At 40.2% G+C, this 82,129-nt stretch carries 76 protein-coding genes and 5 pseudogenes; 42 read left to right on the forward strand and 39 right to left on the reverse strand.

Going from position 1 to position 82,129, the window contains the following annotated elements:
* Window positions 1-109: 109 nt before the first annotated feature.
* Together dnaJ and dnaK are read right to left on the reverse strand one after the other, a co-directional pair.
* Complete coding sequence (gene dnaJ, locus CKO50_RS20120) at window positions 110-1,246, reverse strand: molecular chaperone DnaJ (protein ID WP_095729603.1); 1,137 nt, start codon at window positions 1,244-1,246, stop codon at window positions 110-112.
* Window positions 1,247-1,399: 153 nt separating this feature from the next.
* Window positions 1,400-3,322 carry a molecular chaperone DnaK gene (gene dnaK / locus CKO50_RS20125; RefSeq protein WP_095729604.1) on the reverse strand — a complete coding sequence of 641 codons (1,923 nt, stop codon included), beginning with the start codon at window positions 3,320-3,322 and terminating at the stop codon, window positions 1,400-1,402.
* A 262-nt stretch (window positions 3,323-3,584) separates the two neighbouring features.
* On the opposite strand from dnaK, the pseudogene CKO50_RS20130 reads away from it, so the two are divergent.
* The 4 genes and pseudogenes from CKO50_RS20130 to CKO50_RS20145 all read left to right on the forward strand — a co-directional run bounded on the left by CKO50_RS20130 (window position 3,585) and on the right by CKO50_RS20145 (window position 7,855).
* Window positions 3,585-4,371, forward strand: a pseudogene (locus CKO50_RS20130) (acyl-CoA thioesterase).
* 60 nt (window positions 4,372-4,431) lie between these two features.
* Complete coding sequence (locus CKO50_RS20135; protein ID WP_095729605.1) at window positions 4,432-5,625, forward strand: PqiA/YebS family transporter subunit; 1,194 nt, start codon at window positions 4,432-4,434, stop codon at window positions 5,623-5,625.
* Window positions 5,622-7,280, forward strand: a complete 1,659-nt coding sequence (gene pqiB, locus CKO50_RS20140) for an intermembrane transport protein PqiB (protein ID WP_095729606.1) — start codon at window positions 5,622-5,624, stop codon at window positions 7,278-7,280. Before CKO50_RS20135 ends, pqiB begins: the two co-directional genes overlap by 4 nt.
* Complete coding sequence (locus tag CKO50_RS20145; RefSeq protein WP_095729607.1) at window positions 7,277-7,855, forward strand: membrane integrity-associated transporter subunit PqiC; 579 nt, start codon at window positions 7,277-7,279, stop codon at window positions 7,853-7,855. Before pqiB ends, CKO50_RS20145 begins: the two co-directional genes overlap by 4 nt.
* Here the strand turns inward: CKO50_RS20145 and CKO50_RS20150 are convergent.
* Together CKO50_RS20150 and CKO50_RS20155 are read right to left on the reverse strand one after the other, a co-directional pair.
* The gene (locus CKO50_RS20150; RefSeq protein ID WP_095729608.1) at window positions 7,850-8,359 is read right to left on the reverse strand and encodes a GNAT family N-acetyltransferase; all 510 of its coding nucleotides are present in this window, start codon (window positions 8,357-8,359) and stop codon (window positions 7,850-7,852) included. The genes CKO50_RS20145 and CKO50_RS20150 overlap by 6 nt on opposite strands.
* 365 nt (window positions 8,360-8,724) lie before the next feature.
* Window positions 8,725-11,610, reverse strand: a complete 2,886-nt coding sequence (locus CKO50_RS20155) for an insulinase family protein (protein WP_095729609.1) — start codon at window positions 11,608-11,610, stop codon at window positions 8,725-8,727.
* Window positions 11,611-11,727: 117 nt separating this feature from the next.
* On the opposite strand from CKO50_RS20155, the gene CKO50_RS20160 reads away from it, so the two are divergent.
* The 3 genes from CKO50_RS20160 (at window position 11,728) to ushA (ending at window position 14,097) form a co-directional block, all read left to right on the forward strand.
* Window positions 11,728-12,150: an MAPEG family protein gene (locus tag CKO50_RS20160; protein ID WP_095729610.1), complete on the forward strand. Its 423-nt coding sequence runs from the start codon at window positions 11,728-11,730 to the stop codon at window positions 12,148-12,150.
* Window positions 12,151-12,252: 102 nt separating this feature from the next.
* Window positions 12,253-12,444 carry a hypothetical protein gene (locus CKO50_RS20165; RefSeq protein ID WP_095729611.1) on the forward strand — a complete coding sequence of 64 codons (192 nt, stop codon included), beginning with the start codon at window positions 12,253-12,255 and terminating at the stop codon, window positions 12,442-12,444.
* Window positions 12,445-12,507: 63 nt separating this feature from the next.
* Entirely contained in the window at window positions 12,508-14,097 is a 1,590-nt protein-coding gene (gene ushA, locus CKO50_RS20170) for a bifunctional UDP-sugar hydrolase/5'-nucleotidase UshA (protein WP_095729612.1), read from the forward strand.
* A 48-nt stretch (window positions 14,098-14,145) separates the two neighbouring features.
* Here the strand turns inward: ushA and CKO50_RS20175 are convergent, their stop codons facing one another.
* Window positions 14,146-15,072 carry a hypothetical protein gene (locus CKO50_RS20175; RefSeq protein WP_095729613.1) on the reverse strand — a complete coding sequence of 309 codons (927 nt, stop codon included), beginning with the start codon at window positions 15,070-15,072 and terminating at the stop codon, window positions 14,146-14,148.
* Entirely contained in the window at window positions 15,062-15,799 is a 738-nt protein-coding gene (locus CKO50_RS20180) for a PhnD/SsuA/transferrin family substrate-binding protein (protein WP_255230607.1), read from the reverse strand. Before CKO50_RS20180 ends, CKO50_RS20175 begins: the two co-directional genes overlap by 11 nt.
* Window positions 15,800-16,177: 378 nt before the next feature.
* On the opposite strand from CKO50_RS20180, the gene CKO50_RS20185 reads away from it, so the two are divergent.
* From CKO50_RS20185 to CKO50_RS20195, 3 genes are all read left to right on the forward strand, one after another.
* Window positions 16,178-17,038 (forward strand): S1/P1 nuclease, encoded by an 861-nt coding sequence (locus CKO50_RS20185; RefSeq protein WP_095729615.1) that lies wholly within the window; start codon window positions 16,178-16,180, stop codon window positions 17,036-17,038.
* A gap of 36 nt (window positions 17,039-17,074) precedes the next feature.
* Window positions 17,075-20,167: a TonB-dependent receptor gene (locus CKO50_RS20190; protein WP_095729616.1), complete on the forward strand. Its 3,093-nt coding sequence runs from the start codon at window positions 17,075-17,077 to the stop codon at window positions 20,165-20,167.
* Window positions 20,168-20,364: 197 nt separating this feature from the next.
* On the forward strand, window positions 20,365-23,643 hold the full coding sequence (locus CKO50_RS20195; protein WP_095729617.1) for a TonB-dependent receptor: 3,279 nt from the start codon (window positions 20,365-20,367) through the stop codon (window positions 23,641-23,643).
* A 56-nt stretch (window positions 23,644-23,699) separates the two neighbouring features.
* Here CKO50_RS20195 and CKO50_RS20200 read toward each other — a convergent pair whose 3' ends face one another.
* Window positions 23,700-24,170, reverse strand: coding sequence for a MarR family winged helix-turn-helix transcriptional regulator (locus tag CKO50_RS20200; RefSeq protein ID WP_095729618.1), 471 nt, complete (start codon window positions 24,168-24,170; stop codon window positions 23,700-23,702).
* A gap of 112 nt (window positions 24,171-24,282) precedes the next feature.
* On the opposite strand from CKO50_RS20200, the gene hmgA reads away from it, so the two are divergent.
* Both hmgA and maiA read left to right on the forward strand, forming a co-directional pair.
* Window positions 24,283-25,578 carry a homogentisate 1,2-dioxygenase gene (gene hmgA, locus CKO50_RS20205; RefSeq protein ID WP_095729619.1) on the forward strand — a complete coding sequence of 432 codons (1,296 nt, stop codon included), beginning with the start codon at window positions 24,283-24,285 and terminating at the stop codon, window positions 25,576-25,578.
* An 8-nt stretch (window positions 25,579-25,586) separates the two neighbouring features.
* The gene (gene maiA, locus CKO50_RS20210; protein ID WP_176474720.1) at window positions 25,587-26,213 is read left to right on the forward strand and encodes a maleylacetoacetate isomerase; all 627 of its coding nucleotides are present in this window, start codon (window positions 25,587-25,589) and stop codon (window positions 26,211-26,213) included.
* A 74-nt stretch (window positions 26,214-26,287) separates the two neighbouring features.
* Here the strand turns inward: maiA and CKO50_RS20215 are convergent, their stop codons facing one another.
* A complete protein-coding gene (locus tag CKO50_RS20215) occupies window positions 26,288-26,518 on the reverse strand; it encodes a TIGR02647 family protein (RefSeq protein ID WP_010373121.1) in 231 nt (76 codons plus the stop codon).
* 60 nt (window positions 26,519-26,578) lie between these two features.
* Here CKO50_RS20215 and CKO50_RS20220 point away from each other — a divergent pair, with 60 nt between their 5' ends.
* The gene (locus CKO50_RS20220; protein WP_095729621.1) at window positions 26,579-26,860 is read left to right on the forward strand and encodes a DUF1496 domain-containing protein; all 282 of its coding nucleotides are present in this window, start codon (window positions 26,579-26,581) and stop codon (window positions 26,858-26,860) included.
* 32 nt (window positions 26,861-26,892) lie between these two features.
* Window positions 26,893-27,135 carry a VF530 family DNA-binding protein gene (locus CKO50_RS20225; protein WP_017216709.1) on the forward strand — a complete coding sequence of 81 codons (243 nt, stop codon included), beginning with the start codon at window positions 26,893-26,895 and terminating at the stop codon, window positions 27,133-27,135.
* Between the two features lie 16 nt (window positions 27,136-27,151).
* Here the strand turns inward: CKO50_RS20225 and CKO50_RS20230 are convergent, their stop codons facing one another.
* From CKO50_RS20230 to CKO50_RS20240, 3 genes are all read right to left on the reverse strand, one after another.
* Window positions 27,152-27,862, reverse strand: a complete 711-nt coding sequence (locus CKO50_RS20230; RefSeq protein WP_095729622.1) for a transporter substrate-binding domain-containing protein — start codon at window positions 27,860-27,862, stop codon at window positions 27,152-27,154.
* A 190-nt stretch (window positions 27,863-28,052) separates the two neighbouring features.
* A complete protein-coding gene (locus CKO50_RS20235) occupies window positions 28,053-29,162 on the reverse strand; it encodes an arginase family protein (protein ID WP_095729623.1) in 1,110 nt (369 codons plus the stop codon).
* A 296-nt stretch (window positions 29,163-29,458) separates the two neighbouring features.
* A complete protein-coding gene (locus CKO50_RS20240) occupies window positions 29,459-30,238 on the reverse strand; it encodes a DUF2189 domain-containing protein (protein WP_095729624.1) in 780 nt (259 codons plus the stop codon).
* Between the two features lie 394 nt (window positions 30,239-30,632).
* On the opposite strand from CKO50_RS20240, the gene udp reads away from it, so the two are divergent.
* Window positions 30,633-31,391: a uridine phosphorylase gene (gene udp / locus CKO50_RS20245; RefSeq protein WP_010605330.1), complete on the forward strand. Its 759-nt coding sequence runs from the start codon at window positions 30,633-30,635 to the stop codon at window positions 31,389-31,391.
* A 26-nt stretch (window positions 31,392-31,417) separates the two neighbouring features.
* Here the strand turns inward: udp and cdd are convergent, their stop codons facing one another.
* From cdd to ppc, 3 genes are all read right to left on the reverse strand, one after another.
* Window positions 31,418-32,284: a cytidine deaminase gene (cdd, locus tag CKO50_RS20250; protein WP_095729625.1), complete on the reverse strand. Its 867-nt coding sequence runs from the start codon at window positions 32,282-32,284 to the stop codon at window positions 31,418-31,420.
* 43 nt (window positions 32,285-32,327) lie between these two features.
* Complete coding sequence (locus CKO50_RS20255; RefSeq protein ID WP_223192100.1) at window positions 32,328-32,645, reverse strand: hypothetical protein; 318 nt, start codon at window positions 32,643-32,645, stop codon at window positions 32,328-32,330.
* 266 nt (window positions 32,646-32,911) lie between these two features.
* Window positions 32,912-35,545, reverse strand: a complete 2,634-nt coding sequence (gene ppc / locus CKO50_RS20260; protein ID WP_095729626.1) for a phosphoenolpyruvate carboxylase — start codon at window positions 35,543-35,545, stop codon at window positions 32,912-32,914.
* A 125-nt stretch (window positions 35,546-35,670) separates the two neighbouring features.
* On the opposite strand from ppc, the gene CKO50_RS20265 reads away from it, so the two are divergent.
* From CKO50_RS20265 to CKO50_RS20275, 3 genes are read left to right on the forward strand one after another with little or no spacing between them, the layout of a single operon-like run.
* A complete protein-coding gene (locus tag CKO50_RS20265) occupies window positions 35,671-36,060 on the forward strand; it encodes a thiol-disulfide oxidoreductase DCC family protein (RefSeq protein WP_095729627.1) in 390 nt (129 codons plus the stop codon).
* The gene (locus tag CKO50_RS20270) at window positions 36,053-36,778 is read left to right on the forward strand and encodes an SDR family NAD(P)-dependent oxidoreductase (RefSeq protein WP_095729628.1); all 726 of its coding nucleotides are present in this window, start codon (window positions 36,053-36,055) and stop codon (window positions 36,776-36,778) included. The genes CKO50_RS20265 and CKO50_RS20270 overlap by 8 nt, the downstream gene beginning before the upstream one ends.
* Window positions 36,779-36,785: 7 nt before the next feature.
* Window positions 36,786-37,427, forward strand: coding sequence for a flavin reductase family protein (locus CKO50_RS20275; RefSeq protein ID WP_095729629.1), 642 nt, complete (start codon window positions 36,786-36,788; stop codon window positions 37,425-37,427).
* 6 nt (window positions 37,428-37,433) lie between these two features.
* Here the strand turns inward: CKO50_RS20275 and CKO50_RS20280 are convergent, their stop codons facing one another.
* Window positions 37,434-38,219 carry a DUF6279 family lipoprotein gene (locus tag CKO50_RS20280; RefSeq protein ID WP_095729630.1) on the reverse strand — a complete coding sequence of 262 codons (786 nt, stop codon included), beginning with the start codon at window positions 38,217-38,219 and terminating at the stop codon, window positions 37,434-37,436.
* Window positions 38,220-38,359: 140 nt separating this feature from the next.
* Between CKO50_RS20280 and CKO50_RS20285 the strand changes: the two genes are divergently transcribed.
* The gene (locus CKO50_RS20285; RefSeq protein ID WP_095729631.1) at window positions 38,360-39,085 is read left to right on the forward strand and encodes a tetratricopeptide repeat protein; all 726 of its coding nucleotides are present in this window, start codon (window positions 38,360-38,362) and stop codon (window positions 39,083-39,085) included.
* A gap of 337 nt (window positions 39,086-39,422) precedes the next feature.
* On the opposite strand, the gene CKO50_RS20295 is transcribed toward CKO50_RS20285, so the two are convergent.
* Window positions 39,423-39,569, reverse strand: a complete 147-nt coding sequence (locus CKO50_RS20295; protein ID WP_095729633.1) for a DUF1737 domain-containing protein — start codon at window positions 39,567-39,569, stop codon at window positions 39,423-39,425.
* A 100-nt stretch (window positions 39,570-39,669) separates the two neighbouring features.
* Between CKO50_RS20295 and CKO50_RS20300 the strand changes: the two genes are divergently transcribed.
* Entirely contained in the window at window positions 39,670-39,840 is a 171-nt protein-coding gene (locus CKO50_RS20300) for a DUF2986 domain-containing protein (protein ID WP_010605321.1), read from the forward strand.
* Window positions 39,841-40,068: 228 nt separating this feature from the next.
* Here the strand turns inward: CKO50_RS20300 and CKO50_RS20305 are convergent, their stop codons facing one another.
* The 3 genes and pseudogenes from CKO50_RS20305 to CKO50_RS20315 all read right to left on the reverse strand — a co-directional run.
* On the reverse strand, window positions 40,069-41,139 hold the full coding sequence (locus CKO50_RS20305; RefSeq protein WP_095729634.1) for a glycosyltransferase family 9 protein: 1,071 nt from the start codon (window positions 41,137-41,139) through the stop codon (window positions 40,069-40,071).
* Between the two features lie 329 nt (window positions 41,140-41,468).
* Window positions 41,469-42,867: pseudogene (locus CKO50_RS25035) on the reverse strand (aldehyde dehydrogenase family protein).
* A 355-nt stretch (window positions 42,868-43,222) separates the two neighbouring features.
* Window positions 43,223-44,293: pseudogene (locus tag CKO50_RS20315) on the reverse strand (DASS family sodium-coupled anion symporter); the annotation flags it as partial.
* Between CKO50_RS20315 and CKO50_RS20320 the strand changes: the two are divergent.
* Window positions 44,291-45,850 carry a recombinase family protein gene (locus tag CKO50_RS20320; RefSeq protein ID WP_095729635.1) on the forward strand — a complete coding sequence of 520 codons (1,560 nt, stop codon included), beginning with the start codon at window positions 44,291-44,293 and terminating at the stop codon, window positions 45,848-45,850. The pseudogene CKO50_RS20315 and the gene CKO50_RS20320 sit on opposite strands and share 3 nt — an antisense overlap.
* A gap of 1,287 nt (window positions 45,851-47,137) precedes the next feature.
* On the opposite strand, the gene CKO50_RS20325 is transcribed toward CKO50_RS20320, so the two are convergent.
* Together CKO50_RS20325 and CKO50_RS20330 are read right to left on the reverse strand one after the other, a co-directional pair.
* Window positions 47,138-47,665, reverse strand: coding sequence for a hypothetical protein (locus tag CKO50_RS20325; protein WP_095729636.1), 528 nt, complete (start codon window positions 47,663-47,665; stop codon window positions 47,138-47,140).
* A gap of 2 nt (window positions 47,666-47,667) precedes the next feature.
* A complete protein-coding gene (locus CKO50_RS20330) occupies window positions 47,668-48,327 on the reverse strand; it encodes a hypothetical protein (protein WP_095729637.1) in 660 nt (219 codons plus the stop codon).
* A 311-nt stretch (window positions 48,328-48,638) separates the two neighbouring features.
* On the opposite strand from CKO50_RS20330, the gene CKO50_RS20335 reads away from it, so the two are divergent.
* From CKO50_RS20335 to CKO50_RS20390, 12 genes are all read left to right on the forward strand, one after another.
* A complete protein-coding gene (locus CKO50_RS20335) occupies window positions 48,639-48,845 on the forward strand; it encodes a hypothetical protein (RefSeq protein ID WP_095729638.1) in 207 nt (68 codons plus the stop codon).
* 1 nt (window position 48,846) lies between these two features.
* On the forward strand, window positions 48,847-49,092 hold the full coding sequence (locus CKO50_RS20340; RefSeq protein WP_095729639.1) for a hypothetical protein: 246 nt from the start codon (window positions 48,847-48,849) through the stop codon (window positions 49,090-49,092).
* 2 nt (window positions 49,093-49,094) lie between these two features.
* Complete coding sequence (locus CKO50_RS20345; RefSeq protein WP_095729640.1) at window positions 49,095-49,457, forward strand: hypothetical protein; 363 nt, start codon at window positions 49,095-49,097, stop codon at window positions 49,455-49,457.
* Window positions 49,458-49,603: 146 nt separating this feature from the next.
* Window positions 49,604-49,765: a hypothetical protein gene (locus tag CKO50_RS24120; RefSeq protein ID WP_176474719.1), complete on the forward strand. Its 162-nt coding sequence runs from the start codon at window positions 49,604-49,606 to the stop codon at window positions 49,763-49,765.
* The gene (locus CKO50_RS20355) at window positions 49,766-50,020 is read left to right on the forward strand and encodes a hypothetical protein (protein ID WP_095729642.1); all 255 of its coding nucleotides are present in this window, start codon (window positions 49,766-49,768) and stop codon (window positions 50,018-50,020) included.
* A 17-nt stretch (window positions 50,021-50,037) separates the two neighbouring features.
* Window positions 50,038-50,655 carry an HNH endonuclease gene (locus CKO50_RS20360; RefSeq protein WP_095729643.1) on the forward strand — a complete coding sequence of 206 codons (618 nt, stop codon included), beginning with the start codon at window positions 50,038-50,040 and terminating at the stop codon, window positions 50,653-50,655.
* Entirely contained in the window at window positions 50,652-50,915 is a 264-nt protein-coding gene (locus CKO50_RS20365; protein WP_095729644.1) for a hypothetical protein, read from the forward strand. The genes CKO50_RS20360 and CKO50_RS20365 overlap by 4 nt, the downstream gene beginning before the upstream one ends.
* A 6-nt stretch (window positions 50,916-50,921) precedes the next feature.
* Complete coding sequence (locus CKO50_RS20370; RefSeq protein WP_095729645.1) at window positions 50,922-51,134, forward strand: hypothetical protein; 213 nt, start codon at window positions 50,922-50,924, stop codon at window positions 51,132-51,134.
* A 699-nt stretch (window positions 51,135-51,833) separates the two neighbouring features.
* Window positions 51,834-51,998 carry a DeoR family transcriptional regulator gene (locus tag CKO50_RS20375; protein WP_095729646.1) on the forward strand — a complete coding sequence of 55 codons (165 nt, stop codon included), beginning with the start codon at window positions 51,834-51,836 and terminating at the stop codon, window positions 51,996-51,998.
* A gap of 106 nt (window positions 51,999-52,104) precedes the next feature.
* Window positions 52,105-54,372 (forward strand): hypothetical protein, encoded by a 2,268-nt coding sequence (locus tag CKO50_RS20380; RefSeq protein WP_095729647.1) that lies wholly within the window; start codon window positions 52,105-52,107, stop codon window positions 54,370-54,372.
* A gap of 815 nt (window positions 54,373-55,187) precedes the next feature.
* Entirely contained in the window at window positions 55,188-55,538 is a 351-nt protein-coding gene (locus CKO50_RS20385) for a hypothetical protein (RefSeq protein WP_095729648.1), read from the forward strand.
* A 33-nt stretch (window positions 55,539-55,571) separates the two neighbouring features.
* Window positions 55,572-55,787, forward strand: coding sequence for a hypothetical protein (locus CKO50_RS20390; protein ID WP_095729649.1), 216 nt, complete (start codon window positions 55,572-55,574; stop codon window positions 55,785-55,787).
* An 850-nt stretch (window positions 55,788-56,637) separates the two neighbouring features.
* On the opposite strand, the gene CKO50_RS20395 is transcribed toward CKO50_RS20390, so the two are convergent.
* A complete protein-coding gene (locus CKO50_RS20395) occupies window positions 56,638-57,213 on the reverse strand; it encodes a recombinase family protein (RefSeq protein WP_095729650.1) in 576 nt (191 codons plus the stop codon).
* A gap of 393 nt (window positions 57,214-57,606) precedes the next feature.
* Between CKO50_RS20395 and CKO50_RS20400 the strand changes: the two genes are divergently transcribed.
* Genes CKO50_RS20400 through CKO50_RS20410 form a run of 3 tightly spaced genes read left to right on the forward strand, consistent with a single transcriptional unit; the run spans window position 57,607 to window position 58,626 of the window.
* Complete coding sequence (locus CKO50_RS20400; RefSeq protein WP_095729651.1) at window positions 57,607-57,984, forward strand: hypothetical protein; 378 nt, start codon at window positions 57,607-57,609, stop codon at window positions 57,982-57,984.
* Window positions 57,974-58,234, forward strand: coding sequence for a hypothetical protein (locus tag CKO50_RS20405; protein ID WP_095729652.1), 261 nt, complete (start codon window positions 57,974-57,976; stop codon window positions 58,232-58,234). Before CKO50_RS20400 ends, CKO50_RS20405 begins: the two co-directional genes overlap by 11 nt.
* A gap of 20 nt (window positions 58,235-58,254) precedes the next feature.
* Window positions 58,255-58,626: a hypothetical protein gene (locus CKO50_RS20410; RefSeq protein ID WP_095729653.1), complete on the forward strand. Its 372-nt coding sequence runs from the start codon at window positions 58,255-58,257 to the stop codon at window positions 58,624-58,626.
* A gap of 370 nt (window positions 58,627-58,996) precedes the next feature.
* Here the strand turns inward: CKO50_RS20410 and CKO50_RS20415 are convergent, their stop codons facing one another.
* The 7 genes and pseudogenes from CKO50_RS20415 to CKO50_RS20445 form a co-directional block, all read right to left on the reverse strand.
* Window positions 58,997-59,371, reverse strand: coding sequence for a GIY-YIG nuclease family protein (locus CKO50_RS20415; RefSeq protein ID WP_095729654.1), 375 nt, complete (start codon window positions 59,369-59,371; stop codon window positions 58,997-58,999).
* Window positions 59,372-59,410: 39 nt separating this feature from the next.
* Window positions 59,411-59,857, reverse strand: a pseudogene (locus tag CKO50_RS20420) (SLC13 family permease); the annotation flags it as partial.
* Window positions 59,858-59,869: 12 nt separating this feature from the next.
* Window positions 59,870-60,820, reverse strand: coding sequence for a porin (locus CKO50_RS20425; protein ID WP_095729655.1), 951 nt, complete (start codon window positions 60,818-60,820; stop codon window positions 59,870-59,872).
* Window positions 60,821-60,981: 161 nt separating this feature from the next.
* Window positions 60,982-62,337, reverse strand: coding sequence for a sigma-54 dependent transcriptional regulator (locus CKO50_RS20430; RefSeq protein WP_095729656.1), 1,356 nt, complete (start codon window positions 62,335-62,337; stop codon window positions 60,982-60,984).
* Window positions 62,330-64,051 carry an ATP-binding protein gene (locus CKO50_RS20435; protein ID WP_095729657.1) on the reverse strand — a complete coding sequence of 574 codons (1,722 nt, stop codon included), beginning with the start codon at window positions 64,049-64,051 and terminating at the stop codon, window positions 62,330-62,332. The genes CKO50_RS20430 and CKO50_RS20435 overlap by 8 nt, the downstream gene beginning before the upstream one ends.
* A 152-nt stretch (window positions 64,052-64,203) precedes the next feature.
* Complete coding sequence (locus CKO50_RS20440; protein WP_095729658.1) at window positions 64,204-66,033, reverse strand: M28 family metallopeptidase; 1,830 nt, start codon at window positions 66,031-66,033, stop codon at window positions 64,204-64,206.
* 138 nt (window positions 66,034-66,171) lie between these two features.
* A complete protein-coding gene (locus CKO50_RS20445) occupies window positions 66,172-68,355 on the reverse strand; it encodes a M4 family metallopeptidase (protein ID WP_095729659.1) in 2,184 nt (727 codons plus the stop codon).
* Between the two features lie 536 nt (window positions 68,356-68,891).
* Here CKO50_RS20445 and CKO50_RS20450 point away from each other — a divergent pair.
* Window positions 68,892-69,419, forward strand: coding sequence for a hypothetical protein (locus tag CKO50_RS20450; protein WP_095729660.1), 528 nt, complete (start codon window positions 68,892-68,894; stop codon window positions 69,417-69,419).
* Between the two features lie 15 nt (window positions 69,420-69,434).
* Window positions 69,435-69,869, forward strand: coding sequence for a hemerythrin domain-containing protein (locus CKO50_RS20455; protein WP_095729661.1), 435 nt, complete (start codon window positions 69,435-69,437; stop codon window positions 69,867-69,869).
* Window positions 69,870-69,931: 62 nt separating this feature from the next.
* Here the strand turns inward: CKO50_RS20455 and CKO50_RS20460 are convergent, their stop codons facing one another.
* The 7 genes from CKO50_RS20460 to CKO50_RS20490 all read right to left on the reverse strand — a co-directional run bounded on the left by CKO50_RS20460 (window position 69,932) and on the right by CKO50_RS20490 (window position 77,397).
* Window positions 69,932-70,669, reverse strand: coding sequence for a sulfite exporter TauE/SafE family protein (locus CKO50_RS20460; protein ID WP_095729662.1), 738 nt, complete (start codon window positions 70,667-70,669; stop codon window positions 69,932-69,934).
* 46 nt (window positions 70,670-70,715) lie between these two features.
* The gene (locus CKO50_RS20465; RefSeq protein WP_095729663.1) at window positions 70,716-71,405 is read right to left on the reverse strand and encodes a pirin family protein; all 690 of its coding nucleotides are present in this window, start codon (window positions 71,403-71,405) and stop codon (window positions 70,716-70,718) included.
* Between the two features lie 83 nt (window positions 71,406-71,488).
* Window positions 71,489-72,388: a LysR family transcriptional regulator gene (locus tag CKO50_RS20470; RefSeq protein WP_095729664.1), complete on the reverse strand. Its 900-nt coding sequence runs from the start codon at window positions 72,386-72,388 to the stop codon at window positions 71,489-71,491.
* Between the two features lie 25 nt (window positions 72,389-72,413).
* Window positions 72,414-74,267 carry a monovalent cation:proton antiporter-2 (CPA2) family protein gene (locus tag CKO50_RS20475; protein ID WP_095729665.1) on the reverse strand — a complete coding sequence of 618 codons (1,854 nt, stop codon included), beginning with the start codon at window positions 74,265-74,267 and terminating at the stop codon, window positions 72,414-72,416.
* A gap of 105 nt (window positions 74,268-74,372) precedes the next feature.
* Entirely contained in the window at window positions 74,373-74,801 is a 429-nt protein-coding gene (locus CKO50_RS20480) for a GNAT family N-acetyltransferase (RefSeq protein WP_095729666.1), read from the reverse strand.
* Window positions 74,802-75,067: 266 nt separating this feature from the next.
* Window positions 75,068-77,152, reverse strand: coding sequence for a ferrous iron transport protein B (feoB, locus tag CKO50_RS20485; RefSeq protein WP_095729667.1), 2,085 nt, complete (start codon window positions 77,150-77,152; stop codon window positions 75,068-75,070).
* A 17-nt stretch (window positions 77,153-77,169) separates the two neighbouring features.
* Window positions 77,170-77,397 (reverse strand): FeoA family protein, encoded by a 228-nt coding sequence (locus CKO50_RS20490; protein WP_095729668.1) that lies wholly within the window; start codon window positions 77,395-77,397, stop codon window positions 77,170-77,172.
* A gap of 399 nt (window positions 77,398-77,796) precedes the next feature.
* On the opposite strand from CKO50_RS20490, the gene CKO50_RS24945 reads away from it, so the two are divergent.
* Window positions 77,797-78,108: a hypothetical protein gene (locus CKO50_RS24945; protein ID WP_255230659.1), complete on the forward strand. Its 312-nt coding sequence runs from the start codon at window positions 77,797-77,799 to the stop codon at window positions 78,106-78,108.
* 74 nt (window positions 78,109-78,182) lie between these two features.
* Here the strand turns inward: CKO50_RS24945 and CKO50_RS20500 are convergent, their stop codons facing one another.
* Window positions 78,183-79,286: a hypothetical protein gene (locus CKO50_RS20500; protein WP_255230661.1), complete on the reverse strand. Its 1,104-nt coding sequence runs from the start codon at window positions 79,284-79,286 to the stop codon at window positions 78,183-78,185.
* 93 nt (window positions 79,287-79,379) lie between these two features.
* Window positions 79,380-79,753: pseudogene (locus CKO50_RS24950) on the reverse strand (hypothetical protein); the annotation flags it as partial.
* On the opposite strand from CKO50_RS24950, the gene CKO50_RS24955 reads away from it, so the two are divergent.
* From CKO50_RS24955 to CKO50_RS20520, 3 genes are all read left to right on the forward strand, one after another.
* Window positions 79,743-79,979, forward strand: a complete 237-nt coding sequence (locus CKO50_RS24955) for a hypothetical protein (RefSeq protein ID WP_255230663.1) — start codon at window positions 79,743-79,745, stop codon at window positions 79,977-79,979. The pseudogene CKO50_RS24950 and the gene CKO50_RS24955 overlap by 11 nt on opposite strands.
* Window positions 79,945-80,289 carry a hypothetical protein gene (locus CKO50_RS24960; protein WP_255230664.1) on the forward strand — a complete coding sequence of 115 codons (345 nt, stop codon included), beginning with the start codon at window positions 79,945-79,947 and terminating at the stop codon, window positions 80,287-80,289. Before CKO50_RS24955 ends, CKO50_RS24960 begins: the two co-directional genes overlap by 35 nt.
* Before the next feature lie 483 nt (window positions 80,290-80,772).
* On the forward strand, window positions 80,773-81,618 hold the full coding sequence (locus CKO50_RS20520) for an EamA family transporter (protein WP_095729669.1): 846 nt from the start codon (window positions 80,773-80,775) through the stop codon (window positions 81,616-81,618).
* An 11-nt stretch (window positions 81,619-81,629) separates the two neighbouring features.
* Here CKO50_RS20520 and CKO50_RS20525 read toward each other — a convergent pair whose 3' ends face one another.
* Complete coding sequence (locus tag CKO50_RS20525; RefSeq protein WP_095729670.1) at window positions 81,630-81,992, reverse strand: DUF6176 family protein; 363 nt, start codon at window positions 81,990-81,992, stop codon at window positions 81,630-81,632.
* Between the last annotated feature and the right edge of the window lie 137 nt (window positions 81,993-82,129).

Below are 82,129 nucleotides of genomic sequence, written 5' to 3' on the forward strand. Positions count from 1 at the left end.
GAGAAAACTGCTCCAACAACTGGGAAAAATAAACCCCGCTTAAAAAAGCGGGGTTTATCATCAATCTGAAATGCCCGCTATCGCAGCGGGCATTTTCAATAAGCTTAAGTTACTTAGTTAAGTCATCAAAGAACTTCTTAACGCCGTCAAAAAAGCCTTGTGCCTTAGGACGGTTCTTACCGTTGTTTTCACCCATAGACTCTTCAAACTCTTGCAGAAGCTCTTTTTGGCGCTCGTTTAAGTTTACTGGCGTCTCAAGGACAACTTTACAAATTAAGTCGCCTACTGCACCGCTACGCACAGATTTCACGCCTTTACCACGCATACGGAACATTTTGCCAGTTTGACTTTCCGATGGAATCTTCAGTTTCGCGCGGCCATCTAGGGTCGGCACTTCAATCTCACCACCGAGTGCTGCCGTTGTGAAGCTAATTGGCACTTCACAGTACAAATTGTTGCCGTCACGTACGAAGATTGGATGCTCTTTTACACTCACTTGTACGTACAGGTCGCCAGCTGGAGCACCATGCGCACCCGCTTCACCTTCGCCAGACAAACGTACTCTATCACCCGTATCAACCCCTGCTGGGATCTTAACGTTAAGTGTCTTCGTTTTCTCTACACGGCCTTGTCCGTGACAGCTGTTACACGGGTCTGAAATGATCTGACCTGTGCCCTGACAAGTTGGACAAGTTTGCTGTACCGCAAAGAAGCCTTGGCGCATTTGTACTTGACCTGCACCATGACAGGTTGTACAAGTTTTAGGCTTAGAGCCTGCTTTCGCACCACTACCATCACATGGTTTACAGCTCACCCAAGTTGGTACTTGGATATCAACCTGCTTACCACGTACCGCTTCTTCAAGACTTAACTCTAAGTTATATCTTAAATCCGCGCCACGCTGCTGTCTTGATTGACGACGGCCACCACCGCCACCAAAGATATCACCGAATACGTCCCCAAAAATATCGCCGAAGTCGCCAGCGCCGCCAAATCCACCATGACCAGCACCACCACCTTGTTCGAAAGCTGCATGGCCGTATTGATCATACATCTGGCGTTTTTGACTATCAGTCAATACCTCGTAAGCTTCTTTTACTTCTTTGAATTTTGCTTCGAGTTCGGTGTTACCTGCAGTACGATCTGGGTGATATTTCATTGCAAGACGTTTATACGCCTTTTTAATGTCACGTTCACTGGCGTCTTTTGCAACACCTAATACTTCATAATAGTCAGGTTTAGACATTTTTATCACACTACTCTTTCTTGGCAACTTATGTCGTTGCAGACTCTGCTGAGCCCTGTCGCTTGCAAACTAATGCCAGACAACAGTCTAATTTATAAACACGTAGGGCGCGACAAGCCATACAGCCAGCGCGCCCTCCTTCAAGACCTACAATTACTTGTCGTCTTTAACTTCTTCAAATTCAGCGTCAACTACGTCGTCGTCTTTTTTCGCTGAACCTTGTTGGGCACCTGCGTCACCGCCAGCTTGTTGAGCTTGCGCTTTTGCTTGAGCGATTTCCATAAGCTTTTGCGATTTCTCTGCTAGTGCTTGTGTCTTAGCATCGATTTCCTCTTTGCTATCGCCCTTGATTGCAGTTTCTAGCTCACCAAGTGCAGCTTCAATTGCTGTCTTGTCGTCAGCTGGAAGGTCATCACCCGCTTCTTCAACTTGCTTGCGTGTAGCATGAACAAGTGCATCAGCTTGGTTACGAGCGCCAACTAGTTCTTCAAACTTTTTATCTTCTTCTGCGTTTGCTTCTGCATCACGTACCATTTTTTCAACTTCATCGTCGCTTAGACCTGAAGAAGCTTGGATTGTGATCTTCTGCTCTTTACCTGTGTCTTTGTCTTTCGCAGACACGTGTAAGATACCATCAGCATCCACATCAAAAGTAACTTCGATTTGTGGCACACCGCGCTGTGCTGGGCGAATACCTTCTAGGTTGAATTGACCTAGAGACTTGTTATCGCTTGAACGCTTACGCTCACCCTGTAGTACGTGAATTGTTACTGCAGACTGATTGTCTTCTGCTGTCGAGAAAGTTTGCGACTTCTTGGTTGGAATAGTCGTGTTTTTCTCAATTAACGCAGTCATTACCTGACCCATAGTCTCAATACCTAGAGAGAGAGGACAAACGTCAAGTAGTAGTACGTCTTTCACGTCACCTGCAAGTACACCACCTTGAACCGCTGCACCAACTGCTACCGCTTCATCAGGGTTAACGTCTTTACGTGGCTCTTTGCCAAAGAATTCAGCTACTGTTTTCTGTACCAGTGGCATGCGTGTTTGACCACCAACTAGGATGATGTCATTTACGTCGTTTACAGAAAGGTCTGCATCAGCAAGTGCACGTTTTAGTGGCTCGATTGATTGCGCAACTAAGTCTTCAACTAGTGACTCAAGTTTTGCACGAGTTAGCTTAACGTTCATGTGCTTAGGACCTGTTGCATCAGCAGTAACGTAAGGTAGATTTACCTCAGTTTGCTGTGCTGAAGACAGCTCGATCTTCGCTTTCTCAGCCGCTTCCTTAACACGCTGCATCGCTAGCGGGTCAGTTTTTAGGTCGATGCCTTGGTCTTTCTTAAATTCTGCAACTAGGTAGTTGATAACGCGGTTATCAAAGTCTTCACCACCTAGGTGAGTGTCACCGTTAGTTGCTAGTACTTCAAAGGTGTGCTCGCCTTCAACTTCATCAATCTCGATAATTGAGATATCGAATGTACCGCCACCTAAGTCGTATACTGCAACAACGTTGTCGCCTTGCTTCTTATCCATACCGTAGGCAAGTGCTGCTGCTGTTGGCTCATTGATAATACGCTTAACTTCAAGACCTGCGATACGACCAGCATCTTTTGTTGCTTGACGCTGTGAATCGTTGAAATATGCAGGAACTGTGATAACAGCTTCTGTTACTGGCTCACCAAGAAAGTCTTCAGCTGTTTTCTTCATTTTCTTAAGAACTTCAGCTGAGATCTGAGGTGCAGCTCTTTTTTCACCACGTACTTCAACCCAAGCGTCACCGTTGTCCGCTTTCACGATGTTGAAAGGCATGATGCTAAGGTCACGCTGTACTTCTTCATCTTCAAAACGACGACCAATTAGACGCTTGATCGCGTAAAGTGTATTTTTAGGGTTAGTCACTGCCTGGCGTTTTGCTGGCTGACCTACTAGTGTTTCACCATCATCTGTAAATGCAATAACAGAAGGAGTTGTGCGGTCGCCCTCTGCATTTTCAATAACGCGCGGCTTGTCACCATCAAGTACCGCTACGCAAGAGTTAGTAGTACCTAAATCGATTCCAATAATTTTACCCATGAATCATCTCCGACTTCAAAATTCGTTGTTCAGTTAGTTGATTTGATAAATAAGGTCACCGATTTGTAATTCAAGCGTCACAACTAAAAAAAAATGAAAAAAATTGAAATTTTTTTGCTTTTCGAACGTTTCGGTCAAAAAACAACCCTTAATTGCTTATTTTGAAACAAGTGAAGAAGAAAATACGATGTATTTGACGCTTGATTACCTGGTTAGACCAGTTATGCTAAATGCAACATAATAAGTAATGAGAAATGACAACATGACATTTGATGAAATTATTCAGTCGGAGCATTTACAACAAGCGCAAACACAAATGACTTTTCCTGCAAGTTGGTGTCAAGGCCGTACTGCGTTTGGAGGGTTGTCTGCAGCAATCGCGGTGCAAAGCATGAAGCATCAACTAACAGAGCCTCGTCGACTGCTCTCTGTGAGTGTAAACTTCGTCGGGCCACTGCTAGAAAGCGCACCATTTACGGTTGAAACAACCATTCTGCGTAACGGAAAAAATGCTACCCAAATGCAAACTCAACTGATCCAGTCGGGTGAAGTCTGCCTTATTGCTATCGGCTGTTTTGGCAAGGATAGAGAATCAGCTATCCAAGTTGAAAATGTGGATAACTCTACTCTTTCAGATGTTAATCCAGAGGCAGTTCTTCCATACCAAGAAGGTGTGATGCCTGCATTTTTCCAGCATGTCTCGCTCAATGCCCAACAAGGCGCTTTGCCATTTTCCGGTGCACCATCTTCAAACCTGGGTGGCTGGATGCGATTTAAAACACAAACTACCTCGGTAAATGAACTACATACATTGGCTCTTGCTGACTCATGGCCACCAACGTTGCTCCAGATGTGTAAAGCACCAAGCCCCGCCAGTAGTATGTCTTGGTACATAGAATTTTTGTGTGATATATCACTCGACTCAGAGTCTTGGCTTGGCTTTGAAGCCGTGACCCNAAAATGGTTATGGTATTGAAGATGCAAAAATTTGGTCACAAGATGGCAAGCTGCTGGCTCTAAGTCGTCAAACCGTCGCGGTATTTGATTAGCATTGATAAATTTGGGCGCATCAAGCAAACTAGCATAAAAGGAAATCAACGGATTTTTGTGTGATTACAGCTTGCCCTGAATGCGATACGCTTGTTGAAATTGGCTCTATCGAGTCCCGAAAGCGTGCGGTGTGCCCAAACTGTCGGTGCGTGTTGTGTCATGTACAAGGGCACCAAAATCAATTGGTACAAGCTTTCAGCTTTTCTGCATTACTATTTTTATTCGCAAGCTTATTTCCAGATTTTATTTCCTACACGCAACACGGTATCACTCAAGTTGTGAGCCTCTGGCAAGCGCTCATATTGTTAGCTGAACATTACAGCTATTTTCTAGCTGGATTATTTGCCTTCACCATTTTAGCTATGCCTGTTGCCGTATGCTCATTGCTACTGCTTGCACACACCGAGTATTGGCAAATCATCAATGCGCACAATGCCCGGCATTTAGCAAAATTACTCTCAGCACTAAAACCGCTTAATCTCACCGATATATTTTTAGTGGCCGTGCTCGTGAGCGCTTTTAAATTAATGTCTTTTGCTGAATTGGAAATGGGTCTTGGGTTTTGGGCCTATATTTTGTTCGTTTTGTGTTTTATTGAAGCCCTCTCACTTTTTGATCACGAGTACATGTGGCGTAATCAGACTCACTGTAATCGTCACTTGATCGAGCTGAAGAATTTATCTTCCACACCAAAACGTTGCAAGGTTTGTGGCTTCTTAGGTGAAGGTGAGAAGTGTCAGCGCTGCTACGCCAAACTAAAATACCGAAAGTCTCAATCAACGCAAAAAAGCTTAGCTTGGATGCTCACCAGCGCCGTGTTACTTGTACCAGCTAATTTTCTACCCATTATGGATACCATTAGTCTTGGGCTTCATACGCCTGCGACGATTTTTTCAGGCGTTCAAGTACTTTGGGAAGCCGGTTCTTATCCCGTGGCAACACTTATTTTTCTCGCAAGTATATGTATTCCTATCGCAAAAGCGTTACTATTGAGTTACTTGCTTATACGAGTTAAAAAACCCAAAGACCCAATCGCAGCAACAAGAGTGTACCGCTTGCTCGAATTCATTGGCCGATGGTCCATGATTGATGTGTTTGTAGTGATAATCTTAGTGTCTTTGGTGCAACTTGGTACGGTGCTAAATGTCGAACCGGAAATTGGTATCGTGTTTTTTACTTTGATGGTGCTTTGCCAAATCGCAGCCGTTAATAGTTTTGATCCAAGATTATTGTGGGATAAAAATAATCAATGACTACTCAAGCTGATATAGAAGACAAACCAAAGTTTTCAGTGATATGGATTATTCCAATTATCGCGTTGCTCATCACAGGCTGGATGTTATATCAACATCAGGCAAATAAAGGCCACACTATTTTTATAAAAATGACTGACGCAGATGGCATTATTGCTGGTAAAACAGAGGTGAGAGTAAAAAGTGTTAAGGTCGGGTTAGTCGAGTCATTAAAGCTTGAATTAGCGCAAAATGCAGTGGTTGCGAAAGTTAGGATTTTACAGCCCTACCGTGATTTATTGGCTGAAGATTCTTCGTTTTGGGTAGTAAAACCTAGAATTGATGAATCTGGAATCTCAGGCATGAATACGCTACTCTCTGGAGTATATATAGAACTCTCCCCCGGTGACGCAAAAACACGTTCAAGCATATTCACCTTAATGGATGAACCTGCATTAATTGGCCCTGAGGTGCAGGGAAAACGCTACCAACTCGTGGCTTCGGATGCTGAAGTATTAGACGTTGGATCCAGTATTTTCTTCCGCAATTATAAAGTGGGTCAGGTTGAGTCTGCGCACTTTAGTGTCGAAAGCTTAAAAATGGAATATGGTATTTTTATCTATTCGCCATACGATACCCTTATAACGGACAACGCTATTTTTTGGATTAGTTCAGGTATTGATTTTAAACTATCAACGGAAGGCATTGAAGTGTCGACAGGATCGCTAGCAAAAATGATCAAGGGCGGGATTTCTGTTGACTACCCACCAACCATGCCGAGCGGCACAGTAGCACTCGAAAACAAAACCTACGCCTTACACAAAAACTTTGCAATGGCTTTAGAGCAACGTTTTGATCACTTTGATTATTATCTCATTGAGTTTGAGCAATCAATTCGAGGACTTCGAGCTGGTGCACCAATCGAATATCGAGGAATGCGAATTGGCACAATAGAACAGGTACCTGCGACTGGTGTTAGCGACGATAGACCTTTATACTTTCAACAAAATAACACCTCTGTGCCTGTGTTGGTTAAAATTGAGTACGGCCGCATTTACGAAGATGCACAGCTTGCACAAACATATTGGTCAGAAAATATAGACAAATGGATTAGTAATGGCCTTAGGGCATCACTAAAAAGTGGCAATTTGTTAACAGGTGCTGTATATATAGAGTTAGACTTTTATCCAAGTGCAGAAGTCGTTAGTTCAAACAAAACGGCTATTTATCCAGTATTACCCAGCGTTCCGAGCGGTATTACAGCACTTTCTGAACAGGTCACAAGCTTACTGAACAAGTTAAATGGGTTACCTCTTGAAACAACTGTTAAGGAACTAGAAGGTACCCTTCAGCAACACAGGTTACTAGCAATGGAAATGAATCAACTCGTAGAGTCTATCAATAATAACAAGATAGCAGACAAGGTTGGCGGTAATTTAACGAGCTTAAAAGATACGTTAAGCCAGCTCACATCAAGCTTAAAGCAATTTGAGCAAACCATGACGCAGTACCAAAAAGGTTCAGGTGTTATGGAGCAACTAAGTGATACCCTTGAAGAACTTGAAAGTTTGTCAAATCGCTTAAAGCCTATTTCTAAAGGGTTGAATGAACAACCGAATATGCTTATTTTTAATAAAGAAAGCGGTGCAGATCCACTCCCAAGGAAAAATAAATGAAGACTGGCTTAGCGATATTTTTGCTTCTATTTTGTTTAACGGGCTGTATAACGAATCCGTCTCAGCCGGTCAGTTATTATCAGTTAGAAACAAAAAGTATCGCTGAGGAAAAGCGAGTTGAGCTCAATCACGTCCTATTGGTTGATAAAGTGCAGTTAATTGAATTGTTTGATCAGCAAGCTTTAGTGCAATATCAACCAGAGAACAAAGTAAATATCGCTAATTTTCATTTTTGGGCTCAGCCACCTTCAGATATGCTGACTTGGAACTTAGTAAACGCATTAAATGCAACCAACAAAACCACTGCAATTAAAAGCGATAAGTTTTATCGTAATACGCAAGAGCATCAACGCCTCGTTGTAGAAATTAATGAGTTCGCAGGGCACTTTGAAAAAGGCGCTGTGATAAGTGGGACTTGGTATCTTTACCAATACAAAGAAGGGAGCTATCAACTAACTCAAGTGCAACCGTTCCAATTTGAAACAACGCTTGAGCAGGATGGCTTTAGTGCTCTTGTAACTGCACATCAAAAAAACTTTAACCAACTAACTGCACAAATAAGTCTGTATTTATAGTTGGCACTCAAACACCACGACAGGTGTTAAGTCGTTATCAATTATTATTTTACCAATACGACTAAATCCCACTTTGCTAAGTAGGTTAATGCTGTTGCAATTACTTTCTAATGTAATAGCACCTAGCTTGGTGTGGCTTTGTTCTAATTTAGCATATTCCATAAGTAACCTAACGGCCTCAGATGCATAGCCTTTTCCAGTAAATTCATCTAAAAACGCATAGCCTAAATCTGGAATATTAAAAAAAGGTCTCTGATATAAGCCACATAAGCCAATACTACTATTGCTGCTTGCTTCTACCACGATGTAAGCTGCTGGCTTACCAATTTGATAGGGAATAAGATAAGCTTGCTCGATATGCTCCTCAGCTTGTTGTTGCGTTTTTATGCCTTTATCCCTGATATTATCGATAAAGCTTTTTTGATTCAAAAGTCTAAGTAAAAAGCCCGCATCATTTAGCGTTGCTTTCCTTAAAAAGATCCGTTCTCCTGTCGCAATCGTCATTCTGCCTCCAAAAATATCATAATTAACCTGAGGTTTGGATAAGGGATGTTCCAACTCTTTGTTTCTAAAGCACAACTTAGTTTTTTCCTTGTCTAGCCAGAGAGTTTTAGGGAAAACACCGCTTCCGCGTCCTGCTCTCGCTAAGGTACCTACATCCTGTAGGCAAGGCGAATTTACGCACCAATAGCAGGCTATTGGAAGTGAATTCAACGCAGTTAACGCTAAAACTGGCTGCTAGAAAGGCATTAATTATCCGCAGCTCAGGTTAATTAACTTCCATTGGAACTTTAGCATTTGCATAAGTGAATAAAAAAGCTGGGAAACGAATTTGCCCAGCTTTTAATTACTACTTAAATATCGACAGATTACTGTTGGAATTTGACGTTTTTGTACATTTGATCAACTGAGTTTAGCTTAGTTTGCTTCGGTAAATCTGCAAACGGCTCAGCTTGGAATTTAGCGCCGCGTAATTGAATGTTTAATCTAGCAGCATCGGGATTCATTACAGTTTGCTGATAGTACGCTTTAATATCTTCTAATGTGACCGCTTTAACTGCAGCAATTAGCTTAGCTTCAGAGTCAAATGCCATATTTTCCTTGAACCAATCGCCCATTAACGGCTGTAATTCTTCAGAAAGGTTTTTTGGCTCTTCGGTTAATGAGACTAACACTGCATTTTTTAACTGCTCGAAAGTCGTCTGATCTAACGCTGCTAAGTCTTTAGCGTATTCATCTTTATACGCGTCAAAGCGATCTTGCATGCTTTTAGCATCTTTTACCGGTGTTTGAATATAGAAGCCTAGCGCTGAATATTCATCAATAGCAACACTCGTTGCGCCAACCGCATACGCTAGCTGCTCTTCGGTTCTCAGACGTTCAAATGCCGCCGTTCTTAAGTGACCTTGAAGCACCATCGCCGCCGCCTTCTGCGCATAGCCTTTGATTGGGTGCACTGCAAAATCGATTACAGCAACATCAGCAACATCAATGTCTTGCTGCCATACCAGTGTCTGCTTTTGCTCTGGTTGCCAATACTTAGCACGTGCGTACTCGGTCACTTTTTGGCGTTTAGGCAGCGCATTATCAAGCGTCTCTTTTACTGTTTGCAAGTCCATTTTATCGTAGTTGCCATAAGCAAAAACACGAACTTGATTATTCGTCAGAATTTGATTTTGCACTTTATCTAAGTCGGCCAGAGTCAAAGATTTAGCTGCTGATATCAATGCGGAATCATCATAATTTCCTGAGCGGATAAGTTTTTGATATACACCAAAAGCTTGTCTAAATGGGAATTCTTTTTCTTGGTTCTTAATACCACGTACGTAACGATCAATGGCTTGGTCAAAAGCTCGTTTATTCGTTTCTACACGAACACCAGAGAGCGCATCCTTTATCAATAAAGCTTGCTTATCAGTAAAACCTGAAATATCTAGCATTATCCCATTTGCTGGAGTCAGCCCAAGATGCATACCCGCTATGCTCGCTTCCGTCATTAACTTTGCTTTATCCAAGCGGTATAAATCAGCCCAAATCGACAGTGCAACCTCGGTTTTGATGTCTTTTAATGCACTTGGGTTATTGACGTAAATTTTCAGACTACCTTTAGGCTGTTGGTAAAAACGCTCACTCGCAGCATGCCAAACCGTTACGCCATCAGCATCAATAACCTTCTTAACGCCCTTTTTCGCATCATCCGCAGATGTTTTCAGTGCGAAGTTTTCAGGTAGCAAGGTATTTACACTAGGAAGTGCTAAATCGAAATTTGCTTCTTCTTTCCATTTATCAAAATCGCTACGCTTTAAGTCTACAATCTGATATTGACCATCATAGAAGTGTAGTTTTGAATCGGTAGGCTCACCTTTACTGATATACCATACCCGCATTTGCTCAGGTGTTAGTTGTTCCAAGACAGCCTTAACCGCATCAGCATCAAACTGCGCGTAGTAGTAGCTCGCATTGATAGCATGATTCATTGGATAGTGCTGCATGCTATCTGCAAGGTTACTGACGTAACCAAACTCATCGCCTTTTTCTAAAAACCTAAATTGATTACTTAGCGACGTTTGTATCTCTTTGAAGTAACGACTATCGACGCCTTTATCACGGATCATATCGATATAATCAAGTACCGTACCTGTAATTAACTCGCGTTGCTTTAAGCCCTCATCAGTTAACTGAATATCAATCTGCAATGTCCCATAGTTACCATAACTATTCGGTGTCGCAAATGCACTTAACGATGAGATTAAGCCTTTATCTTTTAGTACTTGAGCAGGGCTACCAGCCATTTCATTACTTAGAAGATAGGTAATAAAATAGTTCGGTTTAACCGCAAACGCACTTGCGTTGTTTTTGATAGTGAAATCAAGCTGTAACGTCTTTACGTCTTCATTCGGTTTATAATGGACCAGCTTTTGCCCAACGTTATCGAAGTTAAGCGATTGTTTAACCTCTGGCTTATCGATGTTTTTATTCTTGATTGTCGTGAAATGCTTTTTCGCTTTTGCCACCATCTGCTCAATCGGCTCGTTAGAAATCATGGCTAACTTCATGATGTTCGCAGAGTAGTACTTATTATAAAAAGCAACGGTCTCTTGATGTAGTTTGCTACCTTCTTTATCACCTAACGTTTCTAGGTTACCAATAAGAAAGCGGTTAGCTGGATGCTCTCCCATCATATTTCGTGCAAGTTTAAATTGACCAAAAAAGTCCATTTCACGACGCATAGACCACTCTGCGTTTACTGCATTTTTTTCTTTTTCTGTGTACTCAGGGTAAAGCTTAGGAGATTTAAAGAAGTCGGAGAATCTGTCTAACGCCTCGTCATAGGCATCGTTGTTCACTTTGAACATATAATTAGTAATATCCAACCAAGTGTAAGCATTATGTGCCCCACCGTTTTTGGTCATGAACTCAGAATAACCTTTGCTATCTGGATACTTTTCTGTACCAAGGAATAGCATATGTTCAAGATAGTGCGCCATCCCTTGCTGAGACATAGGATCGTGTAGTAGACCAACGCCAACACTCAGCGCTGCCGCTGATTTCGATACAGAAGGGTCTGATACCAAAATGACTTCAATGCCATTTTCCAAGGTTAACGTTTGATATTCCCTATCATCATTAGGACTTACAACCAGTTGTTCTGAAAGAAGATTCTCAGCCGTATCTGAATGATTGAGTGAAGAAGTTGTACCACATCCAGTCAAAACTGCTAAGGTAAGTGTGCTAATTGCGAATAGCTTTTTCATAAAACAATCCATTATTGTGATAATTACTTTTTGGAACCAGACTATCATCGTCATTCGACTAAGCTTTTGCAATATAGAAATTTTTTGTTTTGTAACACTTCGTAAACTGAGGTACCTATGCCGACATCCATTTACTTACTGCTCACCGCGCTATTTTTACAAACTCTACTGACCTTAGCCATTATGGTTATTATGGGTAAACGTCGATTTAAAGCTGCACGAGAAAAACAGATCCAGTTTGATCAATTCAAAACCATGACGCTCGACAACGCGCCCGAAGAAGTCATTCTGGCATCTAGAAACTTTACTAATCAGTTCGAAATTCCCGTGTTGTTTTTTGTGGTTTCTCTTGCCGCACTCGCAATGAAACTTGTTACGTTGTGGTTCAGCATCTTCGCCCTACTGTTTGTAATTAGTCGTATTGCACATGCCTATGTTCATATCGGTAGTAATCATATTCGAACGCGTTTTCGCCTCTACCTTGCAGGATGTGCCTTCATTGTGTTGCAGTGGATCACATTACTTTTAACACTTATATAACTAAAAATAATAAAAATGCCATCCGTTTTAGCTAATTGTTCTTTAATCTCTGAGCCAATTTGTTAGCATGGCGATGGCAAAAAGAACAACAGGGGCACATAGATGAAACAGGACAATGATATCTGCGATTTTGGACTTCATGCTGGAGAGCCATACTCCACGCTGCCAGCGAGCTTTTTAAACTGGATGATAGAAACAGACCATGCAAAATGTGAGTTAGCTAAGTTTGAACTGGACAGAAGAGTATCTGCAGTGGCACAAAACGCCAGAAAATGTAGCAATTTTGAGTGTTAGCACTATTAAAATAATTATAATGATCTAGAATACGCGCATAATTTATCAAATAGCTTCTAAATTATGCGCAACTTACTTATTCTTTCAACGGCTTTGCTATTATCAGCATGCCACTTTTCCTCTCCTAAGCAGTCGCAACAAGCAGAATACCTAACCGTATTACATACCAACGATAATCATGGTCGTTTTTGGCAAAATGAAAAAGGTGAATATGGTATGGCTGCCAGAAAAACCTTAATTGACCAATTAAAGAGTGATGCAGAAAAAGCTGGGCATGCCGTTATATTACTTTCTGGAGGCGATATAAACACGGGTGTACCAGAATCTGATTTACAGTTTGCCGAACCTGATTTTAGGGGAATGAGCAAGCTCGGTTACGATGCTATGGCGATTGGTAACCATGAATTTGACAACACCCGAGATGTGCTAGCCAAACAAATCGAGTGGGCAAACTTCCCAGTGCTGTCAGCAAATATTCTGGATAATACAAATCAAATGCCAGCATACGAGCCTTACACAATTATTGAGCGTGCAGGATTGACCATTGCTGTCCTTGGACTTACGACAATTGATACTGTTAAAATTGCCAACCCAAAGCATGTTCATGGCCTGACTTTTATTGAGCCTTTGGCAGCCACAGAAAACTGGGTTCCTAAAATTAAAGCTAAATATCACCCAGACGTGATGATTGCTGTTACACACATGGGCCACTATCACCGTGCTAATCATGGTATCAATGCTCCTGGTGATGTAACACTCGCGCGTCAACTTCCTATAGGCACACTCGATTTAATTGTAGGAGGGCATTCTCAAGAGCCAGTATGTGTTGATGACAATGGTAACGAGGATACCACTTTTGCTCCTGGCAAAACATGTAAACCTGATAATCAAAATGGTGTTTGGATAATGCAAGCACATGAGTGGGGTAAGTATGTGGGTAAAGCCGTATTTAGGGTTGATGGTGATACAAAAACCTTGATTAGCTACAACTTAATTCCAGTAAACTTAAAAGATAAAACCGGCTCTGTGATTGGTGAAACGATTCAAGAAGATCCGCAAATGCTCGCTTTTCTAACGCCTTTTCAAGAAAAAGGGCAAGCGCAAATAGCTGGTGCTGTGGGATACGTTGATAGTTTCTTAGATGGTCGTCGCAGTACCGTTAGATTTAAGCAAAGCAACCTCGCAGATCTTATTATTAACGCGCAAATGGCAGCTGTTGAAGCAGATTTTGGTATTATTAGCGGTGGCGGGATCCGAGATAGTATTGAGCAAGGTGATGTCAGCTACAAAGATGTACTGAAAGTTCACCCATTTAAAAATCGCATTACTTACATAGACTGGAAGGCCAGCAACCTTATTGACTATTTAAACATTGTCGCTAAGTTCCCACCTGACTCTGGTGCTTACTTACAGTTCAACCATATTACGTTTGATATCAAGAACGATAAAGTAACCAATGTTCGCATTGCCGGCAAACCATTGACTGACGGTAAGACCTACCGTATGAGTGTGAATAGCTATAACGCATCTGGTGGTGACGGTTACCCAAGGATTAATCATCTCCCAGAATACACAGCAACAGATCTTACTGATGCACAGGTCTTAAAAGATTACTTCAAAAAGAACAGTCCAATAAAGGCCGTGGATTTATAAAAAGGAAATTCTATAAGCGGTGTAATACACCGCTTATATGAATCCATTCTATTTACCAATAATATCAATATCTGACTTTTTCACTCCGCTTAGTCCATAACTATGCAGTTTAGAACGAGACCCTTCTCCGTGTGCTTTTGGCGGATAAAACAACACTTTTTTCTCTGGAAATGCGTCTAATACTTCATCTAGCGCAGCCCTGATCTCACTTAATGTTTTTTCTAGACTATTGGTGAAGTTTGGCCGTTTTCTTATAGTATGACCAAGCTCAACTAAACGATAAAAGTATTTATCCGCGAGATCCAATAACTCTTTAGGCATCTCTTTGTTTTGGTTGAGAATAGTGTCAGGGTTTACCTCGCAAAACTCAACAAGTGCTAAATAAAAGCAAAGAGGCTTATTAGCCAGCTGTACACTGACTAATTTATCTCTGTTAGAAGTCATTGTTTTAGAGTACAGATCAACGACGAGCTTAAATTCGGGTAACTTTTCCGAAGTTTGTATGCCATGACGTTGGTCGCTCAGTCCCTTTTTCCGAATCCAGCTAATCGTTGCAACAGCCATAAATGCCATGATAAGTGGGAAAATAAAAGTAAACTTTGGCTTGGAGTCATCTAGCGAAACCGCTACATAGAAGTTTCTATGCGGCGCAGATAAAGTTAATACCTCGCTTTTTTCTCCCTGCCCTGCTCCTGAAGTATTGATATCTAGTACGGTTAAACGGGCATCTTGAGCTTCTAGCACAGTATTTAGTGAGTTTATATATTCTCTCAGCTCAGTTTCATTACCTGCGTAATGTAAAAAAGGATCTGCAACGGGTAAACGATTCATATCAATAGCAACACGAAGCGCAACCGCTTCTTTTTGCTGCTTCAGAATACGGTTAGTTTCAATACTTTGAGAAATGTAGAAAATACCGCTAAACAATAACGCCAAAGCAATAAAAACGGATATATTACGCTGGCTAACGTCCATCTTCATCTCCGATAAAGCCATAAGGTGAGGCTTCACATTGCCAGTATCGATCTACCTTATCAAAGTAACTCGATGTTCTTAATTGAGCGACTTGGTTAATGATTCCCTGCATTGCACAAGCTAAATCAGTGTTGTTGTTGTTCATTTTTAAATACCATTTACTGCCACTGACGTTATTTGCAATTGGCGTAATGTAATTTTTCGAAAATCGCAGTTCATCTTCTTCGGACCAATAAGATGCAATAATATCAACTTCGCCAGCAGCTAACCGATCACGGAGCGCTTGATGCGAGCTTAAATAGGTAATATCAAGCGCATTGATATCGATGTCTAACTCTTTAAACGCACTTTTTGGTAAAATATGACCAGAACGGCTTGTTGGATAGTCCAGCAAACCTATCTTTTTATCTAAAAAATAAGATTTAGATAATTTGGGTTTTTCTGTGTTTGAGATAAAAAAGGCGGAATAAGCCGGATACCCGATAACAGGCTTATAACTATGTGTTGATTCAGCCATCAAAGCCAACATGATATTGTCTTTTGTTAAAATAAGGTCAGCAATCCCTTTAGCTAAAAACTCTATTTGCTCAGCGAGACTTCCTCCCCAATACACTTTCACCTGTCCATATTGCCTGGTCACAACTTCGTCTTCACACGCCCTAACCAATATGTCTAACGCGAGACTTTTAATTGGAACATGTATTTTTAAGGTGTTGATATTGGACACTGAACGCGTTTTGCAAGTATTTGAGTATTGGACGACGGGATCAAGAATGAGAGGCTTTGCCGATATTAATCGAGCCCCTAAAATCCAGCATAATAATGCGCATATAAACAACGAAGATACAATTGTTGATTTACTATCCAAAATGTTACTATGTATCACTAATTGAAATAACCTATCTTTTCTTGACTGCTATTAGATCAACTTTCTTTACTTATTGCAATAGGTAATTTTACCAATAACACATAACTAGTTGAATTTAATACTTTATTGACAAGAAATTATGAATCTTATTGAGTCCTTTTATTTTGTTGAAAAATGCGGACAATTGGCCTCACTTTTCGGTTGGGAAGATTGTTCCCTTTTCTACAAGAGATACAAATGTTACGTAAAAGCTTGTCATTACTTTTCGCTGTAGGGATGACTATAACGACGTCAAGTGCATACGCCTGGGGTCAAAATGGTCATAGGATCATTGGCGAATTAGCGGAAGCGCATTTAACCGCTCAGACTCGCGTTGCAATTCAACCCTTATTAGAAGGTGACTCTCTGGCTGAGATTTCAACTTGGGCAGATGAAATGCGCTCGGATCCAAGCACATTTTGGCGTAAACAATCTTCAAAGTGGCATTACATCAATATCGACAACCCAAAGGCAATGCACGAGCATGTCCATGCCGATTTGAATGACAAAGAAAAAGTAAAACACATTCTAGATGGTATCTACTACTCCATCAATACACTAAAGTCAGAGTCCAAATCAATCGATGAAAAGCGTTTTGCATTTCGCTTCCTAGTTCACCTTGTAGGTGACAGCCACCAGCCATTTCACGCAGGTCGCGGCAAAGACCGCGGCGGTAACATGATTAAAGTAAAGTTCTTTGGCAGTGACTCGAACTTACACAGCACTTGGGACACCAAATTAATCGAAAATGAAAATCTTTCATTTACTGAGTTTACTCGTTTTATTCAAACCACAAATAATGAAATAATTGCTGAATACTTAGACAGCTCACCAGCAGATTGGTTGCTTGAGTCAAATAATATTGCCGAAAAAGTTTATAACAGCAATGAAACTGAAATAAGTTACGGTTACATTTATAAATATATGCCAACGGTTAAATTTAGGCTACAACAAGGTGGCATTAGATTAGCTGGCCTATTAAACCAAATTTTCGATAAGGACTCGCAGCCATTAAAAGAAGCATTAAAAAAGACTTCTAATACTGCGAATATAAAATAACTTTAGTAAGTTCTGAAATATACGGGAAACAACAAAATGAATACTCTTTTACGCAAAACTTCGCTGTCTCTTGCTATTGCAGCGAGTTTAGCTGCAAGCGGCTTTGCACACGCAAACGACACGGCTTCTAGCTTAAAAGGTCAAGTAGTAGGCCCAATGGGTAATCCTGCTGCTGGTACAAAAATAACAATCATTCATACCCCTTCAGGCTCCGTAAAAACAGCCACAGTGAATGAAAGCGGTGTATTCTCTGCAAAAGGCCTTCGTGTTGGTGGCCCTTACCAAATTATTATTGACTCTGATAGATTTGAGGATACTAGAGTCGATGATGTTTATCTATCTTTAGGTAAAACATACCCTGTTTCAGTTCAACTGCAGTCACTACAAGACATTGAGCAAATAGTGGTGACTGGTCGTCCTTTAACTGCACAGTCTGGTGGAACAGGTCCAGCATCTCACTTTTCTCTGGCTGAATTACAAAATAAGCCTGCAATTAACCGCGATTTGAAAGATATTGTGCGTACTGACCCGCGGATCTACGTAGACGAAAGCAGTTCAGGCGCTATTTTATGTGCAGGTGGTAACCCACGGTTCAACAGCTTAACTGTTGATGGTATGCGAATGAACGATAACTTTGGCTTGAATAGCAATGGTTACCCAACTGAGCGTATGCCTTTTTCTTTTGATTCTATTGATCAAGTTGCTGTAGAACTTGCGCCATTCGATGTTCAATACGGTGGCTTTACTTCGTGTAACATCAATGCCGTAACAAAATCCGGTACAAACACATTAACGGGTGGTTTATTTTTTGACTATACCAGTGATTCGCTATCTGGTGATAAAATTGATGGTCAAAAGCAAAATATCGGTGACTATGACGAAAAACGTTACGGTTTTAACGTTGGCCTGCCGCTGATTAAAGACTCTCTATTCCTATTTACAAGTTATGAAAAGTTGGAAGGATCAGAGATCTTCGAATATACACCATTTGCAAATGGAAAAATCAGTCAGGCGAGCATCGACCGTATTACTGCTATAATGCAAGAAAAATATGGCTATGATGTCGGCGGTATGATCCCAAGTATGCCTGTAGAAGATGAAAAACTACTGGTAAAACTAGACTGGAACATCAACGACGATCATCGTGCAAGCTTCGTATATAACTATAACGATGGCTTTTCTTTGTCTCAATCTGACTCTAGCTCTGACAGGCTATCTTTATCGAATCACTTCTATGAACGTGGTGCAGAGCTCAACTCTTTTGTCACTTCAATCTACTCAGATTGGACCGATGCGTTTTCGACCGAAGTCCGTATTGGTTATTCAGAGCTTGATAACAGCCAATTATCGCTGGATAAAGCATCTGGTTTTGGTGAGTTTCAAGTAAATGTTGATGATATCACTGTTTACTTGGGCCCGGATGATTCTCGTCAAGCAAATAAATTAAAGTACGATAACCTTTCTCTGAAACTTGCAGGTACCTATTACCTTGATGAGCATGAGCTATATTTTGGATATGAGCGTGAAGAACTCGACGTATTCAATATGTTCGTGCAACACAACGAAGGTGAATATCGCTTTAGCAGTATTGAAGATCTCAGTAATGGCATTGCGCGCGTTTACTATGGCAATGCTTCATCACATAATCCTGAAGATGCAGCCGGTGAATTTAAGTACGCACTAAATACGTTGTACTTTCAAGATAAGTTCGACTTTATCGATTACGATATGACCATCACAGCAGGCGTTCGTTATGACTGGTATACCAGTGATGACGTACCAGCATATAATCCAAACTTTGAACAGCGCTTTGGTTTTTCAAACCAACAAAATCTGGATGGCGTTGACCTATTACAACCGCGTTTAGGTGTTAACTGGACTTATAATGACCAGCTAGAATTGCGTGGTGGTATAGGCCTTTACTCTGGTGGTAACCCAAATGTATGGATCTCAAACAGCTATTCAAACGATGGTATTCGTAACATCCAAACAGACAAGAAAAACCTTCAGTTGCTAGGCCCAAATGCAGTTGCGTTCGTTGGCGACGGTAAAGCTGGTTTCGATATTCCTAAAGAATTATACGATACCATCTCTGCGGGTGGAGCTGATGATAGTACTAACGTAACTGACCCTGATTTTGAAATTCCTTCAGAGTGGAAACTTTCACTAGGTGCAACTTATATTACTGAATCTGATTATGTATTCAGTGTTGACTACTTATACACAGATAAACAAGATTCAGCGGTTATCAAGAATATCACATTGGCATCTGATGAAACCGCGCCCGATGGCCGTCCAATTTACAACGATAAGCTTCATTCTCGCGAATCAGACTTAATGCTAACCAACGTGTCAGGTGATGATGGTTATAGCCATGTGTTGTCCTTCGGCATGAACAAGTCATTTGATAACGGTATAGATTTAGCGCTTTCTTATGCATACACCGTTGCAAAAGATGTGCATCCAATGAGTAACTCTGTCGCGTTTTCGAACTATCACAAAATAGCAACTGCGGATCCGCAAAACCCAGAAGTCGCGACTTCAGATTACGAAGTACCACATCGCGCAACAATGTCTCTATCGTACAAAACTGAACTACTTGATGGCTTAGAAACTCGCTTTAGCCTATTCGGTCAAGCAAGTATGACAAACCCATACTCGTACACGTTTAATAACACAGGTATGTTTGGTTATGCTGATGAGAAGCGCGATTTGCTATACGTACCTTCTGAAGGCGACCAGCGTGTAGTTTATGGAGAAAAGTTTGATAAAGCTGCATTTGACTCATGGGTTAGTCGCGAAGGCCTATCACGCGGCCAAATTCAAGACCGTAACTCGCAAGACGGCGAATGGTTTGTTACTTTCGATTTAAAAGTTGAACAAGAGTTTGGCGGTTTTGCTGATGGACATAAAGGTTCTGCATTCTTCGTAATAAAGAATGTTGGCAATCTACTTAACGATGACTGGGGCACTTTAAAACGTGGTACGTCAATGCAAAACGCAGTGACCGCATCTATCAATGACAATGGTCAATATGTGTTTGAGAAGTTCAATAACCCTTCAGGCACTGACTTTGAAATTAAACCATCGTTATATGAAATCCGTTTTGGTGTTAAATACAACTTCTAAATGATAAGTCTTGGTTGAATTTATCACTTTTACGACACGGCTACCTTCTTTAGAAGCTAGCCGTGCTACGTCGTAAACCAGCAGATGGTTTTGCTTTATAAATTAATCAACATAGTTAGAGAACTGTAGTATTAGGTGCTGTTTAATCACATCTAAAAATCTGACTCTCATAATCTACTTACACGGGAAATGAAACAATGAAAAACGTTCGCTTAACTAGAGTGGCCGGCGCACTTGCATTAGCTCTTGGGGTATCAGTCAGCGCATACGCTGCAGATACATCATCGGCAATGCGCGGTAAGATCACCACCCCAACCGGTGAAGCAGCTGCAAATGTTAAAGTTACAGTTATTCACGAACCAACTGGTACTATAAGCACATTCGTTACTAATGAATCTGGTGCTTTCATTGCAAAAGGTCTCCGCGTTGGCGGACCTTACAGAGTAGTACTTGACTCTGACAAATATTCAGATGCCCAACTTGACAATATTTATCTTGAGTTAGGCGACACTCACCGTATCAACAATCAACTTCAACCATTACAGCAAATCGAAAAAATTGAAGTTACAGGTTATAAACTGGTACAACAAGCTGGTGGCTCAAGCAGTGTGTTTGGTGCTGATACCATTGAAAATGCACCTAGTTTCAATAATGACATCAAAGACATTGCACGCTTAAATCCGCTTGCCAGCATCAACGGAAATGGTGAGCTCACGATTGCGGGTAATAACCCAAGAACGAATGGTTTAACCGTTGACGGTATCGGCCAAAATGATGACTTTGGCCTAAACTTTGGCGGTTACCCAACAGCACAACCACCTGTAGCACTTGATGCAATTGAGCAGATCTCAGTTGATACATCACCTTTTTCTGCTAAAAAGGGTAACTTTGGTGGTGGTACGATCAATGCGGTTACTAAGTCAGGCTCTAATGAATATACTTTCACTGGCTTCTACGAAACCAGCACGCCAAGTTTAGCAGGTAAGCTTGATAACATTTCTGAAGCGAAATACAAAGAAGATGTCAAAGACGCTGATGGTAAAGTAATTCACCGCGCGGGCTCAAATATTCTTGATCAAGATGGTCATAAGACTTTCGAAGTTGCAAGCACAGATCCTATCGTTACCGAAAAGCGTTTGGGCTTTAGCACCGGTGGTGCGATTATCAAAGACAAGTTATTTTACTTTGTTAACTACAACTCTTGGAAACAAGAGATGGACATGGACTACGGCTTTGATGGTTCAGGTACAGCGCATGAATTTGATGTGAGTGAAAATGACTACAATAAATTCATTACTACATTAAACAGCGTATATGGTATCGAAGATGGATTTGGTGGTAACCCAGAAGACACCAGCGATAGCGTGTTAATTAAGCTTAGCTGGAACATTTCCGATCTACATCGTGCTGACTTTACTTACCAATGGCAAGATGAAGAAGATGCAAAAGGTTTTTCGACTGGTGGTGAGATGGTATCAATGGCATCAAGCCGCTATACATACACAACCAAGTTCGATAATTTTGCCGCTAAATTGTATTCAGATTGGTCTGATGAGTTCTCGACAGAAATTGGTCTTGCTTACAAAAATGTAACTAATGACAGCGTAACAAACTCAGATTTAGGCACCATTAAGGTGTACTTGAATGGCGACCGTGGCGCAGGCTTCCAATTCGGTCGCGATGTATACCGCCATGTCAATGAATCTGAAACTGAAACTTTTGCGTTTACACTTGATGCAACTTACTTAATGGGCGACCATGAGATTAATTTTGGTGGTCAATACGAGAGCAAGCGTCTTTACAACTTGTTCGGTGAAGACTCAAGAGGTAGCTGGACGTTTGGTAGCATACAAGATTTTGAAAACAAAAAGCTATTCCTAAACAAGTATGATGACTACAAGTTCTCTTATACCAATGCTTATACTAACGATGTCAATGACTTAGCTTATGATGCCACGCGTGAGCAACTTGCGCTTTACGTTGAAGATAAGTTCTATGTGACAGACGACCTTGAAGTGACAGCGGGCCTTCGTTATGAGCGTTTATCTTCAAGTGACAAGCCTACATTAAATACTGCTTTCCAAGAAACTTATGGTTATACGAACCAGGAAAACTTGGATGGTGCTGATATCATTTTACCACGTATCGGCTTCAAGTATTATGCAACTGAATCTCTCACCATTAATGGTGGTGTTGGTCGTTTCCATGGCGGTATCCCAAATGTTTGGTTTAACAACCCATTCCAAAAAGACGGCTTAACGCAAGTTGAGGCGACACAAGACGCTATCAATAATTACTTTGCAGGCGTAGATAAAGTGGATTTCACTCGCGTGCCTCAGCAAATTCAAGATTCTCTACAGCAAGGTGCTGGCAGCACAGCTTATACGGATCCTAACTTCAAGTTACCATCAAGCATTCGTGCACAAGTTGGGTTTGAATACGACTTTGATTCTGAACTGCTAGGTGATGGCTTCAAGTGGACTGCTGAACTTGCTTACCACAACAAGCAAGACGAAGCGGTATGGCATAACACTTCTATTACGCCAAAGCTTGATGAAAACGGTAACATCGTGCGCTCTGCAACTGGTCGAATCATCTATGATAACAAGTACTCTGGTGAGCTTAGAGATAATTATGACATCATGATGACCAATGCTGATGAAGACGCACGTTCTATTATTTTAAGCACCGCAATTGCTAAAGAGTGGGATAACGGTCTTTACGTTTCTGCAAGTTACACGAATCAAGATGTTGAAGATGTATCACCTGGTAGCGCTTCTCAAGCAGATGGTAACTACAAACACGCAACTACGCACAGCCGTAATGTTGACCTAGTAGGTCGTGGTCACTACGAAGTAGAACATAGCTTCAAGATTAACTTGCGCTACACTACTGAATTCTTTGACGGTTATGCGTCGAAGTTTAACGTGTTCTTTGAACGTCGATCTGGCCGTCCGTTTAGCTACACAATGGGTTCATACAATGATTATGACTTGGGAGATACCCGTGACTTTGCAGGTACATCTGCATACCTAGCGTACATCCCATCTGGTCCTGATGATGCGAATGTAAACTGGGAACAGTCAGATTTATCTTGGAATCAGCTAGAAGCCTTACTTAACCGTGCAGGCATTACTGAGCGTGGACAACTATTAGACCGCAATACGGGAACTCAGCCTTGGGTTACCACTATGGATGTTAGCTTTAAACAAGAAATCCCTGGTTTCTATAAAGAGCATAAAGGAGAACTTTACTTTATGATCGAAAACTTTGCTAACCTACTGAATAGCGATTGGGGTGTAGAGAAGAAGCTAAGTTACTCTGACCAAGCAGTTTATGACTTTGGCGGCCTAGATGACGATGGCAAGCTAATTATCGAGCCACGCTACAATGGTGCTGATGTTCGCAACTACTCGACTATCGATAAAGGCGCGTCAGCATGGCAAGCTAAAATTGGTATTCGTTACACATTCTAATATCTAACACGTAATTAGATAATCTCCCAAAGGCCAACGATTGTTGGCCTTTTTTATTACCGAATTTTAGGGCTATCTCTTTGCTCCACTCGTTGTTGAACTAACACCAACAATTCCATAAACTTCTCTTTCTGTTCATCGCTAAAACAACTGAGTAGCTCAGCTTCCCATGCCAATGCAAGCGGCGTTAATGCTTGATAAAGCGCTCTTCCTTGCTCTGTTACCGCAATAGTTTTTGCACGTTTATCACTTGGACTCACTAACATCTCGATCAACTCTCTGTCTTGTAACTGCTTAATTGCTCTTGAAACGGTTGATTTATCCATGCTTGCCAATTCGCATATGTGTTTTGCAGTAAGCCCCTCCGTCTGTATTGCGTGAGATAATACTCGCCATTGTTGCTGCGTTAATTCTCCCTTTTGCTCGTAGACGTGCGCAAAGTCATTGCTCACTTTTGTTGACAGTGAAACGAGCTGATACGGCAAAAAATCGTTTATATTCAGCAGTTTTTTATCAGTTTTAGACATTATTACACATTCCCTACTGTCACTATAACTTTACAGAGCGACTAGATGACAAACATTGAAAATACTCTCACATGAGAGTATCTTACTATAAAACACAAAGGAGTCGAGACACATGAGCCAAGAACTTCAATATTTAACTGGATTTGGTAATCAATTTGAAAGTGAAGCACTGCCGGGCGCTTTACCTATTGGTCAATTTTCACCGCAAAAAGTAAAATACGATCTTTATGCAGAGCAATATAACACCACCGCTTTTACAGCGCCTCGTGCTGATAATCGTAGAAATTGGTTCTACCGTATTCGCCCTTCTGTTTTACAAGGTGAATATAAAGCGATGGATAATGGTCTATTACGCACAGCACCAATAACTGAAGCCGTTACCCCCCCTTCCATGTTGCGCTGGAACCCTATCGATATACCACACGAAAAAACAGACTTTATCGATGGCTTAGTAACGATGGCAGCTAACGGCAGTGCCAATGGCCAAAGCGGGATTGGTATTCATGTATATGTTGCTAACGCATCAATGGAAGGTCGCTACTTCTATAATGCGGATGGCGAGCTGTTATTCGTCCCACAGCAAGGCGAACTCATTTTACACACAGAGTGCGGAAAACTCGCAATTAAACCAGGTGAGATTGCCGTTATCCCTCGAGGTATCAAATTCAGTGTAGAGCTTTTAAGCGATACGGTGCGTGGTTATATTTGTGAAAACTACGGACACCCTTATATATTGCCTGAGCGAGGCCCTGTTGGGGCGAATGGCTATACCAACGAACGTGACTTTCAATACCCGGTTGCCGCCTTTGAGGACAAAGAAGGTGATTTTGAACTCGTTGCAAAGTTTAATGGTAATTTGTTCCGCTGTGAGATTGGCCACTCACCACTTGATGTGGTTGCATGGACAGGTAATAGCGCCCCATACAAATATGATTTAGCACGATTTAACGTAATGAACACCGTAAGCTTTGATCACCCAGATCCGTCAATCTTTACTGTACTGACTTCTCCATCAGGCACGCCAGGTGTTGCAAACGTAGACTTTGTGATCTTCCCACCGCGCTGGATGGTGGCAGAAAATACATTCCGTCCACCTTATTATCACCGTAATATCATGAGTGAGTTTATGGGCTTAATTGAAGGGGTATACGACGCCAAAGAACATGGTTTTGTGCCAGGTGGCATGAGCCTACACAACTGTATGTCTCCTCATGGGCCAGAAGCTGATGTATTTGAAAAGGCGAGCAACGCAGAGCTTGCACCACAGCGCTATGAAAACACTCTCGCGTTTATGTTTGAGTCACGTTACATTATCTCTCCAACTAAGTATGCTTTAGAAGGCAAAGCGCGTCAGCCTAACTATGCTGATTGCTGGAAAGGCATTAAAAAGTACTTTAAAGGAGCATAAAGATTATGTTGAAACTCTATACTTACTTTCGCTCATCTGCGGCCTACCGTGTGCGTATTGCTTTAAATCTTAAAGAGTTAGACCACGAGTTAGTCCCTGTAAACTTGCTTAAATCGGAGCAAAGCGGCAAGGCATATTTAAGTAAAAATGGTCAAGGGTTGCTACCGGCGCTTGAAACTGAGCATGGCGTTCTTGCACAATCTTTAGCAATATTGGAGTGGCTAGAAGAAACCCAAACAGGCCAAGCATTGCTACCACAAGATCCTTGGCAAAAAGCGCAGGTAAGAAATTTTTGCTACGCCATCGCCTGTGATATCCACCCTATCGATAACCTGCGTGTGCTTAAATATCTCTCAAGTGAGCTGGGCGCATCTGATGAGCAAAAAAATGAGTGGTATCGCCATTGGGTTATCGAAGGCTTTAAAAAGCTCGAGCCTATGATAGGTGACGGTCAATTTTGCTTTGGCACGGAGCCCACACTTGCGGATGTTTGTTTAGTACCACAAGTGTTTAATGCCCTGCGCTTTAAAGTAGATATGACTGCATTTCCTAAGATCAGTCGAGTGTACGAATATTGTAATACGCTTGATGCGTTTTCTGATGCAGCGCCTGAAAATCAATTAGACGCACAATAAGGCTAGTAAACGATAAGTCAACTAAAAAGAGTGACATGCTTAGCATATCACTCTTTCAATCAAACGAGCGTTTGTTATTTCAACGCGCTATAGACATGATCAAAATGGCCAATAAGGTCATGACCAAGATCAGTCAAATAACCCCCATCGGGGCTGTCAATGACCCCTTTTTCAAATAGCCGCATCGCGGCACCTTGTATACCTTCGGGCGCACTGCTATGAATTTTTATCCCCTGATGCAAACTATGTCTTGGAAATCTAGCTAGTAAGGTCAACTCATCCAACAATTTTTGGTCTAATGCCATTGTCATTTTTCCTTATTCTTCTATAGTCATTTTACACTCTAGTTCAAAAAACCAAATTTGATGAAGTTTTTAATTTGTTTAATCGCTGTTAATTTGATCTCACAGCCTGTTTTGGCTGCAATGCCCGCTGATTTGAGGTTATATGGAGAAATACCAAAGCAAGTTTGTTGGTATGAAGGAAAATCATATAGCGAAGGCGCACTATTGCTACAGTTTGACATGCTGTTTGTCTGTGCAACGAAAAAGTACAACGAAGACAATGGCAAACTTGTGTGGGTAAAGGCTGACGCGTCTGGGGCACCAATTAGACCTGAAATTTTGGATAAAATTAGGGTAAACTAGGCGTAATATCTAAAGTTATATAGAAGTAAAAGATGACAACCCAAGCAAATAATCCCCTTCACGGTATCAAGTTAGAAGAAATTATTGTAAAACTTGAACAGCAGCTAGGCTGGAAAGAAATGGCAGCCGCCGTGGATATCAACTGCTTCAAAGATAATCCAAGTGTTAAATCTAGTCTCAAGTTTTTGCGTCGCACACCTTGGGCAAGAACCAAAGTGGAGCAACTATATCTAGATACCTTCCACGGCTTTCAGTGGCCAGATATAAAAAAATAACCCGTTTCCTCTAAGTTTATTTAGCTGCATAAAGTGTGTTGTAAGTTTCCTGAAGCTTATCAAGAATATGCTTGGGAACATTTTTATTACAGGCTAGGTAAAGTGACGTATTAAACTGATCTAATGTATATACCGGCTCGAGTAATTGAGCCGTTTGCTCTTTTGCTCTTCGGAACTTAAACTGGGCATCACTTAATATCACCAAATCAACAAAGTCTTTGCGCGTCTTGAGTAGCTCAAAAACTTTGTCAAAAGAATTAATCAGGATCAGCTGCTGCCCTTCTTGAAAACCATGTTCCATTAAAAACTGATGGCTAAAATTGTCTCGGATCACCGCAGTTCGATAAACTTTCGCATCTTCTAAATTATTCAGCTGTATTTTGCTTTCACGTAGCGCATAAAAAGATGTGGTAAACGTATCAATAGGAAATACCCAATTAAACTCATTTTCGCGAATGGTATTTCTGGCTGTTGAAAACACACAGGTATCTTCTTTTCTTAATGCGGCATTATAGGCTGCTGGCCATGAAAGGATGTTGATGGTGTAATCAACGCCAGAGCCATCAAGCACCGCCCTAACTTTATCCGCTGAACGCCCAATTAGCTCCCCTTTTTCATTAAGGTACTGGAAGTCAGGAAAGTTCTCAGTGACAATATTTAGCGTATAGGCAAGCGCACTGAAACTCATCAGTAAAATACAAAGACCAAAAGAGTATGCACCCTTCATGAAACTCTCCCCATAGCTACTTGAATAATATAGCCTTAACTTAAAGGTTGAGCAATTTTTGAAGAGATAGAATGGCTTCTTGTGAAAGTGAGTTATGGATAGCTTATTGAAGTGAATGAGTGATAGGCAAAGATGCCCCCGCCTATCACTGAGCTGTTTAGTTACTTAGTTACTTAGTTACTTAGTTACTTTAGCTATTATTGATAGCATCAATTAAAAACGCACTTAGCTTAGCGCCTTCTTTAAGCGTGGTTTCTGAGCTCGTTTGTCCAACGAGAGAACTGTCAGTAAATGGGGCTATTTCCATCATGTCTGCCCCCGTGATTTTGAACTCACCGCGCAGAGCTTGTAGAATTAACATCGCTTCGTCTGGAGTCATACCACCCGCTTCTGGAGTACCCGTTGCAGAAGCAAACTCCTCATCAAGTGCATCAATATCAAAGCTGACATAAAGCTCTTCAACATCATCAGCCTTTAACTGTGCAATAACCTCATCTACAATCGCTTGTGCGCCACGCTCTCTGATCTCATGAGCCCAATGCTGCTTCACGCCAAATGTAGATTCCCAATGAGATTTAGGTTTACCACTAGAGCGGATCCCAAATTGTACTAAGTGATGGGGTGCAGGTAAAAACTCTAGGATATGCGTACACCAAGAGCCGAAGCATAAATCGATACCTAAGCGCTCAACAAGTAAATCCGTGTGAGCATCAAAATGGATAATCGCTGTTTTTACACCACGAGTACGCTTTGCTTTAAGATACGCTTTTGTTAACGGGTAGCTGATTGAGTGGTCACCACCAATACCAAACACGCCTTTATCTGGATAATTTTCGTAAAAGCCATCACACACATCTTCTGTAATAGATAATGGTGACACGTAATACTCACTCTCTGGGTCAGCATAAAGTGCCTTTTGACAATTACTGATCGTGCTCTCGTTTAAATATTTATCATGTAGTAAATGTGGAATAACGCGCACATCGCCAAGGTCAAACGCGCACGTTTGCGGCTGTTGCTCAATTAATGTCGAACGTAAAAATAATGGACCCCAGTTGGCGCCGCGTAAAATACCACCNCAATCTGAACTGATCCCAAGAATTGCCGCTTTATGTTCACTTTCGCCCAATTCTTCCAATAACGCTTTCCATAAAGTATCGACACCTTCTGTTTGTCCATATAGCTTTTGTCTTAGTGCGTCTTTTCTTTCTTTCGCTGTGTTTACTGTAAACACACCATCTCCAGGCGGGCATAAACAGTGCTCAAGTTTTTTATGGAATTGTTTTTTGCTCTCAGACATCGCTATCCCCTCTTATATGCATAATCATGCGACCCAGAAAAATCTTCCCTATTGCGCTTTATATATTGCGAAACACTCAAAATACGATTGGCTTAAAATGAGTAAAAACGACAAATTAAAAATAAAAATCCTTATAAATCAAAAGACTTACTTGATCTCTAACTTCGTTTTCGGAAGACATTGATTGTTCGTTAGGTCGTTGTTGCTGCACATATAACAGGTTCAAATAGGAAGTCAACCGCAGTATCAACAATACTCGTTGAGGCTGCGGTTGTTTATTCATAGAGGATGTTTAGTTATTCGTAGTGGCGTGGCACTTTTGTTTTAATGACAGCGATATAGCCATGCCAACTTGCGTACGCTAGTAGCGGCATAATAACGATAAAACCAGCCGTTCCAGTTGCAAACCCAAGCATCACCAAGAGCACTAAGATCCCACACCAAACCACCATAGCGCCGACATTTTCTTTCACAGCATGCATTGAGCTGATTACCGCAGTCATAATATCCACTCGGCGCTCCATCATTATTTGTGGCGTAAACGCTGAGATTGCAAATACACACACCAATAAAATGCCTCCGACTATCGAGCCGAGTGCTAAAAATGCTGAAAGCTGTTCAAACGTTGGATTCGGAACATTTGGATATAGCGCGTGTATAAGCGCCGCTAGACGCATCCAAACAATCATAATGACCATCAGTAACACCGCAAACCCCCACTCGCCAGCGGGATTACGAAACATTGATTTAAGACTATGCGTTAACGTTGGTTTATGGCCCTTTTCCAACTCCCACGCAACATCATACAAGCCAGCTGCGAAAGCCGGCCCAATAAGCGCAAAGGCGACAGCAGCAGGCAGAATTACCAAGTGAGTACCTGATTGGTACACTAACCACATGATAAAAGCAGGTATAAGGGTAAAAATAAGTCCATACACTAGGCTAAGTAATGGCGCATTCGCAATATCTTTAAATGCTAATGCGAGCCAGTGAAACGGTGCCAAGGCTGGGACTTTGTTGCACTCAAAGCAACGCGCAAATTCGTTGTCTTTATTTACAGAATGTGTAGCAGGCATAACCATTCCTCATTGTTGCTCTCATGTTAAGGTTTAGTGGAACATCGACAATCCCGCAAGCTACCAAGAGCTATAATACCAACTGCGTTAATTCTCTAACCAATTTAACGGGTAAAATATCACACAAGCTTCGTTAAAAATTTCTTATTTAGAACAAATAAATAGAAAAATTTTTGCCTTGCCTATATGGATTTAGGTACTTCATGTAGTGATTCATTAGCGGTAGCAGCATGCAAGAGCGGTACTACCAATGCTACTCCCCCACTTCAAAATAACGCATTTACTTAATACGATTGGTATAATTTAAACACGCCACACTTAAATAGGACATCTGTCCTGTACTTGATAGGCGTTAACTATAAACATTACGATTTAATTATAACTAAGGTTTACTATGGAAAAGGTATTTCACTTAGGTCTTACGAAAGCCGACCTACAAGGCGCTTCACTAGCAATTGTTCCGGGTGATCCCGAGCGCTCAAAACGCATTTCTGAATATCTCGACTCTCCAGTCTGCTTAGCACAAACTCGCGAATTTCATATTTACCTTGGCTTTTTAAATGAAAGTCCTGTGGTAATTTGCTCAACTGGTATAGGCGGCCCATCTACGTCAATCGCCGTTGAAGAATTAGCACAGCTTGGTATCACTACCTTTTTACGCATAGGTACGACTGGTGCCATTCAACCACATATCGATGAAGGTGATATTTTGGTGAGCACGGCATCAGTGCGTTTAGATGGCGCTAGCCAGCATTTTGCGCCTATCGAGTTTCCTGCTGTGTCTGATTTTCATACCACTTCAGCAATGGTACAAGCCTGTGAATCGTTGGGCATTACTCACCATGTTGGGATCACTGCGTCTAGCGATACTTTCTACCCAGGGCAAGAACGTTACGACACATACTCAGGCTACGTCAGAAAAGCGTATCAAGGTTCGTGTGCAGAATGGCAAAAGCTTAATGTGATGAACTATGAGATGGAATCTGCGACGTTATTTACCATGTGTGCAGCACTTGGATTGAAGGCAGCTTGTCTTGCAGGCGTATTGGTAAACAGAACACGCCAAGAAATTCCTAATGTCGACCATCAAGCTGTTGAAAAGAAAGCTGTCACTGCAGTTTTAAAAGCAGCTGAACTGTTACTTTCGAAGTAGTAGCAGTAAACGTAGAGATTGAGTGGTTACTCAATCTCTATATGTGTAAGCAAATGCTCGGCATTGTATGCCTTTAAAACCGCTAAGCTTACTTGCAACTGATTAGCACTGCCCTGCTTTTCTAGCAAAGTGATCTCTACGACATTTACCTCAGATAATACTTTACCCGACATAGCTAATTGACTTAGTGCACTTTGTAATGGCGATAAGCTTGGGTTATAAGCCGCATTTTCAGCATAACGCCCATAAAAGCACTCACCAGTGTCTAGTTTAATTTCCACCGCACTTTGGTTGTGTGTGTAGGGGCAATAAGCGCGCAGATAATGCCGATAAAGCGCCGCACTGATTGATGCAGACGATGTTTCATTCGCAGCAAGATGTTGCGCTTGAGAAAAGAGCTTTTCACTGTTGCCCAGATCGTCCGGACCAAACGAAGTCGGCAGCAAGTCACACAACGAGGTTTTGCCTGTCGGCAATAAAATTTCAAGCTCCTTTGCCGTGCTTAGCTCATTCATAAATTGACGACAAAATCCGCAAGGCGCGGCATTAATCGTCATTTTAGAGATTTCCGTTGCACCATTTAACCACGCATTGTTAATTGCCGCTTGCTCGGCATGAACAACCAAGGAAAGCGCCTGATGCGAGAATTCTAGATTCGCGCCTAAAAACACTTGTTGCGATTTATCATCCCAAGCAATGGCACCAACATAAAATTGTGAAATAGGAGGCGTAGCAAACTCAGCTGCAACTTCAAGTAATGCTGCCTCAAGCTCAGATCGAGATAAGTGAAAATGGTGTTGATACTGTGTTAGCTGGGAATAACTAAATATTCCACGATGGGTGATGGCGTATTGCGTTAACGCACTTTTTACTGATGGTTCTATCTTTGCCATATTGTTGTCATGTTTATCTATGGCAGGATAGTTTACGCAAGAGTTACAGCCGACTCAACCATTCTCTTGCAGATTTAAAACACTCAAAGTTTTCAGCGCTGATATTAAAACGCTTAATTTTTTGTAGAAAAAGATCATGCATATAACCTTCAAAACCAACGACGCGTGCAATATGCAAATTGCCAATATTATGCGCAACTTTTGGCATTATGTTCACAATATCAATCGCCGCGAAGCGGTGTTCAAGTTCACTCACATCTACTAATACTTTGCTACTATTATGCTTTTTTGCATATAGATTGGCTTTCTCGTATGCCGAGACCACATCGTTTGCATTCGCAATGCCTCTGATCTTCATCATAATCAGATCATTACACTCATCAAATGTGACGCTAGTAGATATTTTGTGCATGTATCGTAGACCTATCAACCGACAATTCTTGAATAAAACAAATAAAACAACTGGTAAAACCAGCCGCGCATTTTAAATCAATGAGAATTACTGTCAATAAATATACTAATAAAAAACCAACTAAAATAAAAAAACCAATCCATTGGGATTGGTTTTTTTGTTATTTTGCTGATAAATGTAAAATTTTACTAAAATAGATTATTCAAATTGTTGCACTAACCCGTATTGCGCATTCCTGCCGCTATCCCTGTCATCGTGATCATGAGTGCCAGTTCCAAATCGTGACTGGTTTCTTCCCGTACACGCTTTAACAACTCAATTTGTAACAAGTTAAGAGGGTCGGTATACGGGTTTCTCAGCCCGATTGATTCTTTGATCCAAGGTTGCTGAGACAACAGCGATGACTCTGGCGCAAGGCCGCGAATAAGCTCGATGGCTTGTTGCAGGTTGTCTCTTAACTCATCCCCAAGGCCTCTATATTCATCACTAACTAGACTTGCATCATACATCTCGCTGAGCCAAAGGTCGGCTTTACAAAATACCATTTCGAGCATTTCTAAACGGGTTCTAAAAAATGGCCACTTTGCGCTCATTTCTTGCAGCATGTCTTTACCAAACGTTTCTACGGCAGCTTCGAGACCTTCTTTCGCCCCCAGCCAAGCAGGTAACATCAAGCGGTTTTGACTCCATGCAAAAATCCAAGGAATAGCCCTCAAACTCTCTACTCCGCCGTTTGGATTACGTTTAGAAGGCCTCGAGCCTAGCGGTAATTTAGACAGCTCTTGTTCTGGCGTTGCCATTCTAAAGTAAGGCACAAACTCAGGGTTCTCTCGAACAATATTGCGATACTTTTTACAGGAAGCTTCACTAATCGCCTCCATTACCTCTACCCATTTCGGTTCGGGTCGAGGGGGCGGCAACAAATTACTTTGTAAAATCGCACTGGTATAAATAGACAGGCTTTGCATCGCGACTTTAGGTAAACCAAATTTAAAGCGGATCATTTCGCCTTGCTCGGTCACTCGCAAGCCACTTTTTAGCGAACCAGGAGGCTGAGATCTCAGCGCCTGTGCAGCAGGTGCCCCCCCACGACCAATCGTACCTCCGCGGCCATGGAAAAGCACTAGCTCGATACCCTTGGCATCAGCAAGGTTAACCAGCTTTTCCATTGCATCATACTGCGCCCATCCTGCCGCCATCATTCCTGCGTCTTTTGCAGAGTCGGAATAGCCGATCATGACATATTGCTTGGCACCAATCGTGCCTTTATACCAAGTGTTCTCAAATAACCCGCTGATCACTGATTGTGCGTTATTTAAATCATCCAGCGTTTCAAATAGCGGGGCTACCGGTAAGTTGAATTTACACCCGCTTTCTTGGAGTAATAAATGCACGGCAAGAATATCAGAGGCACTTTGCGCCATTGAGATAATGTAGATGCCAAGTGCGTTTTGGTCTTGATCCGCAATCGTTGCAAATGTCTCTAGCACCTCTTGAACATTGGAAGAAGGTTGCCAATGACGCGGCAGTAAAGGTCGTCTCGAGCTTAGCTCGGTTAATAAGAAAGCTTGCTTATCTGCTTCTTGCCACTGGGCGTAATCGCCAAGACCCAAATAACGTGTTAATTCAGAAAACACTTCGGTATGTCTAGCGGAATCTTGACGAATATCTAACTTACATAAAGACACGCCAAAACAGTCAATTCGTCTTAATACATCCAACAACAAACCATCGGCAATATTAGCCATGCGACAATCAACCAACGAGCGATAACACGCCTCAAGAGGCTCTCTTATCTGTGATACCTGTTTAATCTTGTCCTGATAATGAGAAGGTGCGCCTTTGATTTTATATTCCAATGCCGCAATGGTTTCTTCAACCTCAGCGCGTAGTTGCTTTAGTACATAACGATAAGGTTCATTACTGCCGTCCGCTCGCGCTATAAAGCTTTCGGATGCATTACTCATAGAGAGTTCTGCGCCCAAGGTTTCTAGATCGCGACGATATAAATCAAGTGCCATCCAGCGGCCGTGATCAAGCACAGATTGCGTCACATGAGAAGTAACAAACGGGTTTCCGTCTCTATCGCCACCCATCCAAGAAGTCAGCTGAATAGGACTAAAATTAGCTGGTAGTTGTAAGTTTAATCGCGTTTTCACTTGGGCATTAAAATACCGCACAAACTTGGGCACGGCTTCCCAAAGACTATTTTCAATAACCGCGAACCCCCACTTTGCTTCATCCAGTGGCGTAGGTCGCTTTTCTCTAATATCGCTTGTGTGCCACGCTTGTGAGATCAACTGCTCAATGCGGTCAATGACCTCATCGTAGACAGGGTCCTCATCTGAGGTCACCTCAAGCACTTTTAAACATTCACTCAGCTCAACGTGTTTATTGATGATGGTTCTGCGTGTTACTTCCGTAGGGTGTGCAGTTAGCACCAAATCTATTTTTAGTTTGCTTATTACATCTGCAACTTCGTTTAGTGTCAGTACACCAGCATCAACTTTGTTTTGCAATTCATCAAGCGCCCTATCGACTTCGATCATCACACCATCGGGAGAGCCTGATTTTGAAATGGTGTGGAATTGTTCTGCGACATTCGCAAGGTTCAAAAAATGATTAAATGAACGAGCAACGGGAAGTAGAGCTTCATCGCTTAGGCCACGTAAGGTGTCAATCAGCGCTTGCCTATCTGAATCATTACCGCTTCTAGAGGATTTTGCTAGGTGCCTAATTTCTTCAACTTTGTCTAACGTCTCTTGACCCTGCGCTTGTTGAATAATTTGCCCCAACATCTGCCCTAAAAGGCTCACATTACTACGTAGGCTTGCGTATTGCTCAGTCATACAATCTCCTTGATGAAAAGATACTCGAACTCCACTATACCGAGAATAAATTGATTTGCGAACGATCTATTTTCAAGACGTTAACGTAATAACATGACAAAGATAAGTATTATTCGAGTGAACGAATGATTGTATTTTACGATGGCAACTGTCCGCTGTGTATGAGTGAAATGAATGAACTTAGGCGTTTCGATCAACACAATAAAATTGATTTGGTGAACATTCATGATGATCGCTTCTCGACCGAGTTTCCTGAGATAGAGCATGGAGCGGCTATGGCTAAACTCCACGGTTATGATAACCAAGGCAAGCTCATTTTAGGACTAGATGTTACCGCAGCGGCTTGGGAGCAAGTTGGTAAACATCGCTGGATCAAATTATTGAGATTACCCATCATCCGAACAATTGCAGACGGCGTTTACCTGTTTTTTGCAAGGCACAGAATGAAAATTTCTAAACTTCTGGCCCCAAATCAATGCGGTATGCAAAATAATGGAGACTGTAATCGTGACTAACTTCGCCATCATAGTAATTGGTGCAAGTTCTGCGATCGCTGATGCCTTTATACAGGCACAAACCGAACAAAATCCCGACGCAAAAATGATCACGGTGTCTAGGCAAGCTAAAACGGCCTCACATACCAATAACCTGCATTTTCAGTGTGATTATTCAAAAGCACAAATTCAACAAGTTGCGAGCTGTATTCTCGAGCAGGAGTTAACGGTAAAAAGTGTCACCATTTTTAATGGCTTACTCCATGACGAGTTTGATAAATTCCCAGAGAAAAAGCTTGAGGACATTGATCTCGACTACAGCATGGCGCTGTTTAATATCAATACCATGATCCCCATGTTGTGGTTGCAAGCTTTACTGCCAGCCTTAAAAGGTAAGCAGTCATGCGTAGTTACGGCACTCTCTGCCCGGATTGGAAGCATCAGCGACAATCGGATGGGCGGCTGGTACAGCTACCGCAGTTCAAAGTCTGCGCTTAATATGATGTTTAAAACCGCAGCAGTCGAGCTTGCGCGTCGAGCTAAAAACATTAAGCTCATTTTGTTCCATCCAGGCACTACCGACACGCCACTTTCAAAACCTTTTCAAGCCAATGTCCCGGACGAAAAACTCTTTACGCCGGAATTTGTGGCACATCAACTCAGCGGGATCATCGCAAATAGCCACCCTGATGGTACGGCGAGTTATGTTGACTGGCAAAATAAATTAATTGAATGGTGAACACATCATGAAACACTTCTCAAGTGACGATATTAAAACCTTAGACGAGCGTTATCGCGCATTGATGATAAATTCGCTGTCGGGCTTCAAAAGCGCTAACTTAATTGGAACGGTTGATGAGACAGGTCAAGAAAACTTGTCTATCGTCAGCTCCGTTGTCCACCTCGGTGCCAGCCCGGCGCTCGTGGGTGTGATTTTTAGGCCACATAGCGTACCAAGGCACACGCTGGAGAATATCTTAGCGACTGAAAAATACACTATTAACCAGGTTAATATTCAAATTTATATGGCGGCTCATCAAACCTCTGCCAGATATGAAAAGAGTCAATCTGAATTTGAACAAACAGGATTAACTGCAGAGTATTTAAATGATTTCCCTGCTCCTTTCGTTAAAGAAAGTAGACTCAAATACGGACTTTCACTCAAAGATCACCAAACCATCAAGCTCAACGATACGGAACTGGTAATAGGCGAAATTGAGACGCTTCACGTTGAAGAAAGCGCGTTGCTCGAAGACGGCTATATTGATATCGAGGCACTCGATAGTATTACAATTTCTAGTTTAGATGGTTACCACAGTACCAAACGTATTAATCGTTTGGAGTATGCTAAACCAAACAAGCCAACCAGAATTAAGTTACTTGGCTAGGTTCCTCTACAATGATGCTAAGAGCTCAAGCAATTCTTCGAGCTCTTCTTTAAAGTGCTGCTTTTGTTTGTCGCTCATCGTGCCTTTGAGTTTCACTGCGAGATTTGCATACTCTTTTATTCGCCTTGCTTGAATATCTATGATGCGCTCAGGCAGCGCTGCGGGTGTAGTGACTATTGCTTGCTGCAACAGCTCAGGTGAAACTTGTTCAGTGCCGCTCAATAACATGGCTTGTTTAAACTGGCTAAAGCGCCTCTGTTCATGTGCACGCCAAACCTGACGCGCAAACTCGCCTTGTTCATAATATTCGTTAATAAGCTCCTTTTGTTTATCACTCAAACCACCAAGCCAACGCTCATAGCGGTTAAATTGGTTTCCTTCCTCCCAGTCATCGTCCAACATTTCTTTTTCTATGTTGGCTATCAGCATTGCTCGCTGTTCACGGTTAAGCGAATTTAAGTGTGATTCTAACTTGGGATATACGGCTTCAACGACGGAATACCAATAGTTTCTTGTGGTATACACCATATGCACCATGTCACTCTCTGTCATGGTTTGCCAGTGCTTCAACAGCGATTGGATATGAGATTTGTATTTTGGTAGCTCAGTCTGCCGATGCCACGCAACCAAAGACTCGACATCAGCCTCCAGCTTTTCCTCTTGCTCATCCGTCAGCTCAACATAATCGGAAATATAATAACTCGCTAACCATCCTAAGTTGTTATAGGCCAATCTTTGACTACACCCAGCCAAACACAGTAAACATAGCGCCAGTGCTATTAATTTCTTCATCCCATAGCCTCAATTTTTGTTTTTATTACCTTATATTAACGCAGTATCTGCCATTTTAGATTTGTATTTTGTAAATCTGTGTTTCTGGCATTAGAATAACTAACAACATAGTTAGCATAGCTACCTTAAGGAGGTCTATGATGTTAGGCAGGATTTCAAAAGCATGTATCGCCATTGCACTATTAAGCCAAGCACCTTTGGCAACAGCTGGATTGGAAGAAGGCATAGATGCACTCAATGCTGGCAGGTTCGAAGAAGCACTACAAGAATTCAATTATTTAGCTGAAATGAACTACGCCCCAGGCATTTATCAACTCGGTGCGATGTACGAAGGCGGTTATGGTGTCGTCAAAAATCCACGTAAAGCAGCAGAGTTATATCAACAAGCCGTTAAACTTGGTGAAGCCGATGCAATGTTTGCGCTCGCAGTCATGTATGACGAAGGGCGTGGTGTTAAAAAAGACCGTTCCAAATACGTTGAGTTAATGACCAGAGCGGCAAACAAAAACATGCCAGCCGCGCAATTTAACGTAGCCCTGATGTATGCAAACGGTGACGGTGTCCCACAAAGTTACCGTCATGCACTTAACTGGTATGAAAAAGCCGCCGCAAACAACTACACCTTAGCCATGTTTAATTTAGCACTCATGTATTTTCAAGGCTTAGGAGTCGAGAAAAATATTGAACGCTCGTACGTATGGAACACGTTAGCCGAATTTAATGGTTATGCTGAAGCCACAAAGAGCCGAGTGCTCGACGAGAAACAGCTGTCCCCTTCACAAATCGAGCAAGCAAAAGCACTCGCTAATAGTATTTACGAGCGGATTCAAGCCGGCAAATACGTGGCAGAAACACGCACTAAATAATCTAAGCTTAGATTAAGAAAAGTGTTGATTAACTAAGGCTTCACCCGAGGCCTTAGTTATAACAATCTTGTCGATAGTTAGCCAAAAATTTTGCTATTTGATTGTTCTCATTGAGAAATTTTTAAAGCAACTAGCGCCAGCTTTCTCCTAGGGTTAGCTAAAATTTGGCGTGAAAGTTCAGGTTTTATACCAGTTGTATTAAGTAAATGATCTATCTTGAAGCGGGGAAATAGCTTTAGTAGCAAGGCAAAAATTTTGCTATTTAGTTGTTCTAAATGAGAAATTTTTAACGAAGCTAATATACTATTTCACCCTTTAAATTGATTAGAGAATTAATTCAATTGGTATTAATCATTGCCTGTAAACATCTACCATTTTGATCTTCCATGACTCCTCCTTGAGGGATCCAGCCTTGTTTTATTAGTTCATTAACCTCCTTGATTAACCCTTTATAGGTCGCGGTTTTCACTAACGTATATTCCATTTTTTATTTCCTTCGATATTAAAAAAGCCTATCTTTTTATCATTGTTGAACCTGCTAACACTAAGGTAAACTAGCATTTCATTCATAATGGGTTGTGAAAATGAACCGCAAAAAGAAAATTTACGAAACCTTAAAGAAAAAAGACAAGCGTGCTAATGCTAAGCTCCATAAAAGCAACAAACCTCGTTATATTTCAAAAGCTGAGCGTGAGAAAATCGCAGCCCAACAGCAAGAAAGTGAGGAATTAGATAGCGAAAACAACGAGCATTAATAGCCCCCAGTTTTGTGTCAGCTCGGCCTACAATCCTTTTTAATAGTTTCTTAGCTAATGAACTGCATTGCTATAAACTAATCAATCATCTAGGGTTAAAGACCAGTTCTGATATATAGATAACTCGTTGTACAACTCTTTTACTATATAGAGTTTTTAACGAACTCCCATACAGAGTCAAGTTTTGCGCAACTCTTGGGACATTAAGCCGCAAACCGCGTTTCTAAACTAGCAGTTTATGTGTTGCCCTGAATGACTTTGTTTTGATTTTTTTATACCAACTCTCTTTAAAGGGAGCAATAATAGCTGGGTAAGCTGAACAATGTGATCAGGAGAAATATCTTCCACTAATAAGTTATCGTTTAGTCTTAAGCTATGTTCTGACGTTGCGGCAACGACATTAGAAGTTTTAGGTGTTACTAATGACCAAGGACTGGTGCCTTGCCCGACTATGGCGACGCATGGAGTGTTTACAGCTGCTGCGATGTGCATTGGACCAGAATCAATGCTTATAAGTAAATCAAACGAAGCAATATAGTCGACTAACTTTGTCAGTGAGGTTTTGCCCGTTAAATCTGTACAAGCAATATTAAGACTACTCGCATGTTCACATAGCTTTTGGTTATCAATTTGCTCTGACTTATCTCCTATAAATATAAAATTGGGATCAACCTTCTCCTGCAGTAACGCAATCACATGTTGTGCTTGCTTGAGTGGGTATTGACGACCGCCTTTGTTCTTTCCGCCAAAATACAAACCAATACTCGGTTTACCGTTATTTAAAATGGTATGCTCAATAGATTGATACGTCAATTTGGGAACATTAAATTGCTCGAAACAGGCACCATGAACCTCATTAACTAAGCGGCAGTACCGTAACAGGTAGTGGTGACTAACATTTAGCGTTAAGGCATGGCTGAGTAGTAGTTTCCGTCCATTTTGCGCATAGCCAACAATGGTTTTAATACCAGCGAGCTTACAGAGTAAAGCTTCTGTAAAAGACCCTCGAAACAGCATCACCATCGAAAATTTATATCCTTTCAACTTTTTTGCCAAGGCAAATACCGAGAGTCGAACTTTACTATAGCGTTCATCTGCAATCACTTTGATATTGTAAAATTCATCGCGTGCAAATAACTCAACCATATAAGGTCGAGCTAATAGATAAATTTCGTTATCAGAGTAGAGTTTTCTTAGCAGTTCAACTGCCGACAAGGTATTGATTGCATCGCCAACAAACTTTGGCAATACGATTAAAATTGGTCCAGAGATTCTGTCCTTTGAAATAGCTTTAACCATATTTATAGTATTGAAGTTACGTAAGTTGGCGGACAGTATAGCCCAATTACTAAACTCTTTGGGAGTGAAAGAATAAAAGATATCAAGTTATACAAGTGGCTACACGACACAAGCAGCTTTGAGATGATCTGAAGCTGTCACAATATTATTGATAACAACCTCGAGCCTGAGATTATTGGAGCCAAACTCAAAACCAACTGACGGAGCATGCCCCGTTCTGCTGATATTGTGTAGTCCCATAAAAATGACCACTGATATTTCAGGTTAAGTCTTATTTTAAAATACATTGAATACCAATATACAACAGCGTATTGCTCAACACATTAACACTACTTTTTCCTCAAAAAGAGCCACTCTAATGGCTTTGTAAGCAGCTTTGAATGGCTAAGCAGCATCTTGTTGCGCCATTTGGTGTTATTAGACTGGAGTATGGGCTTTTTATGGCTAAAGGTATAAAAGCCTTCTTCGCCATGATATTGACCCATGCCAGAGTGACCTAGGCCACCAAAGGGTAAAGACTCAACAGCCACCTGCACTATGGTTTCGTTGATAGCTAAAGTACCCGTTGCGAGCTCCTTTGACACTTTATTCATGGCAACTTGAGATTGTGTAAATAAATAGCTCGCAAGTGGTGTGGTGTCTTCTCTAATGCAGCTAATCGCATCATTTAAGTTGGATATTTTTAGAATGGGCAAAATCGTTCCGAATAACTCCTCTTGCATCACCCTCATGCTTTTGTTGACATGGGTAATGATATGCAGAGGTAGCTGACGATTTTCGCATGCTGGCTCAGCTTGCCATACATTTGCGCCTTTACTTTTAGCATCAATAATAATGTCGTTTAAGCGCTGAAATTGCCTGTCGTTAATAATTGAAGTTTGGTTTTTTACACCTACTTTTGTTTTATATGTTTTTTCGTAGTGCTGTTTCAGCTCAGCAATAAATGCGTCGTATTTTTCTTCGTGCACTAACACATAATCTGGTGCAACACAGATTTGACCTGAATTTGAGAGCTTACCCATTAACACGCTCATCGCAGCAGCGCTGATATCAGCGTCATCAAGCAAAATAGCCGGTGATTTCCCCCCTAACTCTAAGGTGACCGGCGTGAGATTTTTAGCCGCAGCCGCCATTACCTTTTTGCCAACTGCTGTAGAACCTGTAAATAGCAAGTGATCGAATGGCTGCTNAAGTCGAAGCAATATCAGGTCCACCTTCAACGACGCACACCTCATTGTCCAACCCTTTAAAAATGGCTCTTATCACCGCATTCACCTTAGGAGTGAACTCGCTCAACTTGAGCATGACTTTGTTTCCAGCAGCGAGGGCGGTAATAACGGGAACAATCGCTAGCTGAATTGGATAGTTCCACGGAGCTATCACGCCCACGACTCCTTTTGGCACAATTTCAATTTTCGCCTTAGATGGTAGCCACTGCGCACCGGGTGAACGATACTGCACTTTGCTCCATTTGCGTAGGTGCTTCGCGATATAATCAATCGAATTGATGCAAGGCATGATATCTGCAATCACAGTATCGAATCGACTCCGAGTACCAAAGTCCTGATCCGCCGCCTCAACTAATTGATCTTGCCGCTGCAACATACGTGTTTTTATTTCAGCTAAAAGACGCAAACGCTTCTCTGGCGCAGGGTAAGGATCTTGGTTAAAGCGACTTTTTAACTGAGTAAATGTGGCGATTAGGGTGCTGGTATTATCTTCAATCATTATCAGATCCTGCTAATATCTAATTCGAATATAGCAAGGAAAAAACAATGGGTCTATCTTCAAAAAACTAGGTCTTATACCAATTGTATTAAGTAAATGAACTATTTTGAAGCGGAAAAATAGCTTTAGTAGCTCCGCTCTCGCGTCCTGCTACCGCCAAGGTACCTATATCCATATAGGCAAGGCAAAAATTTTGCTATTTAGTTGTNTCTAAATGAGAAATTTTTAACNCGCTAATATGGTATTTTGCCCTTCAAATAGGTTGGAGAGTTAACACAATTGGTATGACTATAGAGGCAGGCTGCGTATGACCGAGTTGCCTTTCGATGGACACAGCCTGTGGAGAATGGCAACTTTAAAACCCTAGTATGCTCCTTGCCAAAGTCAAGGTAACAATTGTAATTAACCCTATCGCGACTATGTTCAAAACAAACCCTGCTCGGATCATGTCTTTAATTTTAATCTCACCCGAGCCAAATACGATGGCATTTGGTGGTGTTGCAACAGGCATCATAAAGGCGCAACTGGCCGCAATTGCTGCAGGAATAACCCAAGCTAAAGGAGAACCAGTGATTGATTCAGCCACCGGACCAAGTAAAGGTAAAAAGCCTGCTGCCGTTGCGGTATTGCTGGTAATTTCCGTTAAGAACGTAATAAGCGCTGTAACAACTAGCACACCAAGCACTAAGCCCATGGCATCCGCGCCCGCAAGTAAGTTAGCGATATAATCGGCAAGTCCTGAAGATTTAATTTGTGCCGCCAGTGACAAACCACCGCCAAATAATAGCAAGATCCCCCAAGGCACTTTAGCAGCGCTTTCCCAATCTAAAATACGTTCGTCACTTCCTGATTTGGCAGGAAGAACAAATAGTAACAGTGCAGCGGCAATTGCAATGCCAGTATCTGACAATTTAAGACCCGTAACATCACCAATTAGCGGTCTAAAGATCCAACATACTGCCGCTAAAATAAATACCGCAAAAACCCCTTTCTCCGCACGAGACATTTGACCAAGCGCATTTAATTGAGAGGTAAATAACAACTTAGTATCTACATTGATTTCTTCTTTATCGACCTTGTAAGTCACTTTGGTCAACCAAAACCAAGCACATGCCAGCATCACCAAAGACAAAGGTACACCAACCATCATCCAAGTGGCAAAACCAATCTCAATTTGATAACTGTCGGATAAGTAAGCAGCCATTAATGCATTTGGTGGCGTACCAATTAAGGTTGCAATCCCTCCAATACTAGCTCCATAAGCGATAGAAAGTAATAACGCTTTAGCAAAGCTTTGGCTGTCTCCCCCCTGCTCTTTTACCAAGTGAATAACCGAGAGTGCAATCGGTAACATCATGACCGCCGTACCTGTGTTATACTTAGACACACTTCGGAAAATTTACATTAAAATGAGTATAAACAATTGAAAAAATTATACATTTATAGTCGAGTATCTAGTGACGCACAATTGTCAGGAAAAGGACTTGATAGGCAGACAATAGACCCATCAATAATACAGCAAATTGAACAGCAACATGGATGTAAATTAGCAGGACTTATAAGTGATCAGGGTGTTAGTGCTTACAAAGGCGATAATATAAGCGATACTGGTGAATTAGGACAATTTATAAACAGTGTAAAAAATGGGCAATTGAAAAATTGTATTTTAGCAGTGGAGACAATAGACCGAATTACCAGACTACCTATTCACGATGCTAGAAAACTGTTTGCAACTATCCTAGAAAGTGGCATTGAATTAATTATTCTTAAAATGGGTTACGAGTTAATAACTTATGATAGCTCATCCGATATGGGTCTAGATTTACAGTTACAAATATTCCTACATCTTGCCTTTGCAGAATCTAAGCAAAAATCCACACGCATAAAAGCCAGTTATCAATCCAACATCAAGTCAAAATCCGTTAAATGTTCAAGGCATCTTCCTTTCTGGATTGAATGGGATAATGGCTATAAATTAATTGATTCAGAGGTTGAAAAGTTAAAAGAACTGTTCGAGTTAAAATTGAAAGGCTATTCTGTCCTTAGCATAGTGAAAAAGTTAAATGATTCTGGTGTAAGATTTAGGAATAGTCGCACAAAACTTGTTTCACAAACAAGGATCACTAACTTATTAAAATCACGTACCTGTATAGGCGATTTTGGGGTTTATAGTAAAGAGTCTGGCAAACGTGAATTGATAAGGTGGGAAAGTAACTTCTACCCTGCTGCGATAGATAATGAACTATTTAACAAGGTTCAAGCAACATTCAGTAATACTAAAGGAACTCGCCAGACAACTATTAAGAACCTGTTTCACTCCATAAGCTACTGTTCAGCATGTGGCGGCAGAATGGCTGTTTACCATGCTCATCGTGAACAATTTTACCTAAGATGCGTTAATGCTACACAGGGACGTTCCGAACACCATTGCAAGGCAGGTGCGATAAACTATCCCTCAATGATTCACGCCTGTTTGATTCATTATTTTTCATACTTAGATGTAGATAGTATTAAACCTACCACCAGCATAGAAAGAAATTCAAAAAATGAGATTGAACGTTTGCAAGATGAATTAATAGTGCTTGAGCGTAAGCGCGAACGGTTAAGAAAATTGTTCCTTATAGAGGATGATGTAACCACTATTGAGTCAGACCTGAAAAAGGTTATCGCCAAGATCCAGAATACTAAATCAAGAATAGATGAATTATCAATTGAGGATGATCCAATAGTTGATACGGTCAATGACATTAAACGAACCTTGGCTGACTATCACAACCCATCACAAGATGAGTTAATAAAATTGAATAGCATGATCCGTAAAATAGTGTCTAGAATCGAGTTTAAGAAAGGTTCAGATCATAAGACATGCAGGGCTACTATTCATTATCATAATGGATGTATAGTCAATCTGAGGCTGTATAATAAGAACAGTGATCCTGATGGTTACGCTACTTTTAAAACAGTATGGAATAGTGAAAAATAATTGAAAAAAGTTGATTTAATGGGTTGACTTCTATTTGAAAATATGATAAAATCCCTTTTGTAATCCAAACTTACTTAATAGCTAACAGATCTAATTTAGAAATAAATTTTAATTTGCAGGGGCGCGCCCCTCGCACTCCCCTTGGGGAGCGTATATTTAATTATAATTAATGATTATTAATAGGATCTGTTAACATAATAGTTAATATAATTAATAAATGAGTCATAATCTAAAAACCTACGGTTTTCTCGCCTTGCTCGTAAGTAACTGATCTTTAAATGAAATGATAGATAGATCTATTCATAGATGAGGAATGATTATTAAATATACTACAACAATCATTAATAGGATGTTAATATCTAGTTTCACTACGTTCAACCACTCGCCAATGATTAATTTTTATACAAAAAAGTCTGACTATGAAACCATGATAAGAAAACATAGACAGACTATTTTTGAAAGTTAATTATGCAAGATTAACTTAAGGAGAAAATAGAATAGTGGAAACTGGTAAGGTCAACATTAAGCTGACCATTGCGGCACTTTTGGGTTGTGTGCTATTGATAATAATACTCATTATTGAATACCATTATCAATAGCGTTGGTAAAGCTGAACTTACATTATATAAAAATTCGCTATAGTCCAGCAACCTTTAAACCTATCATCATGAACCGATGAACAATGTACACTAAACTTTACACATCCATTATGTTAGTATTCACTAACATTGCTCATCATGATTGAATATTTTTTAACCATTCGTGCAATGGTACACATAACATGTAAAACTTTTTCAGCACATTGTTTTACAATAAACCCATTTAAAGATCATTCACTTGAAAATTAAATGACAGGTGCAATATTCAATCAACTGTTTTTGATGATTAAGAACCGTTCTTGTTATTGCTTAGTGTAGCTCATCATTCAAACTTGATAATACATTTTTCAACACTGTGTATTATCGCGTCCTCGATGCGAATTTCACATCTACAGGAATGGAAGTAACGATCCTTTAGAAACCTTTTCAACAAATTGTGTGACTCTAAGCACTGTGAATATATAATTCAATCCGCTTAAAGAACCTTTTTCAAACTATGCACGAAGTATAACACCAATCATTTGATAGTGTCAACACTTTTTTGCATATTTTTTTAAATATTTTTGCTGGTGGTTCTCATGGAGATCTTAAAGTTAAGAGTCTACCCCACCAGCACGAATAATTTTCTCATGTTTAGAAAACATTGTCAACCCTAAAATCAACTTTTTTTGAATTATTTTCAACTTTTTTAAATCGTATAACCAGCCTGAATAATCTGTGTATTAATAGGCTCGGGATCGTCTTGATGGTTCAAGAAAAAATATTCATCAGGTTTCATACCTTTTGGAATATGAATTACAGGGTTATCAATTGTAATATTATCTACTGTGACAACCCTGTTAGAAACACTCACATCGAGGCTACGAACACTGTATAACAATGGATTAAAGCTTGTAAAAAGGCTGTCAGACGCTCTATCAATCATACATGCTCTATGGCCTATCATTCTAAGCAAAGTTTCTAGAATAGTCCTTGATGTGATTTTATCATCGAATTGCACAGTGGTTAAAAGTTCATTTTTAAAATGAATTACCCATTCATGAGCTTTACGACCATCATCAAAAATAGTCTTATCATCATCTAAAAAGCTGTTAGGGATGATAAATCTATCATCGCCATACTTTGATATTAATGATTCTAAAAACTTCAATCCCCTGTGGTCAACGCCTCTTGATACTTGATAAAGCTGAATCGGATTATTAAATATAATTTTCATAACTAGGCCATAAGCATGTGTGATTTATGAACACTTTCTGAATAACTGTCCTTTTTATATTCATGATTAAACACAGCGTTAGCTTTAGCTTGTTCTTCCAGTGCCGCCCACTTTTCTTTTAATGGTTCTAGAGCGTTACTTTTTAATGTGGCGTGAACCGTGACCTTATCTTCAGAAACTCTTGTCTGTAGTTTAGTAAAAGTCATTAAAAATGGATGTTGGTCTGCAAAAATTGCATCGTATTTTTCACTAGTTGATACATTATCAGCAGCAAATCCAATAAAATGAACTGTTAATTCCAGAAGCATCTTTAAAGTTAAAGAACCATCATTTAATTTTAAATTATGATTAAATGAATATACCTCACTATTAATCAACAGTTTCAGACTAACATTTTTAAAGTTTTTGTATGTTTCTGAATGAATAATCACGTCATCTAGATCATAAAATGCGTTCTTATCAACTAGATCATAATCTTTAAACTTCAGGTTGAGCAGCTCTAAACCTGTGTCACTGTCAAACATACCTTGACGAATTCTACAATTATTATTCGTCGCATATTTAAATACTGAATACACGCTAACGCATTTTACGTCATGTTCAGTTAAAGTCGTTTCACTCTTGGTCACTTTTTTAGCTTGTTGTTTCAATGTTGCAGCCATATTTTTAATCCTCTTTGTTTACAGTCAATTTTTTGATTAATTTAAGAAACGTTATTATTACCTATAAAATTGACTGTCAATTTATTATTAATTCATGAATCGCTCTTATTATCTGCCTAAACTGACAGTCTGTTTTTATAATAGTGCGCGACACTTGTTGATGATGTTTATTATTGACTGTCAACATCTAAAATAGTCTTAACCATTAAACACCACCAATTAATCATTCTTTATAATTATATTTATGATAGTGAAAACTGACTGTCAATTTTCATAAATAGTATTATAGAATAAAATAAAGGTTTTTTATTATGTTAAAGAATAAAGATAAAGTTAAGCTACGTGGTTTACAGGTTTTTATTGATGAATCAACGTTTGTAGCTATTAAAAATTTACAGAAACAACGAGTTGAAAGAGGTGAAAAACTAAAGGTCAATGCGTCTATTAATACAATTTTAAACGACTTCATTGATGAATGGTTCATTGACTATTATCAACAAGAAAAAGAAAGGTATTAAAATGGAACAAGAAATTAAAGATATTATTCAGGATGGTGCTGATGAGTTATTTAACGAGTTTAGTGATTTTAGTGATCAATTTAAACAACTATTCATTGATGCCACAACAGAATGTATTGAGGGTGAATATAATAAACTAAACAATACGTTCATTAATCAATTAAAAGAAGTTCATAGCGAGATTACCGCCTTAAAATCTGAAACTGAGGCTATTCGTGAATTATTAAACATAGTTAAAGGTGAATAATAATGAAAAACTTAAATAACGGATTAAATGAAAAATTTAAACAACGCACTATCGAAGTATTCAGACGAGTAGCACAAAAGTGTGTAGACCATAAAAAGAGAATTTTACAAAAAGATTTTGATTTATTAATTGATAGTTTTAAAAAAGACGGTGAATATTCTGAGGATAATCTTAAACAATTAAAGTATGAATATAATAGGATTATTAAACAGCGTATTGAAGAGAAACAAAAAAATAAGAAGAAAGATTATGATCACGATGCTGAAAAGGCTAAAGAATCTAAATCACTTCTACCAGAAAATAAAAAAATAGGTATTGAAGAAAATGAAAAATCAGGAGAAAAGATCTACAAATTCCGTTTATAGACAATTAATAGAAGAAGAACTTAAGATTATCAATGAGCGTATACCAAAGCTTGAACGCACAATAATCATGCTGCAAGACATTTTGAAACGATTCAACGAGAATAAAAGACAGTTCGAGAAAATCTTAAAAGTTAAGGTAAAGAATAATGAATAATAGTCCAAAAAATTATACGGAACAGTTATATAAACATTTGATGCACAAGGCAAAATTGCATGAAAATGAATACAACGACCACACCGAATTTATGAAAATGTTGAGTCAAAAGTTACAAAAAGTTCGCGATGATATTAAAAGCAAAGGTGAATAAATGATGAATAATGAAAAATATAAGCGCGGTCTTCTTTTATACTGCCAGAATAAATTAACATCTTTTTATACTCAAGACGATGATTACACAGATGAGGATATTAATAATTTAATCAAGTCCGTTATAGCTGGTGGTGATTTTAACTTTACTTTAGATAATGTATTAAAATGTTTTGATAATGATTATTCTAAAATTGATTATTATACATTGTCAGAAACTTTAGCAGATCTTATCTATAAAGAAACAAAACAATAATAAAAAACGGGGTTTAAATGAATAAAAATAATAAGAAAACTGTTAAATATGATGATAATAAACCCCTTACAAAAAAGCCTAAAAGAGATACTACCCCGAATAACATCCGTTCAAAATTAGCTACAGATCGCGATTTTATTGATTATTTTAACAGCACTGTTTATGAAGATGTTGATAATAAATCCAATATCCCTGAATATATTATTGAGAAGCATGGCTGTTGTATAATACCTAAAGATGTTAAATCGTATTTAAAATATCAACGAACCATTATTAAAACTCGTTTTAGAGTTAAGTATAATATTAAACAAAATTGGTTATCTAACCACAGAGTCGCGTATAAAATTCGCTATCCAAGTAAAGACCTTAAAGGATTAACTGTTGATCACTTTGCTTGTAGTAACCCATTATGCTCAAATCCTAACCATTTAAGGCTAGCTACGTATTCTGAAAACACCAAAGAAAGATTCGAAAGAGAGGAAAATCATTTAAAATTAATATTAAAAGAGCTTGAGGAAAAAGACGATTTCAATAAATGGCTAAAAATCATAAAAAAAGAGGCTGTAAATTTTGACTATTCTGGAGAGTATAATACACGCGAGGATAAAGATCCTTTAGAGGATTATATTAAATGAAAATAGATGAGAAAAGTAAAGAATTGTTTATTGATGATTTTAATATAGCTGTTGAAAGAAAAGATAAAAAAACATTAAAGCAAGCTATAATGAATCATTTTATTGATAAGTTTGGTAGAAAAAGAATCGCATATAAAGATTTAATCAAAATTATTGAATTATTTTCTGAATTAACAGGCACTTTTGTTGATTATGACGAATATAGTCAACTATGGTCTATTATAAAAAATAAATCAGAAAGCATTAAGATGAAAAGGTAAAGAAAAATGAAAGAATTAATTTATAACGCATTAATTAATAGTTCAGACAAGGCAATCACTGTAAATTCAATTTTTCAACATTATGGATTTAACGATTATAACTACAAGTGCCTTGATTTTGAGGTCAATAATTCAACTTCCGCGCATGATTTAACAAAGAATATTTTAAAGTTGATTCACCCTCAGCCAAGAGTTGATAATACTCATTTAATAGGTTGATAAGGCAGCATAAAAAACGGTTAGCTATCGTCACAGCTAACCGTTCACAAAACGATGATAAACTTTTCGAGTAAAGATTTATCCATATTATTTAGCACAAAAAAATAGCCCAACGAGGGAAAATTCGTTGAGCTATTTTGATGTAAAATGAGGACTTTTTTTTTAATTTATACCTTAATATCTATCATCCCTGCACCATCCCACTATTCCACAGAAAGATTTATGCACTATTCGTTTATTATCCATTCATTATTGCATAATCTATTCAACATTCGCAAAAGCTGTTTAATTTTTGAACAGTACTTTTTTTCATAAAATTTGCAACTAAAAAATCAAAAATGGCTGTTTTTGAGTGAAAATTGATTGAATATTGCCGATATTTTGTAAGTGAATTGAATATAACCCACTTTAAACGCATTCTAAGGCACTTTTAGGTAAAATTAATGACAATGTATTGATTATGAAACAGCGTTCAATACAGCGCTTTACAGAGAGTCAAAAAATTGAAAATCCAATTTTCATAAATAGTAGGGTAAAACAGTGAAAAATGACCACTTTTTAGTATGAAAATTAACCAATGCTAAGGGATAAATTATGTTATTTTCACTTTTTTATGCATAAATAATTAAGTATAGCACAGAAAAGTGCTTTTTTTTAAATTAACGTAGACCGCTTAAGGGTCAAAAAAGGTAAATATAAATGAATAAACAATACACACACATTTTTAAAGATTTAAGTATGCTTATGGAACTAAAACAAAAATGGGAGTCTGGTAGATACGGTGTGACCGAGTTATCAAGACATTATGGCGTGAGTCATTCCACTATTAGAAGAAACTTAAATAAACTTGAAACATTAAAATAAAAATTCGGATAGTAAAGAATAGTAAAAGTAACATTCCCCGACTGGGGGTAAACATTAAATAAACTTTCCTGAATGGGAGGAACAATAAGAATAAACGGTAAACAGAATGATTATTTTAGCAAACAATACAGACTTTTGGACAGTTAACGAACAAGGCGAGCTTGAATTACAGGCACAAAAAAAGGTTGAAGCCACCACAGTTCAACCTTTCCCAAACAATACTCTGAACATTAATAACAGTTCTATTAATATTTATGATGATTCTACAGTAGTAAAAAATGGTTGTCAACAGTTAAATGAAAATAAATTAAAATTAATTGATGGTGGTGTCGGTGTAGGTAAATCTACAGCCATGCTTAAAAAGGCTGTTAAAACTATGCTTGCTGGTGGCTCTGTAGTATTCGGGGTTCACTCAATTGATGCACAGGTCGAACGTTCAGAGGAACTATTAAACTACATCAATGGTGCTATCAAAGCCTTTGCACACGATGAAGAAAAAGTGAACAAACTTAATTCACTATTAAACCGTGTGCGTATGGTTAGCTCTAAAGATGCGGATAATAGCGGTACAGTTGATAACATGTTCAACAACGTATACAGCGAGCTTAAACACGAATCTAACAACGGTTCATGTATCTTTGTTACTAACGTTGCCGCACGCTTGATCGACTTTTCAGGAATGGATAACGAGCGTGACGTATTGGTGCTGGACGATGATACAACATCCCTAGATTTTACTACACCATTCAAAAAGTATACGGCGAACGAAAAAGAGATCATCAAGGCATGTTTTAAAACAACGTTGATTGAAACTACAGAGAAAGACGAGCTATTAAAAATTAATGGTAAAGCTGATCAGTTTGAACAATGTCTTAAGATGATTGAGACAGAGAACAAGACTAGCACAGAATTAGTAAAGCTGATCTGCATGGTTGCTAACGTTATCGATCATGAAAAAAATAATGACCACGTTTTCAGAATACGTCTGGACAACGGCCGTTATACTTTTGATCTTGCAAGCAGTTTTTCTAAAAATGTTTTAGACAATTTTGTGAACGTTTATGCGCTGTCTGAGAACGTTCAGAATGATAATACAGCAGTGCGTGAATGGACTAAACAAGGTGTTAAAAGTGACTACACTATGATGCAGTATGATTCTGAAAAGTTCGGTAAAAAGTTTCTGTATGGTGAAGATGGTAAACCTATGATCAAAATTGCAAGTATCGCTGGTGACAATACATTTAAGATCAGTAACGCTACTAGCGATTATGCGAACGGTTACACGCCTATTGTTGACTATCTTAATAACCTAGTTGAGCAGGGTTATACAGACTGTCACGTTAGCGCTAACGAGCGTGTTGCTAACAATGCGTTTGATACTGCCAAGATGAATATTAATAGAACAGGCACTATAACACGTGGTATTAACAGCCTTATGCACTGTGACGTATCGTTAATGTATGGTGTGAATAAAATTGATAACTTTAGATGCAGCCTTATGCAGGGTATACACAAGGTCACTAAAGAGGAACTACACGATCAGGTGACTATAAGCGCCTTGGTTCAGAACATTGGCCGTGGTGCATTAAGAACGACTCAAGTTAAGCCAGTTGTATTGATTTTTCCTGACAATGAAACAGCTAAACAAGCGTTCATTCGCTATACTAAAAGCTACCCTGAACTACAGCCGCACGTTGATGAACTATTGAGTAACATTGAGGTTATTAACGAAAAGTTCTTTGATAACAAAAAGAAAGTTTACGAAGATGAAAAGCAACGTTTTCGTGTAAATTACCTTAAAGGTGTTCACGGTGCGGATAATGTTCAAAGTATGATCGATGAACATGGTATCTACACTGCTATTGAATACTTTGGGAAGCTTAAAGTTGAAAGTAAAGAAGATGCAAAAGAGCTTAAGAAACAAGTTACTAAAATTGCTAGAAAAGTGAGAAACAAACTTAAATCAACTGAGGTTAAAAAGGCGGTTGAAAAAGTTGGGATAGTTGAGTTTATTAATCAATGTAAAGATCTTAAAAATGAAAAAATAATAGAATTAGTTATGAATATTAATAATGATGTTGAATCAAAAGTTACTGACGAGGTAGCTACTGTTCAGCCAGAAGCGAAAGAAAAAGTGAATGATGTTGTTGAACAAGATAAAAGAACTATGGCTCTAAGCTCTATTGAAAAGTTCAAGGAACGTATGAAAAATAATAAAACTGAATCTACACATACTAGTGCTGTAGAGTTCGGCAAGACTCAGGATAAGATGTATTCGAATATCAATGATGATCTTAAATCTATGAGAACAACGTTTGACCTTGGCTGTAAAGAAACTCAATATTCTAGTCCTTGTGCTGTTCCTTTTAGCTGATAGTTAGAAGGAACTTTCCCTAGATTTTTTAGACGGTTCAGTAAGGAAAGCTCAATCGATGAAAAAATCTAGGGAAAATTGAAAATGACACTTTTTTTACACGGTTCAGTAAAAAAGCTCAATCGATGAAAAAAAGTGTCATTTTTACAGAGGGGAACTTATAGACAATAATATTAATCAATTTAGATCTTTATACTGAATAGATTAACAAAAGTAGTTATTTACAAGCTACGTAGTAGCGCTGTTGTTGAACGTAGTGAAACTAGATAATCAATGATATTCAATAAGATGTAGTATCTAACCTCTTACGAGGTGCAAGACCTAAAGGCCATTGCAAACAAATACTTTTTTATACATTAAGATGTAGAACATTCAATATTATTAACTTTTTACTACAACATAAGGAATGAAAATTAGTTATCTACGAGAGCTTTAGCTCGCAGTTGTGCGCAGCACTAGATTATACAGATGTATTAATAATATTCGCTATTAATACATTATCTAGTTTCACTACGTTCAACAACAGCGCTTGCGCGGCAAGCTCGTATACAATTTATTTTTCTTGTCTAGTTGTTTAGACATTAACAGATCTATTAATAGAAATTCGCTATTGATACATTATTTTATTGACTTATCTAGACAACTATAATTAATCATTCCTTGCGTTGATGTATTAATCAACAGCAATGAGTTACAGCCATGAAACGATCATGAATCAACTGTGCCTAGACCTTAAGACATTGTTCAGAAAGGTGATTGATATTGAAGGAATTTTGATGTAAAATCCGAGTATATTTAATCGATAGAGAATTAGCATGAGCAACGATGATGAATTGAAAATGGAATTAAAATTATACCCTGAACTATTTTTGGTTCTTAATGGTCAGTTAGATGATTTACAAACAATGCAAAATGATTTTTCAGAAGCTATTGAAAATATTATTAACAAACAAGATTTTGTATATTCCTCCGAAACTGAACAACAATTCATTATTAACAGAATTAACAGAGAATTCGAAAAAGGATTGTTAAGCAGGGATGATTTAAAAGAAATGTGTAAGCACATTAATAATATAATGTATTTTGACTTATACGACCTTGAAGAAAAACATAAAAATATTTACATCGATCCATTCTCTTTTGAAGTGTCTTATAAAAAATCATAAAATTACAGAATAGTTGATAAGGATTAATGAATCATGAATGAAAATATTGTATTATACTTCAACAGTTTTGATAACTTTGACGAAGCTAAATCAAGCTTCCTAGATGGTATCAACGCCATTATAAACGGTGAGTTATTTTCTGAAAATGAGTTTTTAATGTCCCTAAACGAGGACTACCAAAATACAGAACTGTCACTAACAGATCTCGAATTAATTCGCGACTATGTTCAAAATCTACAACCTGATTAATAATTAAACAGTATAAAAAATAGTCAATGAATGGTGGATTAAATTAATTCACCATTTTTTGTATAAAGTAGTTGCATCGCGGCGAATGATCCGTTAATATTAAGCATCTTGTTAATGCGGTTTACGTCAATACTAAATTAGCAAGTTTTCAATACCAAAAAACAAAGATTGCGCAGTCTTTTTATGGCTTGCTGAATCGTAACTGAATCATCAAGCCACCATCTCCCTACTATGCGCAACAATCCGAATTCTATTTTTTTAACTGTCGATTTTAATCTACATAAAAACCTGTTGATTTTAATCTACATAAATATTCCTGTACTGATTCAAAGCTTTAAAGCTTAATACTTCATGCTCTCTTTGAGGCTATCCCAGATGGTAGTGAGCATGATAAGAACTGTTCATAAAACTATACTTCTGAACTCAATTTAATATCTGGATTATTTTGAGATAGTTTTATGAATGGTTGAAAAATGGCTAGTTAATCTTTTGATTAATTAATTTTAACTATGCCATAAAGCAGAAACCCATGATTAATTCACACGGTCTTAATCATGGGTTTTTCTGTATGTAGGGATATTGTAGGAACAGTAAATTACTATTCAGGTCTGTAGTAAACTAAGTTTGTTTCATAATCGATGCGATATAGAACATACCTAACGCCTAACATAGTAAAAGTATCCCCTATGCTCATCCCCACTCTATAAGATGATACATAATCGCCACTGCTCATTTATTAACCATCCTAAAATGTAAATTATTATTCAAAACCTTATAGGCAAGATAAGATTTATTATTCATAACCAACAAAGAACCGATCCACAAAATACCTGTTAAAGGGACAATAATATCATTCATTATTTGAACCCTCTTTAATGATTTTGAATACTGTAGACCTACCTAAACCAGTTTCATCAATGATAGCTTTAGGTTTTACACCTTTGCTGTATAGTTCAATAACCTTTTGTTTTAAATCTAGATCTACAGGTTTGCGACCAGTGTATTTACCTTTTGCTTTTGCGTTTGCAATACCCTCTCTCTGACGTTCCCTTATTAAGTTTCTTTCAAACTCAGCGAACACACCAAGCATTGTGAGAAACATTTTTCCATTAGATGAAGACGTATCTACATCTTGATCAGTTGCTTTAAAATTTACACCTTGCACTGATAGTTCATCGACAAGTATCAAAAGGTCTTTCAAGTTTCTGGCGATTCTATCAATTTTGGTCACTATTAATGTGTCACCATCGCGCAACTGTCCTAGCATCTTTTGCAACTCTGGTCTATTGGTATCTTTACCACTAACCTTTTCACTAAAAATACGCTGACAACCTGCTTGCTTTAGTTTATCGATCTGAGTGTCTAGATTTTGATCAACAGTACTAACTCTGGCATACCCGAAAATTAAACCTTGTGAATCGTTCATAATTTATCCTTACAGTCTATTTAACATCTTAGATGTATGTATACTATCATCTATAAACTATAGATCAACCCTAAATAGACTCTTTAGAGACAGTTTTATCAACACTGTGAAAAGTCTCTAAAGTATACCCCATAGAGACCAAAATATTTTTTAAGTAGGGTTGACAAAGAAATTAAACTGTGAAGTGAAAGTGGAATTTACTATCATCAATAATAATGAACTATAACTCAATATCAATCTATAATAACGGATAGTGTTACAATGTAACAGAAGGCTGGCAGGATGATAACCGTTCTTATTTAACAATAATTATCATTTAATGTTGTCGCGCTTTTAACAAAATCCGCGACATTTTACAATCATAAATATTATAAAAAGTAAAGGTTGTAAATTATGGCGAAGAGAATACACAAATATACAGTGAGATTGACCGATAAGGCTAACGATGCTTTTAACAAGCTGACCCAAGATGAAGATAAAACTAAGGGCGATCAATTCAATGATTTTCTAGAGTTTATTAATGATCGAGTAGTGGTTCTAAAAGAAGATGAAATCGACTTACTACAACGTTACATGAACATTATCGACCCTATTCAGCACATTGAAGATTATGTATATAACCTTGTGTTAGATGCTAAGAATAATGAACAAAAGTTTCTTATGCGTCAGCGTTTAGAGTCACATGAGAATACTAGTTTTCATGGTGTGCCAGAGCGTAAGGCAGAAGTTGAATACCAGCCGCTAGAGTTCAGACAGATCTATGATTGCTGAAAATAACAATAAAAAGAAAGGTGTAAAAATGGAAACAAATTCTATTATCAATAGTTTACAAGAATCCCTCACACGTAGAGACAGACTTGCTTACAGTGACTTTGTTCGTGGCGAACGTGAGCTGAATCGTTTAGAAAAGCTAGTCCTTAATACTAAAAAGTCAAGCGATACTGAAAAATTGCTGCAAAAGCAAATCTCAATCTTGAGAGCGATTATTCATCCACATTTTTCAAAAGAAGAAGAACAATAATAAATTAACGGTAAAAACCCATGCAAACAACAACCGAATTACAACAAAGAGAAGCTTTAAAATTAATCCTTAATAGTAAGAACATTAAGGAACTGGATCGATCAGTGGTACTAACCATTTTGTCACTATGCCGAACACTTGATATAGATTTAACAAAAGGCAAGAGTACAATTTTTGATAATTGTGAACTTGGCATAGATGATCACTCTATCCTCATCCAATTTATTGTAGTATTGGCTACTAAGCCCGAATTATTATTCCGTATGCACACAATGTTAAGTTTAAAGGTTTACCATCCTAAGCCATACCTCACTATGATGCAGGAACACAAGGCACTATCCCCTACTATGATTTATAGATTGACAAAATACATTGAGGATAAACAACCTTAACACACACGTTTTTTAGACTTTTTGCTAAAATGGCGAAAAGTCGCTCAGTATTCACATATCCTGAATATCCTTTTTAGTATGTTAACGCATATATTTTTCCTTATCAAAAATCACTATCATAATGATGGTGATTTTTTTTGTCTATAAATCAATGACTTATACGCAATCATAAAGCAACTGTCAATTAACTATTGTTGAATGTTAATGAATGCGAGTAAATGTAAGTAACTGTAAAAGTATATTTACAGAATATTACCTTAATATTACATATATAAATGTCGCGCACGATGTATATTCAATATAAATATTAAGGCATGGGGGGGGACGGTCTCTGAGTTTACTAGTCATATTCTCAGAACCGTCCTTTACCTTAAGTATTATATTTAACATGCTCAACTTTTACACCCCGTTCATCAGCTATTCTGAATAATTCAAAATGTATGAATAACAAGAACATAGAACAATCTTTCCCATAGGTTTCAGTGTGGCCGTGAGGTAAGAGATCCTTACTAAAATTAACTGAATAGTTCCCGAATCGTCTTTTAGCCTCTTTCTCAACCTCAAGAATAATCTTCCCGCAAGTCTTATATTCATCAATCAAAACATGCTTAAATGAACTACCCTTTTCGTGTTCGCGCATACGTGTTTTAACATCGCGGTTTGTTACAGGAATGATAATATAAAAGTCAACCCCTTTAGAACAACTATTCCCGATATTTTCCAACCGTTTATAGGATGATTCCACACAATCCCCTTACAATTAATGTGGTGTGTCTATGCACTCTACAGCCGTTGCCGTGTTTGACATCCACATAGACAAAAATGCGGTTACGCCCATCATCGCTAAAATCTGTATGCTCGGTTTAGTGCCGGCAAACAACATGGTACTCAGTGCGATGCGCTTATGTAGGCCCCACTTTTCCATGGCAATCGAGAGCAAAAAACCACCTAGGAATAGATAAATCAAAGGGTGCGCAAAGGGTGCTGCGACCGCTTTAATAGAAGCAATGCCGACCAAAGGCGAAATAACCAAGGGTAATAAAGAGGCCGCTGGAATAGGTACTGCTTCAGTTATCCACCAAGAGCCTAGCCAAAATGCTAAGCCTGCGGTTCTCCATGCCTCAACCGACATGCCTGAGGGAGGCTCAACCGTACAGATCACTAACATAACCAAGGGACCAAGCCACAGAAACAGCTGCGTTTTTACCGTTTTTTTATTCTCTTCTGTCATTATCTTGAGCCTTTAAAACTTGTATTTTAAGCCAACTGCGATGCTAGTATCGTCTTGAGTTTCAAGGTCGAGCTGCGTTGCCAACACATATAAGTTAGTTTGTTTATCAAAAATATAGTCTGTACCTAGCGTCCACTGAGTTGCATCTTCGCTGTGACGTAATCCGCTTGAGTCTTTGGCAAACTGTAGCTTCGGACGCCAATTATTGTCGAGTTGGTAACTTGCACTTAGCACATAACCATTTCCCGATTTGTCTTTCGCTAGATTTTCACTGTCTTGGAGGATGGCACCGAGTTGTAGCTTTTGCCACTTGTAAGCCACCGCGATACGCGTAGCAACCAAATTACCAATACTGTCGGTGTGACTTAGGGCAACATAGTAATCTTTACTTTTTAATGCTCGGTCACCATAAATTGCGGTTGCAGCAAACCCGGCTTCATCGTTGCTTGCGTCATCTTTAGGTGTGTAGGTCAGAGAAAAAGAAAAGTCATTCCATTTAGGTGAAGTATAGGTAATAGAATCACCAACTCTGTCTTGGCCTGCCAACACTTGAGCAATATCACTTTGGGTTTCGTTAAATTGGTCGATTTTACCTTCACTGAACTTAAAACGCGTGTCGTTTCTGCCCACTAAAACGGTACCAAATTTCCCTTCAAGGCCAACATAGGTGTTCCTTGCTGAAAATGGCTCGGTGGTATTGTCGTGTTCAAAACCTTTAACTTGTACTTCATATTTGTAGACGAGTTTTAGATCGCTTGATAAGCCGTGAGTGCCTTTCACACCAATTCTTGAAAATGGCGCGTCAATTTGTGTGCCCTCTTTGGTATAGCGCATCACCCCTTTGTCTGTGTTGGCAATTTGAACTTCTGCTTTACCATAAATGCTGTAGTCTGCGGCTAGCGCAGAGGCTGATAACGTTGCACTGGCAACTGCCACCGCCACTAAAGATTTACTTGCTGTCATGACTTGTCTCATTTTTTGATTATTGTCGCTAAAGACAACGCAATTCTGAGACCAGAGTTTATTTTTTAATATAAATCAGATGGATAAATCAAAATCAAAGGTTAATGGCAGCTAAAGTGTGCGGATTTCCACACATTTAAATCTATAATGTGTCACTAAACTCACCCATCATCATTGGTGAACATAGTGCGATTTAAACCATACTTACTCATCTTGTCGTACAAGGTTTTTCTCGGCACTTTTAGCAAATTCATCGCATCTTTTATGCTGCCTTGGCTTTGTGCCAGCGCTTCTTCAATTAACGATTGTTCGTAGTAGCTCACCTTCTCAGCCAAACTCAACGTTTCGTCAGACAAATTGCTTTGCATGTTACTCGTAGTCATCGCACCACCGAGTAAAATATGGCGCTCGGCGTGGTTTCTCAGCTCTCGCACGTTCCCAGGCCAATCTTGTGCCAGTAGCTGCGCCTCTAATTCAGGGCTAACAGGCTGCATAGGTTTATGAAAGCGAGTGGCGGCAATGGAGCTAAAGTGTTTATATAGCAGCGGAATATCAGCTTTTCTGGAACGAAGTGATGGGATCATTACTTTGACGAGGTTAAGACGATAAAATAAATCAGAGCGGAATTTACCTTGCGCGACTAAGGTTTGTAAATCCACTTTCGTCGCCGCAACCACTCTAATGTCCAGCGCTATCGCAGTGTTGCTACCAACTGGCGTCACACTTCGCTCTTCTAAAACGCGCAGGAGCTTCACTTGTAAAGCCGCAGACATGGCTTCGATTTCATCCAAAAAAACCGTACCGCCTTGAGCAAAAGAAAATTTACCCTCGCGAGACTCTTTAGCACCCGTAAATGCACCACTTTTGGCACCAAATAATTCACTTTCAATCAGTTCTTCTGGAATTGCACCGCAATTGATAGCGACAAAGTTATGGTTTGAGCGCTCGCTATGGTCATGTAAGTATCGCGCCACCAATTCCTTTCCTGTACCGGTTTCACCTTCAATCAATACGTCAGCTGGGGTATCAATCACAGCATCAAGCAAATGCAGCATTTGCTGCATTTGTTTTGTCTCACCTAAGATCCGCACGCCCGGCGCAGACTTTTTCTTAACTTGCGCTTTTAGCTCTCGGTTTTCCATCACCAACCGGCGTTTATCAAGCGCCCTTTCTATACAGTCAAGTAGCGGCTCTGACACAGGTTTTTCAAAAAAGTCGTAAGCCCCTTTTTGGATGGCTTTTACCGCCACTTCAACATCCGCAAAGCCGGTTAGAAATACCACAGGTAACTCAGAATCAAACTGCATTACCTGCTCTAAAAATTGAATGCCATTGATCTCAGGCATATTGATGTCACAAAGTACAACACCGCTAAACTGACGAGAAAGCTTTTTTAATGCAGGCGCTGCACTGGAAAAACACTGCACAGAGTACCCTTCTATTTCAAATAGTTGCTTTAGTGCATCTCGTATACTTTGTTCATCATCGATGATTAACAGGGTTTTCTCTTCAGTCATGTTGCGGATTCTTTGTGTGTAAACTAATTAAAAACTCAGCACCACCTTGCGGATGGTTATGGGCACTGAGTTTGCCATGAAACGATTCAATAATCTGTTTTGAAATGGATAACCCTAAGCCCAAGCCATTACCTGACTTAGTGGTGTAAAACGGTTCAAATATGTTGGATAAAGCGTGCTGCTTTATTCCTTCGCCCGAGTCAATAATAGACAGCTGGATCTTGCCCTCATGCTCCACAGCGCGAATATAAATACATTTATTATCTTGCTCAACAATGGCTTGGCACGCATTGCTAATAATATTCACTAGGACTTGTTCAAACTTAAATGGGTCAACCCAGATGTTGCACGCAAGCCCCTCACTTTGAATTGCTACACCGTAGCGTTTGAGTTCAGGCCCAACTATAACTAAGGCGTTATCTACTGAGTGCTTAAGGTTGGCCACCAGCATCTTATTATCATGATGCTGACTAAATGATTTTAGCTGCGCTACAATTTTATGCACTCGAGTGATCAAAGATTGGATCAGGACCATGTTTTCGACTACTTTGCTCACTTCTCCCTTTTGAGCCAACCGTTTGGCGCTGGCAACATACGCACTCATGGCACTAAGCGGTTGATTGATTTCATGGTTAATGCTGGCGCTGAGCTGCCCTATGGTTGCCAACTTGGCAGCGCGAATCAGTGCATCTTGCGCCTGCTCGAGCGCTTGCTTGCGGCTGGCAACCTCAGCCTCGAGACTCCGCTGGCTGAAAAGCAGTTGTCTGTATCCTGTCAATTTACTCAACGTATACTCAACAACAACAAAGAGTAAAATCAATACCAGTGCGGTTACCCCAAGCCGCGGCCACTGTGCCGCTTTAATAGGCGCAACTTCATGTAGCAAATAAAGTGTGTATTGGTTGTTAAGCGGCCTCTTTTGCATCAGCGCGTCGCTGCCATGAGATGACGTTTTCACTCTGGTTGGTGAAAGCACGCGCCAATCAATCGGAAACAGAGATTCGTTTTCAAACTGTCTTGAGGATTCAATTTCTTTACGCTTTGTGGGAGGCAGTTCCCCTAACGAGGCTAAACGCCACTGCTCAACATCAGATGCCAGCACAATACTATTGCCGTCCACGATTAAGAAATGACTATCAGTTCCCGTATCAAGCTGGGCTTTATCAGATTCAAATTTACTGGCGTTAACCTTCATCACCACCACGCCCACAAGCGATCCATCTTTGTAGACAGATTTAGCAAAATAGAAACCACGGGTTTTGGAACGTAAACCGAGCGCAAAAGATACATGCTCATTGCCCTCGATGGTTTCGTAAAAATAGGGGCGAAAGGCAAAATTGCTGCCTTTATAACTATGCGGCAAATACCAGTTGCTGCTCGCAATCACTGTTCCACTGAGGTCTAGCAGGTAAACGTCTGACGCACCACTGGATATTTGAATGTCCTGAAGGTATCTGTCCAGTTCATTGGAGTTAATAGCGGTTGCTTGCTGTAAGCCTGATTGCACCAAATTGCTTAGGCTCAATTGCGTTTGGATAGCTTGATAACGAGTAAATTCAGTCTGGATATAACTATTGAGCTTTTCTAGGTTGGTTTTAGTCTGACCAAGGACCTTTTCCTCATCCTGTGCCACATTGAACCAATAGCTTGTCCACAGCCCACAAAATAATAATAAAAGATAAATTAATATCTTAACTGAGAACTTATGTGACACACGCAACTCCTAATTGAACTCATTGAGTCTATCAGAAGCAGAATATCAATTAAATCAAATCTCTCTAAATCAATGTATCACTAAGTGCCAAGACCGGAGATAAGCAAGGTTATATCCCCAGTCTTAATTTTAAACGCGTATTAGTTGGCGTATTAATTCGCACTAATACTTAGCGTTACATTGCTCGCTGCTTGGTAGCCTTGCAGGCCGATATGCCAAGTGCCAGTCTGAGGATTGGAGATTGTACATACCTCATTATTGCCATTTTTGTACGGCCGACATTGGTACGTGCTGGTATTTGGTTGCGTGCCAAAATTCACATAAAGATCCGCATCTCCCGTGCCTCCCGACATCGTAATTGTCAGGGTTTGGTATCCCGCGGTTAGTGCTTGACTAAAATACTGCCACTGTCCGCTGGCGACAGAAATATTATTGATAGTTTCATCAATAGGCGTATTGCCACTTGAGGTATCGTATTGCCCTACCAAACTGACTCCCGAAATCGCATTCCATGCCTCTACCATCACGTAATACGTGCCAGTTTGCACAGCGGAAATATTGCATTGCTCGTTACTAGACGAGTTAGTGCTTTTGCAGTCATGAGTATCCAAAGTAGGTTTGGAGCCATAGCGAACGTAGAGATCGGCGTCACCAGTGCCACCTGAGGTGGTAAAACTTAAATTAGTTGCACCTTGTGGTACTTCCATGGTGAAAAACTGCTGGCTTTTAGAAGCGCCAGAAATGTCCGTTTTAGCCACGCCATTTTCAAGCTCATTGCTTGGCGGTGGCGGAGGTGTATCTCCCGCATTTTTACCAAGCTCAGCAACAAATGCCAGCGCGAGTTTTGCAAATTTTTGTGCATGTGTTGAATCAAATTCGGTATCGTTGGTGGTATGAATTTTTCTATTGATCTCAGACATTCTTGATTCAAATGGCATAGAAGCTGGGAACCCTTGCTGATACCAAGATGCATGGTCTGAGCAGCCATAACCGCATTGGTCATAGGCATAGCTTAGGTTTGGCAAATAAGTTTCAATTAATTGGCCTAAGAACTGATTCTGTGCACTGTTTGTATAGTCTGTCATCATCACAATATCTGCACTACTGCCATTGCGGCCAGTCATATCAAATTGTGTCATACCGACTACGTTTTTTCCCTGAGAGCTGTACGACTGTGCGATAGCTTTAGAACCTCGAAGCCCAACTTCCTCTGCCGCAAAGCCCATGATTTGGATTGTCCGCTGAGGCTGATAACCATCTTCAACAATAGCGCTTAGCGCTTCGGTAAGCACAGCTATCCCAGAGGCATTATCATCCGCACCCGGCGCAAGCCCACTTGAATTAGATTGGTTAATTGAATCAAGGTGTCCACCGATAATAACAATTTCATCACTCAGCTCACTACCTGGAATGGTGACAATCACTGAAGATTGAGCCCAAGAATGGCTAAAATATTCAACACTAATATCTGAGCGACTTGCTGCAATATCACTCCACGTTTGCTTGACCCATGCAGCGGCATCAATGCCTGTTTGCGAGGTATAATAGCGGTTATAAAAACTAGTTAGCGAATTGACACTGCTGTCTAAGTTCACTGTACTGACTTTTGAGATTAAGCTGTTAACCCGTGTAGGATTATCTATGCTGTAGTTAACCAGTGTCGCACTTGGATTTATACTTTCTAACTGTGTAAGGTAGTTTTTCGCCTGCTCTAAGGAGTCATGGGCGACAAAGCCACCACAGCGGTGATATTCGTCGTGCATAAATGCACTCAGGTGTGCATGTAAGTTTGCGGGTACTTTTAACGCTTTGACTTCACTGTTTGGTAAAGAAAACTGCTCGAAGTGAATACCGCGAATAGAATTATGGACTTGGAAATGCTGACTAGACTTCGCATCCATCGTCACCCAAACCTCTTCAGACGCTTCAGAAAAGCTACTCAAACAGGCAATGCTCAGTAGCATAGGTGTAGTTAATTTCATTGTTGTATCCTCAACCCATTTGAATAACAACATGATTTAAGCGCTGAGCAAAATAAAAGGATTATTCAAATGAGGTAAATTTATGATTTTTTTTGGGGCCTAATAAGAAGGGAGCTTGCGCTCCCTATAAACTGTTACTTAGTTCGCTTTGATATTCAGTGTTACACCGCTTGCTGCGCTGTAGCCACGTAAATCAATATACCAAGTACCTTGTTGTGGGTTTGCAATCGTACAAGTCTCGTTGTTACCGTTTTTATAAGGGCGACACTGATAGCTAGACGTTGTTGATTGAGAACCAAAGTTTACGTATAGATCCGCATCACCTGAACCACCTGAAATGCTCACTTCAAGGTTGCTGTAGCTGGCATTTAAGTCTTGTGTGAAGCGCGTCCAACCGCCAGATGCAACACTGACATTTGACTCTGTGCGGTCAATTGGTTGAGTTCCACCCGTTGAGCTGTAAGTACCAGTCAAAGTTACCCCTGAGATCTGATCCCACGCTTCGACCATCACGTAGTACTTACCAGCTTGGATGTTACTAATGTCGCAGCTTTCGTTGCTTGTAGAGGTTGTACTTTTACAATCGGAAGAGTTTAACGTCGGACGAGAACCGTGCTTCACATAAAGATCCGCATCACCGCTACCGCCAGAAGTCGTAAAGTTTAGACTAGTCGCATCAGCTGGCACATCAAGAGTAAAAAAAAGTTGCTCTTTTGCCGCGCCACTTATCCCAGTACGAGGCTGACCGTTCGTTAACTCTTCGTCGCCACCTGGAGGAGGTGGAGGGTTAGTATCACAGCTACTACCGGTGCTTAAATTAGAGTTAACGCCAACCGCAGCTAATGCAGCTTGTACGTCACCTGGTTCATAACCTAGGTCACATGCCGCATCCATCACGCCATTACCAGCTAAGTCCCAGTCAGTATTTGCAGTCCAATACATTTGGTTAGCTTTTGCCATTACGATAAAGGCTTTTTTCGTATCCCAACCCGCTGTAGTTGCCAGATTGTAGAAGGCTTTGTTGAACACCCCTGAAGTGTGGTGAACGTCCATGCTAGACGTATAGTTAGACTGATGGTCGATTGAGCGACCATCTTGCGTTGGATCATTCATATAACGTAATGCGCCACTGCCTTTGAAGATGTCTTGGCCAACTAACCAGTCATTGCTGCCTTTCATAAAGAATTCGGCGGCTTCACCTGCCATATCAGAAAATGCTTCGTTCAAACCACCTGATTTATAGCGGTATACCAAACCTGAGTTTTGCTCAGTGAAACCATGACTTACCTCGTGAGCAGATACATCAAGACTTACCAACGGATAGAATGTATTTGCACCATCACCAAATGTCATCGCGCTGCCATCCCAGAACGCATTTTCATAATTGCTGCTGTAGTGCACACGCATTTGCAATTGGAAAGACAAAGGTGCTGTACCTAGCCAATCGTTGTACATATTAAACACAACATTACCAAAATAATGCGCGTCGTTAAGCGGTGAATACGCACCGTTAATTTCTTTAACTGTGTTTTCTGGGCATGTAAAGCTATGTGCAGTCGAACCGCTGCTACCGTGATTTAAGTTAATTGTCTTAACGTTCGCATTCGTCATGGTACAAGTATTGCCCGACTGCGCTACGTCTAGATGACCATAATCAGTACCATACTGGTAACGACCGGTCTTTTGGTTACCACCAGGACCTGTCGCATTTGCATGCTGCAAGTTGTTGAAACTTTCTAACACTTCGCCTGTGTTTGCATCAATGATCAAATATGGCCGTTTAGGCTCATCACCATAAGTAACAAAAGTGATTTCATAGACTAAACGTGCCGTTGAATTGCCATCAAGCCAAATCGCAAGGCGAGACTTTTCGTTATGTTTTTTAAGCTTTTTGCCTGCACTAAGCGATTGCTTTTCAAACTGATTCAATGCCATTTTGGCATTTAGCTTGGGTTTTACCGAACCGATGTCAGCCGCGATGTTATAAACCGCTGCACCGTGAGCCTTTTTAAGCGCACCGGCATCGTCAAACGTTAAAATGACCGAATCGCCAATCACTGGTAATCCTTGGTACATTTGTTGAAAACGCTTAGTTACTTCACCTTTTTTACTATTGAAGCTTTTAAGCTCCTGTAGTTGGCTTGCGCTTTCCAAACCAATCAGCACTTCTGGTTGTGTACTCAACACAGTTTGAGAAGCTGATTTAAGCATAGTATTCATGTCAGCTTGCTGGTTTAAGTATTGTTTTGTTGCAGCTTGAGCACTGAGCGAAGTAAACGCAATCGCACACGCCGTAGCCATAGTTACTGTAGATAATTTCACGAATTACACTCCTAGTATTGTTGTTTTATTGTCCTTTTCATCATTGCTTAACAAAAAGCATTAGATGAAATGTGACTGTTTTCTCCTTCAACTGCAGAAGACATGGCAAGCCCATTAGCACTCGCCACGCCTTATTAGACTAGGCAGCAATTCAAATAAATAAACCCCAAGGTTAACATTTTAATAATATTTAATTTACTTTAAATATTTATGCAATGCTTTCATGTATTTGTTTAAAAAATAGACCCAAACTTAATATCTTGAATTAAGTAACAAAACATACATTTGTAAATTTTTTGATACAATATGAGTAAATATGCCAGTTTCTTCCCTAAACTAACTTTATAATCATTATGTTGTATCAAAACATGTAGTAACTACTCGGTAATTCTTTCTGGCTTGTGCTTCATTTGTTCACCCCATAACATCTGGAGTCTAAAATTATTTATAAAATTCAATACATTAGAAACATTACTGTTCCGGTATAACACTTGCAGTTTGAATAATTACGAGCTGCAACGAAATTAGGAGGAGTAATGGATACTTTTGAAATTTTATCCTACGCAGATCATAGAGTTGGGGCCGTTCTAACAGGGAAAGCAGCCGCAGAAAAATTGCAAAATGATTTGTTAAACAGTCACCTTGTTCAACATGAGCATCTAGAGCTGGTTAATCCGTATGACAAAGATGCCGACAAAAAACTTGAGCCTAAAAGCGAAAGTCGTCTTGCCAAAAACATGCTTAATTGGCATTTGTACCTTGGCAGCATGGGGGTGATATTAGGCTTTCTCATCGCAGGGCTATTGGTAAGTTATGGACCGGCTTTCACTCAAGCTAATCCTTATTTAACGTTTATCGCTTTATTAAGCCCCGGCTTATTTTTAGGGCTATTTGCTTCAGGCCTTATTTCTTTGCGTCCGGACAAAGATGCGTTTAACCAAGCGGTGATGAATAAAATCGCAGAGGGCAAGTGGCTGCTTATCATTAAAACGAATAATGAGGCGCATCGCAGCAAACTCATGTCGTTTTTTAAAAACAGCACCAAAGCAGACATTTTAAGCTAGAAAGAGGTAATCTACATGGAAATTTTTAATGCAATAAAGCAAGATCATGATCATCAACGCGCCCTATTGAAAATGTTGGCAGAAACGTCTGGTGATTCAAAGGTCCGCGAAAAGTACTATAAAGAGTTGAAAGACGCGTTAGAGGCACATGCCATCGCAGAAGAAAGATACTTTTACGCCCCGTTAATGGAAAGCGACATGACGATCGAAGACTCTCGCCACGGTATCGCCGAGCATCATGAGATTGATGAGTTAATTGAGGCACTGGATAATACGGAGTTTTCCGATCCTAGTTGGCTAACTAAATTGAAAAACCTCAAAGACAAAGTTGAGCATCACTTGGCTGACGAAGAGCAAGCGTTTTTCCAGCGAGCGGGTAAAGTACTTGATAAAAGTGAAAAGTCGCAACTTGCAGATGAGTATCAAAAAGAGATGGAAGAGCAGTTATAGTTTTCTATGCCCACAACATGTTGTGGGCATTTACTTTGCTGCATGTTGGTAAGCCTACACAGTCACAACAATTTACCAATTAATACCAGCCCAAGCATGAGCAGTAGTCCATTCATCACCAGCAAAAATTGCTTTTTAGGTAAGCGTTTCGCTAGGTGTACACCGAGTCTATTACCGAGCAACGCTAAAGGTGTAAAACAGATAGCAAGCAGCACATGTTGCCACTGTAACAACCCAGTTGCGGAGAAGGTCGCCAGCTTAATCACATTCATCAGTGCAAATAGTACCGCAACCGTCGCGATATAAGCCGTAGGCTCCAATTTTCGAGCGTTAAAATACACCATGAGTGGTGGGCCGCCAGCATGAATTAAGGTGGTGGAGATACCAGCTGCGGTAGAGGTGCTAGCGGCCAGTAACCTTAAGTGCCCAACACTTTCAGGTGTATTTTTAATCAGTAAGCTTTTAAGCGCAAATATTATGCTCATCGCTGCAATCACAACCGTTAGCCAAAACTCACTGACGCCTTGAAGAAAAAGCGTTGCTAAGGCTATCCCGACTAGTGTACCTGGCAATAACTGCTTTAATTCTGACACATTCCATAAGCGCCAATAGCTCTTCAGGCTAAAAACATCCGCGACGATAAGTAGCGGAAGCATCAACGCAATGGCGTCTCTTGGATTCAACACCATCATCAAAATTGGAACAGAAAACGCCCCTAACGCGCCTGCAAAGCCAGACTTTGAAATACCACTTAGCAGAACGACAAGGGCAATTACTGCAAGTTGAATTGGTTCTGTCATTCTTCAATTCCTTTAATTTTAGGCGCTGAATTTAATACCAATTTGCTTAGTTAAGTAATAAAAACCACAGCGCTTCAACATCTGTTACTGCAGTAACCTGCATGTTGTCACCGGCATTCAGGCCGATGCCATCGCCTTGCTGAAATGCCTCACCATCAAGCGTCGCTTCGCCGCCAACAATGTGCAAATAGGCTTTTTGCGCGTGCGCATTCAGCTCAATCTGTTGACCTTGATGTAGCTGCAAGCGGTGTATTTCAGCTTCTGCATTGATACTCAGAGTGCCCTGTGCGCCTGTAGGCGTAACAATCGGCGTAAGTGCACTACTTTGTTTAATTTGAATTTGTTCATAACTCGGCGTTATGCCTTTAAGCTTTGGCTCTATCCAAATTTGTAAAAAATGGGCAGGCGCTGTCTTTGAAGCATTATATTCTGAATGAAGAATGCCACTACCGGCGCTCATTCTCTGAACTTCACCTGCCGCCACAGTAAACTGATTACCCATACTATCTTGATGTGCTAATTCACCGTCAATGACATAGGAAATAATTTCCATATCTCGGTGACCATGAGTATCAAAGCCATGACCACCAAGTACTGTGTCATCATTGATCACCCTAAGATTACCAAATCCCATGTGGGCGGGATCATAATATCGACCAAATGAGAAACTATGTTGGCTTTGCAACCAACCAAAATCTGCTTTACCTCTATCTTGTGCTTTTCGAATATATCGCATGTTTCGCTCCAAACGCATGTTGATGACCTTAGTCTATTGCCTGTTTGAAACGAATAAAATTTGATAATTTAACATCAATCATTCTATTCAACAGAATCTTCCAACTGCATGCACTGATATCTTAACTCACCAATAAAAGCGCGCGCGGCGGGCCCAAGCCTGTCACCATCTTTAAAAATAAGATGAAGCTGTGCTTTACGCTGACTATGTTGCGAAAGTGGTAGTGGTTTCAAGACGCCAGAGTCTAGTTGCGTTTTAATAGCCGGAATAGGTAACCAAGCAAATCCTAAGCCTTGCGCTATCATATCTATCGAGGTTGTCATATGGCTCACCGTCCAACGTTGATGCGCCCCCAACCATCCTTCATCTTTTTTACGCGAGATTGCAGAATCTCTCACTACGATTTGACGATGGGATTTTAAGTCTTCGAATGTAAGCGTACGACCAAATTGATGTAATGCGTGATTGGGATTTGCCACTGCAACAAACTCGATTTGGCACAACTCTTCACTGAACCCATCTTGTAAAGTAACTGGAGAAATGGCGATATCTACGTCGGTATTTTGTAAAAGTTCTGATGCGCCTGTTAATACTGATTCGACCAACTCGACACGCAATAAAGGGTATTGTGCAGATGTATTTTCTAGCACCTTATAGAGTACCTGCTGTGGGAAAATTTCATCGACCGCAATGCGCAATTGACTCTCAACTCCCTCGCCCAGCGTCTGCCCTACCGCTTCCACTTTTGCCGCTTCTTCCAAGAGATAATTGGCACGGCGCAGCATCATTTCACCCGCTTCGGTTAACAGGGTTCTTCGCCCTTCGACTCTAAAAAGCTTAACACCAAGGCCTTCCTCAATTTTATGGACCGCAGTGTGGATACTTGACTGGCTTTTATGCACTTCTTTGGCAGCTTGATTAAAACCACCATATTCAACAACGGCTCTAAACATCCGCCATTGCTCTAGTGTCACTCTCAACATACTGATTTAACCTAATATTTATACGTTATTGTTCAATGGCTGGTGGTTTATCTTCACAATTTTCACCATGGCAGGTATTAAGATCTTCTTGCGCTTTTTCGTCCGCCTGCAGCACCTGTTTAAGGTCAGCCATACGCTGACGGATCGCAATACCATAGCTTTCATCATCTCCCCACACATCGGCGAGCATGTGCATAGATTCAACATCGTGTTTGGTAAAGAGGTAACCCGCTCGTGCGACATCTTCTTCGCTATGGCCCAATAACTTGAGCGCCTGTTCACCTAACTTCACAGCAGAGACAAAGGTTTCTCGCTCAAACACAGTGACACCCAATTTTATCAGTTGATAGGCATGGCGACGGTCGGTCGCACGAACTACAAGTTTTAGGTTAGGGAAATGTTGCTGCGCCAACCTGATGATTTCGAGGGTTTTATCTGGCTCATCAATCGCCACGACCAGCATTTGCGCTTCGTGAGCCCCTGCGGCTTCGAGCAAATCTAATCGAGCACCATCGCCATAAAACACTTGATTGCCAAAGCGGCGGAGTAATTCAATTTGGCTTGGGCTGTGATCCAAAATCGATAAATGATAACCCTGCGCATGAAGCAAACGCCCTATCACTTGGCCAAAACGCCCGTAGCCGACCACAATAACATTTTGTGTCGCTTCCATCGTCTCTAAGCTATCTTGTTCTTGAGGAGTATTGGCCTGACGTTCAACTATTTTGTCGTAAAGAATAAAAATGAGGGGCGATCCGAGCATCGATACCGCAACAACCAGTGTGACTAACGCGACTTGATCTGGAGTTAAAATTGCTAAACTGCCAGTAACAGAAAGTAGTACAAACGCGAACTCTCCGCCTTGACACAGGGCTGCAGTAAATAACCATGTCGCTCGCTTATGCAGTGAAAACGCCGTTGCCAACAAATATAAAATAACCGCCTTTAACCCCATTAACAGCACCACTGACGCTAAAATAAATAACCATTTTTGTGCCAATAAGGAAAAGTCGATTGATGCGCCGACTGTCATGAAAAAGAGGCCAAGAAGTAACCCTTTAAACGGTTCAATATCGGCTTCTAATTCATGGCGAAATTCACTTTCCGCGAGAACAACACCCGCGAGAAATGTTCCAAGCGCTGGGGATAAACCAATGCTTTGCATCAATAACGCGGTTGCGATAACGATAAATAGCGCCACTACGGTAAATAGTTCGCGCATTCGAGTGCTGGCAATATACCTAAATAACGGTGCGGCGACATAATGCCCAGCAGCGATAATAGCCAAAATCACAAAAACAGCGATAATCACTTGGAGATAAGTCGGAAAAGCATGTAACAAATTGCCGTGACCATCACTCACAGCCAAATCACTAAATGCTAACAACGGCATAATCGCGAGAATGGGGATCACGGCTATATCTTGAAATAACAACACTGAAAACGCATTTTGACCGCCAGATTGTTTAATCAAGCCTTTTTCATTTAAGGTTTGCAGTGCAATGGCGGTAGAAGACAGTGCCAACATTAACGCAATGGCTAATGATTGCTGCCACAAAAAGCCAAGCGCTAAATCAATCGCGAAATAGAGTACAGCCGTTGTTATAACCACTTGTAAGCCACCGAGACCAACTATAGAGCGGCGCATTGTCCAGAGCCTTTTGGGCTGTAACTCAAGCCCGACTAAGAATAGCATCATCACTACACCAAACTCGGCAAAGTGCATGACGTCCGTTTGCTCCCCCACAAGATGAAGAAGGTGAGGACCAATTAGGATCCCTGCCAATAAGTATCCAAGCACAGAGCCAAGCCCTAGCCGTTTAGCGATTGGCACCGCCAATATCGCAGCAGCCAAATAGATAGTCGCGAGCAGTAACATAATAAAGACACCTGTTGTTGTTATCGTCTTTATTATGTTCAGGGTAAGTGCATTTATCCAGTCTTCGTTCTAAAAAACAAAATATAAGTGACTAAAATCCAGCAATTAATTTTGTAAATCCGAATATATTGTAGGATGGCAGATCTGCATCAAAATACTTGGATCTGGCACCGCAGCAAAGCCAAATTTTTCATATAGAGTATGCGCATCAAACGTTGCCAGCATAAAGCGCCTTAAGCCTTGTAGCTCTGGATGTTCAACCACGGCTTGAACAATCGCTTTGCCTACCCCTTTACCTCTGGCACTTTCCTCAACTATCACGTCAGCAAGATAGGCAAAGGTGGCGTAGTCAGTTATCACACGACAAAAACCCTGAAACTCGCCTTTATCATCCAAACACATGAAACTCAGGCTATTTTGAATGGCTTTTTCTAGCAATGCTTTAGGCATTTGTTTTGCCCAATAAGCATTAGAGATCAGTGCATGGATAGTATCAAGGTGGCGCAAAATAAGAGGAGTATCAGTGGTTATCATTATTGTCCCGGTTAACAGCAAGAGTAGAGCTAAAAATTAAGCGATTTTTAGCACGAAGCAAAGTGAAATTTTCAAAGTCATAAATCTTTCATTATTTCGTCACCCTTCCGTAAATAAAGCGGCGTAATCTCCTTTTCGAAGACTCCCCTTGATTGATTTAGAGTTGTTGGCAGTGTTGACTCAGTTAACACTGCTTTTTTTTTGCTTGATACCAAAAAATAAAAAACGGCGCTCTAAGCGCCGTAATTAACCAAACTTTTGAATAACTAACCTAAGTTTATTTGATAGGTTGGTGGTTGGTTAAGTTTATTGCCGAGTCGGGATAATCCTTTCCACCATGCAAATCCAAACAACAACATCGCTACAATCCAAAGTGAAGCACTCGTCGGCGAGGTACTTAACTGACTAGCTTGGTAAACTAAAGTCGCCATGATATAAGCAATTGAGGTCGTCCAGCCAATCACAAGCCACATCCACTTACCGCCAGATTCACGCTTAATTGCACCTAATACCGCTACACAAGGAGTATAGAGTAAGATAAAGACAAGATAACTAAATGCACCGATTTGACCATTAAATTTCGCGGCCATTGCAGTAAGTAGCGCAGTGCCACTTTCAGCGCCTGACTCTAATTCGTTAAGTCCTAATGGATCACCAAGGTTTGCGATAAGATCGTTACTATTGTCTACTATAGTCATCAGCGCTTCTTGTAACGAAGCCAACAATGAAAACTCTCCACCTTCTTCTTCAGCACCGGTATAAAGCGCATCTAAAGTTCCGACGATGGCTTCTTTGGCGAACATACCAGTCACAACACCAACCGTCGCAGGCCAGTTTTCTTCTTTTAACCCAATTGGCTCAAAGATTGGCGTGACCACTTGTGCAACCTTCGCCAAAAGTGACCTATCGGTATTCTCATTGCCAAACGAACCGTCGGTACCAATCGAGTTTAATGCACTGAGTAAAATAACCACCATGACAATTGTTTTGCCAGCACGTTTGATAAAGCCGCTCAGACGCTGCCAAGTGGTAATGAATATATTGCGCCAAATTGGCATATGATACGCTGGCATCTCGGTAAACGAGGGTAATTTTTGCGTTTTGAATACTTGCTTTCTAAATAAAAAGCCAGAACCTACCGCAACCACTATGCCAAGCAAATACAGACCAAAAACAACATTGGCTCCGTTCGTTGGAAAGAAAGCCGCAGCAAATAACGCATATACCGTCAAACGTGCGCCGCAGGACATAAATGGCGCCATAATAATCGTCAGTAATCTATCTGACTCTCGGCCCATCGTTCTTGACGCCATAACCGCAGGCACATTACAGCCGAATCCAACGATCAAAGGTACAAAAGCATTGCCCGGTAGACCAATGGATGACATCAAACGGTCAATAACAAACGCGGCCCGAGAAAGATAACCACTGTCTTCCAAAATGGATAAGCACAGATATAGCACCGCAATAACAGGGATGAAGGTCGCCACTAATTGAATACCCGCACCAAAACCATCAGCCAATAACACACCCAGCCATTGAGGTGCGCCAATATCTGCCAGCAAGATTTTTACACCATCGATGAGTAAGGCACCCATTGCGATGTCGAAAAAGTCAATAAATACAGCGCCAACGTTGACTGCAATGGTAAACATTAGATACATCATGGCTAAGAAAATAGGCACACCAAGCCAGCGGTTGAGCACGATTTTATCAAGTGTTTCTGTCGTGTCTGCACGTTTTGGCGTTATGATACTTACACCATCAGCCAATTTTTTCACTGCTTGGTGACGGGCAACCGCTTTTTCGAGGGGATCGCCGCTGGCGCTTTCGGTGTTTGCAGCCACAGGTGCTTTTGGAAAACGAGTGATCTGCGCGAGTTGTTCCAATAACGCTTCTTGCCCTGTACCTTTAGCGCCGTGGAAAGGCACTACAGGTAACCCTAACTGTTCAGAGAGTCTTTTTAAATCTAGCGTTCTCCCGCGCTGAGTTGCAACATCAACCATATTTGCAACAACGAGAATTGGTTTGCCTAACTCTTTCAGTTGGGAAGTCAATATTAGATTTCGCTGTAAGTTAGCGGCATCCACGATGTTAATGATGACATCAGCTTCATTTTGCTTTAGGAAGTCACACGCGATTTGCTCATCTTGGCTTGGCTCAATTTGCTCCATGCTATAGAGACCGGGTAAATCTACCAATTCTACGTTTGTGTTTTCTAAAGCAAAATAGCCGAATTTTTTCTCGACAGTTACCCCTGGCCAATTCCCTACTTTTTGTTTAGAGCCGGTCAGACGGTTAAATAATGTGGTTTTCCCGCAGTTCGGGTTGCCCACTAACGCAATTTTCATACGTGAGCCCTTTATAACTATAAAACTTCAATTTCAACGAACTGTGCGTCGGCCTTACGCACGCTCACAAAGGTATCGCCAATTTTCACTTGTATCGGGCATCCAAGTGGTGCGACGTTAATAACTTTTATTTGCTCACCAGGAATAATTCCAAGTGCCATTATTCGACTCAGTAACGCAGTATCTGGATGGGTAAGAGAAGTAATGGTCGCTGCGCTATTTTTGGAAAGTTTATCTAATGTCATTGATTATGAGAACAATTTGCAATAAAAGTATGGCGCATCATACCTCATTGACTATTTTCTTTAAACTAGATTGCGACAATAATCTATTATTGCATGTTATTTAAGGTGTTTACTAGTTCAGATGAGTTAAACCATTGCCATATGCCTGACAGTATTAAGGGGTCCAGCCAATGAGTAGCGACAAAAAATGAACACTCAAAAGCATTGCAGTGGAATTAGACGTGTAAAATGCAACTATATCGAATGCTTTTAATAGATCAACTCTCTAAATCCAAACGAGAATAAATCCTAAAAGCCTGTAAAGAATTAGGTTATTTTGGCCCAAGCAAAGTAGCCCAACTGCGGCATAAGGGCTCGTTTAACATTGTCGCGCTGGTACTACCCGATAGCGTTAAATATATGGTATCAGATCCCGTTGCGAGTAGCTTTATACGAGGGGTTGCAAGCGTTTTAGAAACTCAGCATATCAACGTACTGTTGTTCTCAAGCACCGCAGATAATGTCGGTAACATCGTCAATTTTGTCGACGGCTTAATTTGTCATGGCCGCCTGTGTAACTCCAAGTTAATTGAGCATATTGCGAATGTTAGCAAACAGGTTGTAACGGTTGACTTTGACTTACCCGCGCATACCAGTAGTAATATCAAAATAGTGAAGAAAAAGGCCGAGAAGCAGCCAAACTCTTCTTGGATAAAAGCGATGATAAAGTAATGCTTGGCTATACCTTAAAAATGGGGTAAAGCTGTTAGTTGCCCCAAGATAAATACTTAAATATGAGAAGCCCCTTACGGACAACCACCCTCCATTTCGAAAAGCACCTCTCCCCAAGGATCATAGAATGTCCATGTACAAGACTCTCCACCTTGACCTCCACCAGAACTGCGACTTGGATATCGCCCAGTAGCCGGCGGTAAGTCAATCCCACCACCTGAAGTATCACTACTTTTCACACTCGCTTTTCTATATATATTAAGCGTCTCAAGAACACAATTCGATACTTGATTGAGGCTTGCAGGACTCTCTCTTAAATAGCGCACGGTTATTCCTGCAAATTTCGTCATGTCTTTGTTTAAATCCATGCGGATATCATCACTAAACTCTAAATTATATACCACTCTATGATTGCCATTAATTTCATCATAAAATTCTACATCTATCATTCTTCTTCGCGGTACATACTCTACTTGATTTTTAAATCCAACACCTCCCAAACCTATCTTGAAGCCAAACTGAGTAACACGAGTAGTCTCAAATGCCGCCCCTAAGCTACCATATTCTTCAATTAATTCATTTTCCGCACGTCTTCGCAGAGTCGTTCTTGTCCTATCGTCGAAAGCGAGTTTCGCAGCTCGGGTAATAGCTTCATTTTCACAGTTATTTTCAGATAACGCTTGCTGGCGGATAATGCTAGTATCGATACCCAGCGTAGATTGCATACTTGATGAATTATACTCTTGGGAAACTTTCGTTGTTGCCCGGCCCCAAGCATCATAAGACTTGCTTAACTCGTCCACCAAATCATTTGCATAACGAGGAACAGCCTGAATAACGGCTTGTAAGTTATTGGTCAGCTCATGACGCCATCCACCTTGATTTGGATGTGACAGTTTATAAAGCCATTTTTCCTTTGTGACTGCATTAACAATTAATACGTTTTTAGGGCTTGAATAACAGGTTTGAGAGTAGTTGCGATCAAATGGACCGCCATCATCATAACATGTGATTTCAGGTTCATACTTCTTTGCAAAACTCAGCGCGTTTCCAGTGTTACATGTGTAACACAATTCTGAATCATACATTTTTCTCGTTGCTGCCTCAGAATCAGATGAGTATGCAAAACCAAGAAAGCAAATTGACGCAAGTGTTACACCTGCTAAATGTATATTCATTTATATTTTCCTTAATAATTACATCGAATAAATCGGGTACAGTATAATATTAAAAACATAAAAAAAACAATATATTTACAATATAAAACGCTATTAGATTCTTTTTGAGGTATAACCTGCCAATATCAAAAAGGTGCTTGATAGCAGCAGACATGCAACCAAACCATAATGCAGAAATACCCAGCCGGATAAAACGGTTCCTATCAGTCTTCCCATTGCGTTCGCCATATAATAGAAGCCCACCTCAAGTGACACTCCATCAATATCAGCCAAACCCACTATGAGGTAGCTGTGAATAGATGAATTGATAGCAAACACAAACCAACCTCCCGCGCAGCAAACAACATATTAATTGATCGGCTTTTTAAAAATATATCGCTAAATTTGGGCTTGCTTTTAACCACCCCTAAATCACTTTTTAAGCTGATAAGGCTAAACAACCTCACTAGTAACAACATGATTACCATCAACGGCTTTGATGTACTTTCAGTTACGCCCCACTCTGTTCATTTCACAACCACGCAAGGCTTAGGTAGTAATAATCACATTCATTTAGGGGATATGCGAGACGGAATGCCTTCTGTAGTTGATAGTATCGGCTTTGAAGCAAATTTCAATCTAGGTAATGACTGGCAAATCGAGTATCTTAGGCACATTTATGTCACCTTCCGTGCTGAGGTCGCACATATATAGCCAAGCAATTGCCGAGAGCATAGCTGAGACAGATGCAACACTCACCTTTGCCAACGGACCAAAAGCGGATCAAGCGTTCAATCAAACACTACTAATGCGCGTTTATATCTTCGAAGGGGAAATCAATAATTTCGACAACATCATGGATGACTTAAAACTCACCAAATCACTTGGTACTGACACGTCACTCACCTTCGGCTACTTCATGTCGTCGCAGAGTATTAATATGTCTTGGTTATGGAATTCGTCTTGCTCGAAGTTACAGGAGGTAACGCAGCGCCTGTCAACGAGGCTGCTGAAGATGAAGTGACACAATATGAATCTGGTATCAAACAAAAGTTTGAACAAGATACTATCGGTTTAAGCCTGATCACGGGGTATTTCATTTCTGCTCAAATACGCTTACCAATGCAGAAGTTTTAAGTACCACCGTGGCAGGACTTATCTTGCTTATCAAAACGTATAGGGGCTTGCTACCCTATGTCGACATATTAAAATTGAATAAAGATGAGCTGAGACATCTCGCTGAAGAAAAGGGCATGAGAAGTGATATAAACAGTGAAAAGACAAGCTATGGAAATTGCCGACTAAATAAAAAAGGCCGCAGCGGCGGCCAAACACATCATGGGTAAAACAATGAAGGGATGTAAGTGTGAATACACGAGTCATTCTATGTGAATAATCATAAATTAAAATCACATTATAAAGATTGTTATCATCGCTTTTTTCGAATGGTCTATTTCTGCTACGCTCGTGATACAATCGCGAGATTAAAAACTACAACAAATTGTCTATGCCATTACTTTGGATTGTTACTTTACTTTGGGCGTTCTCGTTTTCTTTGATTGGTGTCTATTTAGCAGGCCAAGTCGATGCTTGGTTTAGCGCTTTGTCTAGAACCTTGCTAGCAGCGATTGTGTTTATTCCATTTTTGAAATTGAACTCGGTGAATAAGGAGTTGATAATCAAGTTGATGGCAATCGGTGCAGTGCAGATTGGTCTGATGTATGGCTTTTACTATCATTCTTTTTTATACCTAAGCGTACCTGAAGTGTTGCTATTCACAGTGATGACACCCATCTATATTACTGCACTCAATGACTTACTAAATCGCTCGTTCAATGCCACTTTTTTGCTGTCTGCGCTCATAGCTATCATTGGTGCAATCACCATTAGATTTACGGAGCTTACCAGCGACTACCTTTTTGGCTTACTACTAGTGCAAGGCGCAAACCTTTGCTTTGCGATAGGCCAAGTAAGTTACAAACGCTTAAGTAACCATTACCAGTTGGTACACCACCAAAGCTTCGGCTTTTTCTTTATTGGTGCGTCCCTCGTGCTCGCCATTGGATTTATGTTATTCGGTAATCCCCAGCAACTCCCAAGTACGAATCTACAATGGGGAATACTGATTTATTTAGGCTTGATTGCTTCAGGCGTCGGGTATTATGTCTGGAACTTAGGACTGACCCGCGTCTCGGTGGGTGAACTCGCGGTAATGAACAATGTACTGATCCCCGCTGGGATCATTGTCAATTTGCTGATTTGGAACCGAGAAGCTGATCTCGTTCGCCTTGGTGTTGGTAGTGCTATTATTTTTGTGGCGTTGCTCTATAGTAAAAACGGTGCAAAAGTATAACCCTTTTTTACTTATTTACTGGGTTCGACAGAGTCAAACTCCATTTGTGAATTGAAACACGCCAACGCTTCGATATCTTGATATGGCTCTGTTGACCAACATGCTTTTCTAAAACGCTCATACACTTCACGAAAAGGTGTACAAATTAGCTCAGATTCATCCATCATAATACAGCTAAAGTCTTCAGACTTTATTACAATATAGAGATACTCTCTTCCGCCTTCTTCAGCAAAAAATACGGAATCCCAAAAGTATCCTTTCTGTCGCATCTCTTCTCTCGGAAACGCGATATTATCCTGCATATAGGCAAGTAACTCATCCACTTGAGGACGAGCATTCAAGTTTAATTTTATCTTTAGCAGTTTTGTTTCCATGGAATAAGATTAACCCCTCCAACCTTTAACCATTTTGGTACTGAGCTGTAGTGGTCAACTAATTCTGGACAGTGAATTAAGTTTTTCTTCTGCTACTGCTGGAGCTTGCATATCGTTATGACTATGAGGCCTTCTCC

Source organism: Pseudoalteromonas sp. HM-SA03 (assembly GCF_002289345.1).
GTDB lineage: Bacteria > Pseudomonadota > Gammaproteobacteria > Enterobacterales > Alteromonadaceae > Pseudoalteromonas.

What these genes read in the sequence shown, in the direction of transcription:
- dnaJ (WP_095729603.1), bottom strand. Translation starts at nt 1,246, where the DNA reads ATGTCTAAACCTGACTATTATGAAGTATTAGGTGTTGCAAAAGACGCC.
- dnaK (WP_095729604.1), bottom strand. Translation starts at nt 3,322, where the DNA reads ATGGGTAAAATTATTGGAATCGATTTAGGTACTACTAACTCTTGCGTA.
- pqiB (WP_095729606.1), top strand. Translation starts at nt 5,622, where the DNA reads ATGACTACTCAAGCTGATATAGAAGACAAACCAAAGTTTTCAGTGATA.
- CKO50_RS20145 (WP_095729607.1), top strand. Translation starts at nt 7,277, where the DNA reads ATGAAGACTGGCTTAGCGATATTTTTGCTTCTATTTTGTTTAACGGGC.
- CKO50_RS20150 (WP_095729608.1), bottom strand. Translation starts at nt 8,359, where the DNA reads ATGACGATTGCGACAGGAGAACGGATCTTTTTAAGGAAAGCAACGCTA.
- CKO50_RS20155 (WP_095729609.1), bottom strand. Translation starts at nt 11,610, where the DNA reads ATGAAAAAGCTATTCGCAATTAGCACACTTACCTTAGCAGTTTTGACT.
- CKO50_RS20160 (WP_095729610.1), top strand. Translation starts at nt 11,728, where the DNA reads ATGCCGACATCCATTTACTTACTGCTCACCGCGCTATTTTTACAAACT.
- CKO50_RS20165 (WP_095729611.1), top strand. Translation starts at nt 12,253, where the DNA reads ATGAAACAGGACAATGATATCTGCGATTTTGGACTTCATGCTGGAGAG.
- ushA (WP_095729612.1), top strand. Translation starts at nt 12,508, where the DNA reads ATGCGCAACTTACTTATTCTTTCAACGGCTTTGCTATTATCAGCATGC.
- CKO50_RS20175 (WP_095729613.1), bottom strand. Translation starts at nt 15,072, where the DNA reads ATGGACGTTAGCCAGCGTAATATATCCGTTTTTATTGCTTTGGCGTTA.
- CKO50_RS20185 (WP_095729615.1), top strand. Translation starts at nt 16,178, where the DNA reads ATGTTACGTAAAAGCTTGTCATTACTTTTCGCTGTAGGGATGACTATA.
- CKO50_RS20190 (WP_095729616.1), top strand. Translation starts at nt 17,075, where the DNA reads ATGAATACTCTTTTACGCAAAACTTCGCTGTCTCTTGCTATTGCAGCG.
- CKO50_RS20195 (WP_095729617.1), top strand. Translation starts at nt 20,365, where the DNA reads ATGAAAAACGTTCGCTTAACTAGAGTGGCCGGCGCACTTGCATTAGCT.
- CKO50_RS20200 (WP_095729618.1), bottom strand. Translation starts at nt 24,170, where the DNA reads ATGTCTAAAACTGATAAAAAACTGCTGAATATAAACGATTTTTTGCCG.
- hmgA (WP_095729619.1), top strand. Translation starts at nt 24,283, where the DNA reads ATGAGCCAAGAACTTCAATATTTAACTGGATTTGGTAATCAATTTGAA.
- CKO50_RS20215 (WP_010373121.1), bottom strand. Translation starts at nt 26,518, where the DNA reads ATGGCATTAGACCAAAAATTGTTGGATGAGTTGACCTTACTAGCTAGA.
- CKO50_RS20220 (WP_095729621.1), top strand. Translation starts at nt 26,579, where the DNA reads ATGAAGTTTTTAATTTGTTTAATCGCTGTTAATTTGATCTCACAGCCT.
- CKO50_RS20225 (WP_017216709.1), top strand. Translation starts at nt 26,893, where the DNA reads ATGACAACCCAAGCAAATAATCCCCTTCACGGTATCAAGTTAGAAGAA.
- CKO50_RS20230 (WP_095729622.1), bottom strand. Translation starts at nt 27,862, where the DNA reads ATGAAGGGTGCATACTCTTTTGGTCTTTGTATTTTACTGATGAGTTTC.
- CKO50_RS20240 (WP_095729624.1), bottom strand. Translation starts at nt 30,238, where the DNA reads ATGCCTGCTACACATTCTGTAAATAAAGACAACGAATTTGCGCGTTGC.
- udp (WP_010605330.1), top strand. Translation starts at nt 30,633, where the DNA reads ATGGAAAAGGTATTTCACTTAGGTCTTACGAAAGCCGACCTACAAGGC.
- cdd (WP_095729625.1), bottom strand. Translation starts at nt 32,284, where the DNA reads ATGGCAAAGATAGAACCATCAGTAAAAAGTGCGTTAACGCAATACGCC.
- CKO50_RS20255 (WP_223192100.1), bottom strand. Translation starts at nt 32,645, where the DNA reads ATGATGAAGATCAGAGGCATTGCGAATGCAAACGATGTGGTCTCGGCA.
- ppc (WP_095729626.1), bottom strand. Translation starts at nt 35,545, where the DNA reads ATGACTGAGCAATACGCAAGCCTACGTAGTAATGTGAGCCTTTTAGGG.
- CKO50_RS20265 (WP_095729627.1), top strand. Translation starts at nt 35,671, where the DNA reads ATGATTGTATTTTACGATGGCAACTGTCCGCTGTGTATGAGTGAAATG.
- CKO50_RS20275 (WP_095729629.1), top strand. Translation starts at nt 36,786, where the DNA reads ATGAAACACTTCTCAAGTGACGATATTAAAACCTTAGACGAGCGTTAT.
- CKO50_RS20280 (WP_095729630.1), bottom strand. Translation starts at nt 38,219, where the DNA reads ATGAAGAAATTAATAGCACTGGCGCTATGTTTACTGTGTTTGGCTGGG.
- CKO50_RS20285 (WP_095729631.1), top strand. Translation starts at nt 38,360, where the DNA reads ATGTTAGGCAGGATTTCAAAAGCATGTATCGCCATTGCACTATTAAGC.
- CKO50_RS20295 (WP_095729633.1), bottom strand. Translation starts at nt 39,569, where the DNA reads ATGGAATATACGTTAGTGAAAACCGCGACCTATAAAGGGTTAATCAAG.
- CKO50_RS20300 (WP_010605321.1), top strand. Translation starts at nt 39,670, where the DNA reads ATGAACCGCAAAAAGAAAATTTACGAAACCTTAAAGAAAAAAGACAAG.
- CKO50_RS20305 (WP_095729634.1), bottom strand. Translation starts at nt 41,139, where the DNA reads ATGGTTAAAGCTATTTCAAAGGACAGAATCTCTGGACCAATTTTAATC.
- CKO50_RS20325 (WP_095729636.1), bottom strand. Translation starts at nt 47,665, where the DNA reads ATGAAAATTATATTTAATAATCCGATTCAGCTTTATCAAGTATCAAGA.
- CKO50_RS20330 (WP_095729637.1), bottom strand. Translation starts at nt 48,327, where the DNA reads ATGGCTGCAACATTGAAACAACAAGCTAAAAAAGTGACCAAGAGTGAA.
- CKO50_RS20335 (WP_095729638.1), top strand. Translation starts at nt 48,639, where the DNA reads ATGTTAAAGAATAAAGATAAAGTTAAGCTACGTGGTTTACAGGTTTTT.
- CKO50_RS20340 (WP_095729639.1), top strand. Translation starts at nt 48,847, where the DNA reads ATGGAACAAGAAATTAAAGATATTATTCAGGATGGTGCTGATGAGTTA.
- CKO50_RS20345 (WP_095729640.1), top strand. Translation starts at nt 49,095, where the DNA reads ATGAAAAACTTAAATAACGGATTAAATGAAAAATTTAAACAACGCACT.
- CKO50_RS24120 (WP_176474719.1), top strand. Translation starts at nt 49,604, where the DNA reads ATGAATAATAGTCCAAAAAATTATACGGAACAGTTATATAAACATTTG.
- CKO50_RS20355 (WP_095729642.1), top strand. Translation starts at nt 49,766, where the DNA reads ATGATGAATAATGAAAAATATAAGCGCGGTCTTCTTTTATACTGCCAG.
- CKO50_RS20360 (WP_095729643.1), top strand. Translation starts at nt 50,038, where the DNA reads ATGAATAAAAATAATAAGAAAACTGTTAAATATGATGATAATAAACCC.
- CKO50_RS20365 (WP_095729644.1), top strand. Translation starts at nt 50,652, where the DNA reads ATGAAAATAGATGAGAAAAGTAAAGAATTGTTTATTGATGATTTTAAT.
- CKO50_RS20370 (WP_095729645.1), top strand. Translation starts at nt 50,922, where the DNA reads ATGAAAGAATTAATTTATAACGCATTAATTAATAGTTCAGACAAGGCA.
- CKO50_RS20375 (WP_095729646.1), top strand. Translation starts at nt 51,834, where the DNA reads ATGAATAAACAATACACACACATTTTTAAAGATTTAAGTATGCTTATG.
- CKO50_RS20380 (WP_095729647.1), top strand. Translation starts at nt 52,105, where the DNA reads ATGATTATTTTAGCAAACAATACAGACTTTTGGACAGTTAACGAACAA.
- CKO50_RS20385 (WP_095729648.1), top strand. Translation starts at nt 55,188, where the DNA reads ATGAGCAACGATGATGAATTGAAAATGGAATTAAAATTATACCCTGAA.
- CKO50_RS20390 (WP_095729649.1), top strand. Translation starts at nt 55,572, where the DNA reads ATGAATGAAAATATTGTATTATACTTCAACAGTTTTGATAACTTTGAC.
- CKO50_RS20395 (WP_095729650.1), bottom strand. Translation starts at nt 57,213, where the DNA reads ATGAACGATTCACAAGGTTTAATTTTCGGGTATGCCAGAGTTAGTACT.
- CKO50_RS20400 (WP_095729651.1), top strand. Translation starts at nt 57,607, where the DNA reads ATGGCGAAGAGAATACACAAATATACAGTGAGATTGACCGATAAGGCT.
- CKO50_RS20405 (WP_095729652.1), top strand. Translation starts at nt 57,974, where the DNA reads ATGATTGCTGAAAATAACAATAAAAAGAAAGGTGTAAAAATGGAAACA.
- CKO50_RS20410 (WP_095729653.1), top strand. Translation starts at nt 58,255, where the DNA reads ATGCAAACAACAACCGAATTACAACAAAGAGAAGCTTTAAAATTAATC.
- CKO50_RS20425 (WP_095729655.1), bottom strand. Translation starts at nt 60,820, where the DNA reads ATGACAGCAAGTAAATCTTTAGTGGCGGTGGCAGTTGCCAGTGCAACG.
- CKO50_RS20430 (WP_095729656.1), bottom strand. Translation starts at nt 62,337, where the DNA reads ATGACTGAAGAGAAAACCCTGTTAATCATCGATGATGAACAAAGTATA.
- CKO50_RS20440 (WP_095729658.1), bottom strand. Translation starts at nt 66,033, where the DNA reads ATGAAATTAACTACACCTATGCTACTGAGCATTGCCTGTTTGAGTAGC.
- CKO50_RS20450 (WP_095729660.1), top strand. Translation starts at nt 68,892, where the DNA reads ATGGATACTTTTGAAATTTTATCCTACGCAGATCATAGAGTTGGGGCC.
- CKO50_RS20455 (WP_095729661.1), top strand. Translation starts at nt 69,435, where the DNA reads ATGGAAATTTTTAATGCAATAAAGCAAGATCATGATCATCAACGCGCC.
- CKO50_RS20460 (WP_095729662.1), bottom strand. Translation starts at nt 70,669, where the DNA reads ATGACAGAACCAATTCAACTTGCAGTAATTGCCCTTGTCGTTCTGCTA.
- CKO50_RS20465 (WP_095729663.1), bottom strand. Translation starts at nt 71,405, where the DNA reads ATGCGATATATTCGAAAAGCACAAGATAGAGGTAAAGCAGATTTTGGT.
- CKO50_RS20470 (WP_095729664.1), bottom strand. Translation starts at nt 72,388, where the DNA reads ATGTTGAGAGTGACACTAGAGCAATGGCGGATGTTTAGAGCCGTTGTT.
- CKO50_RS20475 (WP_095729665.1), bottom strand. Translation starts at nt 74,267, where the DNA reads ATGTTACTGCTCGCGACTATCTATTTGGCTGCTGCGATATTGGCGGTG.
- CKO50_RS20480 (WP_095729666.1), bottom strand. Translation starts at nt 74,801, where the DNA reads ATGATAACCACTGATACTCCTCTTATTTTGCGCCACCTTGATACTATC.
- feoB (WP_095729667.1), bottom strand. Translation starts at nt 77,152, where the DNA reads ATGAAAATTGCGTTAGTGGGCAACCCGAACTGCGGGAAAACCACATTA.
- CKO50_RS20490 (WP_095729668.1), bottom strand. Translation starts at nt 77,397, where the DNA reads ATGACATTAGATAAACTTTCCAAAAATAGCGCAGCGACCATTACTTCT.
- CKO50_RS24945 (WP_255230659.1), top strand. Translation starts at nt 77,797, where the DNA reads ATGGTATCAGATCCCGTTGCGAGTAGCTTTATACGAGGGGTTGCAAGC.
- CKO50_RS20500 (WP_255230661.1), bottom strand. Translation starts at nt 79,286, where the DNA reads ATGAATATACATTTAGCAGGTGTAACACTTGCGTCAATTTGCTTTCTT.
- CKO50_RS24955 (WP_255230663.1), top strand. Translation starts at nt 79,743, where the DNA reads ATGATTACCATCAACGGCTTTGATGTACTTTCAGTTACGCCCCACTCT.
- CKO50_RS24960 (WP_255230664.1), top strand. Translation starts at nt 79,945, where the DNA reads ATGTCACCTTCCGTGCTGAGGTCGCACATATATAGCCAAGCAATTGCC.
- CKO50_RS20520 (WP_095729669.1), top strand. Translation starts at nt 80,773, where the DNA reads ATGCCATTACTTTGGATTGTTACTTTACTTTGGGCGTTCTCGTTTTCT.
- CKO50_RS20525 (WP_095729670.1), bottom strand. Translation starts at nt 81,992, where the DNA reads ATGGAAACAAAACTGCTAAAGATAAAATTAAACTTGAATGCTCGTCCT.